The sequence below is a fragment of the Methylotuvimicrobium buryatense 5G genome (genome assembly GCF_000341735.1).
Lineage (GTDB): Bacteria > Pseudomonadota > Gammaproteobacteria > Methylococcales > Methylomonadaceae > Methylotuvimicrobium > Methylotuvimicrobium buryatense.
Window position 1 is genome coordinate 2,346,176 of sequence record NZ_KB455575.1, and the last position, 115,343, is coordinate 2,461,518.

At 49.7% G+C, this 115,343-nt stretch carries 90 protein-coding genes (2 of these 90 running past the window's edge); 25 read left to right on the forward strand and 65 right to left on the reverse strand.

Annotated features, from left to right (window positions below):
- The 10 genes from METBU_RS25275 to METBU_RS0110395 form a co-directional block, all read right to left on the reverse strand.
- Positions 1-922, reverse strand: partial view of a flagellar hook-length control protein FliK gene (locus tag METBU_RS25275; protein WP_017840557.1) — the beginning only. It extends 1,073 nt beyond the left edge of the window; 922 of the gene's 1,995 nt are visible here — the first part of the coding sequence; the start codon lies at positions 920-922; its stop codon lies beyond the left edge, outside the window.
- A gap of 27 nt (positions 923-949) precedes the next feature.
- Complete coding sequence (gene fliJ / locus METBU_RS0110355; protein WP_026130145.1) at positions 950-1,402, reverse strand: flagellar export protein FliJ; 453 nt, start codon at positions 1,400-1,402, stop codon at positions 950-952.
- A 231-nt stretch (positions 1,403-1,633) separates the two neighbouring features.
- Entirely contained in the window at positions 1,634-2,998 is a 1,365-nt protein-coding gene (gene fliI / locus METBU_RS0110360; protein WP_017840559.1) for a flagellar protein export ATPase FliI, read from the reverse strand.
- Complete coding sequence (locus METBU_RS0110365; RefSeq protein WP_017840560.1) at positions 2,995-3,714, reverse strand: flagellar assembly protein FliH; 720 nt, start codon at positions 3,712-3,714, stop codon at positions 2,995-2,997. The genes fliI and METBU_RS0110365 overlap by 4 nt, the downstream gene beginning before the upstream one ends.
- Positions 3,701-4,711, reverse strand: a complete 1,011-nt coding sequence (gene fliG / locus METBU_RS0110370; protein WP_017840561.1) for a flagellar motor switch protein FliG — start codon at positions 4,709-4,711, stop codon at positions 3,701-3,703. Before fliG ends, METBU_RS0110365 begins: the two co-directional genes overlap by 14 nt.
- Positions 4,704-6,452, reverse strand: coding sequence for a flagellar basal-body MS-ring/collar protein FliF (gene fliF, locus METBU_RS0110375; protein ID WP_017840562.1), 1,749 nt, complete (start codon positions 6,450-6,452; stop codon positions 4,704-4,706). Before fliF ends, fliG begins: the two co-directional genes overlap by 8 nt.
- Positions 6,453-6,469: 17 nt before the next feature.
- Complete coding sequence (gene fliE / locus METBU_RS0110380; protein ID WP_026130146.1) at positions 6,470-6,793, reverse strand: flagellar hook-basal body complex protein FliE; 324 nt, start codon at positions 6,791-6,793, stop codon at positions 6,470-6,472.
- Between the two features lie 57 nt (positions 6,794-6,850).
- Positions 6,851-8,215: a sigma-54-dependent transcriptional regulator gene (locus tag METBU_RS0110385; protein WP_017840564.1), complete on the reverse strand. Its 1,365-nt coding sequence runs from the start codon at positions 8,213-8,215 to the stop codon at positions 6,851-6,853.
- A complete protein-coding gene (locus METBU_RS0110390) occupies positions 8,202-9,446 on the reverse strand; it encodes a sensor histidine kinase (RefSeq protein WP_017840565.1) in 1,245 nt (414 codons plus the stop codon). The genes METBU_RS0110385 and METBU_RS0110390 overlap by 14 nt, the downstream gene beginning before the upstream one ends.
- 120 nt (positions 9,447-9,566) lie before the next feature.
- A complete protein-coding gene (locus METBU_RS0110395; protein ID WP_017840566.1) occupies positions 9,567-11,018 on the reverse strand; it encodes a sigma-54 dependent transcriptional regulator in 1,452 nt (483 codons plus the stop codon).
- Between the two features lie 633 nt (positions 11,019-11,651).
- Here METBU_RS0110395 and METBU_RS0110405 point away from each other — a divergent pair.
- From METBU_RS0110405 to METBU_RS0110415, 3 genes are all read left to right on the forward strand, one after another.
- Entirely contained in the window at positions 11,652-12,908 is a 1,257-nt protein-coding gene (locus METBU_RS0110405) for an HlyC/CorC family transporter (protein WP_026130147.1), read from the forward strand.
- Between the two features lie 96 nt (positions 12,909-13,004).
- Positions 13,005-13,640, forward strand: a complete 636-nt coding sequence (locus tag METBU_RS0110410) for an FHA domain-containing protein (RefSeq protein WP_017840569.1) — start codon at positions 13,005-13,007, stop codon at positions 13,638-13,640.
- Positions 13,637-14,011 (forward strand): PilZ domain-containing protein, encoded by a 375-nt coding sequence (locus METBU_RS0110415; protein WP_017840570.1) that lies wholly within the window; start codon positions 13,637-13,639, stop codon positions 14,009-14,011. The genes METBU_RS0110410 and METBU_RS0110415 overlap by 4 nt, the downstream gene beginning before the upstream one ends.
- 35 nt (positions 14,012-14,046) lie before the next feature.
- Here METBU_RS0110415 and radA read toward each other — a convergent pair whose 3' ends face one another.
- The 6 genes from radA to rluC form a co-directional block, all read right to left on the reverse strand.
- Positions 14,047-15,429, reverse strand: coding sequence for a DNA repair protein RadA (gene radA, locus METBU_RS0110420; RefSeq protein WP_017840571.1), 1,383 nt, complete (start codon positions 15,427-15,429; stop codon positions 14,047-14,049).
- Between the two features lie 114 nt (positions 15,430-15,543).
- Positions 15,544-16,215, reverse strand: a complete 672-nt coding sequence (locus METBU_RS0110425; protein ID WP_014149539.1) for a response regulator transcription factor — start codon at positions 16,213-16,215, stop codon at positions 15,544-15,546.
- 13 nt (positions 16,216-16,228) lie between these two features.
- Positions 16,229-16,495 carry a PepSY domain-containing protein gene (locus METBU_RS0110430; protein WP_017840572.1) on the reverse strand — a complete coding sequence of 89 codons (267 nt, stop codon included), beginning with the start codon at positions 16,493-16,495 and terminating at the stop codon, positions 16,229-16,231.
- A 109-nt stretch (positions 16,496-16,604) separates the two neighbouring features.
- A complete protein-coding gene (gene sppA / locus METBU_RS0110435) occupies positions 16,605-17,588 on the reverse strand; it encodes a signal peptide peptidase SppA (RefSeq protein ID WP_017840573.1) in 984 nt (327 codons plus the stop codon).
- 9 nt (positions 17,589-17,597) lie between these two features.
- The gene (locus METBU_RS0110440) at positions 17,598-18,245 is read right to left on the reverse strand and encodes an HAD-IA family hydrolase (RefSeq protein WP_017840574.1); all 648 of its coding nucleotides are present in this window, start codon (positions 18,243-18,245) and stop codon (positions 17,598-17,600) included.
- Complete coding sequence (gene rluC / locus METBU_RS0110445; protein WP_017840575.1) at positions 18,238-19,194, reverse strand: 23S rRNA pseudouridine(955/2504/2580) synthase RluC; 957 nt, start codon at positions 19,192-19,194, stop codon at positions 18,238-18,240. The genes METBU_RS0110440 and rluC overlap by 8 nt, the downstream gene beginning before the upstream one ends.
- 514 nt (positions 19,195-19,708) lie before the next feature.
- Between rluC and METBU_RS0110450 the strand changes: the two genes are divergently transcribed.
- Entirely contained in the window at positions 19,709-21,898 is a 2,190-nt protein-coding gene (locus METBU_RS0110450; protein WP_017840576.1) for an Rne/Rng family ribonuclease, read from the forward strand.
- A 191-nt stretch (positions 21,899-22,089) separates the two neighbouring features.
- Here the strand turns inward: METBU_RS0110450 and dnaE are convergent, their stop codons facing one another.
- The 10 genes from dnaE to METBU_RS0110505 form a co-directional block, all read right to left on the reverse strand.
- Positions 22,090-25,584: a DNA polymerase III subunit alpha gene (dnaE, locus tag METBU_RS0110455; RefSeq protein ID WP_017840577.1), complete on the reverse strand. Its 3,495-nt coding sequence runs from the start codon at positions 25,582-25,584 to the stop codon at positions 22,090-22,092.
- A 403-nt stretch (positions 25,585-25,987) separates the two neighbouring features.
- The gene (gene rnhB, locus METBU_RS0110460) at positions 25,988-26,551 is read right to left on the reverse strand and encodes a ribonuclease HII (RefSeq protein WP_017840578.1); all 564 of its coding nucleotides are present in this window, start codon (positions 26,549-26,551) and stop codon (positions 25,988-25,990) included.
- A gap of 2 nt (positions 26,552-26,553) precedes the next feature.
- On the reverse strand, positions 26,554-27,324 hold the full coding sequence (gene lpxA, locus METBU_RS0110465) for an acyl-ACP--UDP-N-acetylglucosamine O-acyltransferase (protein ID WP_026130148.1): 771 nt from the start codon (positions 27,322-27,324) through the stop codon (positions 26,554-26,556).
- Positions 27,325-27,326: 2 nt separating this feature from the next.
- On the reverse strand, positions 27,327-27,770 hold the full coding sequence (gene fabZ, locus METBU_RS0110470) for a 3-hydroxyacyl-ACP dehydratase FabZ (protein ID WP_014149549.1): 444 nt from the start codon (positions 27,768-27,770) through the stop codon (positions 27,327-27,329).
- Between the two features lie 71 nt (positions 27,771-27,841).
- Positions 27,842-28,357, reverse strand: coding sequence for an OmpH/Skp family outer membrane protein (locus METBU_RS0110475; RefSeq protein WP_017840580.1), 516 nt, complete (start codon positions 28,355-28,357; stop codon positions 27,842-27,844).
- Positions 28,358-28,465: 108 nt separating this feature from the next.
- The gene (bamA, locus tag METBU_RS0110480; RefSeq protein WP_017840581.1) at positions 28,466-30,748 is read right to left on the reverse strand and encodes an outer membrane protein assembly factor BamA; all 2,283 of its coding nucleotides are present in this window, start codon (positions 30,746-30,748) and stop codon (positions 28,466-28,468) included.
- A gap of 478 nt (positions 30,749-31,226) precedes the next feature.
- Positions 31,227-32,357, reverse strand: coding sequence for a cell division protein ZapE (gene zapE / locus METBU_RS0110485; protein ID WP_017840582.1), 1,131 nt, complete (start codon positions 32,355-32,357; stop codon positions 31,227-31,229).
- A 376-nt stretch (positions 32,358-32,733) separates the two neighbouring features.
- Positions 32,734-33,108 carry a YajD family HNH nuclease gene (locus tag METBU_RS0110495; RefSeq protein ID WP_017840584.1) on the reverse strand — a complete coding sequence of 125 codons (375 nt, stop codon included), beginning with the start codon at positions 33,106-33,108 and terminating at the stop codon, positions 32,734-32,736.
- 30 nt (positions 33,109-33,138) lie between these two features.
- On the reverse strand, positions 33,139-34,017 hold the full coding sequence (locus METBU_RS0110500; protein ID WP_017840585.1) for a ribose-phosphate diphosphokinase: 879 nt from the start codon (positions 34,015-34,017) through the stop codon (positions 33,139-33,141).
- A gap of 1 nt (position 34,018) precedes the next feature.
- A complete protein-coding gene (locus METBU_RS0110505) occupies positions 34,019-35,554 on the reverse strand; it encodes a thymidine phosphorylase family protein (protein ID WP_017840586.1) in 1,536 nt (511 codons plus the stop codon).
- 174 nt (positions 35,555-35,728) lie between these two features.
- Between METBU_RS0110505 and METBU_RS0110510 the strand changes: the two genes are divergently transcribed.
- Positions 35,729-37,318, forward strand: a complete 1,590-nt coding sequence (locus tag METBU_RS0110510; RefSeq protein ID WP_026130150.1) for a bifunctional aminoglycoside phosphotransferase/ATP-binding protein — start codon at positions 35,729-35,731, stop codon at positions 37,316-37,318.
- 78 nt (positions 37,319-37,396) lie between these two features.
- On the opposite strand, the gene METBU_RS0110515 is transcribed toward METBU_RS0110510, so the two are convergent.
- The 14 genes from METBU_RS0110515 to METBU_RS0110585 all read right to left on the reverse strand — a co-directional run bounded on the left by METBU_RS0110515 (position 37,397) and on the right by METBU_RS0110585 (position 56,652).
- Entirely contained in the window at positions 37,397-37,813 is a 417-nt protein-coding gene (locus tag METBU_RS0110515; RefSeq protein ID WP_014149374.1) for a hypothetical protein, read from the reverse strand.
- 94 nt (positions 37,814-37,907) lie between these two features.
- Positions 37,908-38,789: an SPFH domain-containing protein gene (locus METBU_RS23920; RefSeq protein WP_014149375.1), complete on the reverse strand. Its 882-nt coding sequence runs from the start codon at positions 38,787-38,789 to the stop codon at positions 37,908-37,910.
- A 597-nt stretch (positions 38,790-39,386) separates the two neighbouring features.
- A complete protein-coding gene (locus METBU_RS23925) occupies positions 39,387-40,163 on the reverse strand; it encodes a PP2C family protein-serine/threonine phosphatase (protein ID WP_017840589.1) in 777 nt (258 codons plus the stop codon).
- An 8-nt stretch (positions 40,164-40,171) separates the two neighbouring features.
- Entirely contained in the window at positions 40,172-40,879 is a 708-nt protein-coding gene (locus METBU_RS0110535) for a M48 family metallopeptidase (RefSeq protein ID WP_175421662.1), read from the reverse strand.
- A gap of 36 nt (positions 40,880-40,915) precedes the next feature.
- Positions 40,916-41,533 carry a hypothetical protein gene (locus METBU_RS0110540; protein ID WP_017840591.1) on the reverse strand — a complete coding sequence of 206 codons (618 nt, stop codon included), beginning with the start codon at positions 41,531-41,533 and terminating at the stop codon, positions 40,916-40,918.
- Between the two features lie 27 nt (positions 41,534-41,560).
- Positions 41,561-42,721, reverse strand: coding sequence for a vWA domain-containing protein (locus tag METBU_RS0110545; RefSeq protein ID WP_017840592.1), 1,161 nt, complete (start codon positions 42,719-42,721; stop codon positions 41,561-41,563).
- Positions 42,722-43,083: 362 nt separating this feature from the next.
- The gene (locus tag METBU_RS23930) at positions 43,084-44,673 is read right to left on the reverse strand and encodes a serine/threonine protein kinase (RefSeq protein ID WP_017840593.1); all 1,590 of its coding nucleotides are present in this window, start codon (positions 44,671-44,673) and stop codon (positions 43,084-43,086) included.
- A gap of 21 nt (positions 44,674-44,694) precedes the next feature.
- Positions 44,695-47,016: an ATP-binding cassette domain-containing protein gene (locus METBU_RS0110555; protein ID WP_017840594.1), complete on the reverse strand. Its 2,322-nt coding sequence runs from the start codon at positions 47,014-47,016 to the stop codon at positions 44,695-44,697.
- Positions 47,017-47,399: 383 nt separating this feature from the next.
- On the reverse strand, positions 47,400-48,569 hold the full coding sequence (locus METBU_RS0110560; protein ID WP_017840595.1) for a TFIIB-type zinc ribbon-containing protein: 1,170 nt from the start codon (positions 48,567-48,569) through the stop codon (positions 47,400-47,402).
- 355 nt (positions 48,570-48,924) lie between these two features.
- Positions 48,925-50,022, reverse strand: a complete 1,098-nt coding sequence (locus METBU_RS0110565) for an SPFH domain-containing protein (RefSeq protein ID WP_017840596.1) — start codon at positions 50,020-50,022, stop codon at positions 48,925-48,927.
- A 270-nt stretch (positions 50,023-50,292) separates the two neighbouring features.
- Positions 50,293-53,061 (reverse strand): Hsp70 family protein, encoded by a 2,769-nt coding sequence (locus METBU_RS0110570; protein WP_017840597.1) that lies wholly within the window; start codon positions 53,059-53,061, stop codon positions 50,293-50,295.
- A gap of 540 nt (positions 53,062-53,601) precedes the next feature.
- Positions 53,602-55,575, reverse strand: a complete 1,974-nt coding sequence (locus METBU_RS0110575; protein WP_017840598.1) for an Hsp70 family protein — start codon at positions 55,573-55,575, stop codon at positions 53,602-53,604.
- Positions 55,572-56,252 carry a DUF2760 domain-containing protein gene (locus METBU_RS0110580; protein WP_017840599.1) on the reverse strand — a complete coding sequence of 227 codons (681 nt, stop codon included), beginning with the start codon at positions 56,250-56,252 and terminating at the stop codon, positions 55,572-55,574. Before METBU_RS0110580 ends, METBU_RS0110575 begins: the two co-directional genes overlap by 4 nt.
- A gap of 19 nt (positions 56,253-56,271) precedes the next feature.
- The gene (locus tag METBU_RS0110585; protein WP_017840600.1) at positions 56,272-56,652 is read right to left on the reverse strand and encodes a hypothetical protein; all 381 of its coding nucleotides are present in this window, start codon (positions 56,650-56,652) and stop codon (positions 56,272-56,274) included.
- Between the two features lie 240 nt (positions 56,653-56,892).
- Here METBU_RS0110585 and METBU_RS28075 point away from each other — a divergent pair, with 240 nt between their 5' ends.
- From METBU_RS28075 to rsmA, 3 genes are read left to right on the forward strand one after another with little or no spacing between them, the layout of a single operon-like run.
- Positions 56,893-57,045 carry a hypothetical protein gene (locus METBU_RS28075; RefSeq protein WP_175421643.1) on the forward strand — a complete coding sequence of 51 codons (153 nt, stop codon included), beginning with the start codon at positions 56,893-56,895 and terminating at the stop codon, positions 57,043-57,045.
- 26 nt (positions 57,046-57,071) lie between these two features.
- Complete coding sequence (pdxA, locus tag METBU_RS0110595; protein ID WP_017840602.1) at positions 57,072-58,085, forward strand: 4-hydroxythreonine-4-phosphate dehydrogenase PdxA; 1,014 nt, start codon at positions 57,072-57,074, stop codon at positions 58,083-58,085.
- Complete coding sequence (gene rsmA / locus METBU_RS0110600) at positions 58,075-58,863, forward strand: 16S rRNA (adenine(1518)-N(6)/adenine(1519)-N(6))-dimethyltransferase RsmA (protein WP_017840603.1); 789 nt, start codon at positions 58,075-58,077, stop codon at positions 58,861-58,863. The genes pdxA and rsmA overlap by 11 nt, the downstream gene beginning before the upstream one ends.
- 418 nt (positions 58,864-59,281) lie before the next feature.
- On the opposite strand, the gene METBU_RS0110605 is transcribed toward rsmA, so the two are convergent.
- On the reverse strand, positions 59,282-61,762 hold the full coding sequence (locus METBU_RS0110605; protein ID WP_017840604.1) for a glycogen/starch/alpha-glucan phosphorylase: 2,481 nt from the start codon (positions 61,760-61,762) through the stop codon (positions 59,282-59,284).
- Positions 61,763-62,287: 525 nt separating this feature from the next.
- On the opposite strand from METBU_RS0110605, the gene METBU_RS0110610 reads away from it, so the two are divergent.
- Positions 62,288-63,979, forward strand: coding sequence for an NAD-dependent malic enzyme (locus METBU_RS0110610; protein WP_017840605.1), 1,692 nt, complete (start codon positions 62,288-62,290; stop codon positions 63,977-63,979).
- Between the two features lie 125 nt (positions 63,980-64,104).
- Here METBU_RS0110610 and METBU_RS0110615 read toward each other — a convergent pair whose 3' ends face one another.
- Together METBU_RS0110615 and METBU_RS0110620 are read right to left on the reverse strand one after the other, a co-directional pair.
- Entirely contained in the window at positions 64,105-64,527 is a 423-nt protein-coding gene (locus METBU_RS0110615; protein WP_017840606.1) for a hypothetical protein, read from the reverse strand.
- 199 nt (positions 64,528-64,726) lie between these two features.
- The gene (locus METBU_RS0110620; protein ID WP_017840607.1) at positions 64,727-65,308 is read right to left on the reverse strand and encodes a c-type cytochrome; all 582 of its coding nucleotides are present in this window, start codon (positions 65,306-65,308) and stop codon (positions 64,727-64,729) included.
- A gap of 115 nt (positions 65,309-65,423) precedes the next feature.
- Here METBU_RS0110620 and METBU_RS0110625 point away from each other — a divergent pair, with 115 nt between their 5' ends.
- From METBU_RS0110625 to METBU_RS0110640, 3 genes are all read left to right on the forward strand, one after another.
- Positions 65,424-65,918: an NUDIX hydrolase gene (locus tag METBU_RS0110625; protein WP_026130154.1), complete on the forward strand. Its 495-nt coding sequence runs from the start codon at positions 65,424-65,426 to the stop codon at positions 65,916-65,918.
- A 517-nt stretch (positions 65,919-66,435) separates the two neighbouring features.
- Positions 66,436-67,404, forward strand: coding sequence for a GGDEF domain-containing protein (locus METBU_RS23935; protein ID WP_017840610.1), 969 nt, complete (start codon positions 66,436-66,438; stop codon positions 67,402-67,404).
- Positions 67,405-67,672: 268 nt separating this feature from the next.
- A complete protein-coding gene (locus METBU_RS0110640; protein WP_017840611.1) occupies positions 67,673-70,120 on the forward strand; it encodes a cation:proton antiporter in 2,448 nt (815 codons plus the stop codon).
- A gap of 580 nt (positions 70,121-70,700) precedes the next feature.
- On the opposite strand, the gene METBU_RS29130 is transcribed toward METBU_RS0110640, so the two are convergent.
- From METBU_RS29130 to METBU_RS0110690, 8 genes are all read right to left on the reverse strand, one after another.
- Positions 70,701-72,206: a GTPase family protein gene (locus METBU_RS29130; protein ID WP_017840613.1), complete on the reverse strand. Its 1,506-nt coding sequence runs from the start codon at positions 72,204-72,206 to the stop codon at positions 70,701-70,703.
- A 2-nt stretch (positions 72,207-72,208) separates the two neighbouring features.
- Positions 72,209-73,426 carry a YcjF family protein gene (locus tag METBU_RS0110655; protein WP_017840614.1) on the reverse strand — a complete coding sequence of 406 codons (1,218 nt, stop codon included), beginning with the start codon at positions 73,424-73,426 and terminating at the stop codon, positions 72,209-72,211.
- A gap of 87 nt (positions 73,427-73,513) precedes the next feature.
- The gene (locus METBU_RS0110660) at positions 73,514-74,674 is read right to left on the reverse strand and encodes a PQQ-dependent sugar dehydrogenase (RefSeq protein ID WP_017840615.1); all 1,161 of its coding nucleotides are present in this window, start codon (positions 74,672-74,674) and stop codon (positions 73,514-73,516) included.
- Positions 74,675-74,872: 198 nt separating this feature from the next.
- Positions 74,873-75,391: an ATP-dependent zinc protease family protein gene (locus METBU_RS23940; protein WP_017840616.1), complete on the reverse strand. Its 519-nt coding sequence runs from the start codon at positions 75,389-75,391 to the stop codon at positions 74,873-74,875.
- 687 nt (positions 75,392-76,078) lie between these two features.
- Entirely contained in the window at positions 76,079-76,837 is a 759-nt protein-coding gene (locus tag METBU_RS0110670) for an HAD family hydrolase (protein ID WP_017840617.1), read from the reverse strand.
- Positions 76,838-77,231: 394 nt separating this feature from the next.
- The gene (sucD, locus tag METBU_RS0110680; RefSeq protein ID WP_017840619.1) at positions 77,232-78,122 is read right to left on the reverse strand and encodes a succinate--CoA ligase subunit alpha; all 891 of its coding nucleotides are present in this window, start codon (positions 78,120-78,122) and stop codon (positions 77,232-77,234) included.
- 9 nt (positions 78,123-78,131) lie between these two features.
- Positions 78,132-79,313: a malate--CoA ligase subunit beta gene (locus METBU_RS0110685; protein WP_017840620.1), complete on the reverse strand. Its 1,182-nt coding sequence runs from the start codon at positions 79,311-79,313 to the stop codon at positions 78,132-78,134.
- 74 nt (positions 79,314-79,387) lie between these two features.
- Entirely contained in the window at positions 79,388-80,338 is a 951-nt protein-coding gene (locus tag METBU_RS0110690) for an HpcH/HpaI aldolase/citrate lyase family protein (RefSeq protein WP_017840621.1), read from the reverse strand.
- Between the two features lie 609 nt (positions 80,339-80,947).
- Between METBU_RS0110690 and METBU_RS0110700 the strand changes: the two genes are divergently transcribed.
- The 8 genes from METBU_RS0110700 (at position 80,948) to METBU_RS0110740 (ending at position 91,899) form a co-directional block, all read left to right on the forward strand.
- Positions 80,948-82,111, forward strand: coding sequence for an aminotransferase class V-fold PLP-dependent enzyme (locus METBU_RS0110700; RefSeq protein ID WP_017840623.1), 1,164 nt, complete (start codon positions 80,948-80,950; stop codon positions 82,109-82,111).
- A 634-nt stretch (positions 82,112-82,745) separates the two neighbouring features.
- Entirely contained in the window at positions 82,746-83,312 is a 567-nt protein-coding gene (locus tag METBU_RS23945; protein ID WP_268869779.1) for a GspH/FimT family pseudopilin, read from the forward strand.
- Positions 83,309-83,842, forward strand: coding sequence for a type IV pilus modification protein PilV (gene pilV, locus METBU_RS23950; RefSeq protein WP_017840626.1), 534 nt, complete (start codon positions 83,309-83,311; stop codon positions 83,840-83,842). The genes METBU_RS23945 and pilV overlap by 4 nt, the downstream gene beginning before the upstream one ends.
- Before the next feature lie 243 nt (positions 83,843-84,085).
- Positions 84,086-85,180, forward strand: a complete 1,095-nt coding sequence (locus METBU_RS0110720) for a PilW family protein (RefSeq protein ID WP_017840627.1) — start codon at positions 84,086-84,088, stop codon at positions 85,178-85,180.
- Between the two features lie 14 nt (positions 85,181-85,194).
- The gene (locus tag METBU_RS0110725; protein ID WP_026130155.1) at positions 85,195-85,692 is read left to right on the forward strand and encodes a pilus assembly PilX family protein; all 498 of its coding nucleotides are present in this window, start codon (positions 85,195-85,197) and stop codon (positions 85,690-85,692) included.
- 221 nt (positions 85,693-85,913) lie between these two features.
- Complete coding sequence (locus METBU_RS0110730) at positions 85,914-89,693, forward strand: pilus assembly protein (protein WP_017840629.1); 3,780 nt, start codon at positions 85,914-85,916, stop codon at positions 89,691-89,693.
- A 32-nt stretch (positions 89,694-89,725) separates the two neighbouring features.
- On the forward strand, positions 89,726-90,154 hold the full coding sequence (locus METBU_RS0110735) for a type IV pilin protein (protein ID WP_017840630.1): 429 nt from the start codon (positions 89,726-89,728) through the stop codon (positions 90,152-90,154).
- A 773-nt stretch (positions 90,155-90,927) separates the two neighbouring features.
- Complete coding sequence (locus tag METBU_RS0110740; RefSeq protein ID WP_017840631.1) at positions 90,928-91,899, forward strand: 2-hydroxyacid dehydrogenase; 972 nt, start codon at positions 90,928-90,930, stop codon at positions 91,897-91,899.
- A gap of 819 nt (positions 91,900-92,718) precedes the next feature.
- On the opposite strand, the gene METBU_RS0110745 is transcribed toward METBU_RS0110740, so the two are convergent.
- Entirely contained in the window at positions 92,719-93,702 is a 984-nt protein-coding gene (locus METBU_RS0110745; protein WP_017840632.1) for a malate dehydrogenase, read from the reverse strand.
- 441 nt (positions 93,703-94,143) lie between these two features.
- On the opposite strand from METBU_RS0110745, the gene METBU_RS0110750 reads away from it, so the two are divergent.
- From METBU_RS0110750 to METBU_RS0110765, 4 genes are all read left to right on the forward strand, one after another.
- Complete coding sequence (locus METBU_RS0110750) at positions 94,144-95,001, forward strand: NADP-dependent methylenetetrahydromethanopterin/methylenetetrahydrofolate dehydrogenase (RefSeq protein ID WP_014149646.1); 858 nt, start codon at positions 94,144-94,146, stop codon at positions 94,999-95,001.
- A 24-nt stretch (positions 95,002-95,025) separates the two neighbouring features.
- Complete coding sequence (locus tag METBU_RS0110755) at positions 95,026-96,393, forward strand: glycerate kinase type-2 family protein (protein WP_017840633.1); 1,368 nt, start codon at positions 95,026-95,028, stop codon at positions 96,391-96,393.
- A gap of 125 nt (positions 96,394-96,518) precedes the next feature.
- Positions 96,519-97,772 (forward strand): serine hydroxymethyltransferase, encoded by a 1,254-nt coding sequence (gene glyA, locus METBU_RS0110760; RefSeq protein ID WP_014149648.1) that lies wholly within the window; start codon positions 96,519-96,521, stop codon positions 97,770-97,772.
- A gap of 31 nt (positions 97,773-97,803) precedes the next feature.
- Positions 97,804-99,477, forward strand: coding sequence for a formate--tetrahydrofolate ligase (locus METBU_RS0110765; protein ID WP_017840634.1), 1,674 nt, complete (start codon positions 97,804-97,806; stop codon positions 99,475-99,477).
- A 404-nt stretch (positions 99,478-99,881) separates the two neighbouring features.
- Here METBU_RS0110765 and METBU_RS0110770 read toward each other — a convergent pair whose 3' ends face one another.
- The 4 genes from METBU_RS0110770 to METBU_RS0110785 form a co-directional block, all read right to left on the reverse strand.
- The gene (locus METBU_RS0110770; protein WP_017840635.1) at positions 99,882-100,472 is read right to left on the reverse strand and encodes a Uma2 family endonuclease; all 591 of its coding nucleotides are present in this window, start codon (positions 100,470-100,472) and stop codon (positions 99,882-99,884) included.
- A gap of 9 nt (positions 100,473-100,481) precedes the next feature.
- On the reverse strand, positions 100,482-101,855 hold the full coding sequence (gene cpsG / locus METBU_RS0110775) for a phosphomannomutase CpsG (RefSeq protein ID WP_026130157.1): 1,374 nt from the start codon (positions 101,853-101,855) through the stop codon (positions 100,482-100,484).
- A gap of 962 nt (positions 101,856-102,817) precedes the next feature.
- Complete coding sequence (locus METBU_RS0110780) at positions 102,818-103,231, reverse strand: hypothetical protein (RefSeq protein WP_017840637.1); 414 nt, start codon at positions 103,229-103,231, stop codon at positions 102,818-102,820.
- 261 nt (positions 103,232-103,492) lie between these two features.
- A complete protein-coding gene (locus tag METBU_RS0110785; RefSeq protein WP_017840638.1) occupies positions 103,493-104,083 on the reverse strand; it encodes a hypothetical protein in 591 nt (196 codons plus the stop codon).
- Between the two features lie 111 nt (positions 104,084-104,194).
- Here METBU_RS0110785 and METBU_RS0110790 point away from each other — a divergent pair, with 111 nt between their 5' ends.
- Complete coding sequence (locus tag METBU_RS0110790) at positions 104,195-105,250, forward strand: hypothetical protein (protein ID WP_017840639.1); 1,056 nt, start codon at positions 104,195-104,197, stop codon at positions 105,248-105,250.
- A 17-nt stretch (positions 105,251-105,267) separates the two neighbouring features.
- Here METBU_RS0110790 and tpx read toward each other — a convergent pair whose 3' ends face one another.
- From tpx to METBU_RS0110835, 9 genes are all read right to left on the reverse strand, one after another.
- Positions 105,268-105,774, reverse strand: coding sequence for a thiol peroxidase (gene tpx / locus METBU_RS0110795; RefSeq protein ID WP_017840640.1), 507 nt, complete (start codon positions 105,772-105,774; stop codon positions 105,268-105,270).
- 203 nt (positions 105,775-105,977) lie between these two features.
- Positions 105,978-107,045 (reverse strand): uroporphyrinogen decarboxylase, encoded by a 1,068-nt coding sequence (hemE, locus tag METBU_RS0110800; RefSeq protein WP_017840641.1) that lies wholly within the window; start codon positions 107,043-107,045, stop codon positions 105,978-105,980.
- Positions 107,046-108,052: 1,007 nt separating this feature from the next.
- Complete coding sequence (locus METBU_RS0110805) at positions 108,053-109,525, reverse strand: SPOR domain-containing protein (protein ID WP_017840642.1); 1,473 nt, start codon at positions 109,523-109,525, stop codon at positions 108,053-108,055.
- Positions 109,509-110,594 (reverse strand): 3-dehydroquinate synthase, encoded by a 1,086-nt coding sequence (gene aroB / locus METBU_RS0110810; RefSeq protein ID WP_017840643.1) that lies wholly within the window; start codon positions 110,592-110,594, stop codon positions 109,509-109,511. The genes METBU_RS0110805 and aroB overlap by 17 nt, the downstream gene beginning before the upstream one ends.
- Before the next feature lie 525 nt (positions 110,595-111,119).
- The gene (gene aroK / locus METBU_RS0110815) at positions 111,120-111,638 is read right to left on the reverse strand and encodes a shikimate kinase AroK (RefSeq protein WP_017840644.1); all 519 of its coding nucleotides are present in this window, start codon (positions 111,636-111,638) and stop codon (positions 111,120-111,122) included.
- Entirely contained in the window at positions 111,631-111,864 is a 234-nt protein-coding gene (locus METBU_RS29020; RefSeq protein WP_017840645.1) for a shikimate kinase, read from the reverse strand. The genes aroK and METBU_RS29020 overlap by 8 nt, the downstream gene beginning before the upstream one ends.
- A 77-nt stretch (positions 111,865-111,941) precedes the next feature.
- On the reverse strand, positions 111,942-114,239 hold the full coding sequence (pilQ, locus tag METBU_RS0110825; protein ID WP_235726402.1) for a type IV pilus secretin family protein: 2,298 nt from the start codon (positions 114,237-114,239) through the stop codon (positions 111,942-111,944).
- Between the two features lie 40 nt (positions 114,240-114,279).
- Entirely contained in the window at positions 114,280-114,879 is a 600-nt protein-coding gene (locus tag METBU_RS0110830) for a pilus assembly protein PilP (protein WP_017840647.1), read from the reverse strand.
- Positions 114,876-115,343, reverse strand: partial view of a type IV pilus inner membrane component PilO gene (locus tag METBU_RS0110835; RefSeq protein ID WP_017840648.1) — the 3' portion only. It continues 168 nt past the right edge of the window; 468 of the gene's 636 nt are visible here — the last part of the coding sequence; the start codon falls outside the window, past its right edge; its stop codon occupies positions 114,876-114,878. Before METBU_RS0110835 ends, METBU_RS0110830 begins: the two co-directional genes overlap by 4 nt.

Consider the following 115,343-nt stretch of genomic DNA (forward strand, 5'->3'; position numbering starts at 1 on the left):
TCGTCTCATCCGGATTTTTAATCATGCTCAGAGGCATCGTCGTTACCGGCATGGCTTCCATATTTTTCAGAACGGTGCGCTCAAGCCTCTTCCTAGTTTGCAATATATCTCTGATTAACTTAGGAATATTTCCTTCACCATCGGCAATCCCGGTATCGTCCTGATCCTCAAGCGGCAACTTAGTATTTGCATCGACCGCCAATATCGTTTCATCCGGATTTTTGATAATGCTCAGAGGCATCGTCGTTACCGGAATGGCTTCCATATTTTTCAGAACGGTGCGCTCAAGCCTCTTCGTTGTTTGCAATATATCTCTGATTAACTTAGGAATATTTCCTTCACCATCGGTAGTCCCGGTATCGTCCAGGTCCTCAAGCGGCAACTTAGGATTTGCATCGACCGCCAGTATCGTCTCATCCGGATTTTTAATCATGCTCAGAGGCATCGTCGTTACCGGCATGTCAGTGGGGCCTTCCTCGGCAGAAAGATCGAATATCCTCGCTTCATCCGTTTCGGCCCGGTCAACATTGCCGAACATACCAGCCGAACTCTCGGTCGCAGCCTCAATATGAGAGAGCACTTCGTTTAACGTCCTCATGGTTTTCTCTAAATCGATTTCTTGATCGAAACTCCCCGAGGCCGGCAATTTATTGCCCAATAAACCGGCAATTTCTTGCATGGCAGAACTCATTTGTTCGGAATCAAAACTTGTTAACTGTGTTAATTGTTCGGTTAATTCCGCTAAATCAGTCATTGGCAACGTTAAATTTTCCTGCGACTCAGACTGTGCGAGCAAACCGATCTGAGCCATCAAGGTTGTAGCAAAGTCACCGGATGTTTTATCTTCTCCCTGAAAAAGCCGGCCTAAATTTTCTTTGCCGACCGAACCGGATAACATCGTCAATAAATTTAAAGCGTTCATATACTTTTCCTCTTAACTATTACTGATTTATCCAGCATTTTTCGTGCCGCCGCGTTGTCCTGAGGCGACTCTGTCATCCTGTTCGGTCTGCTCGCGTCTATCTAACTGTTTAATTTCATCAGCTTGCGCCGCATCAAATAATTTTGACAAACTCTTAGTTCGATTGTGCAGCCCTATCCAATTACCGCGTACACGACTTAACTCCGTTTCCAATGACTGTAGCGCCTGCTCCTGTCCGTTAATCGCTCGATCGAGCTTATCCAAAAAAGACTTAAACTCCAGCAATTGTCCAACCCTAGCGCCGGCTTTACAGAAAGCATCGAATTTTTCCTGATATTCCTGACGATAATTAATCAAATGATCGAGCTGCATTTGCAATTGAACTTGTTTTTTTTGCACTTGCCCGAATGTTTCCAAGGCTTTTTTTTCCTGGGTAACATTTAACTCGACAATCGTTTTCAGGCGTTCGGACTTTTTCATTTTATTGATAACTACCGTAGCGAAGAATCGCTCATGAAATAACTTGAACAACTATCCTGACGCAGGGGCGGTTAGCGGTGAATAGTGAATAGTGAATAGTGAATAGTGAATAGTGAATAGTGAATAGTGAATAGTGAATAGTGAATAGTGAAATGGTGCGGCATTTTAACTACTTGTCAAGCCCTAATTTCCTCTTTCCTCTTTCCTCTTTCCTCTTTCCTCTTTCACCTTTCACCCTTCACCCTTCACCGCATTCTCAAGCAAATCGGACAACTCCAAGATACTTCGACTCAGGTCCACCGGCTCATTCATGTCTTGTTGCAAAAAAGTCCTAATCGCCGGTATTTTCTCAATCGCCAAATCGATATTCGGATTCGAGCCGGGTTTGTATGCGCCAACGCTGATGAGGTCTCTGTTTTGCTGATATAGCGAATACAATCCTCTCAATTTGCGCACCATTCGCAAATGATCGTCATCGACGATATCCGGCAAAACCCTACTGACCGAGGCCTCGATATCGATCGCCGGAAAATGCCCGGACTCCGCCAACTCCCGAGTTAGCACGATGTGCCCGTCCAATACGCCGCGAGCCGAGTCGGCAACAGGATCGTTAGGATCATCGCCTTCGGTCAGTACGGTATAAAAAGCCGTAATCGAGCCGCCGCCTTCATCGCCGTTTCCGGCCCGTTCTACTAAACGAGGCAACTTGGCAAATACCGAAGGCGGGTAACCTTTAGTGGCAGGCGGTTCATCGATGGCGAGCGCGATTTCTCGGTGAGCTTGAGCATAACGAGTCAATGAATCCATCAGCAGTAAAACATCCAAACCCTGATCTCGAAAATATTCGGCAATACTGGTTGCAAGCAAAGCGCCATTCGCCCGCATCAATGGAGGATAGTCTGCCGGCGTCGCGACAACGACAGAGCGACTAAGCCCTTCGGCACCCAGAATTTTTTGCACGAACTCGTTAACCTCACGCCCCCGCTCACCAATAAGCCCCACCACGACGACGTCGGCATTGGTAAATTTAGTCATCATGCCCAGCAAAACGCTCTTGCCGACGCCGGTTCCGGCAAATAAGCCCATCCTTTGCCCTCGACCGACGCACAACAAGGCATTGATTGCTCTAACACCGACATCGAGCGCTTCACGGATCGGCTTACGGCTAAGCGGGTTGACCGGAACGCCGGTAAGCGAAACCTGCGCATCGGTCTTCAAAGGTCCCTTACCGTCCAGAGCATTACCAGCCCCATCCAATACTCGGCCCAGCAAGCTAAAACCGACTCTGGCCAAATATTCCTTGCTCATCGGAATGACGCGGCAGTCCGGTTCCAAGCCATAAGGATCACCGGTCGGCATTAGAAACAAACGATCGCCGGAAAAGCCGACGACTTCGGCTTCGATAACCCTGCCCGCTTTAGTTTGTACTTGACAACGAGAACCGATGGGAGCCCTACAACCGACAGCCTCGAGTGTCAATCCGACCATTCTGGATAGCTTGCCTTCCACGATCAGTTCCGGTGGCTGAACCAACCGATTGGCGTAAGGTTTTAATTTACCGAGCCAAATCTCGTTTCGATCTAGCGAAGACTTCATGATGTTTCGTCCCTAATCCGTTCATCGCCGAGCATTTGAGCAATAACGGCCGCCAGACGTCTTTCGACCGAGGCATCGACATGAGACTGCTCCGCATCCACATGACAACCGCCGCGACTGAGCAGAGGATCTTCTTTGATCTTCCAAGGCGCCGGACGATCGTTCAACAAAAACACCGACCGTACCAATTCCGCATCGTCAGGATGTAAAGTTAATGTTATTTCCCGCGTTGCGATAGGTAATACATTGACGGCCTCTCTAACCGTCGCCACAATTTGCCCCGGATCCGATTTGATTTCACGACGAACCAACTGCTTGGCTATCGCTATCGACAAATCCACCAGCTCTTTTTCGACTTCTTCATCCAGTGCATTCAAAGGTTCGCTGAGCGTCTCCAATATTTCGGCTAATTGCAAACCTTGTTCGCGCAGTCGATGTATGTTTTCATCATAACCCTTTTTCAAACCTTCCTCGTACCCTTGCAACCGCCCTTCTTCGTAACCTTGCTTAAAACCCTCTTCTTTGCCTGTGGCGAAAGCTTCCTCATAGGCTTGCTGTTGCATTGCTTCAATATCTTGGACGGTCATCACCGGGCTGCGCGCTTTATCAGCTTCGCTTGACTTCGAGCGTTCTCGTCCCGACACATCGGGCATGTCCCAAAGACGCAATGCCTCCAGTTCGTCATCGGTGAAACCCGACTGTTTAGACGAGCTCATCGCCACTGCCGCTGCCTAACATGATTTCTCCGGCATCTGCCAACTTCTTCGCGATTCCGAGTATTTCTTTCTGCGCCGATTCGACCTCGCTGAGCCTCGCCGGCGGCGCCGCCTCTAGATCGTCTTTCAGCATTTCGGCGGCTCGACGCGACATATTGCCGAATATTTTGCCTTTCAAGCTGTCATCAACACCACGCAATGCCAACAGCAAACGATCGGTCGATATTTCTCGCAATAGCGTTTGAATACCCCTATCGTCAACCGTCGCAAGATCCTCGAAGACAAACATCTTATCCATGATTTCCTGCCCCAGCACGGCATTATTATCATTGATATCTTCCATGATCTGCTCGCTGACCGAGCCTTCCATGAAGTTCAGAATATTTGCCACGGTATCGACGCCGCCGACCGATGACGATTTCATGCCATCGCTACCCGTCAATTGTTTTTCCATAATTTCATCCAATTCCTTTAATGCCGCCGGCTGTATACCTTCCATCGTCGCAATGCGCATCAGAATATCCGAACGCATGTTTTCCGGTAATAAGGCTAAAACATCGGCTGCCTGGTCACTATCCAATAGCGATAGAATGATCGCGACAATCTGAGGATGCTCCAAACGTATCAGATCGGCAATCGACCGTGTATCCAACCATTTCAATTGCTCAATCCCTTTGCTGTTCGCACCCAGCAAGATTCTATCAATAATACTTCCTGCCTTATCGGCCCCTAAGGCCCCCGTCAGCATGTTTCGAATAAATTCGTCCGAATTAATGCCCAAGCCGGTTTCATCCTTGATTCGAGTAATGAATTCTTCAAGCACGGCATCCACCATTTCCGGTGAAATAGCGCCAAGTCCAGCCATGGTTGACCCGATCAGCTGCACTTCTTTAGGTCCCATGTGCTTCAGTACCGCGGATGCACGCTCCTGTCCCACAGCTAAAAGCAGCAGCGCTGCACGCTGCGGATAGGTCAAATCGAGTTCTTTCTCAGACATCTTGCTTGGCCCAATTCTTAATGATCTGTGCTACTAATTGAGGATCTTCGTCAACTAATTTTTGCACATACTCCAACCGTTTCTCGTAACTCTGAGGCGCTTCCAGCAGCAACAGATCTTCGGTCTCGGAAGACAGCCCAAGCTGCCGCTTCTCGGCCTCATCTGCAGGCACCGCGTAAGGCACTCCTTTTTCGTCAAATGCAACGGCGCCGCCCATGGCTTCGGCTTCCGCTTTTGCCAGCGCCAATGCCGCGGCTTTCCGTTCTTCTTCAGTACGGCCTATTAACCCTTGCATGGTCGGCTTTAGAACGCCGAAAATCAAAAATAAAATAACCGCGGCAGCCGCCAACTGCTTTAAGGCGTCAATAAACCAAGATTGTTCCCAAAGCGGCGCATCTGGCAATGCTTCAAGTTCATCCGCCACCCTGAATGCAACATTGGATACGGTCACTTGATCGCCGCGGCTACTATCGAAACCGACCGCTTGCCTGACCAAATCGCTCAGTCGGATGATATCCTCTTGAGGATAAGGTTCGCTAGCGATACTCCCATCTTCGCGAACGACAGAGCGGTTATCGACAACCACGGCCACAGACAATCGCTTGAGTACACCGCCGGCAAGACGAGTGTGCGTGATAGTTTTATCGAGTTCGTAATTCCGCGTGGCACTCTTGCTAGAGGATCCTGACGATCCCCCCGGCGTTTCGGCACCTTCACCGGTTGCCACTTCAGGCGCTATACCGGCCGGCGGCGGCTGGTTAGTCAACGCCCCCGGCACACCCTGAATGGCTCCCATGGAACTAAGATCCTCCTGAGTCTGCTCACTACGTAGCGCCGGCAAGTCGGGGTTAAACATTTCTTGGGTTCTTTCAGTCACGGAAAAGTCGACATCGGCCGATATTTGCGTGCGTAAACCATTGGCGCCAACTAACGGCGTCAAAATATTTTCGATGCGCGCCATTAAATGTTCTTCGATATTTTTCTTGTATTCAAACTGCTTCGAAGTCATTGAGATATCGGAATCGGTTCCTTTAGCATTGAGCAAACGCCCGGTTTGATCGACGACCGTCACTTGCCCTGCTTCCATTAAGGGAACGCTGGAAGCGACTAGATGAATAATCGATTCGATTTGTCCTTTATCCAAGGTTCTGCCCGGATATAGGTTGACCATGACAGAGGCGCTGGGTTTTTTCTGCTGCCTAACGAATACCGACTGTTTTGGCATCGCCAATATCACCCTTGCCGCCTTAACACTTTGAATTGTCATGATCGTACGCGCAATTTCCCCTTCCAATGCCCGCTGAAAACGCATTTGTTCAATATTCTTGCTGGTTCCGAAGCCTTGCTCTTGATCGAGTAGTTCGTAACCTAAACTGGTACTCCGCGGCAAGCCTTGAGCGGCCAGTCTCAATTTTAATTCGCGAACATCCGCCCCCGGAACCATGATTGCTCCCGATCCGGATTCGACTTTGTATTTAATGCCTTCTTTATCCAATGCCTCAATTATCTCCGCCGCATCTTTTTCGGCAATGCCGGCGAACAATAAATTGTAGGAGGGTTCTTGCGACCACAGCACGATCGCCACAGCCACCGCAACGCTGAAAGCAAATCCGAGCATCAAACCTATCTGACGAGCCATTGTCAGCCCAGCCAAACCTTTCAACAACGGATTACCGGTATCAACTTCCCTTGCCTGGGGAGTGGACGTTCCGACTAATTCATTTGCACCTTGCTCGCTCATCTTAATTCACTGCCTGCCTACATCGGCATATTCATGACATCTTTATAGGCATCGACCAGTTTATTTCTAACCTGAACCATGGCCTGAAAGGACACGCTGGCTTTTTGCATGGCCACCATCACTTCGGCCAAGCTAGCATCCGACTCTCCGGTTTCGAATGCTGTGGACATCGCACTTGCAGTCGCTTGCTGCGTATTCACCGAATCGATCGATTGTTTCAACAACGAAGCAAAGTTAACCTGATCGCTATTTTCCAACACTTGCGGCTTTACACCCGCCCCGGCCTCGATAGACATCCGGCGCATTTGCGCCAGCACTTGATTGACATTCATTTCACTCATGACCATTCTCAATTATTCAAACACGACTTTCTAACTTAAAAAGCAAAATTCAGGCCATCAAGCCGAACATGGAATAGCAATGCCGGATTCTTTCATTCTGGCAATTTTATAGCGTAGTGTTCTAGGACTAATACCTAATTTTTCGGCCGTGGTTTTACGACTACCATTTTCGGTCAGTAACGTTTGCAAGATCATTTTTTCCTCTGCAGAGCGCACTTGATCACCTAAAGAAGACGCGTCTTCGGAACTATCGACACAAGCGTTTTCGATGACGGTTTCAGACATGGCATGCAGATCTACATGCTCCTCGAAGATTAAATCTTCTACTGCGATTCGCTTACCGCTTTTTAAAATCAACGCCCGCTGCATCACGTTTTCCAATTCTCTTACATTACCCGGCCATGAATAATTTTGTATTTTATCTAATGCTTCACGATCGAAAACGGCCTCGCACGCCGCGTCGAAACCATGACGCCGTAACATCTCGATAGCCAACGGCACAATATCGCCAGGGCGCTCTCGCAATGCCGGTATTCTCAGCGGAAATACACTCAAACGATAATATAAATCTTCTCTAAATAAACCCTGCTCGACAGATTGCTTCAATTTGCGATTGGTTGCCGCCAAAATTCTGACGTTCAATTCAATCTTTCTATGACTGCCGATGCGTTCCACTTCTTTTTCCTGTAAAACGCGCAATAATTTAGCCTGTAAGCCTAAATCCATCTCGGCGATTTCATCCAGCAGCAATGTTCCATCCTGAGCCAGCTCGAATTTTCCCGGCATCGATTGTACCGCGCCGGTAAAAGCGCCTTTATCGTAGCCGAACAACATCGCTTCCAACATATTATCCGGAATAGCGGCACAATTGACCGCGACAAAAGGCCCGCCGCGATACGGCGATTGCTCGTGTATGGCGCGTGCAACAACCTCCTTACCGGTACCGCTTTCTCCCTGCAACAGCACCGTGACATGGGTTTGCGCAACGCGCTCGATCAAACGATAAAGTTTTTGCATCGCCGGATCCGGCCCTATCGCAAACCCAGCAGTAGGTGCATCGACAACGGCAAATACGGCCACTTTATCGATTAAAGCCGAAGCCTCGAAAGGCTTAACCAAATAATCGACTGCTCCTTCCTGCATCGCCCTAACCGCTTTAGGCACAGTTCCATAAGCCGTCATCAACAATACCGGAAGCCCCGGATGCAGAGCGTGTATGTTACGCAACAGCTCAAAGCCGTCCATCACCGGCATTTGCACATCGCTAACAACCAACTTTACTCGGTTACGCCCGAGCTTTGCCAATGCTTCCGTTCCATTATGCGCCGCCAATACTCGGTATCCTTCAAGTTCTAGCGTATCCGAAAGCGCCTCGCATAGATCGGGATCGTCTTCGACAATCAATACGTCATATTGCTTCATCATATAACTCCTCGAACTTAGCCTGCCTTCCCGAAAACCCGCCGGGTAATGCCGGTTTCGTATCCCAGGCAATCGGCAATTCCAATTCAAACACGGTCCCCATGCCCGGCACCGAGTCGCAACTCACCTTGCCGTGATGCGCTCTAACAACGCTGTCGACAACGGCAAGCCCTAAACCTGTGCCGCTGCTTTTCGTGGTATAAAAAGGTTCGAATACCCTCTGATACAAAGCCTTTTCAATGCCCGGTCCGGTATCGCGAACGGTAAAGATAATTTTTTGCCGCGAAGACCGTTCCACCGTCAACGCAACAACACCTTTTCCAGCACAGGCCTCAAAGGCATTGTTCAATAAATTCATAATCGCACCGCGTAATGCCGGCTCGTTACCCGTCAATATCTCGAAGCCCGCCTCATTTTTGAGGTTAAATTCAACAGAGTTACAGGCTGCTAAGCGGTCCGTCATTGCATCTTCGACATTGCCTAGCAAGTCATGCAGTGCGAAAGTCGCCATCGACAAACGCCCTTCCTTCGCGAAAATCAGCATATCGTTCACCTGTCTTTCTAAATAATGCAGGCGTTCGAGAATCTTGCTTGAAAATTGTTGCCGTTTGCTCTCGCCTATACCGGGCCTTGACATTTGCGAAGCATACAAAATAGCGGTCGATAACGGTGTTCTGACTTGATGAGCCAGGCTCGCGATCATTTCGCCCATTGCCGATAAATTATTTTGCCTATCGACCAGATCCTGCAAGACCCGCATTTCGCTTACGTCAGACAACAAAACCAGTTGCCCCGCGCCTTCAGTCAATGCGTTATAACTCAAGCCGACACGCTTACCGCTCGGTAATTGCCGCTCGTGGGGGTTCTCGGAAACCGATTTAAGACTGCGTCCGGCTACTTCAGACCAAGGCCTTTGCAATAATGGCTCACCTAAATATTCGAGCGCTGTGGGGTTGCAATCGGCGACTTTGCCGGAAGGATCGATAATCAAAATACCGGCCGGTAAAGCGGCGAGTATTTGCCGTAAACGTGCCGCGAATTTTTCGTTTTCCAATAGCGTTTTAAGTCTCTCGCTACGTGCTGCGGCCAACTCATCGCTCAGTTTTGCGACTTGCCGCTCCAAATTTTGATAGGAAACCGTTAAGTCTTGAGACAACTCGTTGAAAAGTCGAAAGGCATCGGCGAGTTGTTCGGTTTTGTTGTGGGATTGTGAAATCGTTGATGAAGACATAAACTGATCGCTCCGGATGGTTCAATCAGATTAGAGCAAAATACGGACCACTTTATTTCAACCGTACACTCAACGACTTACCGTTAAACTCCTATTCCCTTCGTCAAAAATCTGTCGGCGTTATCGCTGCAGATCGTATTTACGAAGCTTTTCGACTAGCGTCGTTCTCTGCATTTTCAAGCGCTTGGCGGCATGCGCAACCACGCCGTTACATTCTTCCAGAGCCTGACGGATTAAATCGCTTTCCATGTCGCTTAAATATTCCTTCAAATCGATACCTTGCTTGGGTAATTGAAAAACTCCCGAGGAACTTCCCCCCGGATCGGTATTCCTGCGAACGGATTCCGGTTCGAATGAATCTTCCGTGACGATTTTTATGTTCTCCGGTACGACATAATGCTGAAACTTTTCCGGCAAGTCTTCTGCGTCAACTAAACCGTTCGGTTTGATAATCGCGAGTCTTTCGATCAAATTAGCCAACTCCCTCACATTACCCGGCCATTGATGTTGCATTAATAGCGCAATCGCCGCATCGGTCAACCGCACGGAACCGCGATTCTCGGACGCCATTCTCTGTATCAAATCCTTTGCCAACAAAGGTATATCCTCGGCCCTATCTCTCAATGCCGGCATTTCGATCGGAAAAACGTTCAACCGGTAAAACAAATCCTCCCGAAACCGATTTTCTTTGATTTCGTCGTCCAATTTTCGATGCGTCGCGGCAATGATACGAACGTTACAATGCATTGTTTTATTGCTACCGACCCGTTCGAATGTCCGTTCTTGCAACACTCGCAATAGCTTGACCTGCATTGCCATCGGCATATCACCGATCTCGTCGAGAAACAACGTACCGCCTTCGGCCAATTCAAAACGGCCTTGCCGGGTCGATAACGCGCCTGTAAAAGCGCCTTTTTCATGCCCGAATAGCTCGCTCTCCAACAATTCGCCCGGAATCGCACCGCAATTAATCGGCACGAACGGCTGATTGCTGCGTAACGACCAGTCATGCACAGCCCTAGCGACGACTTCTTTACCGGTACCAGACTCGCCCAAAATTAATACTGTTGCATCAGACTCGGCGACTTGATCAATGAGTTTACACACCTCGATAATCGCCTTGCTATTACCCTTGAGACGTTGCTTCGACGATAAGCGCCGCTCGTAAACTCGTCTATCAAGGGCATGGCGGAGTATTTGTCCGTTATAGATCGAAGCTAATATTTCATCTAATAATTTCTTCAATGCAGCATGAGTGGTCGGCCATACCAATTGTTGAAACAGCATATCTTCGACTGCCGTAGGCAGCGCCGCAGCAACATCCTTATTTTTCAACAAAATCACCGGAGCCCGTTCGGTCTTCTCCAAGACGGATTTTATAAGCGAAGCTTGCTTATCGATCGAATCGCCAATAAATACGGCAATTAAATCATCGCCGCAGCGTTCGATACCCTCGGTAATAGCGGTTGGAAGAGCCATTTCCACCCGGTGCTCCATAAATTCTAATACCGCTTTGAATTGAAGCGCTCTGGTTTGATTATCATCGATCAATACAATACACGGCCAAGCCATAATTCTTTTTTACCTGAAATATCCGTCTATCTTTGCGCGAGTATCCCGCGCTCTAAAATTTGGACTAGAAAATACGTCGAATGAAGGTTTTTTTCGCATGATGCCAAAAAAATCGGCATGCGGTAAGAGGTTAGCCTATTTTGATAAAAAATCCTTAACAATTCACGGCAAACGATATGAATTGCACCATCTAAAACCAAGCCATTATAAAAAGATCCTATAAATTTGTTGCTTATATCCTTTGCGAACAAAATAACTGCTGTTTAAGCCTATAGGCGCCAACTTAAGAAAAAACGCATCATTCCGCAAGGGATGGCAATACGTAGCTTCACATTCATGCAGATATGACGAATAATGCTTCAAATTCGCCATAGATATAGACACGTAGGATTTGCAAGACGTTATTTATCATGAAATCCTTAGTTGACACTTATGCGTTTAAGACCTGCAATGATCGCCTCGACAGACATAAGCCCGCCGTTACTAAAATAAACGATTTTTCAATTCGATCGAAGTTGTATCGTCAATATTTCAAGCCTATCGTAGCAAAAAACAGAAACATCTCAGCTTCAGACTTGACAAAATTTCGTTATTAGAGAAACTAAAGCAGTTTTTTAAAATTAGAGCACCCCCTTGAACGATATTCCCCTTAGTATACTTTTCGGCACACTGGCACTTCTTCTTTTACTCTCGGCCTTTTTTTCCGGATCGGAAACAGCCCTAATGACTATCAACCGTTATCGGCTGAAACATTTGGTAAAAAAACGCCATCGCGGGGCAACGAAAGCCCACAAACTTCTCAAGCGTCCCGACCGCCTGATCGGGCTGATATTATTAGGAAACAATTTCGTTAACGTCCTAGCTTCTTCTATTGTTACCGTCATTTCCATTCGCTTGGGCGGTGAATCGGCGATTGCCATCGGCGCCGGCGCGCTAACCTTGGCCATTCTAATCTTTTCCGAAGTGACGCCAAAGACTTTAGCCGCGATCAGACCCGAATCGTTAGCCTTCATATCCGCGTGGATTTACGTACCATTATTAAAGATATTTTATCCTATCGTTTGGATCGTCAATCTTATCTGCAATCTATTGCTTAGAATGTTCGGTATTCATGTCTCGAAAAACAGGCAAGAAACCATTAATAAAGAAGAGCTCAAAAGCATCGTATCGGAAGCCGATAGTTTAATGCCCACACGTTATCACAATATGATGCTGAGCATTTTAAACCTGGAGTCCGCTACGGTCGAAGACGTTATGACGCCGCGCAATGAAATCATCGGCATCGACTTGGAAGACCCCATTGAAACGATTATCGAGTTTATTCAAAATAGTAAACATACACGCTTACCCGTCTATAAAAAAAGTATCGATAGAGTACTCGGCTTTCTGCATTTACGAACGGCGCTGTCGTTCAGCAATCAGCCGGAATTCGATAAGCAACAAATTACCAAAAACCTTATCAAGCCTTATTTCATTCCTGAAAACACGCCGTTACACACACAAATGCAATATTTCAAGAACGAAAGAATTCGTATCGGACTGGTGGTCGACGAGTACGGCGATGTTCTAGGATTGGTTACATTAGAAGATTTATTGCAAGAAATCGTGGGTGAATTAGTCAACGAAGACTTAGGCGTCCTCAAACAGCCCGACGGCAGTTACCTGGTCGATGCCAGCTTGACCGTACGCGAATTAAACCGCATCGCCAATTGGGAACTTCCTACCGAAGGCCCGAAAACAATCAACGGATTGATTATCGAATTCATGGAAACCATCCCGGAACCGGGAACCAGTTTAAAATTGCACGGTTATCCGGTAGAAATCATCAAACGTAACAAAAACTCGGTGACTCAAGTCAAGTTTCTTCCGTTTAAGACAGCCCATCATTAGCGCTATTTTTTTGCATGCGTTATCACAGGATTTTTTGGGCAACTGAATTAATACGGTCTATACTTTACATCTGATAGTTAAGTACTCGCGGATACCATGGCAAAATTCACCGTTTTTTTCAAAGATAAAGCGATCGATTCGGTATTGTTTGAATCGGGCGTTATGCATATCGGCCGCGACGAAAGCAATGATCTGACACTCAACAGCTTGGCCGTAGCTCCGGCACATGCTGCCGCGATTATTAAGCAAAACGGTTGCCTAATCAAACAACTCAACGATGATTTTCCATTGATCGTCAATGGCGAAAAGCTTAAAGAATGCCTTCTTAATAATAACGACCGCATTACCCTTGGAAAATATTCGCTGATCTTTAATACCACGGAATCGGTGGCCGAAATACCCAAGCACGAAAGTCCCGAGGTTAACCAGCTGAATCAGGAAATCGAGCACAACCTGAACCTGCCCGAAGCTAACCTTCAGGTCATGGACGGACAGCATATCGGACGAATTCTTCCCATGAAAAAAGCCATGACTCGATTAGGACGAAACGGCGGAGGAATTGCCGTTATCGCCCGACGAAAAGAAGGTTACTTTATTTCTTCGCTGGAAAATAACTCGAACATGACGATCAATAATCAGCCATTGGGCGATAAAACCGTAAAGTTGAATAACAACGACCTGATTGTTATCGACAATACGACCCTACAGTTTTTTCAAAATCCACACAAATGAAGATCTCACCCTCCGACAAACGCCGTTATCATCGTATTTTTTACGACACCCCTGCACAATTGAGCTGCGACGAAATAAACCAGCCGTGCAGACTGGTCGACCTTTCATTGAAAGGCTGCCTGCTTCGCTTCGACGGCCCTTGGCTAGGCGACTTGGAAAAAATTTATATGCTCACATTCAGCCTTTCCGAGGACAACACGATTGCAATGGCGCTAAGCATATCTCATATCGTCGATGACACCGCCGGGTTTAAATGCGAACACATCGACATCGATAGCATCACGCACTTAAGACGCCTCGTTGAATTGAATCTTGGCGATAGTGAATTATTGGAACGCGATTTACTTGCGCTGACCGAACTCGAGCTTTGAGCAGCTTCCAGGCTATAAGCGCGCGGGACAAGCCATTAGCACTCAATCTCGCCCAATACATCCAATGCCTCCGCCAAATTAGTAACCGGGTAAATTCTTAATCCTTCAACGGCTTTTTTAGGGGCATTACTCTTCGGAATGACTGCCCTCTTAAAGCCGTGCTTGGCCGCATCGTTGATTCGCGCTAAACCGTTCGCAACCGGTCTAATTTCGCCATTCAAACCCAGCTCTCCGAAAAAAAACGTATCATGCGGAATGATTTTATCTTTCAAGCTCGATACGATGCCGACTACGATCGCCAGATCGGAACTGGTTTCGGTAACCTTGATGCCGCCGACCACATTCGCATAAATTTCATCATTCGCGGTAAATATACCGCCGTGTCTCGATAATATCGCCAGCAACATCGCCAACCGGTTCTGGTCGAAGCCCACTGCCAAGCGCCGTGGATTACCGTATTGACACTCGGTAACCAATGCTTGGATTTCGACCAACAGAGGACGGGTACCTTCCCACAGCACAGTCACGACACTACCCGAGGACGGCTTTTCGGCTCGGTTTAGGAACATCGCGGAAGGATTTTTAACCTCTTTGAGTCCGGTACCGTCCATCGCGAAAAAGCCCAATTCGCCAACGCTACCAAAACGATTCTTATCGGCTCTAAGCACCCTGAACCGAGCATCGTTAGTCGACGACAGCACCACTTGGGTATCGACAATATGACTGAGGGTCATCGGCCCCGCCAACGATTGGTCCTTCGTAACATGACCGACCATGAATACCGAGACATTATGCCGCTTAGCATATTGAGTCAGATAACTTGCAGACTCTCTAACTTGAGATACCGACCCCGGGGCAGAGTCGGTATCGTGGGTATACATGACCTGTATCGAATCGATCACTAAAACCTGCGGGTTGATTTCGTCCAGTACATCGCACACACTCTGCACAGAAGTTTCCGCGAGCATGTTGATCCGTTCGCCGGACACGTTCAGTCGGTGGGCCCGCTCGGCGATTTGTTGCAAGGATTCTTCGCCTGAAACATAGAGAACATCAATCCCTCGCCGGGCCATATCGGCAATCGCCTGAAGTAATATAGTACTCTTACCGGCCCCCGGTGCGCCGCCGATCAGCGTTACGCTGCCTCTGACGACACCGCCCCCCAAAACCCTATCGAACTCGGAAATACCGGTCGAGAGCCGTTCCGCCTGAGCCAAATCGACATCGGACAATGCTTGCACGGATGACTTAATCCCGGAATAACCATCCGTTCTTTTATTCCGCTCGGATTTGCCCGAACCAAGCCGCACTTCTTTAATTGAATTCCAGGCTCCACAGGCCGTGCATTGCCCGTTCCAACGAGGGTAATCGGCACCGCACTCCTCGCATACGAAGGCCATTTTAGTTTTTTTACTCATACTGGATGACAATTACATCTATCGCATCAAGTTTCGGCAGAGGGTAAACATATTTAAAGCCTAATTTAAGCGGCCTTGAATACGAACAATAATCGTGGCATCGGTTCCTAATCACTATTCTTGCGGTATACGATAACCGCGCCCGCGCAATGTTTCGATTGGCTTACTTGTCCCGTCGGGATCAAGCTTTTTTCTTAAACGACCAATAAAGACTTCGATCACGTTGCTGTCCCGATCGAAATCCTCTTCATAGATATGTTCAGTCAATACCGATTTTGATATGACTTCGCCTTTACGAAACATCAGATACTCAAGTACTTTGTATTCAAACGCGGTCAACTCGAGCCTCTCACCGGATACCCTGACCTCTTGTGCGGCAGTATCCAGCTCGATATTCGCGTGCTTTAAAACAGGATGCGCCTTGCCTCCGGAGCGCCTAATCAAGGCGTTTAGACGAGCTAGCAACTCTTCGTAATGAAAAGGCTTGACTAAATAATCATCGGCGCCGGCTTCAAGACCTTCCACCTTTTCCTGCCAGCGGCTTCTTGCGGTCAAGATCAATATAGGAATAACCACCTCATCCTTACGCAAACGTTTTATCAATTCGATGCCTGAAAAATCGGGAAGGCCTATATCGACGATGGCCGCATCGACCGGGTATTCCTTACCCAAATAATAACCGTCACTGCCTTTATTGGCCGTATCGACGGCAAAGCCCTTATCGGTTAAGAATTTTTTGATTTGCTCGCACAGAATTAATTCGTCTTCAACGACTAAAATACGCATCGTTCACTTCCTTTTACCTATCCCTACCTAATAATCGCCCTGTTTCGGCATCGATACGCTGATATTGTATTCTGCCGTCGGGTGTCAGGATTTTTATGACATGAACCTTTCGGTCTTCAATCGATTCGGTTTTAGCGCCCAGCACTTTGACTCTGCCGTCTTGACGAACTTGCTTGGTCGCTTCATCCAAACTCACCATCGCAACCATAAATTCGCTTCCGAATGAAACCGAGACAGGTAATAATGCGGTCATGAATACCACTTTGATTAAATTTGTCATTGCTAATCCAGCACCTTAAATTAATATTCGCATTTTGCCTTAAAAGCGACCAAGGCAACGATGCAGACCGAGCTTAAAGGGTTCATCTGAACCCTTACTGAATAAAAGGTTATTGAATCAACATTTTTTCGCCGAAGACACCCAGCGACTTGCCGAATGACGCACCGATTCTACCCGCTAACTTATCGAGTAAGCGCTCGGGCGGCGTAAAATTAACCAATTTTTCGGCGCCGATGACATGCTTGGCAACATAATTTGCACTACCGAAATCGTCGGCCAGACCCAATTCAACCCCTTCTTTCCCGGTCCAAACCATACCTGAAAATATCAAGTCAGTCTCTTTTAAACGTGTTCCACGACCTTCTTTCACCGCATCGATAAATTGCTGGTGCACTTGGCCGAGCAACTTCTGCATATGCTGAATTTCTTCTTCATCTACCGGTAAAAACGGATCGAGCATGCCTTTATGTTCCCCGGACGTCAGTAGACGTCGCTCTACCCCCAGTTTTTCTAGCGTATCGACGAAGCCGAAACCGTTCATCAACACGCCGATCGAACCGATCAGGCTGGCTTGATTCACATAAATTTTATCGGCAGCCGAAGCGACATAATAACCGCCGGACGCACAGATATCCCCGACAACCGATATAATCGGCAAATCGGGATATTCTTTTTTCAATTGTCTGATTTCGTGAAAAATATAGTCCGACTGCACAGGGCTCCCACCCGGTGAATTGACATTCAGAATGATGCCGCGCGTGCTATTGTCTTTCGCGGCTTGACGCAGCCCCTTGATAATACGGTCAGCATTGGCATCCTTATCCTCGGCAATCATGCCGACCACGTCAATTACCGCGGTATGGCCCTTAACGTCCAAACCCATCCCGATGTCGTCCTTCCACTTTGGAAACATAATTGCCGCAAAAATGGCAACCAAATACAAAAAAGTCAGCATTTTGAAAAAAATGCCCCAGCGCCTTGCTCTTCTTTGTTCCGTTATCGCCGCAAAAGCTAATTTTTCTATCGCTTCCCGCTCCCAACCGTCTTTCCGTTCCGATTTTGCAACGGCCTCGCTGTCATTATTGCTTTCCACTTGTTAACCTCAAATAAATTCCAGTAATTGTGATGTTTGTGCCAAACTAAATAGAGGGTCGTATTGCCGCAACAGTTCCGGGCTATGCGCACCGCAAGCAACGGCCGCCGAAACTATTCCCGCATTACGAGCCATTTGCAGATCATGAATCGAATCGCCGACCATCAAGGCTCGTTCGGCCGGAATTTCGAGGCGATCGATAATTTCTTGCAACATGACAGGAGCCGGCTTAGACGCGGTTTCGTCGGCACAACGAGTGATGTCGAATAAATGCTCGGTTCCGGTTTGCATCAAAGCCTTCTGCAAGCCTTTCCGCCCTTTTCCGGTAGCCACTGCCAACCGATAACCACTCGCTTTCAGGACATTTAGCATATCGAACACGCCTTTAAACAAATCGGCTCTGCTCAGCTGTTTGGCAAAAAATGCTCGGCCGTAATGCTCGATAAACGTATTCATGGCGTCCTTATCCGCTTCCGGAAACAGTTGTCGAACAGCATTATCGATACTCAAACCGATCACATCCTTCGCCATTTGATCCTCAGGCACCTCAAAACGGCATCGAACAGCGGCATCCTGCAAACAATACACGATCCAATCGATCGTATTGACCAGTGTTCCATCCCAATCAAAAATAATCAAATCAAAGCGTTTACTCATTATTCTCGTTAATTAATGCTTCCATTGACTTCGGTACAGGCGCGGTAATCTGCAATCGCTGCCCGGTAACGGGATGGACGAATTCCAATCGGTAAGCGTGCAAAAACATTCGCTTAAAACCGATTTTTTTGAAGGCCTTATTAACCTCGAAATCTCCATAACGCTCGTCGCCGATGATGGGATGGCCTAGCCAGGCGGCGTGAACACGAATCTGATGTGTTCGTCCGGTCTTAGGTGACGCCTCGACCAAAGTCGCATTCGACAATAACTTAATGCGTCGAAATAAAGTTTCGGCTTCTTTTCCCGAACGACTCACTTCGACCATACGCTCGCCGCCTTTGTTGACATTTTTTTGCAACGGGGCTGTAACCACCAACTTTTTACGCGCCCAACGCCCCGATAAAACGGCCAAATAGGTTTTTTGAATATCGTCGCCACGAAACAGTTCATGTAGTTTTCGCAAAGCACTCCTTTTCTTCGCAATCAATAAACAACCGGAAGTATCCCTATCCAAACGGTGCACCAATTCTAGAAACGGTGCTGCAGGTCTTAATTGCCTCAGCCCTTCGATGACTGCCGAATCCAGTCCGCTACCGCCATGCACGGCAAAGCCGGACGGCTTATTGAGTACCAACAGCGCATCGTCTTCATACAAAATATCATGCTCGAGACTGTGTTTTAATGATTGCGGCACAAATGCGTCATTTTCGGTCTCGGCAACCCGTATTGGCGGAATTCTGACGACATCGCCCTCCTTCAAGCGATATTTCACATCCACGCGGCCTTTATTGACGCGCACTTCACCCTTTCGAACAATCCGATAAATCCGACTTTTAGGCACGCCTTTCAGCTTGGCAATCAAAAAGTTATCAAGCCGCTGATCGCAGTTTTCTTCAAATATTTCAATAAATTGAACGCCCGAATGCGTTTCTTGCTGTACTGGTTTCATTGAATAATGATACCAGTAAATTTTATGACATGATTCTTTAAATTGATGAGTGCCGTTAACATTGATATATTAGGCCAGTTTATACAACAAAAATAAAATAAACGCTCCCTCCGTCCGCCTTATGCGACTAGGAGCCATAAAAAATTATTCGCTGAACAGTTACTAAACGACTGTTCAGTCATTGGAATTTTGGGTTTTATCGTTCGACCCGTGATGAGCGAAATATAATAATTCCTGTTTAGGAAGGATTTTACAAGAAGACAGGCTTGCGCACACCTATTCGCATCGAATAAATCGTGCGGAATAAACAATGCAAATTCTTTTGCTTTTCATAACTTAAATGAATGAACGAAAGCAAGCGAGACCGCCAATCATAGGACGGCACAAACCCCCGTCCCGGCCTTAAAGGCCGCGGCATCGTATCAGCCCATACTGCGGTCATAACGCCGATGCGCAACCTGAAAGTCTTAAAAAAATTCTAAACATGGGACAGGAATAATCAAGGATACCTTAAATGAAAAGAATGCTTATCAATGCCACGCAACCTGAAGAACTGCGTGTCGCTTTGGTAGATGGTCAAAAACTTTATGATTTTGACATTGAAGTCCCTTCAAAAGAACAAAAAAAGTCAAACATTTACAAAGGCATAATTACCCGTATCGAACCCAGCCTAGAAGCCGCTTTCGTGAATTACGGCTCCGAAAAACACGGCTTTTTACCGTTTAAGGAAATTGCTCCGAACTTCAGGCAGCGCGCCGAAGGCGATGCATCCGAAGGCGGACGCGCATCTATCAAAGATCAAATCAAGGAAGGCCAAGAAATCGTCGTTCAAATCGAAAAAGAAGAACGCGGAAACAAAGGCGCGGCATTAACCACCTACATCAGCCTCGCCGGAACCTATTTGGTATTGATGCCGAACAACCCGAAAGCCGGCGGTATTTCCAGGCGCATTGAAGGCGATACGCGAAATGAATTGCGTGAAGTCATGACAGCGCTGGAGATTCCCGACACTATGGGCCTGATCGTCCGTACGGCCGGATGCGGCAAAAGCGCCGAGGAACTGCAATGGGATTTAAATTATCTGTTACAACTCTGGGAAGCGATCGAGCGTTCGGCTAGCGAGCACTCGGCACCTTTTTTGATATTCCAAGAAAGCAATGTCATCATTAGGGCCTTACGCGACCATCTACGCGGTAACATCGATGAAATCCTGATAGATAAGGAAGAAGCATTTCACCTGGTGCAAAAGTTTTTGAAACAGGTCATGCCGCACTTTTTGTCCAAAGCGAAACTCTATCAGGATTCGGTACCTTTGTTTAGTCGCTATCAAATCGAATCGCAAATCGAAATCGCCTATGGCCGCGAAGTATCGCTGCCATCCGGCGGCTCGATCGTGATCGATCATACCGAAGCATTGACCTCGATCGACATTAACTCGGCACGCGCGACCAAAGGCAGCGACATCGAAGAAACCGCTTTAAACACCAATCTTGAAGCCGCCGATGAAATCGCGCGTCAGTTACGGCTCCGCGATTTGGGCGGTTTGTTCGTAATCGACTTCATCGATATGATGGCCAATAAAAATCAACGCGCGGTCGAAAACCGTCTGCGCGATGCTTTAAAAATCGATCGAGCCCGCATACAAACCAGCCGTATTTCGCGTTTCGGCTTGCTTGAAATGTCCAGGCAACGGCTGCGTCCTTCATTGGGCGAATCGACGCAATTGATCTGCCCGCGCTGCAAAGGCCAAGGGACGATTCGTAATGTAGAATCGGTTGCACTGGCAGTGCTGCGCGTACTGGAAGAAGAAGCGATGAAACCCGGCACCGAAAAAGTCATCGCGCATTTACCGATCGAAAGCGCGACTTTCCTGCTCAATGAAAAGCGGCCCGCTATCGAATTGATCGAGTCTCGATTAAAAGTCGGCATCGTGATTCTACCGAGCAAACACCTGGAAACGCCGGCTTACACGATCGACCGGATCAAGGCCAAGGATGCCGTCGAGGAAAAGCCTAGCTATCTACAAATCAAGGAAGAAGATATTCCGCTTCCTGAATTCGCGCAACAGATCAAACCCAAAGCCGAGCAAGCGGCTATTAAGGAATTTTTACCCGATGCACCGGCGCCGGTACAAAATCGTAATACCTCGGCCAGCCTGGTTAAGCGCTTTTGGCAAAAATTGATCGGCGGTAAAGATGAAGCGCCACCCATGCCCCAACCAGCCAAAAAACAGGAGCGCAAAGAAGGCGAAGAAAGAATCCCAGGCAAAAAACGCGATAATAAACGCGGACCGGGAAGCCGGAACAACCGACCTAAAGGCCCCGCCGATAAGCGTGAAGCGAAACCTGCCGAGCGGCAAGAGATTATTCCTGAAGAAGTCGCTCAACAACCGGTTGAGTCGGACAAAACCACGAATGAAGCCATCGAACAACCGGCAAAAAAACCGCAATCCAGAAATGGAAGAAGAGGTCCGAATCGACGTCGCCCTAGAAACCCGAATTACAAAAAACCGGACTCTTCACAACAGAGCGAAATCAGCGGACCGAATGCGCCAACTCAAACCGATGATGGACCGAAGCAGGTAGAGCCCGCCAAGACACAAGACGATAAACCTCGCCGCGATCGGGAAGCCGCCCCCGCTAAACCGGACAACCATAACGACAGCAAACCCGTTGTTAAATCCGAAAGCGAATCGGACGCCTAAGCGCTTTAATTTCTTCTAATTTCACGGTTGCCAGAACCAAAATACCGGCAACCGTGATTGCTAAATTGCATCTTAAATTTCGGCATTAGCTCATGAAGGCGACGCCCCTCGGTAAACCCTACCTTCAATGAAACAACGATTTCCAGCATATAACCCCAAACATCCAGAAAAAGGGGCTTACCTTTCCCCTTTCACCTATATCTAACCTCAACAGCATCCACCCCCAACAAACGCCTTAGCCGCAAAACCAATTCATCCGAAGGATGCACCCGCCATTCATCGCCGAACTGTAGCGATGACTTAGCCGTTGCGGAACGATAACCAAACACAATAGGACAAGAGCCTCCCTTGAACGGTTGCAGCGTCTCATCGAGCTTATCGACAAACGCTTTCGCATCGCCCCCTTCAGCCGCATTCGCCCACTGCAACGCAAGACATCGGGCATATTGATTGCGCGCATCTTCGATACCGTATAACTTATCGACCGTAAGCCTCAGCATGCCGCTGAAATCATCGATAGCGACACCGCCTTCTGCAACCAGCAACGCATCCTTGGACAATAAATCGCGGTATCTCTCGTAAATGTCGCCGAAAATAGCGAGCTCAAGACGGCCGGACCGGTCATCCAAAGTCGCAAAACCCATCGTCTTACCGTTTTTATTTTGCCGCGTCCGCAATTCCACGACCAAGCCGGCAGTACGCGCCTCCATCTTGCCTCGCGTGCGCTCGACGTCGCCGAGTATTTTCGAAATATTGCCGTTGACGATATGCTTCAGTTCTTCTTCGTATTGCGTGATCGGATGCCCTGTCAAAAACAACCCCAAAGTCTGCTTTTCCGCGGCCAATCGCTCCGATTCGGTCCAAGGCTCGGCTTCAGTCGTGTAGACGTCTTCCTGTATTCTGTCATCTTCATCGGGCATGCCCAACCCAAACAAATCGTTTTGACCGGTTTGGGCCATTTTGCCGTGCTGTTCGGCCACTCGTAATGCAATAGGCAATTCCGCCAGATGCGCCGCCCGATTGTCATCGAATCGATCGAACGCGCCCGCCCTAATCAAGGCCTCGAGTACGCGACGATTAACCTTCCTCAAATCGACGCGCTTGCATAAATCGTACAGCCCCTTGAAAGGGCCGTTAGTTTCGCGCTCTTTTAATAAATCCTCGATCGCGGATTCGCCGACACCCTTGATCGCTCCGATTCCATAAACGATTTGGCCTTTGTCGTTGACCGTGAAACGATAATTCGAATCGTTGAGATCGGGCGGGCAAATCGTCAATTTCATCTCGCGGCATTCTTCGATCAAGACCACGACCTTATCGGTATTGTCCATATCGGAAGACAACACCGCCGCCATAAACTCGGCACGATAATGCGCCTTCAGCCAGGCGGTTTGATAGGCGACCAAGGCATAGGCCGCCGAATGCGACTTGTTGAAACCGTAGCCGGCGAACTTTTCCATCAGGTCGAAGATATAGGTCGCGACACCTTCCTCAATGTTATTCGCGACCGCGCCTTGCGTGAAAATTTCTCGCTGCTTGGCCATCTCCTCCGGTTTTTTCTTACCCATCGCTCGGCGAAGCATGTCCGCACCGCCGAGGGTATAGCCGGCCAGTTCCCGAGCGATCTGCATGACCTGCTCTTGATACAGAATGACGCCGTTGGTCGATTTGAGAATCGGTTCCAACATGGGATGGGCATATTCGGCTTTTGCGCCATGCTTGACATTGATATAATCGTCGACCATGCCCGACTCGAGCGGACCGGGCCGAAATAATGCCACCAAGGCGATGATATCGTCGAAACAATCGGGCTTGAGTTTTTTGATCAACTCTTTCATGCCGCGCGATTCCAACTGGAATACCGCAGTCGTTTGTGCTTTCTTCAATAATTCATAGGAGGCCGGATCGTCACGCGGAATCGTGCTAATATCGACGACAACCTCGCCCATTCGCTGCTTTTTTCGATTGATCGTCTCGAGTGCCCAATCGATGATCGTTAGCGTTCGAAGCCCCAAAAAGTCGAACTTGACCAGACCGACCGCCTCGACGTCATCCTTGTCGAACTGCGTCACTAGATTACCGCCGCCTTGCTCGCAATAAAGCGGCGTGAAATCGGTCAACTTGGTCGGCGAAATCACCACTCCCCCGGCATGTTTTCCGGCATTACGCGATATTCCTTCGAGCGATTTCGCCATGTCGATCAGCGTCTTGACTTCCTCTTCGGTCTCGTAGAGCTGCTTGAGATCGGGACTATCCTGCAGCGCTTTAGTCAGCGTCATGCCGATTTCGAATGGAATCAATTTTGCCAAACGGTCGACGAAACCGTACGAAAATCCGAGCACCCGTCCGACATCGCGCACCACCGCTTTTGCCGCCATCGATCCGTAGGTAATAATCTGCGCGACATGGTCGCGGCCGTAATGCCGCGCGACATAGTCGATGACCTCATCGCGCCGGTCCATGCAGAAATCGACGTCGAAGTCGGGCATCGAAACCCGCTCCGGATTCAAGAAGCGTTCGAATAATAGATCGAATTCGATCGGATCGAGGTCGGTAATTTTCAAGACATAAGCAACCAGCGAGCCGGCGCCCGAACCCCTGCCCGGTCCCACCGGAATCGCGTTATTCTTGGCCCATTGAATGAAGTCGGCAACGATCAGAAAGTAGCCGGGAAAGCCCATCTGCGTGATTACTTTCAGCTCGGTCTCGAGCCTGTCGTAATAAACCCGGCGGTTCTCTTCCTCGCTACCGGAACCGAAAGCCGGATGTTGTTGAAAGCGCTCTTCGAGTCCCTGACGGGACTCTTCGATCAGATAGTCATCGATCGTCATGCCTTCCGGAACCGGAAAGTCGGGCAAATAATTTTCGCCTAGCGTCAGCTCCAGATTACACCGCTTGGCAATTTCGACCGAATTTTCCAAGGCTTCAGGAATATCGGAGAACAGTTCCTGCATTTCTTCACTGCTACGCAGATATTGCTGATTGGTGTAATCTTTCGGCCGCCGGTTATCGTCCAAGACTCGTCCTTGATGAATACAGACCCTAACTTCATGTGCATCGAAATCTTCCGGCCGAAGGAAGCGCACGTCGTTGGTCGCGACGACCGGCAGATCCATTTGTTGAGCCAAATCGACAGCGGCCGCGACATAGCGTTCTTCCTCGGCTTTACCGACACGTTGCAACTCGAGATAAAAGGAATCCTCGAATAAAAGACTCCATTCCTCGGCCAGTCGTTTGGCCTCGTCGATATTTTCCGCAAGCAGGGCCCTTCCGATATCGCCGCGCATCGCGCCGGACAAGGCGATTAGTCCATTATGGTTATCGGCGATCCATTCGCGCTGTACCATGGGCACACCCTGATGCTGACCTTCCTGGTAAGATTTTGAAATTAATTCGGTCAGCGTCGTATAGCCATTAAGGTTTTTAACCAACAGCGTTAGACAATAAGGCGATGACGGATCGTCGGGATTGAAGATGTGCACATCGGCACCGGAAACGGGCTTAATTCCTTGCCCAAGCGCGGCTCGGTAAAACTTGACCAACGAAAAAAGATTGGATTGTTCGGTGACCGCGACGGCCGGCATGTTCATGTCGGCCAAGGCTTTAATCAGCGGCTTGATTCGAACAATGCCGTCGACCAGGGAAAATTCGGTATGAAGTCTAAGATGAACGAATGAAGGTTGCATGCGGGATTTACGGTTATCGCGCGGAGGCGCAGAGGCACGGAGATTTGAAGAAGCTTAAGCTCTGCTAGCCATGAACTTAGGATTCGGTCATAAATAACTTCCTGGAGTTATGAGCTTTGTCGAGGGTTCGGTAACTCGCCTGGCAGGACGCCGTGAATACGTCCATGTAGGCTTGACGACGGCTTTCCTTGCCGCCGACACCTGCCAATCGAGCAACCGAATCCTCCAAAAATAGGGGAGTTATTTTTCGCGAAATCCTTAATAACGCGAAAATAGATTTTATACCTTATTTCGGAGCCGGGTGAACAAGCCCATTTAGGTTCTATAACAGCATCTATAAGCTAATGCTGAATTTGAGTGCGATAGCTATAACTTAATCTCCGCGCCCTGCGCGAGATTAAAATTATTTAATCAAGGCCTTTACCGGAGCGAAAGATTTTCTGTGAAACGGCGTAATACCCAACTGCATTAATTGTTGCCGGTGCAATTCGGTCGGATAGCCTTTATGCAAATTGAAACCATAGCCCGGATAAAGCCGCTCCAAAAACAGCATTTCTCTGTCTCTAGCGACCTTGGCCAATATAGAAGCCGCGGAAACAGCCGGTACCAGCGAGTCGGCCTTGACCATGGCCTCTCCAGGCAAATCGATCGGGGGATAGCGATTGCCGTCAACGATAATCCAATCGGGAACCGGGTCGATCATGGCGATCGCTCTCGCCATCGCCAACAGCGCCGCATGCAGAATATTGATACGATCGATCTCGCTCGGTTCCGCCCGCGCCACGGCCCAGCATAGCGCATCCCTCTTGATGGTCAACGCCAGCGCTTCACGTTGCCTTTCGGAGATTTTCTTCGAATCTTTCAAGCCTGCAATCGGATTATCCGGGTCTAAAACGACAGCCGCTGCAAACACGGCACCCGCAAGACATCCTCGACCGACTTCGTCGACTCCGGCAACCCTTTGCATAGTTATCGTAGAATACCCCGAGTCACGTTCCTCAGGAAACTAACCATCGTCGACAACTCGTCGCTATCGCCGGCCATGCCTTCCATTTCCTCGATTGCATCCTCGAGCTTTAGGTTCATTTTATAAAGAATTTTATAGGCTTTTCTGATTTGCCGAACTGCCTCCGGCGATACGCCATTGCGTTCCATGCCAACCGAATTGATGCCATGCGGGCGCGTCGGGCGACCACCAACCATCACGAACGGAGGAATATCCTGAGTAATCGCGCTTCCCATCGCCGAAAAACTGTATTGCCCTATTTGGGTAAATTGATGGACCAGCGTAAAACCGCCCAAAATTGCGTGGTCGGATAAATGTACATGACCAGCCAACGATGCGCCATTGGCCATAATTACATGATCGCCGATTATACAATCGTGAGCGACATGCGTATAAGCCATAAACAGGTTATCGGAACCGATCTGCGTTACGCTCCGGTCTTGCAATGTCCCTCGATGCATCGTCACGAATTCTCGAATGACATTTCTATCGCCTATTTCAAGCCGGGTTACCTCAGAAGCATATTTTTTATCTTGAGGATCTTCGCCTATCGAGGCAAATTGATAAATCCGATTATCCTTGCCTATGCTGGTCGGCCCGTTGATGACGACATGAGGCCCTATGACCGTACCTGCGCCAATCGTGACATCCGGACCTATGATCGAGAACGGGCCGACAGTAACATCATCGGCTAATTGGGCGCGCTCGTTAATAACTGCTCTTAAATCTATCAAAATCAATTCACCGCTGCGGCACACATAATGTTGGCACTGGCCACAAATTCGCCTTCCACTTCAGCTCGGCAATCGAACGACCAAATATTGCGTTTACTTTTAACGAATTTGGCTTCCAGCATCAATTGGTCGCCGGGACTCACCGGTCTCTTGAATCTAGCATTATCGATACCCACCAAATAATAAGTCATACCTTTTCCCAAATTAGGATCGGTTTCCGACGCCAACAAGCCGGTCGCTTGCGCCAACGCTTCCAAAATCAGCACACCGGGCATTATGGGCAAATGCGGAAAATGCCCTTGAAAAAAAGGTTCATTGTAAGTCACGTTTTTAACGGCCAACAATCTGACGCCGGGTTCACATTCGACCACTTTATCGACCAATAAAAAGGGATAGCGATGCGGTAAAAATTCTTGAATTTGTAAAATATCTAGCTTGATAGACATGGATGATAAAGTGTGATTATGGGTAGGTATGTTTCCGGAAACTTTAGCCTTTTGCTCTCTTAACGTCTAAATTAATCGGGCATTGCAGACAGTTTTTGCTGAATTTGAGCAGTGACATCGACCGTTTCGCTCGCATAAATAACCCCTTCGGTCAGCAATAAATCGAAACTTTGGCTCTTGGCCAATTCGCGGATCGCTTCGACAATTTTGCGCTGTAATTTGCCCAGCTCTTCATTACGGCGAATATTGAAATCTTCGCTGAACTCTTGCTGACTTCTTTTAAATTCTCGTTGTTTATTAAGAATGTCTTTTTCCAGGTTTCTTCTTTCGGAATCGCCCATCACCGCAGCATCCCTATTCAATCTTTCCTCAAGGTTCTTGATATCGTTTTGCTGAGCGACAAGCTGCTTGTCCCTCGGAGAAAACTCTTGCTCCAAACGTTTTTTGGCTTTTTCGGCTTGAGGCGCCTTTTCCAGGACCGCCGGAATATTGACAAAACCGATCTTCAATTCCGCCCAAGCCATATTGGCGCACACCATATTGGCGCCCAATAGTAAACCCAAAAATAAAACAACTTTATTTTTCATTATCGAACTCGTAATTTAAATTAAAAATAGTATCCATAAACGGACAAGTCTGCGATGTAACCGTCAAATTATAGGTGATAACCCGCTTAAACCAAACATATACTTCTGTTAAAATCCGGAACCGAATGAAAACTGGAAGATTCTTTCATCATCGCCTTCTTGAAGATTCAGTGGTTTACCGGCACTGACCGCAATCGCGCCGAACGGCGACAGCCATTCTCCGGATATGCCGACCGAATAACGCATATCTCCTCCGATATTGCTAGGAGTGTCGGAAACCGTACCCACATCGAGAAAGGTCCCGAGCCGAACCGACTTGAGATCCTTCATGAACGGAATCGGAAAAAACACTTCGGCGCTACCAGCCACTTTGGTCGCCCCACCGAAAGGTCGTCCTTGCGAGTCTCGCGGCCCCAGCGTGTTATCGTTAAAGCCGCGCACCGAGCGCACGCCGCCGGCAAAATAATGTTCGAAAAACGGCAAACTATCGGTCTTGCCGTAGCCGTCGCCGTAAGCCAATTCCGCACTTAAGCTAAACGTTAAATCCTTCGCAATCGGAAAATATTGCTGCTGTTTATAACTGACTTTGTAATATTCCAAATCGCTGCCCGGAACCGTGCCTAACGCGGATAGTCGGTACTGGCCGCCATCGGTCGGAAAAATCGCGCGATTCAATGTGTCGTAGGTCCAACCGATCGACGGCGACAACGTGATAAAAGTATCGCCTTCCCTTTTCAGGAAAGCTCTCACTTCATTCGCTGTAAAGCCGGTTTCCTTGAGTGAGGTATGTCTAAGATCGATATTGAAGTTAAGCCGGTTAAATTCGCTAAGCGGAATACCGAAATTAGCGCCGATATTCGCGACGTCAGTCAAATAGCTGGATATATTCGCCTGCTGAGCATCGGTGGTCCGATAACCGATATCGTAGCCGAGACTGACGCCATCCAACGTAAAATAAGGATCGTAAAAACCGAAGCGGTAATTGGTCGAAATATCGCTGTTGTTAAATGCCAAATTAAGCCGCTTACCGGAACCGAAAACGTTATCCTGGGAAACGTTGGCATTAACGATAATACCTTGTACTTGCGAGAAACCGATACCGGCCGTCAAATTACCGGCCGGCCTTTCGGTGACCGAATAATTGACGTCGATCTGATCGGCGGTGCCGGAAACGGGCGGCGTTTCAACATTCACTTCTTCGAAATAACCCAAACGTTCGAGACGCACTTTCGACCGTTCGATCTTGCTCGTCGACGCCCAACTCGACTCCATTTGGCGCATTTCACGGCGCAACACTTCATCGCGGGTCTTGGTATTGCCTTGAAAATTGACACGATTGACATAGACACGCTTACCCGGATCGACATAAAAGGTCATCGCAACCGTTTTATCGGTATCGTTTATTTCAGGCACCATGTTGACATTCGCAAACACATAACCCTCATCGCCTAATCGATCGGAAATCGCTTTCGAGGTTTCGGTCGCATTCTTGCGGGAAAAAATTTCGCCCGGCCCCACTTGCACCAAGTTAACCACTTCTTCGGGATCGATGATCAGATTACCGGCAACCTTGACTTGTTCCAGCATAAACACATCGCCTTCCTTGACGTTGACGGTGATATAGATTTCTTTTTTGTCGGGTGTAATCGCAACTTGCGTCGATTCGATCGAAAAATTGATATAGCCGCGATCGAGATAATACGAACGCAGCCGCTCGAGATCCGCCGCTAATTTTTGTTTCGAATATTGATCGTCTTTCGTATAAAACGACAATAAATTGCCGGTGCTCAATTCGAAATTATCGAGCAAATCGGCGTTGTCGAAGGATCGATTGCCGACAATATTGATTTCCTTAATTTTCGCTACCCGGCCTTCGGAAATATTGATGCGAATACCCACGCGATTGCGGGTCAACGGAGAAACTTCGGTATCGATTTTAAGGCCATATTTACCGTGACTAAAATACTGGCGGCTCAATTCTTGCTCGACCTTCTCGAGCATTTGTTGATTGAATACCTTGCCCTCGGCAAGCCCAATATTATTCAAGGCCTTGAGCAAGTCTTCGGAGCTAATATCTTTGTTGCCTTCGAAAATGATTTTAGCGATCGATGGCCGCTCCGTAACATTGACGATCAGCGTCGAACCTTCCCTCGCCAGCGAAACATCCTTAAAGAAACCGGTTTTAAATAAGGCTCTAACCGCATCGGGAATCCTATCCTCGGATAAAAATTCACCGACATTGACCGGAAGATAATTGTAGACAGTACCCGCAGAAATTCGCTGCAAGCCGTTGACCTGAATATTATCGACAACAAACCCATCGTCGCCTTTAACCGCTTGGGAAACAACCAGAAACAGTATGAAAAGGCGCGTAAAAGTCTTTAAATTCATGAAGAGGAATGGAAGCATCGATACGATTTAGCTAAAGCGCGATTATATCACAGGAGTTTGAACATCCATATTGCCGAAAAGTCATCATTTTTTCTGTAAATTTAATGACTTGATACGTTGAATCGCTATAAATCGAGACAAATTTCCTTATATTCCAATGAGTCATTAACTAAAGTTATTGTAAGACGAGAGGTTGAATAAGCGGTTAGCAGAGAATAGAGAATAGAGAATAGAGAATAGAGAATAGAGAATAGAGAATAGAGAATAGAGAATAGAGAAATGATGCGGATTTTCAACTACTTGTCAAGCGCCACCTTTCACCTTTCACCTTTCACCTTTCACCTTTCACCTTTCACCTTTCACCTTTCCCCTTTCCCCTTTCACCTTTCACCTTTCACCTTTCACCTTTCACCTTTCACCTTTCACCTTTCACCTTTCACCTTTCACCTTTCACTACTCACCATTCACTGCTTACTGCTTACTGCTTGAGATAGTAATCCGACTGCATTTCGATCAATCGCGAAACCGTTCGTTTCAGGAAAAATGCGCGTATGTTTTCGTCATAGAGCTCCCTTGCCGCAACCTCGGCACTGCAAATCAGAATGACTTTATGAAAATACAAAGCATCGACCAATGTCGAAAAACGTTTGGCCTCATCATGATTATCAAAACCGAATCGCGGAATGCCGGATAAAATGACGACTCTGAAGGCTTGCACGATTTTCAAATAATCGGCCGGCCCTAACGGCTGCCTGCACATCTCATCGAAGGTGGTCAACGCCACCTCGCCATGAGCGGCCCGCATTACGACATTTCTACCCAACACCTTAAGACTGCAAGGCTTCAGCGGTGCGGAATGGGTCAGTGCGCGGTAACACTGCTCTAAAGCCGAAGCCGCATATTCGTCGAGCGGGTAAAAATAGGTTTTTTCAGCGCCGTGAAGTCGCGTCAATCGATAATCGTGCTTGGCAACGAGCTCGACGACATCCGCCGAAGCCTTCAATAGCTTGATGAACTTTAAAAACAGCTCCGGAACCAATCCGGCTTGATATAAATCATCGGGATGCCGGTTTGAAGTAGTGACGATTACAGTACCGAGCTCGAATAAACGACTGAACAGCCGATCCAATATAACGGCATTGGCGACATCGATCACATGAAACTCGTCGAAACAAAGTAGCTTTGTCGAGGCATTAATTTCGTCAGCCAGAGCATGAATGATGTCCTGTTTTTTTTCCAAACGCCAGCGATGAGAGAACTCATGAACTTCCAATATAAAAGTATGGAAATGAACCCGACGTTTTTCCTGAATAGGACAATGGTCGTAGAACAAATCCATTAACATCGACTTGCCCCGTCCTACTCCACCGTAGATATACAAACTCTTGCAAGGTTTTCCGCGCGTCGAAGGCAACCTCAAAAATCCTGACCGATCTTCGGTAGTCAATTTGTCCAGCATTTCCTGAAGGTAATGCAATGCCTCGACCTGGGCCGGATCATAGTCGATAAGGCCTTGCTCTACTCGCCACTGGTATTCGATTAGCAACGATTCACCGGCAACGTGCTTAGCTTGAGCCGGAGTCATTTTGCTTAGGAATTTTTTAAACATGGGATGGCTTTTAAAAACCGACTGGGTTTTCTCGACAAGGTGAACCGATTATCCTGAATTCGGTAATTTATACCTTTCGCACTTCAAATTTCGGCGATGCTTAAGGAGGCGCCGGGGTGAGCGGTAAAGGCTTTGCCAGCATGAATGCTGGCATAGAGCCTACATGGACGTATTCACGACGTCCTTTGACGATCACCCCGGTGCCGAATTTTGATCCACGATGGGTACAACCATGAAGCTCATGGAGCATTTCTAGGAACTGCCTTAACCGAACAAAAAAGCGCTTTCTCAACATCGCAAAACAAGGACGCTAATACCGAAACTTGAAGTGCGATAGAGATAGCCGCGCTCCGGTCAACCTGTAAAGCAGTCTGCATTACTGCTTTCCTTTCAATAAACTCTCAAGATTCGCGAAAGGATTGAAAGTTGCGGTTTTACCGCTATCTTTGGCTGAACCGGTATTGTAATGAGCGTGCTCATAGCGGGCATGTTCGTTGTCATGGCAATACAGACACAATAACTCCCAATTGCTGCCGTCCGCAGGATTATTATCGTGATTGTGGTCCCGATGATGAACGGTCAATTCTCTGACATTGCTATGATCGAATTCCCTCGCGCAACGCCCGCAAATCCACGGATACATTTTCAACGCTTTTTCGCGGTAGCCCTTTTCTCGTTCAGCCTGACTACGGCGCGCATCGAGAACGATTTGATCGAGTTTGGTTTTATCCAATGGTTTTTTCGTAGGCATAAAATCACCTGATTATTAATACTGTTGTGACTATAAAATCGACCGGATCGCATCACTCAACAACGCATCGAGTTTGATACAAGATGTCGGATGTTCAATGCTGTCCGTACTCCAAATTTCTTTGACGCCTGCCGCGCGAATATGCGACTCGGCATCGCCGCAAAACAACGGATGCGTGATCGCGGCATAAACGGCACGGGCGCCGGCGTTTTGCAACAAACCGATCGTGCGGGCTAGTGTTCTTCCGGTACTGGCCATGTCATCAATGATAACTACCGATTTGCCGCTAAACTCCGCTTCCGGCAAGGTAATATCGACTTCTCGGTCGCCGCGTCTGATTTTATCGGCTACCGCATAATCGAAACCGATTTGCGAGGCAATACCGGATACCCATTGTTCGGATTCGCTATCCGGTCCGAGCAGCACCGCATCACTTAACTGCCGGCGCAAAAAATCGCCAATCGCACCGGCCGCGGAAAGACAAACCGCATTTGCAAGCGGGATCGCCTGATGTAAATGAGAAATACGGTGCAGATGCGGATCGACCGTTAGAACATCATCGAACAAATCAGCCAACATCCGGCCGACAATGCGCTGACTGACAGCCTCGCCGGGACGATTAGCGATATCCTGGCGCATGTAACAAAGATATGGCGCCACCAAGGTAACTCGCTTAGCGCCCAACTCCCTTGCTGTCCGAGCAAACAGCATTAATTCGATCAATTTGTCGTTCGGCTGGTCGAGACTTCGGCAAACGATAACATGTTCGGGTAACACTGCCGGAAGCCGAACCAAACTTTCGCCGTCGGGAAAACGGTGCAATTCAATGAGTTCGAACGGGGTTTCAAGCCTGCAAGCCAGTCTCTCGGCTTGTGCGCAATAATCGGGAAAGGCCAGTACCAGCATCATATTAGAAAGCCACCAACGGCTTCAAAACATGCTCCTCTACGCCGATACGATAACCGTTATCATCGGCCGCTAGCGTTTTCGCGAATTTAAAATCCGCCGAAAAGCCTGCATAGACCCGATAAATCGGCTCGCCTTTCTGCACCCTGTCGCCGATTTTTTTCAACAGATCGACGCCGGCTTTTTTATCCATCGGTGCGCCGGCAATCCGGGCAATCTTGGCCATTTGAAAATTATCGATATGGGTCACAATGCCGTCTTGATCTGCGCAGACTTCGTGACATAAAGTGCCGGGCGTAAAGTCTATGGTTTTGGCACCTTGAGCCTGTATCAAATCGTTCATTTTGGCGAGTGCCCGACCCGAATCGAGAATATCGCGCGCAATCGCATAGCCCTGCCCGCCTCTAACATCGGGATCGAACTCAATAATCCTTCCGGCTAATTGCAGCGATTTTTGGCGCAAATCGAACGGCGCATCGGGATTGTTTTCCAGCACCTGCATGATATCGCGCGCCTCGAGCACCGGGCCGATGCCGCGTCCGACCGGCTGGCGGCCGTCGGTAATCATGACTTCCAAATGAATATTGAGTTGATCGCCGACAAATTCGAATAACTTGCGTAAAGCAAGCGCCTGGCGCATGTGCCGAACTTTTGCGGTCGGCCCGACCGGAATATCGACGATCAAATGCGTGGAACCCGCCGCCAATTTTTTCGACAGAATAGAGGCCACCATTTGCCCTTGAGAATCGATCCCGAGCGGGCGCTCGACCGAAATTAGCAGATCATCGACCGGCGCCAGTTTTGCGGTGCCGCCCCACGCTAAACAGCCACGTTCCTGACGTACGATATCATGTAAGCGTTCAGGCGGTAAATTAACTTCAGCCAAAACCTCCATCGTATCGGCGGTACCGGCCGGCGACGTAATCGCCCGGCTCGACGTTTTCGGTATCAACATGCCGTGCGCGGCGACAATCGGCACGACCAACATCGAAGTTCGATTACCCGGTATGCCGCCGATACAATGTTTGTCGGCCACCAGCGACTCGTGCCAATTCATGCGCTCGCCCGAATCCAGCATTGCTCGCGTCAAATACAAGAGTTCGTCTCGGTCGAGATTGTTTTGGCCGGTCGCAACCAAAAAAGCCGCCATCTCCATTTTCGAATAGCGTGTCTCGGCAATATCCTTGGCAATACTAGTAAAATCATCCTGACTCAAGCGTTCGCCGTTAATCTTTCGGCGCACGGCATCCATCGACACGGGCGGCTCGGCATGTTCCACCGTAACTAATGCGCCTTCGTCAATATTGAGTTTTTGGAAAGCTTGCTCGGAAAGACCCAGCTCGCCGGAATGCACGATGGAGCTATCGTCCACAACATTGAGCACTGCCAACAGTTTGTTGCCGTTCGCGCAAACCTTGATTTTCGACAACGCCTGAAAACCCTCGGCTCGGTAAAACGCGCATTCCCGGTTTAAATAAGCGACGTTTTCATGATACGTATCGATGCCGATACGGCGGATTTGTAACGTGTCGTTACTCATAAAGAGTCTAAATTAAAATAAATTCGCCTGATAATGCTTGTTGCAACAAACAATGTCAACCTAAGCCGATAAACATTAACCTCGAACAAACCCTTAACCGTATGGCAAGGACAAAGGATTGCCCTACTTGAAATTAACGGTATCATACAGAAAAAACTGCTTCGGGCTTAACCCATGAATTCACCCCCTCTCGAAACTCGATTGATCCCTTCACTCCTCAACAGCCGAGCATACCCTCATGCAAGCGCTACGATTGAATTATTGGAAACGCATATCTCCTGGATACTGCTGACCGGCGAATTTGCTTATAAAATTAAAAAACCGGTCGATTTCGGATTTCTGGATTTTTCGACCCTCGAAAAACGCCGCTTTTGTTGCGATGAAGAATTACGGCTCAACCGCCGTTTTTCGTCATCGCTTTATCTGGACGTCGTTCCGATAACGGGGAGCCCCGAAAAACCCGAGATGGGTGGGACAGGAATGGCAACCGAATATGCCGTAAAAATGCGGCAATTCGATCAGCAAGGACTCATGAGTATGCGCGCCGAAAATGGCCTGCTTTCAACCGACGATATCGACGGCATCGCCCGAATCGTCAGCCGATTTCATAACGACACCGAGACGACAGCCCCTGAATCGCCTTATGGCGAGCCGGACGACATAAGGCATTGGAGTGAAGAAAACTTTCACCACATCGAACCGTTGCTAGACGACGCATCGGAAATTCGCCGACTGAAAAGCCTGCACACCTGGACCCGGAACGAATGGCAACAGAAGGCCGAACTCATGCAGCAACGTAAACGCCAAGGCTTTATCCGGGAATGTCACGGAGATTTACACTTGGGCAATATCGCGCTGATCGACGGCCAGGTGACGCCCTTCGATTGTATTGAATTTAACCCGATGCTGCGCTGGATCGATGTCGCCAGCGAAATGGCCTTCATCTTCATGGACTTGATTCACCGCCAATTCGAAGCATTGGCATGGCGACTGCTCAACCGTTATCTGCATCAAACCGGTGATTATCAAGGTTTAGCCTTACTGCGCTATTATTTGGTTTACCGAGCCTTGGTACGCGGCAAGGTGGCATTGTTGAGAATGCAACAAGACTCCGACCCAAGTAACCGCAATAGCATAAAGGCAGAATACCAAGCCTATGCCGATTTAGCCGAGCGCCATATTCAAACGCCACGACCAATGTTATTAATCACACATGGCTTCTCGGGGTCAGGCAAATCCTTTTTTGCCGAAAAACTGGCCGAACAACTCGGAGCAATCCATCTCCGCTCGGATATCGAACGCAAACGCCTTTATGGTTTCGCTCCTCAAGAATCAACGAATTCCGAGGCGGGAGGCGGCATTTATAACACTGAAGCAGGCGAGATTACCTACCGGCATTTGGCTGATACGGCTCACGCCATACTGAATGAAGGGTTCAGCGTGATCGTCGACGCCACCTTTCTTAAACAAACCCAACGCGCGGAATTTATTGCATTGACCGAAAAAACCGACGCATTGCTACTCATCTTGGATTTTAAAGCAAGCCAAAAAACCTTGATCGAGCGTATCGACTCTAGGCAAAAACGAGGCACCGATCCCTCCGAGGCCACACCCGACATCTTACAACGACAGATAGACTCGGACGAACCTTTAACGGAACCGGAACAAAACATGACCATAACGGTCGACACCGAAAACGAATCGGCTTTTGAGGATTTATTCGCGGCGATACAGACTTTAGGAATTGGTCATAAGGAGATTTGATCGTAAATAACTTCCCTATTTAAGGAGGGTTCGGCTGCTCGATTGACAGGTGTCGGCGACTGGAAAGGGTATCTTCCATCATTCCGTATATTGCCGAGTCCTTGATTTATAATCGGTCAACGATTTGAAATGTGCGTCGCGATCTTCCCGGTTCTTAGGTTTTAATGTATTGTCTCTGACAGGCTGTTTCGGTAGTTCACGGCTCTCTTCAGCTTTGTCGACAATCGCTCGATGGCTTGCCGCCTTGTCGAAGACTTCCGTTTTCGGAATATTGGAAGGCGAGCTCAACGCTAAAAACAACCCGAAAGCCCATATGGTCAATGCCGCACAAAGCAAAAACAGCCTATTTTTTTTCAGCGTAGCCTTGTTCAACTTTTTGACGATCAGTCCGCCTCGCACCAGCGGCTCGATCATCAATGCGGCACAGAGCATGAAAAAGCCAATGATCAGATAAGGAAAAAACGAAAGTAAAACATTGAACAGATAAGTACTCATGCCGTATCGGCGAAAATCCGAACCGGTCCGAATCCAGCTGGTTTTCCGCTCCTCCCTAGAAGCCTTTGATAAAAGTAGCCGAACATAACCGCAATCAATGCTTTCCCAGCATGACACCGCCGGCGATTGTGCCGAGCATTTCCATCGGAATAAAGACCTTGTTATTCGATTCGCTCATTTTGTCGAGCACATTCAGAGAGCGGTAGCGGATGTATTCGTTCGTGACCGACTGCGCCAGAATCTTGTTAACTTCGGCCTCGGCCTCGGCTTTTTCGACGTCGATAGCGCGTTGCATGCGTTGCTCTTGAAGCTTGCGCTCTAATTGCACTTTACTGATTTCCAATTGCGCCTCTTCCTGCTGAATCATTTCGCGCCGTTCTGCTGCATTTTCCTGCGCCTTAACGATGATTTCCGGATACCTTATGTCCGCCAACCCGACATAGCGCACTAAAAACGGCGTTCTTTCGCCTATGCTCTTCGATAATTTGGCGCTCAATTCGGAATTGATCGCTTCCCGAGAAGAACTGATCTCGGCAATCGTATAATTCGACAAAAACTCTCTAGCTTCCGACCGGATAATCTGCTGCGCATAGGTCTGGTAAACCTTATCGAGAGGAATGCTTTCAACATCGCCAACTTGCTCCGGCGCTATTTTGGAAAACAATTCATCATACTGTTCCGGCTTAACAGCCAGCGTCATCCGCAAATCAAACGCCATATTCAACTTGTCTTTCGGCATGAACAACTGCATTTGCTCGGCTTTGGCTATGTCCGAAACATTCATGACGACCAACTTGTCGCAATAGGCCCAACAAGGCTCTAGCCTAAACTTCGAGGTATTGACGATGCCTTCCTTGAAGCCGTATTGGGTCATGATCTTCCCGACATGAGCAGACGGCACTTCAACCTTACTGCCGCAACCCGCCAGGACCGAAGAAGTTAGAATACAAACAACCAGAAGTTTTCGCTGAATCATAATTTTCTCGCACTAAATACAAATGGACCCGGAAATCTTATAACCTCGAACCTGATTAGCAAGATGCTTCAGCTTGCTGAAGCCAATTGTCCGAGCAGTGGCCAGTCGTAGCCACTTCTGCGGGACGGGTTATTTAACCCGTCCCCAACGTTTCGGTTTGCCCTAAACATTTCGGCTAACTTCGGCCAAAGTCAAAACGTTTAGGACGGGGTTGCAAACCCCGTCCTGCTAGGGATATGCTGGTTTTTGGCCTTTAGCTGAAGAAACTTGCTAATCAGGACCTCGAATATAGACGACCGGGAAAAATTTGCCTTATTTACTCCCTTTATACTCAAAAAATGGTTAACTTTATGAAGGTATGGGTTGTGGCTAGCGCGAATGTCGGCATCGGGGTGCCCATCAAAGGACGCCGTGAATACGTCCATGTAGGTTCTATGACAGCATCCATGCTGCCAAAGCCTTTGCCGAACACCCCGACGCCTCCATACGCTAATGCCGAAGTTTGAAGTGCGATAGGTATATTCTTAGACGGTTTTTCTATCAAAAGGGAGTAAGTTCGGCTTTTTCGAATGCAACCAACAATACCCTTATTAGATTCTACGAACAGTCCGCCTGAGATTCCGCCAACAAAATCAATGTAATATTATCGTCGGCCGCATTCGCCAACGCTTCTGCCAGAAGTTGCTCGGTCTTATTATCCAAGCTCCCATCCCCTGCGAGTATGGTCGCGATTGTTGAATCGGGCACTTGACCGGTCAATCCGTCGCTGCAAAGTAATACAATATCCCTCTTATCGCGTATTTCCTCGACCACATCCACTTGCACAACTTCTTTGTCGGAACTGCCGATCGCTTGTGTGATAACGTTTTTATAGGGGTGGGTCTTGGCGCTTTCTTCATCGATTAAGCCTTGATCCATCAGCATTTGTACATAGCTATGATCCTTAGTCAATTGCCTTAATCCATTATTCCGCCAGAGATAGGCGCGGCTATCACCGACCCAGGCAATTTGATAACGCCCCTCTTCAATTTGTATCGCGACTAAGGTCATCCCCATCCCCTGGGCTTCTGGATCTTTGAAAGCTTGCTCCTTGATTTCGAGATGCGCGCGTTGAATAGCTTCGATCAATTTTGCTCCGGAAGCCAGCTCGCGATGCAAGGTCATTAAACCGACCGCGCTGGCGACTTCTCCGCAATTATGTCCGCCCATGCCATCTGCAACGGCCCAAATACCCTTTTCAGGAAGCATTAAAAAACTATCTTCGTTATTGCTTCTGACTTTGCCTGAATGAGAAAAACAACTGAATTGAACATTCGGCTTGTCGGTTTTTTTGGCTTGGTTATGAACAAGCCGCTTGAATAGATCGAATTTCATGCCCGTTCCTATTCGGATAATAATCGCTTTATCCGAAAAAACTCTGCGGAACTTGAAAAATTATCATTGATTCCCGGCTCCAATCGCTTAGATAGCTTATTTAGACGAGCTTGATGTTGCTGTTCGTCGCCTTTTACCGGCAAGCGATCAATGATATTCAGCAGGACGTCAGGCGGAAAACCGGCGGCCTGCAAGATATCCAATGCGATCGCATCCGCTTCGATTTCCCTATCGATATCGATGATCTGCACCAGCGTGCCTATTTGCCTATGCTTTTTGCCAGATAAGCCTGGCCGGAGACAAAAATGACCGGCTAATTGATGCCCCATTTCATGAGCCAATATCGCCGCGAGTTCGGCTTCATTCTTGACGAAATGAAAACTGCCTTCGGTGATATAAGTGCGCCCGTCCCCAATCGAGAATGCGTTGACCGAGCTATCCCTGACTGTAAAAAAGCGCCATCCCGAAGTCGGCCAATCGATTGGCGTAAACCACTTTAGCCAAGGCCCGCTTCGGGGAACAAGACGCTCCCCGAGGGTTTGCAAATATCGGTTGACAATGTCCTGGCTCGGCCTTAATGGCCATTCCTGTTCTATGCGATAGGCGGCATTCGCGGAATGCTGCTGTTCGCCGGAGCAATTTGCCCACGCGGACCTCGAGATCTCACAGCCACCGACCAGCAAATAAAAAAATACCCCTGCAATCGTCCTTGGCACGCTTCTTTTGATTACCCGCAAACGAAGCATTAGCGCTTATTGAACGATAAATACGGCCTGATTGATATCGCTGCTGGTGCCGGCTTGCACTTTGGTTTCGACGACATAGGTACCGGCCGATGCATTCTTAGGTATCGGAATCGTCGCATTGACGGCATAACCGCCGGCGGAACGCTGCACATTTTGAGGCGGAGCCTCGAAAATTACCTTTCCGTCCTTTTTCAAGACCCAGGTTTCCTCGACCGAGGCTATGCTTTGATTTTGCGGTACCGACAATGAATAATCGCTGGCAACCATGACTTGTTGTCCTGGAGCAACGGTATCCGGCGAAGCCGTGCCTTTATTCAAACGGACCAGCACGGTATTGGCGGCAGGCGTAAAACCGTATAGCGATTGGTCCTCGGCCGGACTGCGCACCTGCTCAGAACTGTATTGCGCCAATTTGACGGCGCCCCAACCGAGTGCGGCACCGCCGGCCGCCGCCGCTAAACCGTAGCCGACATTGCCGGTCAATAGACCGGTCGTCAAACCGGCTGCCACGGCGCCCAATCCCGCACCAATGGCTTGTTGATTTTCCGGTGTAGTCGCACATCCGGTGATCAGGCTGACGCATACAACCGCACTTAGGGCTGTTTTAGGAAATGCATGATTCATGATGAAATCCTCATTAGATTAGCGCTGCTACTGAACGGACGGCCTGTTGTAAAAAGGATCGTTATCCGGCAGAAGCGGGATTTTTTGATTTAATAGGTTGAGATAATTATCAATCGCTTGGATAGGCGGCGGCTCTATCGCTTCGAATTCACCATTGTCGTAATAATATTTACCGCTACCTGTCGGATATTCGATACCGACCTTGAACGAGTGCTGCTCGCCGTCAACAGGAATATAGGAGCGAAAAGTCACGACATAGTCGCTTTGTAGAATGTTTTGGATTTCTTCGACAATGCGCTGCATCCTGTCATAGGTTTCACCCAATGAATAATAGATGCCGAACGAGTTTTTCGATATGGACTCCAGGTTTTTAAAATAGTCCACGGAATTCTTGCCGTAAGCAAGCGAATACACGGGAATGGGGATCCGCATCGAAGTAATTCGGCCATTCAGCTCTTCGCGAGAAAGCGCACTGCCTTCGTCTCGCCCGTCGGAAAAAACGACTACCGAACACGAAGCAATAACATTATCGGCCGAAGGGTCTACTGACGATCCTTGCGCCGACATGCCGCACATCTGAATCGCAGCCCCGATACTATCGTAAATACGGCTTTTCATACCATCGATTCGAATATCCGCCAACCTTCTAGCAAGGGCGCCCGCATCCCTTTCGAATTGAGATACCAAATCATAACCTTCTTTGGTATCTCGTATCGCCAGGATCGCGACCTCATCCTGGGGCCGTTTGCTGTCGATAAAACGAGCAGCGGCTCTGAGCGCGGTTTCCGATGCCGTTCCCGCCATCGACTTGCTGGCATCGATTACCAAAACGGAACGGGTTGCCTCACTTCGATTGCGTATGCTTTGAATGCCATATTGGCGTTTCATCGGATCGTAGCTTTTGCCTTTGATCATCAGACCGATATTCATTTCGTTGAGATTCACCAAAGGCTGCATGTTTTGATCGAAGGTCCGAATATACAATTGTACAAACGGATACAAAGCATAATTTACCCGATAGACTTTAACGCCGTAACCGCCGGGCGCTGCAAATCCGTAGCCGCCGGCATGCGCTGGGCCCGTAAGAAACAAGGCTTGCATTAAAACCAATACAGATACTATAAAGCTCCCCGCCCCGTAAAACCGTTTTTTGCCGGTCTGTTGCGTTTGTCTTAAGTTGTTCATCATGACGTTGATTCCTCTTTATAAAGTAGTGTTTTACCCATCGGACTCAATGTCCGATTCCCCCATAAACAACGACTAACACTTTATACTCCAGCAATTCCCTGTTTGAGCAGTTTCGCCGATTTTAAGGTGTGGGGTATGCCTGTCGAGGAACGCCGTAAACCCATCCATGGGGGCTTGGCGGCAGCTCCCTGCTACCGACATCCTCGCCAAGCATACCCCACACCCTTTTTGATCCCCAAATTGGGAATTGCTGCTTTATACTCAAAGAAGTTACTCGTAACTGCGAATGCTTAGGATTTCGCGACAAATAACTTACCGGAACAATGATCTTTGTAGCGGATTCGGTTATTTGCGCCCCTAACCTAACGTATTTTTTGTGTTTGCCCCGGAATAATAACCCAGCCGGAATTATCTTCCTTAGGCTCGGTTTTGGCTATCGGTTTAGGTTGCGGTTTCGGCTTCGGTTTAGGGCGTGCTACCGGTTTCGGAGGCGTGCTTGACTGCTGAACAACGCGATTCGAGTCGAGTGTTTGCGCGGCTTTATTGACCGAAGACTGGTTATCCGATTCCGGTTGAACGGGCCTGCGTTTATTCAATATTTCCAGTGCCGACAAACCTGAATCTGCCGAAGGCACGACAGGCTTCGAGACAACGGAGGGAGCGGCAAACGGCGATTCCACCGCAGCAGGAGACGCGCCATCGGCAATTCCGGTCTCACGCGGTAAAGACTCGGGTTCGGGACCGGCACTTGCAATCGGCGCTTCATTCGAACCGTCTTTGAAAAACAGCCAATAGGCGCCGCCGGCAAACGCTGAAAACAGCACTACGACAACGACAAGCAAAATCGCCAGTTTTTTTATGGAGCTATTGTGAGCTTCTGCATATTGAGTCGTTGAACGTGAGATCGGCTGCGAACGATTCCCTTGGGTCTTAATTACCGGCCCGAATTGCAAATCGGAAATTTGCACCGTTTTGCCGGACAGCAAAGCCTCTTCATCAACTTGGCTAACGGCTGAAAATACACCGATGAATTCCGCCACGGTCTGCGGGCGCTCATTGACATTGAGACTCAATCCTTTAAGAATCATGTTATCGATTACATCCGGCAATTCGGGCGCAATTTGTTTGGGAGGCGTCAAGGCTTTACCGGACACCCTTTCATGCGCCGCGACCGGCATTTGACCGGTCACGGCAAAATAAACCGTGGCCGCCAATGAATAAATATCGGATCGAATGTCGGTACCGGTGCCCATGACCTGCTCTGGCGGACTGAAACCGATTGATGCCGCTCTCCCCAAGGTACGGGTCATTTCGTTGGGCGAAGATTCCTTGGCGATGCCGAAATCAATCAGCATGATTCTGTTTTCATCGTCCAGCAAAACGTTTTCCGGCTTCAAATCCCGATGGATAATCGGCGGATTTCGCGAATGCAGATATTCGAGTACCTGCCCGACCTGAACGATCCAGTCCTTAAGGTCCGTAAAGACAATTCTACCGAGCCGCTTGCATTCGGTAGCCAGCGTTCGGCTACCGCCGAATTTCAACACCAAATAGACCATGCCTTTTTCATTGAAACGGTCGACAATGATCGGGATCGAGGGATGATCGAGGTTGCTCAACAACGAAACTTCATATTCATCGAATAACATCTCGGGAATTTCCTTGAGCGCCCAACGTTTTCCTTTCACGCGTTGGTCTTCGACTAGGTAAGTCGCGCCGAAACCGCCTTTTCCCAGCACTGTTTGGATAATATAGCGATCGCCAATCAAATCGCCGACGCCTTTCAGCCAACCGAAAATACCGCGTATCGAGCCGTTAGGTGCGGTATCGATATGCGCTATTTCGTATTGGCATTTTGTACACCGGTATTTATTTTGCGCGATCACATCGGCCGAATCCGGTTGATCGCATTTGGGACAGGTCCGGGGCTGTTCTTGTGCTGTTTCATTCATATATGTTCAAATCGGCTTCGGTTATTTTTTAGTATCCTTGAGTTTCAGACCTATTGCCGTCGCGATCAGAAAAAACAAACCCAACCCGGCAATCGCCGCCAAATCGCTCCCTGTGCTTCCTGCTATCGATACGACAGTGGTTCCGGTAAAATCCTTAACAGCCCTAATCTCCTCGCCGAGCGTCAATTTCATCGCATCGAAAGACCAATAAGAAATCATCGTCGTTTTGGCTATCCAAAGCCCGGCGCCTTCGAGATTAACCACAGCACCGGATAAAATAACCTGCGGAATCAATAAAATCGGCACCGTCGCAACCGCTTTATCGTTGGAATTGACAAAGGCGCTGACGCAAAGCCCCATCGTGGTCGCCGCCATGCCTGATGCGAACAAAATCAAAAAACGTTGTATCAGATCGCCCGGCACCGATATCGATAACGCGATAACGCCTAATAACAAGAAGCATTGCACAAAACAAAGCAACGATAACGGAATCAATTTACTCACGATATAAGGCCCTAAGCCTAAATTTACCGAGCGTTCGCGAATATAAATCGGCAACTCCTTAACTAATTCCCGTGCGGAATTGAGACAACCGAACCAGATCGCGGACAACACCATGATAAACAGAATCTGGCTTTGCTTGGCCGCTCGCAGAGCTATCTGATCGTCCATCTCGAATACCAAACTAACGATCAACGCGATCAACGGCGCCTGTAAGATTAAAATTAGTAGGTTTTTACGATCCGACAAAATCAATTCGCAATAACGCGACATTAACGTTTTGGTTTGGCGCCAACTCTGCAACCATTTGTTATTCGTCGGTCGCGTGTTTGATTTTAGAACATCTTTATTGTCGCGTTGCTCCGATAGCTTCAAACGTTTTTCGACATAAGTATCGTGAAAATTCGAGGCTCGGTATTTATCGGCCCAATAGGAGGCCGAACGGCTTTCGAGCAGTTCATAGACATCGGATAAGCGATCGATCCCGAAATAACCGATCACGGCTTGAGGCGGTCCATAGAAAACCAGACGTCCCTGATGCAGCAATAAGACCAGGTGACAGGTGTCGATATTTTCCAGCGTATGCGTCACGCAAACGACGGTTTTTTTGTCCTCGGCCAAACTCCGAAACAGTTGCATCATTTTTTTATCGGTACCGGCATCCAGTCCGCTGGTCACTTCGTCCAGAAACAACACATTCGGATTGGCGACCAATTCCACCGCCAAACTAACGCGTTTCAGTTGACCGCCGCTCAACGGTGTCGGCGTATCGACTGCTAACCCGGCCTTCTCGGCCAATCCGACCTTTTCAAGCACCTTCAGGACATTTTCATCCATTTCAAAATCCGAGGTATCGGGAGGCAAACGCAGTTTAGCGGTAAATTTCAACGCATGCTGCATGACGATTTTGCGATGCACGATATCCTGCTGAGGCACATAGCCGATCGCCGCACGAAACAAATCGAACGCGCCGTACAAATCGATTTCGTTATATAAAATATCGCCGCTTGTGGCGGGCCGGCGTCCGTTCAGCGCATCCAACAACGTCGATTTACCCGAACCGCTAGTGCCGAAAATGCCGACGAATTCGCCCGGATGAATTGCAAAACTCAAGCCATCCAACAAACGTTTAGCCTGACCCGACGATTCCTTGACCTCTTTGGTCAACCGATACACTTCGATCTTGACTTGACCGTCTTGGTTCGATGGAATAATAGCGTGCCCGTCGAACCGATAGTCGAATGCGGCGAAGCTCAACCAGTCATTGGCCAACACCGGTTGCTTACCGCTGATGCGCACCGCATTGACAAAGGTTCCGTTGGTGCTACCGCAATCCTCGATAACCCATCCCGTAGACTCTCTGGTTAATTTGGCATGTTCACGGGACACCAGCGGCGAAGGTATTGTGATATCGCATTGAGGTAATCGGCCTATCGTCAGCACCGACTTTCCTGTCAGTGTAACGCCGGCGGATGCATCGTCGCCGGACAAAACGTCATCAGCGGCTTGACTGTATTGAAACTTGATTTGAAAAGGCGTGGAACCGAATAAAAGCCAATCTCCGTTATTCAGCATCAATGGTTTGTCGGCAAGCGTGCCGTTAACGGTGATTGGCGCATCGTCGATCGCAGAAATGAATAATGCGCCATCTTCACTAACAAAAATTTTGGCGTGCCGAGGTAAAATCCCGTCTCCGGTTATCGGAACATCGTTGCCGGTATCGCTACCGAGTCGGCACTCCTTGCTGAATTCACAAGCTATCGCTTGCCTTGTCTTTGCTGCAAGTAGTTCGAATTGAAACGGAGTTTCGCTAACTGTGCGACCGATGTATGCATTATTCATTGTTATTTTGAACTCGGCGCTCTTTCACCCAATAAATTTAAATTAAATGAAACTTAAAACATAAAAATGATTGTAATCGCAACCCTCATTTAACGCAAAATTGTTTGCCTGATTCCGAAAAACCTGTGTCTTGAGTGTATTTATAGAGAATTACTCTCTTTATACTCAAAAAATGGTTAGCTTTATGAAGGTATGGGCAGTGGCTAGCGAGGTTGTCGGCAGCAGCAGGGAGAGCTGCCGACAAGCCCTCATGGATGGGTTTACGGCGGTCCTCGATAGACATATCCCATACCTTTTATTCTTAGGCGGTTTTTCAATCAAAAGGCAGTAGCGAAAGAGCCCGATTCGCTGTCTTCATGCTTCCCATTCCCCTCTAAATCACCTCACCATTGTTGATGATAAGGCGCGACATAATAATCGCTTTGCTGCAATTTCTGTAATGCGCCGCTAGTCTCGAGATAATAATAAATACCGGCAGCCGTCAGTAGCGCGGCCAACACCGCAAATCCTATTTTCCACCCACTATAAGGCCGCTCGCCTTGCACTTTGCCGGTACGGCCGTTGATCACGAAACGATAAGATTTATCCCGATAGCGAAACGCGGCCGACCAGACCGGAAGTAAACAATGCTTATAAGTCGTTTTGTCGTGCCTTGTTCGAGCCTGATGGATACGCTGATGATCGCCTCCGATGTTGCGCGCGATATCCCGGTAAATCACGCTATCCATGATTTGCTTGGCCGCATCGAAGCCTTCATCGAGCTCGACCTGATAATATTCGCTACGAAAACCGCTCAAATATTTTTCGTCGTAAGGCATCAGATTGTAGAGATCCCAAGGCTGCAAAGCATCCAGAATCTTACGCGGCAAAGATTTGCTCGCACCCACCAACACATCGTCGAAAAAACGCCGTACGCGACCCGAAACCGGCGTCCAGCGTATCTTAGGCACGCGCCGCATAACAGTGACGGTACGGTTATTTCGTACCACTTGAACCGGTACCGTGACGTAATAGACATCGCCGCGTTCGCCTACATAATCCGTCTCGGTATCGCTATCGAAAGTCCAATAAGGCAAATAAACTCCGGTCAACTTGGTATCGCTACGGGCATATTTTTTAACTGCATTAGGCGCGAACCATAGCTTCGCGATCCAGCGTTGAAACTGCTGTTTAGCTTCAGCTTCGCCGATTGCAAACGGCAACAGCGATTTCGGTTGAATCGGCTTGGCCTGTGCTGTCGTCGTGACGATCGGCGTGCCGCAAAACGGGCATTCGCCGGCATGGATGTGACTATCAAACTGAAACCCGGCGCCGCATTCATCGCAATGAATCTGCGCCTTAACCGTCTCAGCCTGAGGTTGAGACAACTGCCGCAACGCTTGTTGCAGGTCATATTCCTGAATCGGCGCGGCGCTTGGCTCGATATGATTTTCGAATCCGCAGTACTCGCAGACCTGATGCTCGGTTCCGGGCGCATATTTCAATATCGCGCCGCACTGCCCGCACGGAAAACGTTCGACACCGGGTTTTAAAGATGTTTTAAATTTAGGCACGGCAACTATTCATAGCAGTCCAATGTTACAAGACCCCATCGTAAGCGGTAAGCGGTAAGCGGTAAGCAGTGAATAGTGAATAGTGAATAGTGAATAGTGAATAGTGAATAGTGAATAGTGAATAGTGAATAGTGAATAGTGAATAGTGAATAGTGAATAGTGAATAGTGAATAGTGAAATGGCGCGACATTTTAACCATTTGTCAAGCTCTAATTTCATCTTTCATCTTTCATCTTTCATCTTTCATCTTTCATCTTTCATCTTTCATCTTTCATCTTTCATCTTTCATCTTTCATCTTTCATCTTTCCCCTTTCACCGCTCACTGCTTACTGCTAACCGCTGACTGCTAACCAATCAACCCGGCAAAGGCGGCGGCATATGCACAAACGCAGCAGATAACTCGGGCACCTGACCGGCTTGCATCCATTCCGCCATCCCGGTGCTCCAAACCAAAGTGTCGCGATTGATTTCGCCGCTGCGGACTTTTTGCTCGATGACTTTTAGCTCGTAGGGGCCTTCCTGATGTCCGGCTATCGCAACGAAATAGACCGTCGATGCCGGAAGCGGCGGCGGAGTGACTGGCTGCGCAGAAGATTGTTCGGAGAACGACTTACCCAATTCGCGCGCGACCGCGAAACCCATACCCATGCCGATGCCTTCGGAAGCGCCACCTGACGGATTTTGCGCGGCCGCAGCCATCGCTTCGGCGGCCTGAAATTGCGTATAACGGCCAAGATCGCCGATGATTCCCATGCTCGTGCGCTTGTCGAGCGCATTTTCGACTTCGGGCGGCAATGAAATGTTTTCCACCAACAACTGCAATACTTCGAGGCCATATTCGGAAAATTCCGGCGCGATGCGTTCGGTGATGTAGGCGCCGAGTTCGTCGTAATTTGCAGCCAAATCCAATGCTGGAATGCCCGATTCACCGATGATGTCGGAAAAGCGCGATACGATCAGATTGCGCAATTGCGAACTGATATCGTCGGTGCGAAAATGGCCGCCGGTGCCGACGATTTCCTTGACGAAAGCCAAAGGCTCTTTGATCCTAACCGAATAGGTACCGAACGCGCGCAACCGCAATGGACCGAATTCCTTGTCGCGCAGCATGATCGGATTCTTCGTGCCCCATTTCAAATCGGTGAAACGGCGCATGTTGAAAAAATAGACTTCGGCTTTGAACGGGCTCTTGAAACCGTGCGGCCAACTTTCGAGCGTGGTCAGGATCGGCATGTTGCGGGTTTCGAGCTGATAGAGACCCGGCTCGTAAAAATCGGCGGCACGCCCCTCGCTGACCAGAATTGCCGTTTGCGACTCGCGAACGGTCAGCATCGCGCCGTATTTGATTTCATTACCGTAACGTTCGAAGCGATACACCATCGTATCGCTGGAACTGTCGGTCCATTCGATCACATCGACGAATTCGCCGAAAAGCTTGCCCCAAAAACTCATGCTTGTGCTCCTGCCTATTTTGAATTTAATACCTATCCGGATCTTTTTACTCCCACAGAGCACCCGGCCCCTTGTTCACGCGGGGCGGGTTATTCAACCCGAACCAAACGTTTTGATTTGCTTTGGCCACGGTCGAAACGTTTAGCACTGGCTTACAAACCCAGTCCTACAAAGGGTCACGGGAAGCTGTAACTTTCGATCCTGCGTTCACAAGCTAGAGCTTGGAAACGAGCAAAAGAACTCTGCGCCTCTGCACGAGAATTTTTTAAATCACAGAATCAACTTTAAACCCGGCGGCAAGGCTTCGCCGAAGATTTGTTTCTCTTCTTTTTCGTCGAGTTCTTTTAGCGTTTCGACCATCGCAATCCAAGACGTCGGCGCCTTGGCTGCTTTCAATTGCTCGACGATTTCGAAGCGTAGCGCGTCATCGATATCGCGACTTCTATCGCCGCTCATACGCGCGATCAGCGTCGCGGCGAATCCGGCCTGAGGCGTTTTTTTCCAATCGGCTTGCATGACCTGTTTCAACCAGTCGGATGCCGACTCAGATCCAACGACATTATGACTGCTGCCGTGAAACGGAATCCTCGCGCCGATTCGGCCGACCGCCCACCAGCTTTGCTCGGATTCGCCAGGACTTTGCAAACGTTTCAACAACCATTCGCCGAGTTGAGTTTTTTTATCGACCGGCAAACGTTCAAGCACGGCCGAAAGGCGCACGATATCGTCGTAAGCGCGTGTCTTGAGCTGTTTCGCAACGGCCGGCTGCCGTGCCGAAGCCGGATTCAGATATTTGCCGATGTCGTCGAAAATTTTTTCCTGCGCAGCCGCATCGAGACCGCCGGCGACACGCCGCCAAAGTGTCCACCACTCGCTCCAGATTTGCGCTTCGTTGACATACTGAATCGATTGATCGTAAATCTTCCATAATTGTTCGACGCGCCAATCATCGAGCGGATAGCCGAAACCGGGGCGCAGACAAAAACCGGTCAGGCTCAACCAGACTCGTTCGTGATTTTCGGAACGTTTGCGGTATTTGATGCCATCGAGCAAAACGCCGAACAAGCCTCGCAATAACGGCGTTTCCCAATCGGCGCGCGGGCCGAGCAGCTTTTCGAGATCGGCACGCAGACTTTTGACCGCTTTCGGGTTGATTTCTTTCGACTTGGAACCGAACACGGCCTGAACCGACTCGACCGCCTTGTCGAATTGTGCCGGCAATTCGGCCTGAACGCCCGTACCCGTTTTCTTGCGGATTTGGAATTCGACGTCCCAGCGCTTGCTCGAATCTTGCACCGAAACGCATTGAATCTTCAGCGTGCCGACTTCGGTTTGCGTAACGGCCAATTGCACCGTCACTTCGGAAGTGGACATTTTAGCCGGTTGGATTTCGGCCGGCACTTCATCGCCGGTCAAGGCAACCGCCAGCGGCGGCAGCGAATGAAAACGCTCGTCGTCAATCGTAGCCAATTCACCCGGATTATATTCGGTGTCGCCCGTCGTCGAAGCTAAATGGAAGCGCACCGGCTGTCCTAATCGCAACGCGAATTGCCGATCTTGCAAAACGACCTCGAGCCCCTCTTCGCTTCCGCGCGGCAAGATACAAACGCCTTTCTGTTCGCCGCCTTCGGTATCGACGATCAAGAAATAACTGCGCGCCGCGCCACCGCCGATGCGGATTTGTTTATTCCGCCTTGCCTGCGCATAACTGACCGCACCCAACGAGACCGACAATTCCGGATGCTTGTTCTCGAGCAGTCTCGGCGCATCGCCTCGCCAGGATGCAATCAAATCGAGCATCCGCTGAGTCAGCGGGCGGCTACGAAACACGCCGCCGTTCAGCAACAACGCATCCGGCACGACACCCTCGCCGTTCAATGCATCGAGCGCGGCTTGGCTATGCAATTTCAAAAACGCTGCAATATGTTTGCTGACCGCCGGTTCCGCCGCATAAGGCAGGCCGAATTCGACGACGCCGCTGCGCTTGCGATCCGGCAAGTCGTTCAAGCCGGACAATGGAAAGAAACCATCCAGTGCGATGCTTCGCACCTCGTCGCGCGTCAACATCGCCGAGCGCGTGCCGCCGATCAGTTTCGAGCCGCCACCGAGCAAAGTAACGGCGAGTTGTTCCGGTGCATCGTCGGCCAAAAGCTTTTCCTTGACGATGCGGCATTGTTCGATCAATTGCGACATATCGGCCGCCGACAGGCGCTTGTCGCCGCCAGTGATGCGCTTTTCGGCCAAATGCGCGAGCGCCAAATCGATGTTATCGCCGCCGAGCATCAAATGATCGCCGACGCCGATCCGCGTCAATTTCGGTTCCGGTTCGGCCGGCTCGACCTTGATCAACGTCAAATCGGTCGTGCCTCCGCCGACGTCGCAAACCAACAGTAGACGCACATTGGACAGTTCTTGCTTGATGCTGCCGGCATGCCGCCGGAGCCAGTCGTAACAGACCGCTTGCGGCTCCTCGAGCAATTTGACTTGCTTGAGTCCGGCCAATTTAGCGGCCTCGATCGTCAGAGACCTTGCGCCTTCGTCGAAAGAAGCAGGTACGGTGATCACGATGTCTTGATCTTCGAGCGGCGCGTCCGGAAATTTGTGCCGCCAGACGCTACGAATATGCGCCAAATAACTCGCGCTGGCTTCGAGCGGAGACACTTTCGAAATGTCATCATTACTGCCCCACGGCAAAACGTCCGCGGTATGATCGATCGACGGGTGAGACAGCCAGCTTTTCGCGCTGGTCACGAAACGGCCCTGCGTTTTCGCGCCGAGTACCCGCGCCGCCTCGCCGATTACAGCCTTGTCTTCGGTCGGCAAGAACGCCAAGTCTGCCTCGGACAATTCGCCTTCGGCCGGATGGTAACGCACCGACGGCAGCAACGGCCGCGCTGCGACTTCACCCGGAGCGACTAGCTGTTCAATGTCGAATATTCGAATTTCGGATTCTGTTTGATCCGCACGCGAGAAGGCTACGACCGTATGCGTCGTTCCGAGGTCGATGCCGACCAGAAATTGAGGATTTTGTTTTTGCACAGTGTGGTTACTTGTCAAGGCCTTATAGCCGGCTTTACTTCGTTTCCTGCGCAAAGGCGCAGGGGCACAGAGAATTGAAGCTTTTTCTTCTTTTCTACGCTTTCATCATTCCCACGCTCTGCGTGGAAACGGAGCCTGAACAGCTCAGCGGTTCAGGGACGCTCTAGCGTCCCTGCCTGGGTTCCCACGAAGAGCGCTCATCGTTATACATAAATCGTAGGTGTCGTCTTTCCATCTTAGCTAATATGACCTCGATACCGTTTATTGCCAGCTAACACTTTCGACTTCGAAATCGCGATCTGGGGATCGCTCCCACAGAGGCTTCCGGCCTCCTGTGGGAGCGACGCCTACGTCGCGACTATCGAAGCCACTGACGTTCAATATCCACAAATTTATCAAACATCATCGCTCCTAGATATTCGATAAACTTTATTCAACAAGTTTACCGGTACTTCTGTATAACGACGAGCACAGAGCGTGGGAACCATTTGAAAAAACTTTCTCTGCGCCCCTGCGCGAGATCAACTAAATTTACTCCGATCAAGCCTCTTCGCCGGCGCGAACGTCGAATTCGACCTTCCAGCGTTTGCCGTCTTGGCGCGAGACCGCATGCAATTCGAGGGTACCGACTTCGGTCACGGCCGAAGTGAGATGCACAGGAACGACCTCTCCTACTCTTCTTCCTTCTTCAGGCAAGGTAATCTCGATTTCATCCAGTTCTTCGAGCTCTTCATCGGTCCAATAATCTAAACGGGTACCGACTCTATCCTCACGACGGGTATTCGAGCTGAAAAAGCGGAAACGCACCGGCTCGCCGATGACTAATCCAAATTCGTCATCAGGCAGCGCCGCTTCGGTGCCTTCTTCCATGCCGAACGGCGCAATACACAGCGCTTCGATTTCGGGCGGCATACCCGGAACGGCAGGCATTGCGCTCTCAATACCGACATAATAAGAAGCCGCCGTGCCGCCTTTGATCCGAACACCCTTACCTTTACGCACATAACCGTAATAGGCCGCACCGCGCGCGACCGCTAGGTCGAGATCGGCACCTTCGAGTAAACGCGCTTCGGGCGCTTGCTCTCCAGTCAACCAGCTGTTTAGGACTTCCATCAAACGATCGGCCAGCGGCGCGGCTTTTAATACGCCGCCATTGAACAGCACAGCTGTCGGATGCAAAAACGATGCATGCTCAGGCAGATTAATATCTTTTAAGTCGTCGGTCGCGTTGAGCTGTTTGGCCAAAAACGCCGCCAAATGCCGTGTAATCCCGGCATCTTGAGCATAAGGCAAACCCGCCGTACGCAAACCGCCGCGAGGACGACTAATCGGACGGTCTGACGCCGCTATTCTCGGAAAAAACCCATCGACCAACACATTATTGATCTCTTCGCGCGTCAATTCGGTACGCAACGAACCGCCAATCAAAGACGAACCGCGATTCGGAACGACCAGCGGCATCACATCCAACGAGGGATCGTTGAAAATCTTTTCTTTCGCTTCGCGGCAGCCATGGGTCAAGGCTTGAATCTGCCAAGACTCTAAGCGCTTACCGTCCTTTTCGAGCTTGGCTTTGACAGTATAAGCCAAGGCCAGATCCATATTATCGCCGCCGAGCAAAATATGGTCGCCGACCGCGACGCGCGTGAGTTCCAAGTTACCATCGTGCTCCGTAACCGCGATCAACGACAAATCGGTCGTACCGCCGCCGATATCGATAACCAAAATAATATCGCCGACTTCGGTTTGCTTACGCCATTCTCCGTTACTTCTCTCGATCCAGCTATACAAAGCCGATTGCGGCTCCTCAAGCAAGAGCGCCTGTTCCAAACCGACGAAACGCGCAGCTTCGACAGTCAATTCGCGTGCGGCAGGATCGAACGAAGCCGGCACCGTAATTGTCAGATCCTGATTAGCCAACGGCGCATCGGGATGCAGTTGCGTCCAGGCATCGCGTATGTGCTGTAAATAGGCCACGGTCGCTTGAAAAGGGGAAACCCGTTCGACTTCTTCGGGCGCCTCAGCCGGCAAAATTGGTGCCTTACAATCGACACCGGCATGACAGAGCCAACTTTTCGCGCTCGACACTAAACGAATCGGCGTTTTGCTACCCAAGCTGCGTGCGATCTCTCCTACTAGAAATTCCGGCTTCGCTGTCCAGGGTAAGGCGGAGGAACCTTCCGCCAACTCGGCTTGATGCGCCTGATATAAAAAAGACGGCAACTGCATCAATTCCTCGACAGCACCCGGCGAAGTCAACTGAGGTATCGCCATGACTTCCTGAACATGACCATCCTCATCGCTTTGGCTTAAATCGACATAGGACAACACGCAATGCGTCGTGCCCAAATCGATTCCAACCGAAAAACGAGGCCCGGAATACTCGACCGTGCCTTGCTCGACATCGCTGTCTTCCGAAGGGCTATCTTCGTTCGATTCATTTTGAGTCACGTCGGCATTAAGCGCGCCTTCTCCTGGATTTTCCGAGCGTAAATGTCCGAACAAACTTTTCATAACTCTACCTCTGCCGGAGCGATAATCTTAGCATTATGCCCCATAGTTAATTTAGGCAAGCGTATGTCGGTTACTTGCCAACCTCTATGAATCAAAGTTCCGGTAAAGGGCGCTTCGCCGACGATATTACCGGTCAATCTAACCGCCGAAGCATCGAAACCTTTTGGCAAGGTAATTTTAGACCCCTCTTGGCCTTCATGAACGACTACGAGTTTAAAGTGTTCGTTGATCGCCTTATTGCAACCTTCATGAACCACTCTTGCCGCCACACCGATATCGGCATCGTTGTAAGCGGTAATATCTTCTTTGATGAAGTCGATGAAGCGCGCTTCTTTTTGAAGTAGATTCAATAATTGCAGAGCCGCATCCGGTGTCGCCTCTTTTAGTACGACCGGTTCCGGCGCCGGCGCTTGAACGACTTTTTCGACTTCGACGATTTTCTCGACGATTTTGACTTCGGGCTCGGGTATTTTAATACTCGCTGCCAGTGAAGCGGAAGACTCGCGCAAGGCTTCCTCGAGCAGTTTTTTTCTGCCTCTGGCGATTCCGATTAACATGACTATCAACAACACGATCAGCAAAATGGCTAGCAACGCAACCGTTCCCGCCAAACAAACATGCCATAAATCGAAGGTAGTCGGCTTTAGGGTTAAATCTATCGTATAGGTCGTATTCATAACATCCGTTCTGATTTGATTATTGTTGTCCGGCTTTTCGCGCGGATTCGATGAACATCATTTCTCTGAGCACATCGCGGGTGGTTTGAATGCGCATTTGCTTTAAATGCCGGTCGGCGATCACCTCCGGCACTTTTTCCTGAAGATACACATTTCTCATATCGGCCAGAACATTCTCGCATTTCTTAACGATGGCTTCGGTACCCTTTCTAACATCTTGAGGCCTTGCCGAAGTGACTTGCAATTCGTTGGCAATACATTTTTTATAATGATATTGCGACTCTTGAATTTTCTTGATCGTCGCTTCGGACAGCGATGTATTGTGCCATTCGTTTTTGGCGTCGTCCGCTTGGGCGGACAAGGAAATGAAAGCCAACGCTATTATTAAAACCTGTTTCATCGTATTTTCCGTCTCAATTGAATAGTTATGGATTTGGTCGTAAATAACCTCCCTATTTTAAGGAGGGTTCGGTTGCTCGATTGACAGGTGTCGGCGGCAGGGAAAGCCGCCGTCAAGCTTACAAGGACGTATTCACGGTGTCCTGCCAAGCGAGTTACCGAACCCTCAACAAAGCCCATAGTTACAGGACGTTATTTATCACGAAATCCTATGACAAGATTTTACGCGAACAGACGGCAAATGAACAACAAAGCAAGAATCGCCAAGATTTCAAATGTTGTAATAGACCTGTTTATCCCTTTCGCACTTCAAATTTCGGCAGCGCCTGAGGAGGCGCCTGAGTTTTCGGCACCTGACTTTAAAGCGCTTCCTGTAGATGCACGCTTACAGTAAAATAATCGTTTTTCTTAAATTACCCCATGGACGCAACTCCTACATTGAAGCGCATCGCCGTCACTCCCGGCGAACCAGGCGGTATCGGCCCCGATCTTTGTATCATGCTGGCACAACAAAGCCATGCCTGCCAACTCGTTGCGATCGCCGACCCCGATTTGCTGATGCAACGCGCGGAATCACTAGGTCTTAAACTCGAGATCAAGTCATTCGACCCGTCATCGGAACTCGTCGAACAAAGCGCAGGCTCTATCAGCGTCTTGCCGGTTAAAATGAATGTACCGGCGCAAAGCGGGCAACTTAACATGGAAAATAGCCGCTATGTCCTCAAAACGATCACGCGCGCGGCAAAAGGCTGCATCGAAGGCTCGTTCGATGCGATGGTCACAGGTCCTGTGCATAAGGGCGTCATCAACGATGCGGGCATTGTTTTCAGCGGTCACACCGAATATATTGCCGGCATTACCGGCGGGCATCCGGTCATGATGTTGGCGACACCGGGACTCCGAGTCGCGCTAGTCACGACCCATCTCCCGCTTGCCGATGTCGCCGCGGCGATTACGCATAACCGGCTAAGAAGCGTTCTACGCATCCTGGCCCAAGATCTGCAGACGCGCTTCAATCTGGCCAATCCGAAAATACTGGTCTGCGGCTTGAATCCCCATGCCGGCGAAAACGGCCATTTGGGACTGGAAGAGAAAGAGATCATCGAACCGGTATTGGAAAATCTACGTGAACAAGGTCTCGACCTAATTGGCCCGCTCCCGGCCGATACACTGTTTACGCCAAAATATCTCGACACGGCCGATGCTGTATTAGCGATGTATCACGACCAGGGATTGCCGGTATTGAAATATAAAGGCTTCGGCAACGCCGTCAACATCACATTGGGTTTACCGATTGTACGCACCTCGGTCGACCACGGCACCGCGCTCGATCTGGCCGGAACAGGTTCTATCGACACGGGTAGCATCGAATATGCCTTGGCAACGGCACTGGCAATGTCCTCATCTTCCCCAATCCGTACCCATGACGCATAAAGCCCGCAAACGTTTCGGCCAGAATTTTTTAACCGATTATTCGATCATCGAAGAAATTCTCGGCAATATACAGGTCCGCCCGGGCGAACACTGGGTTGAAATCGGCCCCGGGCAAGGCGCGTTGACGGCGCCGCTATTGGACCATGCCATCCGGCTCGATATCGTTGAACTGGACCGCGACCTAGTGAGTCTGTTGAAAAAGAAATTCGGCGACAATGAACGCTTGACGATTCATAGCGCCGATGCATTGAGTTTCGATTTCCAAGCGCTTGCGACGGACGGCAAACCGCTTAGAGTCATCGGTAACCTCCCCTACAATATTTCCACGCCGTTGCTATTTCATTTATTGGAGAGCACATCCTGCATCGCCGATATGCATTTCATGCTACAGAAAGAAGTCGTGGATCGGATTTGTGCCGAGCCCGGCAGCAAGAAATACGGACGATTGAGCGTCATGGCGCACTATTATTGCGCAGCGGAACATTTATTCGACGTCCCGCCGGAAAGTTTCGACCCCGCGCCGCAAGTAACCTCATCGATTATCCGTCTGATTCCTCATAACAAGCCCCCGGTTTCGGTCAATTCAGTCGAAGACTTGAATCAGGTTGTCGTTCATGCCTTCTCTCAACGCCGTAAAACGATTCGCAACTCATTAAGGAATTTGCTTGACGAACAACAAATAGCAGGACTCGGAATCGACCCGAGCGCGCGCGCCGAAACTTTGTCGCTGGAAGACTTCGCGGCCTTGAGCCGCAACCTGAAAAAAGACACCGAATAAACTGCGACAATCCGCCACGCGACAATTTGCCACATTTTCAAAGCCGGATATCTTGCATAAACTATGCACAACTCTTGAGATGCAAACTTTCAAATACTGCTATTTTTTTAAGAGCTTATATCCTTCTAATATCCTTTATGCGGCTTTTTAGCCGCATTTTTTTTGCCCGAGACTTTTTCGAAGGCTATGTTCGCGTTAATAGTTGAAGTGAATCCTACACCAATCTCGAAACTTGAAGACTGTAGGATACGCGGTGCGTACCACCCGTAGTTTAACGTGTCCTAATTTGTTGCCTTGTGCCGACATTAGGTACGCGCAGCGTACCCTACAATTTTTTAAGTGCTTCCGGTAGTGGTGGTGTTTTCAACTATTACCGCATACATAGCCTTTTCGAAAGACAGTATGCGCAACTTACAGCTCAAACAAGCCTAAATGGGTCCACTTCCGGAACATCGATCGGTACCGATTCCACCTTCCAAATCTCGCGGCAATACTCGGCAATCGTTCGATCCGATGAAAACTTACCGGATCTTGCCGTATTCAGCACCGACATCTTATTCCAACGCATTCTGTCGCGGTAAACCGAATCGATGGAATCTTGGCACTCCCGATACGCATTGAAGTCGGCCAATACCAAATAAGGATCGCTGTAGATCAGATTATCGGTCAAATCACGGAACAAACCGGTATCGCCGTGCGAAAAAAAACCATTTCGAATCAGATCGATGGCATCTTTCAAAATCGCATCTTGCTGATACGCGTCATTCGGAGCATAACCCCGCTCATAAGTTAAGCGCACCTCTTCCGCTGTCATGCCGAATAAAAAGAAATTTTCTTCACCGACTTCCTCGCGAATTTCGATATTCGCTCCATCCAACGTTCCGATAGTTAATGCCCCATTCATCGCAAACTTCATGTTGCCGGTTCCGGAAGCCTCTTTTCCGGCCGTGGAAATTTGCTCCGACACCTCGGTTGCGGCATAAATCTGCTGACCGTTCGTGACATTGAAATTCGGCAAGAACACAACCTTGAGACGGTCTTTCGTCGCCGGGTCGCGATTGACGACCCGCCCCACCTCATTAATCAGCTTAATAATAAGCTTGGCCAAATGATAGCCCGGCGCCGCCTTGCCGGCGAATATAAAGGTGCGAGGATGAATATCGAAATGCGGATCGGTTTTCAGCTTCCGGTAAAGAGCAATCACATAAAGAATATTCAAATGCTGTCTTTTATATTCATGAATGCGCTTGGCCTGCACATCGAAAATCGATTCCGGATCGACGCTGACGCCGGTGCGCTTATAGAGATTCAGCGCGAAATCATGTTTATTGAGCCGCTTGGCATCGTCCCAACGATTTAAAAATACCGCATCGTCCGAAAAGCGCTGAAGATCTTGCAGTTTTCCCAAATTTCTCACCCAGGTATCTCCGATCGCTTCGCTAATGACCTTACTGAGCCTCGGATTACATAATGCCATCCAACGCCTTGGCGTCACGCCGTTGGTTTTATTGCTGAATTTCTCAGGCCAAAGACTATAAAAATCCTTAAGCACATCGCGCTTGAGCAGTTCAGTGTGCAGCGCCGCGACACCATTGATCGCATGACTGCCGGCACAAGCCAGGTGCGCCATACGCACCATTCTTGCCCCGTTTTCGTCGATCATCGACATTCGGATGACTTTGGCGGTATCGCCGAGACATTGCGCCCTGACTTGTTCGAGAAAGCGACTATTGATTTCATAGATGATCTCCATCAATCTCGGCAGCAAACTTTCCATCAATTCCACAGGCCAACATTCCAATGCCTCCGGCAACAGCGTGTGATTGGTGTAGGCGAAAGTTCGTCTCGTCACGTTCCAAGCCGTGTCCCAAGACATATCGTGCTCATCGACCAACAGCCGCATCAGCTCTGCGATCGCAATGGCGGGGTGGGTATCGTTCAATTGCACGGCGAACTTTTCATGAAAATGCTCCAAACGGATGCGCTGGGTCTTCATGATGCGCAGCATGTCTTGCAATGAGCACGAAACGAAGAAATATTGCTGCTCCAAACGCAACTGCTTGCCCTGTAATGGTCCATCGTTCGGATACAAAATCTTGGTCAAGTTTTCCGAAGCGACTTTTTCCTCGACCGCGCCGTAATAATCGCCTTGATTGAAACGCTCGAAATTGAATGACTCGGGCGCGACTGCTTGCCATAAACGCAAGGTGTTCGCGGCATTGTTGCGGTATCCCAAAATCGGCGTGTCGTACGGCACGCCTTTGACCGACCAACCGGGAATCCAATTGACGCGCGTTTCGCCGTTTTCGGCAACATAACGCTCGGTATGCCCGCCCAACTTGATTTCGACCGCCCATTCCGGGCGAACAATCTCCCAGGGATTGCCTCGAAACAACCATTTATCGGTCTTTTCCACTTGCCAGCCGTCGAAGATGACCTGCTCGAAAATTCCGAATTCATAACGGATGCCATAACCGACGGAAGGAATATTCATTGTCGCCATCGAATCGAGAAAACAGGCCGCCAAACGCCCCAAACCGCCGTTCCCTAGGCCCGGCTCCGGCTCTTCCCCGAGCAAATCGTCCAATTTCAAGCCTAGTTCAGCCATGGCCTGAGTAACCAATTCGGTCATGCCCAGATTCAATAAATTCGATGCCAAATGCGGCCCCATCAAAAATTCGGCCGACAAATACGCCACGGTGCGCGATTTTTTTTCGACATATTCGGTCGCGGTACCGACCCAGCGTGCCATCAGCATATCCCGCACGGTATAGGACAAGGCCATGTAATAATCGAAGGTGCTGGCCAATGCCGGAAATTTGCCTTGCACATTGGCTAAATTGCGAAAGAAGTTTCGCTTGATGTCATCGGTGGTCAATGGGTAATGATTTTGTTTCATAGTCATCGTTCTCGTTTATAGTGAACAGCCTATCAAATAAAAAGCAATACTAATGCCATGACAGGCCTATACGTATTGTTTAGTCAAAATCGACACCAGAACGCCGAATTTTTATCTACGCTGGGAATATGAATGCCTCACTGGCGCCGAAACTTGAGTCGTTAAGAGTATAATCATGCTGTAATAGGTACGAAATAACCCGAACACTTACGCCTGGAGAACATGTGTAACTTGTTCAAATTATTTTGCGCATGTTATACCTTTCGGACTTCAAATTTCGGCAGTGCCTGAGGAGGCAACGGGGTGCGCGGTCCCTCACCTAACGCTAGGTGAGGGACCGGCATGGAGCTGGCATAGAGCCTGCATGGATGTATTCACCAAGCACCTAAATTCCATAGCCTATTTTGCCATGGTAAATAGTCTTAGATAATTTAGGTGCCGGGCCTTTGACGAGCACTCCGATGCCGAATTTTGATCTACGATGGGAATACATTCAAAACCAGGTTGACTAAGGAAACTTCCGTTATGACAGCAATGTCGAAAACTCCTCTTTATATCCCTTATGCAGGCCCCGCTTTATTGGAAATGCCTTTACTGAATAAAGGCTGTGCGTTCAGTAAAGAAGAACGGCAAACATTTAATTTAACCGGGTTGCTCCCGCCTCGATACGAAACGATCGAAGAACAAGTCCAACGCGCTTATCTTCAGTATTCGAGCTTTAGATACGCAATCAACAAGCATATTTATTTGCGTTCGATACAAGACAATAACGAAACGCTGTTTTATCGACTCCTGCAGGATCATCTGCCGGAGATGTTGCCGATTATTTATACGCCGACAGTCGGCGATGCCTGCGAGCAATTTTCGGATATTTATCGCAGTAGTCGAGGTTTGTTTATTTCTTACGTGGAACGTCAACAAATGGACGACATCTTGCGCAATACTACCAAACGAAATGTCAAAATTATTGTCGTGACCGATGGCGAAAGGGTCTTAGGTCTGGGTGACCAAGGAATCGGCGGCATGGGCATTTCGATAGGCAAACTGTCGCTCTATACCGCATGCGGAGGAATTAGTCCGGCATACACCTTACCGGTAGTACTCGATGTCGGCACCAATAACGAAAAACTGTTACAAGACCCGATGTATATGGGCGAGCGTCATAGAAGAATTCCTCAAGCGGAATACGACGCTTTCATCGACCTTTTTTTACAAGCCGTCAAGCGTCGCTGGCCGAATGTTCTCGTGCAATTCGAAGACTTCGCGCAACCGAATGCGACGCCGTTATTGCAACGCTACCGAGACCAACTGTGCTGTTTCAATGACGACATTCAAGGTACGGCCGCGGTAACGGTCGGGACGCTGCTGGCTGCTTGCCGAGTTAAAAACCGGAAATTATCAGAGCAGCGCGTGGTCTTTGTAGGAGCAGGTTCCGCCGGTTGCGGCATTGCCGAGCAGGTAATCGCGCAAATGCGGACCGAGGGACTGTCCGACCGCGAAGCCCGTCATCGCGTTTACATGGTCGACCGTTTCGGTTTGCTCACCGAAAACATGATAGGACTTAGGGACTTTCAACAAAAACTGGTTCAAGTATCAAACCGACTAGAGGATTGGTCAATCGAAGGCGATTATCCGTCATTGCTTGAGGTCATTCAATGCGCCAAACCGACCGTTTTAATCGGCGTTTCCGGCCAGCACGGCATTTTTACCGAAACCGTAATTCGGACTATGACCCAAGGTTGCGATTGGCCGATTATTTTTCCGCTCAGCAACCCGCCGCGCCAAGTGGAGGCTACGCCCGAACAAATTATCGAGTGGACCGAAGGACGGGTTCTATTAGCCGCGGGCAGCCCCTTTCCACCCGTCGAATACGGCGGTAAGCGCTATGATGTCACGCAGTGCAACAATAGCTATATTTTTCCGGGAATCGGTCTCGGCGTTATTGCCGTGCAAGCCAGACGAATCTCTGACGAAATGTTAATCGCTGCCAGCGAAACTCTGGCCGCAGCATCGCCCTTGGCCAACACCGGACAAGGTGAGTTATTGCCGCCATTGACGGAATTACCCGAACTGAGCAAACACATCGCTTTCGCGGTAGGCAAAGCCGCACTTAAGCAAAACTTGGCGCTTGAAATTAGCGACGAGCAATTACTGAAGAGCATCGAAGAAAATTTCTGGCAACCGGTCTATCGGCACTATAAGCGGGTTTGTTTTTAATACCGCATAGCATCCGATAATGGACGTATTCACGGCGTCCTTTGACGGGCACCCCGGTGTCGAATTTTGATCTACGATGGGTATAACTTAAAACACATCAAGGCTTAACTCAATGACTGTTCCATTTAATCGCTATCAATTTCTTCAGTACCTAATTGCCTGCGATCAGCCGGTTTATCAAGATTATTCTGCTCGATATATTCGTTATATTTTCGGTGCCGTTCGCGTTTTTGTTCGAAGTCTTCGTATCGGCTCATTGGACGTTCCGCATTATCCTTACTCCTACGATAGACTCGACGCTCAGGAAGCGCGGCATCGTCGAGATAGCGCCGCCGCATATTTTCGAAGCGCTCTTGTTTAGCCTTCTTCTGCTCTTGATCTTGTTCATTCCACCGGCCCATTTTTTCCTTGTACTGCCGGTTAGTTTCGCCTGCCTGCCTAGCTCCGTTTTCCACAGGGATGGAACTGGGCTGTTTAGCGATCGCCAAGCCCGGCGGAAAAATCGAAAACAAAACAGCGAACAATAAGAGATCATGTTTATTAATCACCGCAGCCTCCCGGGATTCGTTTAATTTAATTTATAGTAGAACCACCTAGATCAAAATTCGGCGTCGCCACTGACACTGCCGAAATTTGAAGGGCGAAAGGTATATAAACATTCTGCGTATGTGATCGCTTTGGCTTCTGATATTGATCTTGGATTTAACTAACCAAGAGAACACACGACTTATGCCGAATAATTCCGAATTATAAAGAGCCAAGATAGGTAGCCAAGGCCTCAATATCTTCTTCGCTTAAATTTTTTGCGATAGCATTCATCGGACTGCCTTTACGCGTGCCGGACTTGAATGCTTTCAATTGTTTAGCTAGGTAATCGGGGTGTTGCCCAGCCAACCTTGGAAATTGCATTCTCCCTTCTGCGCCTTTGCCATGACAGCCGAGACACATCGCGGATTGTTTCTCGCCTAACTCGGCTAATTTTGGATCGACAACAGCAGTTCTAGGTTGTAGGCTTGAAAAATAAGCAGCAAGATCGGTCATGTCTTCATCGCTAAGCCCCTGGGCCATATTCTTCATTATGGGGCCTTGGCGCGAACCGCTCTTGAAGGCTTTTAGTTGTTTGACGATATACTCGGGCCGTTGACCGGCTAGTACCGGAAATTGAGCATCGACGCTTATGCCGTTCAAACCATGACAATTAGTACACGCTGACGCTTTTTTTTCTCCGGCCTTTACATCGGCGGCGATTGCGCTAGCAGCGAAAACAAAAGTGCCGAATAGACAAAGGGTTGACAGCATAATCGAATTGTAAAAATTACTTTTTTTCATCTTTTCCTCCTAATTGCATCGGTAGACATGACCGAATTTTTGAGTTAAAAAATTCCGAATCAGTGTTGGTCACTATAACGCGACATCGACATCAATGTCAGTAACTTGTTATTTTATGGCTCATCAAGTATCAAAATCACCGCCTATCCCCATGATCGGCGTAAGCGGCATCGCTTTCAACTGCCATCGAGAAGTTTTGTTAATCCGACGAAATCAAGCCCCGGCACAAGGACTATGGTCGATTCCGGGCGGTAAGATGGAACCTGGCGAAACACTGGTCGACGCTTGCCGACGCGAAATCGAGGAGGAGACAGGGTTTAATAATACCCGAGTGCTCAGCCTCGTAGCACTTGTCGAACGCAATATCGAAAGTTTTCATTATGTCATTGCCGATTTTTTAGTCGAAATTCTCGACGGAGAAAACCGGCCTCCCATCGCAAATTCCGACGTCTCGGAAGCTTGCTGGGTTGCATTGGATCGACTCGATCATTACGACTTGGTCCCCGGTCTAAGAGACATCATCGAAAACACCCATCGACTTTGGCAGACTGGTACTTTACCGGGTTTGATCGACCCGAACAGAAAAACCGGTGATTTTATCTGTACGTAAGCGATCTTTTGCCGTTCGAAACCATGTTATCTCTGGACTTTATATTAAACTAACGATGATGAAGGTCTGGCCATCGCCTCGGCAAATGAAAAATGAATGAATCGATTAGCTTGTATAACGCGAATATGAAACCATCAGTGATATCAAAAACCAATTTAAGTAAGCAGCGCTGTGCCAATCCCGCACTATTTGAACGCTCCAATCATATTCATTTGAATGACGGCAGCAATTCCCATTTTGAGCAGTTTCGCCGATTTTAAGGTGTGGGGTATGCCTGTCGAGGAACGCCGTAAACCCATCCATGGGGGCTTGGCGGCAGCTCGAACACCAAGGATGGCGTGAATGCAGATTTTGCATGGAGCAAAAATCTGCCCTGCTGCCGACATCCTCGCCAAGCATACCCCACACCCTTTTTGATCTCCAAATTGGGAATTGCTGGTATGACGGCTATAATCCGGCACAAGGAATCTGCGCCTGATAAAATTCGGCATATACAACTTTATTCAGAGGAACGCGAATGGATAGTCTGCAATCGGATACCCTGGTCGACACGGCATTGTCTTCGCGGACTACAGAAAACGCTCCGCTTGAGCCTTATCTTGTAATACTTTCAGGCAAACATATCGGTAAACAATTTAAGCTTTCCCGTCAAAAAAACGTATTCGGACGAGGTCACGATGCGGATATTGTCATAGCCGACCCCAAAATATCCCGGCGTCACGGCGCCTTTATCGTCAAAGCCGGCGTCGTTATTATGGTTGAAGATTACGGCTCGACCAATGGCACCTATATCGATGAAAGGCGTATCGACAAAGAAAAGATTTCCTTACTCTCGCGCATCCGTGCCGGCGGCACTTACATGCGCATCGATTATAAAAAACCGAGCGAAGCTCAATCCGAACAAGCTTTATATCAGGCCGCCAATACCGATGTATTGACCCAAATCCCCAATCGCAGGGCTTTTGTGATTCGCGGACAAGAAGAGCTGTCTTTTTGTAAGCGCAATCGCACCGCATTGACCGTCATCATGTGCGATGTCGATCATTTTAAAAAAATCAACGATACATTCGGTCATCCCGCCGGCGATCAGGTTTTGAAGGACCTGGCCGAAATGCTGAGTAAGGAAATGCGCACCGAAGACACGCTGGCGCGATACGGCGGCGAAGAATTCATTATGCTGTTGCGAGGTAACTCGGAAAGTCAGGCATTAATTTTAGCCGAACGCATCCGTGAAAAGGTTGCGCATAAGGCTTTCGAATATCAGCACTTGAAAATACCGGCAACACTTTCGATCGGCATTTGCAGTCGCCAAAGCGCTTATATCGACTCGCTCGAATCGATGATACGGGCCGCAGACAGAGCGCTCTATCAGGCCAAAAAAACGGCCGCAATCAGGTCGCGATCGAACGAGATTGAGAAGAATTATCCTAGAAAAAGCATTTCATTTTGGCCTAGCCGCGTTCAATATAAAAATAGAAAGAAATAGAAATACATACGCATTCGCTTTGCATCGCGAAGCTCGAGCTTCGCGTATCGGTTCCCCAAGCTTGAGCTTGGGGAACAGCGCCCCCCTCTTTCCTCTTTCCTCTTTCCTCTTTCCTCTTTCCTCTTTCCTCTTTCCTCTTTCCTCTTTCCTCTTTCCCCCTTTCACCTTTCACCTTTCACCTTTCACCTTTCACCTTCTTTAATCCATGCCAAACAGCTAAAATTGAAATATCATTTTTTTATAGCGCCCAAGGCCGCCACCGACAATCATGCCGCTTTCCGAGACCTTATTCATTATCTTGCTGCTGTTATTATTGGCCTTGCTGCTTTCCGGGTTGTGTCGCCATTTACCGCTTCCTTATACCATTCTATTGGTCGTAACCGGGGTATCGATCAATTTATTGGCCACGGTCACGCCTTTCGCTCTGATTCCAAGCGGCTTTCATCTCAGCGACGAACTGGTTTTATTCATCTTTCACCCTGCACTCATCTTCGTCTCCGCACTGAGTCTCGATGCACGCACGCTTATCAAAGACTTATTGCCGATACTTGTTATGGCCATTCCGGGGATGCTGATCTCGGCACTTCTGGTCGCCGTAGGTCTCAATACCTTCTTTTATCTCAATTTCATATTAGCCTTTTTGTTCGGCGCGATTATTTCCGCTACCGACCCCGTTGCAGTTATTGCACTGTTCAAGGAATTGGGCGTTTCGAAACGCCTTACTGTCCTGGTCGAAGGCGAATCCTTATTCAATGACGCGACCGCGATCGTACTTTTCAATATCGTGCTTGGCGCCGTGATTCACGGCGAATCGGCGCTGATGGACGCGCCAACGATGATTTATTATTTCACTGAACACTTCTTGCTCGGTGCGCTGATAGGCACTGTGATCGGCTTGCTCATCAGCGAAATGATGGTCAGGATGTATCACGGTCAACAGAGTTTCGTCGTGGTCGCCTCGATCGTCGCGGCCTACTTGAGTTTCATAGTCGCGGAGCATAACTTCCATGCCTCTGGCATCATGTCGGTGCTGGCTACTGCACTTTGTATCAAAGGTATCGCGATGTCTCGGCTTTCCGGAGAATCGACCCACCATATCGAAGCCGGTTGGGATATCATCTCGCTGGTTTTGAATTCGTTATTATTTTTATTGATCGGCTTGACCGTCGATATCTTTGCATTCGCGATACATTGGCAACAATTGACCTGGGTACTCCTGGCGATATTCGCGGCGCGCATGATCAGTGTCTATGGCTTGATTCCAATGACTACGAGCCTTTTCAGCCTACCGGCAATCAGCCTGAATAGCCGCCATATGATGTGGTGGGGTTGTTCAAAGGGAACCATCGCCATCGCGATGGCGCTTGCGATCCCCGATACGGTCGTCGATAGAGGCCTGCTCTTGGAACTGACGCTCGGCATGGTATTGATCAGCCTGGTCATGAGCGGTCCGACGCTCAAACCCCTGATGGGCGCACTCAAAATCGATCGCTTGAACGATGATGAATGGCTCGAATTACAAGAAGGCATGGAGCAAATAAGCACATCGGTCAACGACTGCCTACACTCGTTTTCGAGGCTACATTTGCTTGAGAGCGATATGCAAGATTCGGTGTTGCAATCGCTGAACAGAAAAATTGCACCGAGGCATGCGACACTGACGGAGGCGCAGCAACTCAGACAAATTCATTTACATGCACTCAATGTCGAAGAAAGAGAATTGCAACGACTCCATGAAATCGGCTTGGTCAATTATTATACTTATCTAAATTTCAAGGATATTCTCCGCAAAGACAAAGCCAAAAGCATTGACGAGATGATTCGTTTCAATAAAAACCAGGATAACGTGAACCCGTTCTTGCGTTTTGAAATGTCAATAATCAAATTTTTAAGCGAATACGAATGGACGCTCAACTGGTTGATTCGCTATCAAAAAATTCGTTTTTCCAACTTAATACGCCACGATCTGGCCGGCGTTTTGATGGCTCACGAAGCGCTGTTGGCGCTGAAACAGGTAGAGCCCCACTTTCATAGCGACAAGCTTAATATCATCAGAAAAATTTATCGGCATCGTTTGGAACGAAGACAAGGCCGGCTCAAAAAACTGGGTAAGCAATTCCACGACTTTTATTATCAATTCGAATACCGACTATTTCAAGAAGTGGCGCTACGCTACTCGTTGAAACTGATTACGGAGGACTTCGAGCATGGTAAGGTGTCCGAAAAGATTTATCGGCGCCTAGAAAAACGTCTGGATGAAGCTTTGAAACAATTACCGGACCTAGCGCCGGAGTTGAGCCTTTCCAAACGCGACGATTGGCTGGATAGCGTACCGATTTTTAACGGCTTGCCACGCGACGTGCTAAAAAAACTCGCGAAAAACGCTCATTACGTCAGTTTTCTTCCGAACGATACGATTTTTAATGAAAACGATCGAGGCGATTCGATCTATATCCTAGTCAACGGCGTAGTCAACGTTTTTCAAAATACCGGCCCCAACCAGCGCGTGCATATCGCCGAACTGCGCAAAGGCAGTTTCATCGGCCGGCACGCTCTTTACGATCATGCCGTAAGAACCGCGACGGTCAGAGCCAAAACATACGTCACGCTGCTCCGGCTCACGACCCAAGACATCAAGACCTTATCCAAAGCCCTGCCGGAACTTAACCAACGCCTACAAGAAACCGATATCAATCGCTACCCGAACAACACTTAACCCAAACGAAACCGCTAGCCTTCATTCCTCTCTTTTATCTTTCCCTTTGGCTACGTTATACCCTTTGCTAGTCAAATTTCGGCGTCGGGGTGCCCGTCAAAGGACGCAGTGAATACGTCCATGTAGGCTCTATGACAGCATCCATACTGCCAAAGCCTTTGCCGAACATCCCGACGCCTCCATACGCTAATGCCGAAATTTGAAGTGCGATAGGTATAGCGTTAATAGCTGAAAACATGAAGTACTACGCCAATACCGAAATTCGACGATTGTTCGCATCGCATACCATTTTGCAAATCTTCCGAAGTTACCAAGCAAAAAAAGGTACGCGAAGCGTACCCTACGACAGGTTACTTTCGTTTATCCATAAAAACACGCAGCCCGTATGCAGCGGAGCAAAATACGGGAATGGCATGCCCTCGAACTTCCTGAATTGCGCTACGCTCCATCCGGGCTACGCTGCCCCTTTCCCCTTTCCCCTTTCCCCTTTCCCCTTTCCCCTTTCACCTTTCACCTTTCCCCTTTCACCTTTCACCTTTCACCTTTCACCTTTCACCTTTCACCTTTCACCTTTCACCTTTCACCTTTCATCTTTCCCCTTTTTAATCTTCTTAACGCGATCAACCGCAATCCGTCCCGCATTAGCCAATTGCTTGCGCAACATACCCCATTTCTCCTTATCCTTAGCCGCTATCAGACATCGTAAATACTGAGCCCGAAGGCTTTCCGGCAACTTATCGGCAATGCCCGTCCATACCGCTTCGATGTTGTAAACGGAACGCTCCTTTAAACAAACCGGAAGACAATCCTCGAGTGGAATCGTTAATGTCTCGCTAATATATCCCAATGCCTCGCGAATCGATTGCTCCTTGGCATTTTGCGGATGACTTACGTCATAAGGCGGTTGCCATTCGCGTAGCGGACGCAGCTGATCGATGTGCGAAACGATCAACAATATTGGCGGCTGCCTTCGCTCTAAGCGTTCGTCGAACCAAGTTCGCATCGCACTCAAAAACTCGGCGTCGGCTCCGTGCCCTGCCTGAGTTGCCGAACATACCAATACAATCAAATCGAATTCGCCGAATGCCTGCTCGGGATTTTCCTCGAACCAGCGCTCTTGGTCCCCATAGCCCGGGCTGTCGACGATGATGACATCGCCGGTCCCTTCATGCTGCAAGCGGTAAACAGCCAACGCGCCGGTCAACGGCAAAACATCGGTCGGAGCCCGTAACTCTCCGAATAAGGCGTTGATTAAACTGGATTTGCCGGTTTTGAGCTGGCCGGCAACCAAAATTCGTAACGGCCGTTTCGTCATTTCCATCGACTCAAGCGTGGGTTCCGATTCGGCAAAATCTATCTGCGGCGGAATCGCTTGCCCGCTGTACATCGCGATCGCGTAATAACCGATTTTTTTAATCAATGTTTGCAGCAACCAGCGCTCGATCATGCCTTTCGGATAGGCCGAAGCCTTACCGGCAAAAAATTGACCCAATTCGCGCGGAATTGAAGCAATCGGACTCAATAACAATTTGCCGACGCGATAGGCTATGTGTCCGCTTGCCAAACGATCCTTCCAGCGCCAAAGGTCCAGGCCGTTACCGACCGTCAATAAATGACTGAATGGTACTTTTTCGTCGAGCATTTGCCGCATGTCCCTGCACACCTGCTCGGCAATGTAGAGAATGTTTCGCAATGGCACATCGAGTTCAGCCCGTTCGTGTTTCGGCGAATAATGACGCGCCACCTCGACCGTGACGCGTTTGGCCAGTTCCAGTATGCGCAAACTGTTGGTCAACGGATACTCTTTCGGGTCGATTTGTTCGGCCATTTTATCGAGCTTGTCCCAAATCTCGGTCGCGGCCGGCGACCAAGCATCATCGGGTTTTACGACCGGCAATGCCAACAGACCCTGACGTTTGCGCAAACCTCGAATCATCAACCACGCCAACGCATACACAACACAAAACCCGGCAACCGCTTCAGTCAAATAAACGCTTTGCCAAAGCCAATAAATACCTACGGCAACGAGCGCCAACCATGGCAGAACCAGCAGAAAAGCTGATATTGACAGCAACGCTTTACGCATAATCAACCTTCCCGCTTCATGGTTTCGCGCAACATTTCACGGCCGCGCGCGAATTCAGTCTTGAATACTTCGCGTAAGGCTTCCGGGGTCAGCGCTTTGCCCCGTTTAGTTTGCGTGAAATAAAAACACAACGTCTGACCGAGGGCATAGGTTACCGCTGCGGTATAAAGACCCGAAACGCCTAGCGCGACGGTTTGCCCATAAAACGGAATCAATTTCAAAAGCTCGCGTCCGCCCATGCCGGCCATGACGCCTATACCGATCGCACTACCGATTTCGCTGAGACTTTGTTTGCTCAGCTCCAGCCCATAAACATTGGCGATACTATGAAACAATTTCGCCTGAATCGCGATCACGGTCGCAATACTCGCGGCCGGTACCGGAATGGCGGCCGCGATACCGGCCGATAACGAGTAACTGATAATATGCGGGTGCGCCGCACGCCTGTATACATCGCCGATCATGCCGATTTGTTGATGCTGTTCGAGCATGTCGCGCAAACCGAGCGGTAATGCTTCTTCTAACGCTTGCCATAAAGCTTCTGCACCGTAATCGACAGGCTCGAAACCGTCTTCCGGCAAGGTAAAATCTATCGGAACGAACACGGCATCGATACCGGCAAACGTGTCGCGTTGCTTTAATAACGAAGTGCGCAAATCGGGCGGTATCGATCCGGCAATTTTGCCGTCGCTAAACGGGTAAGGGTGAATATGCGGCATTGCGGGATTCGGATAACCTTCATGCAATGCGCTTTGCACCACAATGATAGGCCAGCGTGGGTGAGTCTGATGGATTTGCCTAACTGCCTTGACGACGCCTTGCTGTTGATGATCCATCGCCTTGATCACGACGATCAGCAAATGCGCCTGGCTTTCGCACCAGTGCATATCCTCGCTAGGGTCGTAACCGGCCTCCGACAAGCCGCGCGTGTCGAGGAACCTTACAAACGCAGTTTCCGGGTCGGGAAAATCGAAAAGCATCGCGGTGCGCGTACAGGGCCGAAAGCCGTTACCGATTTCGGCGGAAGTCGAGCCGGTCAGCACTCGAATCATCGAGCTTTTGCCGCTTTGCGTCTTGCCTAGCAACCAAAATACCGGCGGCGGCAAACGCAGCCGAATCTCTTGAAGTTTTTCTTGCAGCAAGGCATCGGGAATCTGCGGATCGAAGATTTGTTCGATCCAGTTTTTCCAATTGGCAAAAGGATTAGACAATCCAGGCATCACAACCTCGACATCAGTGGCGGTCTACCTAGATTAGTGGATTTTTTAGATAATTGGCAAACCCAAATTAACCGTAAAAAAGCTAGGTTAACTATCGGCTTGGTCATTGGGCAAATCCGCTTCCGGCTCGACCGGACGAATTTGAACTAATGAACCATCATCGGTCGAAAAATACAACAACTCGTCAGGCCCCTGTTTGACCGCGCGAATCCTTTTATTCAGCGCGTTCAATAACCGCTCTTCTTTAACGACCTTATTATTGTCGATAACCAAACGATTTAGATGAGTCAGCACCAATGATCCTGAAAACAAGCTCCCTTGCCAATGAGGAATTCTTTTACCGTAATAAAATGTAAGACCGCTCGGTGCGATCGATGGAAGCCAATAATGAATCGGTGCTTGCATGCCTTTTTTTTCAACACCCTCGCCGATACTAGGCCCCCAATATTCGCGCCCATGGGTTACGACCGGCCAACCGTAATTCCGGCCTTTTTTGATGAGATTGATTTCATCGCCGCCGCGTGGGCCATGTTCTTGCGCCCAGATCTCTCCGGTCCGTGGATGTATCGTCAAACCTTGGACATTACGATGACCGTAACTCCAGATTTCAGGTTTGGCGCCCGACTCTGAAAGAAAAGGATTATCGACCGGGACGCTACCGTCCGGTTTCAGACGTAATATTTTTCCGTAATGAGATCCCATGTTTTGGGCCTGATCCCGTTCGCCGCGATCGCCGACACTCAAATATAAATTGCCGGCTCGACTCATCACGACACGGGAGCCGAAGTGGTGATCGTTATTGTTTGGAGGCTCAGCGCTAAACAGAACGGTCAAATTTTCCAAGGTGTCGAAATCGAGTTCCGCGCGGGCCAATCGAGTGGTCATACCATCGCCGACACTGGCCGAATAAGTTAAATAAACAAGCCTGTTCTCGGAAAACCGGGGATGCAAATAGACGTCCAACAAGCCGCCTTGGTTGCGCGCGACAACGCTAGGCACCCCGCTCACATCGGCGACATTCAATGTTCTAGGATCGAATATCTTCAATCGCCCTTTCCTTTCGGTAAATATGATTTTACCGTCGGGCAAAAAATCGAAGCCCCAGATTGCATCCTTGCCTTGGTAAATCGCAACGGCCTCCAATTCGACATCGTCGGACTGAAACAAATAAGGTTCCTTAGCAATAGTATCCGAAATGGGTTTACAGGATGCCAGTAAATAACTTAATGCGATTATCCAAAGTTTCATCGAAGATACCTAATTATACCCATCGTAGATCAAAATTCGGCACCGGGGTGCACGTCAAAGGACGCCGTGAATACGTCCCTGTAGGCTCTATGCCAGCTCCATGCTGGCAAAGCCTTTGCCGAGCACCCCGGCGCCTCCTCAGGCACTGCCGAAATTTGAATTGCGAAAGGTATAGAGCCCAAAGCTCAACCGTTACGATTAAGCGTCAATTTCGCAACTCGGCTTCGCGGTCATTTTATGTTTCGAGCTAACCAATACGGAATTCTTTAGAAAATTGCGCCCTACCAATACGGGATAAGTCATTCTGCTGCGGTCGGCCAGCGTAAACAGATTTTTTTCATAATGCTCACCGACGCACAAGCCGATTTCGACGACATAGCGCTCTTGTCTGCCGCTAGCCTGTTTGATCCCGATCGTTTCGACCAATGGCAGCGTCATCGGATATTGATTACCGTTACGATCATCGAATATAAAACTCACCATTGTTTGCTCGTCCGATTCAATCAATTCGATCTCTTGAGCGTTCAAGGAACTTCTCGACGCACCGGTATCGAGGCGCGCCTTGATTTCAATGTCGCCTGGTATCAACGCGACTTCCTCAATATGACCGTAAACGGAATAGTTATTCATATTTGCGGCTAGGACCGATGCTTCTTGTTCGGCAACAGCCGTAGTCATGTACATCATAAAAGCAAGGGCGAAAGGGTAAATACGCATAACGATTAAATTCTCCTCAAATGAAAATAAAGTTTCATTTATTTTAAAAACTCATACTTCGATCGATAACCAAAAAGACATAATGAGTCCTTCGAAGTACATTAACTGCCCTATCAAACTAACAAATTTTGTAAGGCATTGCAAAAAAGCAACAATTATAATTAAAACCAAAACCACGAGTTAGGTAATTGTTCAGCCCCATAAACACCAACCTAAGGAAGGAACGCGTCATTCCGCCAGGGATTGGCGGAATCCAGGGCCACGGATGGCAATGCGTAGCACCACATCCATGCAACATGGATATCAACAACCTATATCGATATGACGAATAAAGCCATAAACGCACTATAGAATAGGCACTACTCCCTTTTAGATTAAAAAACCGTCTGAGAATAAAAGGCTTAGGATGTGTCTATCGAGGACCGCCGTGAACCCATCCATAGGGGCTTAACGGCAGCTAAGCGCCAAGGATGGCGTAAATGCAGATTTTGCAGGAGCAAAATCTGCCCCTGCAGCCGACATCCTCGCTAGCCACACCCCATACCTTCATAAAGTTAGCTAATTTTTGAGTATAAAGGGAGTAAGTTGTCGCTTATGTTGTTCAGCGCTTTGCATTAAAACAAGTTGGAACTTTGCCTCCTCCCTTTTAAAAAGAAGGGGGCTGAATATTTACCGAGATAGTGATGCTTATTTGTCCTTAAGAAAATCCTCGATACACAATAGCTCGATACCCTTGCGCACAGCTTCCTGTCTATCCTGTGCCGTGTTATAACCCCAGTCGGCCAATTGCAACTTTAGCGACTGAAGCTTTGGACTAGTCATCACAGACAACAACGCCGGCAAACGATCCTCGACAAAATAAATTTGCTCATTCGGATGGCCTTCCAAAATCTCAATTAACGTATCGGCCTTACTTCTATTTCTTTCGAGGCCGAATATGTTGCCGCCGGATAGCTCAATCTCATTAGCGTTCAAGATTTGGCTGACGAAGCGTTCCTGTTTCGTCGTCACCACATACCAAGTAGCCCATTCATTCAATTGCTTAAGCTTATCGGCAACGTTTGGAAATAACGGATTCACGCTAATCCAGTTCGACAAGTCGGCCGCAATCCAATTATCGCGCGTGTCACCGAATAGTTTCTTCAGAAATTCGACATCGACACCCGCTTCATCGAGCAGATTTTGTTTATACCGTTCGAATCCGCTTAAAACGGCATTATCCTCTTCTTCCCGATCGATCAAACGCATCGCTAAAATCGCTTCGTAGCCGGTTTCAATCGCGGGCCGAACCCGTCGGAAACGATCGATCAATTGCTTCGAAAGCCGGTCCTCGGTCATATCCGGCCAAAGCTGTCCGGCGGCCTTCCAACCGGTTATCGCCGTTTCGAGGGCGCTATCGCAAATAACGCCGTCGAAGTCCAAGGCATATATCATCGATTTTTTCATGACGCGTGATTAATCCTTCGTAAAAAACAAAACCACAGGGAGTCTATCAAGACTCCGCTGTGGCATTATGAGTTATGAGCGGCAGCTTGCCGAAAAGCAATTATACCTTTCGCACTTCAAATTTCGGCGATGCTTAAAGAGGCGCCGGGGTGACCGGCAAAGGCTTTGCCTACATGGACGGGACGTATTCACGGCGTCCTTTGACGGTCACCCCGGCGCCGAATTTTGATCTACGATGGTTATATCGAAGCCGCAACGGCCCGACTTCGAAAAATGCCGACTGACATCTAACAGGGACGGCTTCGATAATCGCGACGAAGGCGTCGCTCCCACAAGCGCTCCCTCTCCGCTTTCCGTTTACCGCTTACTATTCACCGTTTACTGTTCACCAGCTTTATGCCAATTTGGCCAAAACCGAGGCAACCGTCTCGCCCATCGCCGAAGGCGTCGGCGCGACTGTAACGCCCAAATCCTTTAACATCGCGACTTTTTCGGCCGCGCTTTCGCCTGCCGCCGAAATGATCGCACCCGCATGACCCATTCTACGCCCTTCAGGAGCGGTTAGGCCTGCGATATAGGAAACCAACGGCTTGGTCATGTGTTCCTTTGCGAACATGCCGGCTTCGACTTCTTGCGGCCCGCCGATTTCACCGATCATTAAGACGACTTTAGTTTCCGGGTCTCGCTCGAAATGTTCGAGAATATCGCGATGCGAACTACCGTTGATCGGATCTCCGCCGATGCCGACGGAGGTCGACACCCCGATGCCGAGCCTTTTTAATTGGTCGGCCGCCTCATAGCCCAATGTACCAGAACGTCCTACGATCCCGACATTACCCTGCATGTAAATATGCCCCGGCATAATGCCCAGCATCGAACGTCCGGGACTGATCGTACCTGCGCAGTTAGGACCGGTCAGAATCATGCGCTCGTCTTCAGAAAAACGACGCAGAAAGTTTTTGACCTTCATCATATCTTGAGTCGGTATACCGTCGGTAATTGCGACACAATATTTGATACCCGCATCGGCCGCTTCCATAATCGAATCGGCAGCGAAAGCCGGCGGTACGAAGACGATGCTGGCTTCGGCACCGACTTGATCGACTGCCTGCTTAACCGTATTGAACACCGGCAGGCCAAGATGCGATTGACCGCCTTTGCCCGGAGTAATGCCGCCGACGACTTTAGAGCCGTAGTTAATCATGTCCTGAGCATGAAACGAGCCGATCTTACCGGTAAAACCTTGAACGATAATGCGTGTATTTTCGTTGATTAAAATTGCCATGTGCTTCTCTCAGCCCTCTCTCGCCACTACTTCATTACGTGCTTGCACGGCTTTCTCGGCCGCTTCCGCCAAGGTTTCGGCGGTAATGATCGGCAAGCCGCTCTCGGCGATGATCCGGCGTCCTTCTTCTACATTGGTGCCGGACAAACGCACGATCAAAGGAATCTTCATATCGATTTTCTTGACCGCATGCACGACACCTTCAGCGATCCAATCGCAGCGATTGATACCGGCAAAAATATTGACTAGCATCGCCTTCACATTCTTATCGGCCAACACCAAACGGAAGGCTTTCTCGGTCCGCTCCGGCGAAGCTCCGCCCCCGACATCGAGAAAATTCGCAGGCTCGCCGCCGGCTAATTTGATCATGTCCATCGTCGCCATCGCGAGACCGGCGCCGTTGATCATGCAGCCGATATCGCCATCCAGCCCGACATAGCTCAGGCCGCGATCGGCAGCCGCCATTTCGCGCGGATCTTCTTGGGTTTTATCTCGCAATTCGGCGATTCGGTGACGGCGAAACAAGGCGTTGTCGTCAAAACCCATTTTACAGTCCAAGGCCAGCAAATCTTCTTTGCCGGTCACAACTAACGGATTGATTTCGAGCATGTTCGCGTCATTATCACGTAGCGCCCGGTAGCAGCCGTTAATCGTTTTAACGGCGGTATTGATCATCGACACCGGCAAGCCCAATGCAAAAGCCATTGCTCGCGCTTGAAAATCCTGCAAGCCGACCGAAGGTTCGATGTAGATTTTGGTAATTGCTTCGGGATTAGTCTGCGCTAACTCCTCGATATCCATACCGCCTTGAGCCGAGCCGACCATCACGATACGCTCCGAGCTGCGGTCGACGAGTAGACAAAAGTACAACTCCTTCGCGATGTCGGTGCCGGCTTCGACATAGAGCCTTCCGCAGACTTTTCCGGCAGGGCCGGTTTGGTGGGTCACGAGCCGTTTGCCCAACAACTCCTCGGCGGCTTTCGCGACATCGTCATACGACCGGCACAGTTTAATTCCGCCGGCTTTACCGCGCGCGCCGGAATGAATCTGCGCCTTAACCGCCCAAATACTGCCGCCGATTTCCCGCGCACGCTGCACGGCATCTTCCGGGCTGTAAGCCAGGCCGCCATCGGCGATCTTGACGCCGTATTCCGTTAAAATTTCTTTTGCCTGATACTCATGGATATCCACAGCACAACCTCTTTCTATTTAAAAAAGTAAAGAAAGGCCCGCGCCGAAAATCGGCGCGGGCCTACTCCAATCGATTATTGGCCTTTTGCGGCAATTGCTTCGGCGGCCTTGACGACATTATTGGCCATCTTTTCGGACGCGGCATCGATCAGGCGCCCGTCCAGCGCGGCGGCGCCCTTGCCTTGCGCGGCGGCTTCTTTCAAGGCGGCCAAAATACGCTTGGCCTTTTCGATTTCAGCCGGCGGCGGCGTAAAAATTTCGTTAGCCAATTCGATTTGAGACGGATGAATCGCCCACTTGCCTTCGCATCCCAATGCGGCAGCGCGCCTTGCCGCGGCTTTATAACCATCCTTATCATTGATATCGCCGAACGGCCCGTCGATCGGACGGAGACCAAAGGCGCGACACGCGACCGTCATACGGCTGATTGCGGCATGCCACTGATCGCCCGGATAATCGGGATTCAAACCGCCGATATTGGTCGTTCTTGCCCGGTTGCTGGCCGCATAATCGGCAACACCGAAATGCAACGCTTCCAAACGGCCCGATGCGCCGTTACGGGCGATGTCTTCGACGTTAGCCATACCTAAAGCGGTTTCGATCAGCGCTTCGATGCCGATGCGGTTATTCAAGCCTTGTTGCATTTCGAGTTGATTAACCATCGCCTCGACCATGTAGACATCGGCATAAACGCCAACTTTAGGGATCAGAATCGTGTCGAGTTTATGACCGGCTTGCTCAACTAGATCGACGACATCGCGGACCATGTATTGCGTATCCAAGCCGTTGATGCGCACCGAAATTGTGATGCCGTGTCCTTTCCAATCCAAATCGTTAATCGCTTGAATGACATTTTTGCGGGCTTGCAGTTTATCGTCAGGCGCCACGGCGTCCTCAAGATCCAAAAATATGAAATCCGCACCGCTCTTCAACGCTTTCTCGAACATACCGGGATTCGACCCAGGAACAGCAAGCTCGCAGCGCTGAACGCGTTGCACGGACGCTTCATACAAGGTGTGGCTCATTGTGTCTTCCTATTTCAATATGTGAATTTTTTGCCGGGCAAAGTCACCCTCGATTCGGTTAAATTTGCCCCGAACCGGGCGCAAAATAAATCGGACATTGTACTTTTGGCAACGATATTGTCAATTTTAACTTTCTCAACTCGCCCGTGCGGCCCGCTGCATCCAACAACCTGTGCTTGCCGATTAACTGCAAATATGGCAATATTGGCGGCTTTAACATTCGTTTTTCGGGCAACGAATCGGTATCGAAATACTCATCCATCGTTCTTTAGGATTTGGTCGTAAATAACTTCCTTATTTTTTAGGGAGGGTTCGGTAGCTCGATTGGCAGGTGTCGGCGACAGGGAAAGCCGCCGTCAAGCCTACAAGGACTTATTCACGGCGTCCTGCCAAGCGAGCTAACGAACCCTCAACAAAGCTCATAGTTCCAGTACGTTATTTATTACGAAATCCTTAGCTAATGCAATTGCCGTAGCGAAAATGGGCAAATTTGCATTGCTCGAATGCAATGCCGGCAGTTCCCGGAACAACTCCACCCGAAACGAATCAACTCGCTTTCTACACCGTTCAATTTTTTTCACCATTCATTCTTAAATGAGGCAATAAACAATGGCAGGCCGTAATCATTTGTATGTTCCAGGTCCAACAAACATTCCCGACGAAGTTCTCAGCGCGATGCATGTCCCCAGCGAAGACCATCGTTCGCCGATCTTCCCAGAGCTGTTCAAACCCTTGCTCGAAGACCTAAAAAAAGTCTTCAAAACCGAAACCGGTCATAGCTTCATTTTTCCGGCAACCGGAACCGCCGGATGGGAAATCGCTCTGACCAACACCTTGAGCCCTGGCGATAAAGTCCTGATTTACCGCTTCGGTCAATTCAGCCATCTCTGGGCTGCAATGGCTAAACGCCTGGGCTTTGAAGTCATTGTCATCGAAAGACCTTGGGGCGAAGGCATTCCGCTTGACGATCTCGAAGCGCGCCTAAAAGAAGACGGCCAACATGAAATCAAAGCCATTCTAGCCACGCACAACGAAACCGCGACCGGCGTCACCAGCGACATTGGCGGCGTTCGCAAAGCCATGGATGCCGCAGGACACCCTGCCTTATTGTTCGTCGACGGCGTCAGCTCGATCGCCAGTATCGATTTCCGCATGGACGAATGGGGCGTCGACGGCGCGATCAGCGGCTCGCAAAAAGGCTTCATGCTGCCCGCCGGCGCTGCCCTAGTCGCATTCAGCCAAAAAGCGATAGCCGCTTGCGATACCGCACAAAGCAGACGCGCCTTTCTCGACCTGAAAGACCAACTAGCCAGCAATAAAGACGGCTACACGCCATACACGCCATCGATACCGATGCTGTACGGCCTACGCAAAGCGCTGGATTTACTGCTTGCCGAAGGCTTGGAAAACGTATACGCACGCCATTACCGACTGGCCGAAGGCACGCGTAAAGCGATTGCCGCATGGGGCCTGGAACTGTGTGCGAAGCCCGGTTTCGAGTCGAATACCGTTTCGGCGGTCGTCGTTCCGGCCGGCAAAGACGCTCGCGATGTGATCGCCACAGCTTATAGTAAATACAATATTTCTCTGGGTGCAGGCTTGAACGAAGTGGCCGGCAAAGTGTTCCGCATCGGTCATGTCGGCGACATGAACGACGTCTCGATGCTAGGCGCCATCGCCGGCGTCGAAATGGCCCTACTCGATAACGGCTTCGATATCAAAGCCGGTAGCGGCGTTGCGGCAGCGATCGAATATTATCGCACTACCGCATAGTTAGAATACGCTAATCCGGCTAAACCAAAAGGCATTCCGATTAACTTCGGGATGCCCTTTTGCGTTAATAACGCATCAAAAACCTAATCAACGTCGTTCATACCGGTAAATCGTCGATCTTCACAGACGGTGCGGAATGGACCTTCGAGTTAGCGCCCCACTTAAAACTGCGCACGTTCATAAAAAATATGTATTGCGCGCCCTGATGTTCTATATTTGAATACTTCAACATCCAGAGCACAAGTCCGCATGAATTCAGCAATTCCCAGTTTGAGCAGTTTCGCCGATTTTAGGGTGCGGGGTATGCCGTCGAGGAACGCCGTAAACCCATCCATGGGGGCTTGGCGGCAGCTAAGCGCCAAGGATGGCGTGTATTAGGGCAATGCAGGAGCAATTGCCGAGGAGCAAAAACCTGTCCCGCTGCCGACATCCTCGCCAAACACACCCCACACCCTTTTTGATCTCCAAATTGGGAATTGCCGGCATGAATTCGACGATTGCACTTTTGAGCCGAATCCAAGAGACAAAAAATAATAGTTAGCATTTTTTTAACAAGCTCTCATAAGCCTTATGCAATTTGTGCTACGGTCATATCCATACTAAGCAGGCAATTTTCATTTCTATGGCTAAACCCATGCCGAAATATTCAAAAATCCATTATGGGTTTACCCTTATCGAGTTAATGATGACGATTGCCATCGGCGCAATCGTTTTGACCCTGGCCGTGCCGAGTTTTAACACTGTCATCCGGAATGATCGATTAACGACCCGGACCAATGAACTGGTTGCCTCGCTCAATTTTGCTCGTAGCGAAGCCATAAAACGCGGGATCAGAGTTACCGCATGCAAAAGCCAAAACCCCAACGCTACGCCGCCTTCATGCACGACAAGCAATTCCGTTAACTGGTCGATTGGCTGGATAATCTTTACAGATCCGAATAATAACGCCACCTTCGATAGCAATACTGAAACCTTATTGAGAATTCAGGAAAACCCGCTCACCAATATTACGATGACGGGCTCCCTAAATATTGCGAACTACATTTCTTTCGTTGCTTCCGGACAAAGTAGATTAACTAACGGTAACCACCAATCGGGCAATATTAAAGTGTGCGACGACCGCACAGGCAACATCGGCGTCAATATAGCGCTTAATAATGCGGGAAGACTATTAACGCAACAAGAGATCGCCTGCCCATGAACGTCCTGAAATTGATTACCGCCAATCCGAAATCAAACAATGTCTCGGGCTTCACCTTGATTGAAGTCCTGGTTTCAATGATCGTTTTAGCGATCGGCTTGTTAGGGCTTGCCGGCATGCAAGCCGCCAGTCTCAAAAACAATCAAAGCGCCTTTTTCCGCAGTCAAGCCACCCAGCTTGCATACGACATGGCCGACCGAATGCGCGTTAACGGCACGGGCTTGTCGAACGGCAACTATAACAACCAAGGGGCGCCCAACAACCCGGCCGATTGCGAACTCAATTCATGCACCCCCGCGCAAATGGCCGGTTACGATTTGGCGCGATGGAATACGGCGATAGCAGGGCAGCTACCGGGCGGCAGCGGCTGGGTCTGCATCGACAGTACTTCCGATGACGGAACGCCGGCGTCTCCGGCTTGCGACGGCAATGGCGAAGCCTATGCCGTCAAAATATGGTGGACCGATCGCCGCGAAGCGGAGCAGGAAGCCGACCGAATCGTTCGTTTTGTCATGACATTCAGGCCTTGATTTATGTTACTTAGGAATAGACACAAAATAACTTCTACTAATAGTAGGCTTTGTGGTGGTTCGGCAGCAATTCCCAATTTGGAGATCAAAAGGGTGTGGGGTATGCTTGGCGAGGATGTCGGCAGCGGGACAGATTTTGCAGTAGCAAAAATCTGCCCTGCCGCCGACACCTGTCAATCGAACCACCACCCCCTTCCAACAGTTGTCTAAGTTATTTCATGCTCGTTCATTAGGGGCGCTACGATGACCGACCGAGACCGATCGCCCAAGCATCCGACGTCGAAAATGCTGTCAACACAGCGAAAGCAACCCGCACCACTCATTTACCGCCAATCAGGCATGACCCTAGTCGAAATCATGATTTCGCTATTGATCGGCGCGTTTTTGCTAGGCGGCGTCTTGCAAATATTTACCAACACCAAACAAACCTATCGCATGCAGGAAGGCCTGTCGAGGATGCAGGAAAACGCGCGTTTTGCGCTTGACACGCTCAATCACGATTTACGTATGGCGGGATATCAAGGCTGTACAGTCGTTTCTCCGAACGTAATTATCGACCCTAAAAGCCCGAATCCGAACCCCGCCCCTGCCAGCTTAGCCTTGGGAACCATGATAACGATCAGCGGCAACGACAACATTGCCAACAATTGGAATTCGAGCGCCTGCGGCAATGCCAACGCCTGCATCGCAGGGTCCGACGCCATAACGATTACTTTCGGCGGTACCTGCGGGGGCGCATTGCCGGAAAAAGCTTCCACGGCCCAAATTCATATCAATGCCGGCAATACTTGCGATTTTAATCAGTATGATATCGTCATGGTTTCCGACTGTTCCGCCGCGGATATCTTTATCGCGACCAGCGCCTCTTCCTCGGCAGGAAAGCAAAACTTGGCGCATGCCAACAATCAAAATACCGACAATAAACTAAGCAAGATTTACGACGAAGGCGCCGAAGTCTTTCGATTCAACTCTTATACCTACTTTCTTCGAAGCGGCGCAGGGGGACAGCCCGCGCTATGGCGTTTGGACAACAGCCGAGCCGTACAAACCGGAGTCAATCCCATTGAAATGATCGACGGCATCGAAAACATGCAAATACTCTACGGCGAGGATACGACTCAAGACAGAGTCGCGAACCGCTATGTGACAGCCAATAATGTCGGCAATTGGGCGAATGTCGTAAGCGCACGAGCTAGCCTGCTGGCCCGGAGCCTTAACGACAACATAACTTCGCGGCCACAGACCTACACCTTCAACGGCGCCACCGTCACGCCGGCAGACCGGCGAGTGCGGCAGGTTTTCACGACCACTATCGCAGTCCGCAATCGCTTACCTTGACGAGTATCTAACTTATGAAACACCCCCATTCGTTAGCACGGCAAACCGGCTCGGTACTAATCACTAGCCTTATAATGCTATTGCTACTAACACTAGCCGCCACCACTTCGATGCAAGTCACCAGCCTCGAGGAACGCATGGCCGGCAACATGCGCAACCGCAATCTTGCATTTCAGGCCGCCGAATCCGCACTGAGGGCCGGCGAAAACCTCTTGACGCAGGCAGCGCTACCCGACTTCACCAGCACCGGCGATAACGGCCTGTATGCGCAAGACGGCGCTCCTCCCGGCGCGTATGACGATTGGACTAACAATACGACGGAATTTTCAGGCACGATCGGTCAAGTGGCCGCCGCGCCCCGTTATGTGATACAGCGCATGGCGGAAGTCGAAAGCGGCACAAGCCTGGATGCCGGGGAATACGGGCAAAGCGAAATGTACCGCATCACTGCGCGCGGCGTCGGCGGAACGGAAACGGCGGTCGTCGTTTTACAATCGACTTACAAACGTTGAAAGTTTGGTTAGCGGTTAACGGTAAGCCGTTAGCAGAAAGCCGGTATAGGGGAACGTGGATTTGCATGCTATAGGCCATGGGGCTATTGATATTCTGTAAGGTACGCATCGCGTATCTTTTTGGGGCGATAACTCGCAACCCCCGGGAAATGGTACGCGATGCGTACCTACGAAATTTTTATTTAGACAGGTCTTGTCTTTACAAGGCAGGGAAAAGCATCATGAACATTTCGATTGGTATTGACAAAAATTCTTTGTTGTATTGGGCATTGGGGCTTTCAGTCGGCGTGCTTTTGTCGCTGCCTACCCGAGCGGATTTGGACCTTGCGCAAACGCCGTTATTTCTAACGCCTAGTGTCGACCCGAATATTATGTTCATCATCGACGATTCGGGGTCGATGCATTATGAGGTGACGCCGGATGAAGAGTTTCGATTCGGTTCGTTCACTGAAAACACGCGATGGGTTTATCCGCGCGTCGCTAACGTATACGGTTCGGGAGACTACAACAGTAATGTCGCAACTGTCGACAACCATGTATTTAATGCACGGGCGCGTTCTCCGCAAATCAATAAAACGTATTACGATCCCGCAGTGACTTACTCGCCTTGGATTAAAGCGGATAATTCTCTTTATCCACCAGCCAACCCCGAAGCGGCTTATCATAATCCCGAGAATACCGCCCGAGGCTACCGAAATCTTACCGTTGATAACACAAATACGGACACGGGCGGACCGGTCAATTCGTCGCTAAATCGTTGGCGAACTTGTACCGGGCCCTCTTCGGGGCAATGCTCGACACAAACAAGCAATAAAACATTCTATCCGGCTACCTATTTTTGGTATAACGGAGGCGATGCTTGGAATTTGGCTAATTTTGACGGACCTTTCGAAATCAAAGCCGCCACATCCGAGTACAGCGGACATGGCCGCGAAAATAGAACCGACTGTACAGGAGGTATTTGTTCTTATGCTCAAGAAATTCAGAATTTCGCCAATTGGTATACATATCACCGTTCGAGAGTTCTTGCAGCCCGAGCAGGTATCGGCAAAGCCTTTGCCCAACAGGGCGAAGCCATGCGTGTCGGTTTCGGAGCCATCAATAAAAGCTCGAGCAGCATCGATAATGTTAGCACGAATACCATTATTCGCGGCGTCCGGCCTTTTACCGGCAGCGATCGCGAACAATTCTTTACGGATCTATACACCCTCGATATCCCGGATTCCGCTACCCCTTTAAGAAGAGCGCTCGACTCGGCAGGTCAATATTATAGCCGTAGCGATAATCGCGGACCTTGGGGCGCTAACCCCGGTCAAAACGATTCGACTACTCATTTAGAATGCCGGCATAGCTATACCATTCTAATGACAGACGGCTATTGGAACGATGCGCAAGCAGGAACAGCCGCCGCACGGTCGAATAATGACGGGACTAATGGCCCGACAATTTCAGGCCCGGATGGGAATACCTTTACTTATTCGGCCGTATCTCCGTTCACGGACAATCGCAGTAATACTTTAGCCGATGTTGCAATGTATTATTGGAAAAACGATTTACGGACGAATATACCTAATCTAGTACCTACTTCAGCGATAAATCCAGCATTTTGGCAGCACATGGTAACTTTTGGCGTGGGTTTCGGTGTAGAAGGAACGATTAGTGCCAGCGATGCTTTTGATGCCATCAATACCGGCGCAACGATCAATTGGCCGGCGCCTTCGACATCGGGTACTACAGAAAACGTCGACGATCTGCTTCATGCCGCAATCAACAGCCGCGGCGGTTTCTTCAGCGCAGCCGATCCGAATACCTTTGCCAATGAACTGAGTAATACATTACGCGCGATCGTAGGACGCACCGAAGGCTCGTCCGCTTCTGTCGCGACCAACTCGACCCGCCTGGATACCAATACCGTCGTTTATCAAGCTAAGTTCGACAGCCGCGATTGGACCGGTCAGTTTTTGGCTTACGCGATCAACGCCGACGGCAGCCTGGCGGCAACACCCGCCTGGGATGCCGGTCAAAATGTGACGACTCAGGGCTCGATCGGACGCTCGATTTTCGGTTACAACCCGACTGCAACGCCCTTTAAAGGGATCAATTTTTTTCATAACAATCTCAATGCCGCCCAACAAGCGCTATTGACCGAAGCGCAATTGAACTATGTACGCGGCATTCAAACCAACGAACTTCAGAACGGAGGCACTTTTCGCAACCGTATCGGCACCAATCGCCTGATGGGCGACTTAGTCAACTCCGATCCTTGGTTTATCGGCGATATCAATTTCGGTTACCATTTGCTGCCCGGAACGGAGGGCAGTGCTTATTCGAATTATCGGAATAGCGCCGCATACAAAGCCAGAACGCCGCTGGTCGCCATCGGCGGCAACGGCGGCATGCTGCATGTTTTCAATGCCACTATCACCGGCACCGGTGCGGGTACCGAGGTATTCGCCTATGTCCCCCATGCGGTTCTGCCCAAACTCGCCTCGCTTACCGATCCGAATTATAGCCATCAATATTTTGTCGACGGCTCGCCGGTTGCCGGCGACGCTTATATCGATGCCAACGGCGATAATAACAAGGAGTGGCGTACCGTTCTGATCGGCACTTTAGGCGCCGGCGGTAAGGGCATTTTTGCACTGGACGCGACATTCCTCGACCCGGGCGACAGTAGTTATGCCACAGCGGAAAACAGTTTTTTACCGCAACGGGTCATGTGGGAAATCAATACGACAACCGCACCGAACGCAACGGATTTAACCAATGTCTTGACCGGCAGCAATCCACGCTTCGGGTTTGCCGATTATCTCGGATTTACCTTAGGGCAAGCGTCAATCGTCCGCATGGCCAACGGCAAGTTCGCCGCCGTATTCGGCAACGGCTACAATAGCGCGAGCCATCAAGCGGTGTTGTACATCGTCGATCTCGAAACCGGCGCACTCATCAAATCATTGAACACAGGCGTCGGCAGTGCCGGCAACCCAAACGGCCTATCGACACCCATCGCTATCGATGCCAACGGCGACCGCATTGTCGATGCGATTTATGCGGGCGACTTACACGGCAACCTGTGGAAATTCGATGTCAGCAGCAGCAATACAGGACAATGGGATTTCGGTTTTAAACAAGGCAACACACCCAAACCGTTGTTCGTTGCCAGAGACAGCAATGGCGTCAGACAAGCGATTACCGCAAAACCACAAGCCGGCAAACATCCATCTAGCGGGGTCATGGTCTATTTCGGTAGCGGTAAGTATTTTGAAACCGGAGACAATTCGGCCATCGACCCGCAGCCGCAGACCTTTTACGGAATTCAAGACGAATGCGTAAAACTTGCCGGCAGCAATATAACTTGCAGCACCGGCGATCCGGGCATTACTCGCGCCAACGATTTAGTACAGCAATCGATCATTGCCGAGGACGTATTCGGCGATTTCGATATCAGAGTAACCTCTCACTGCGTCGACCCGCTTTTGGCTATCGACAATACCAACTGCAACGGGATAAGCATGATTAATTATCTTGGCTCGAAGCAGGGCTGGTACATGGATCTCGTATTTCCTGCCGTGTCTCCCGATGGCGAGCGCGTGATCAGTCAGGCTTTGTTGCGCGGCGGACGAATCATATTCGTTACCTTGATACCAGACCCTGAACCGTGCGGTTATGGCGGAACTAGCTGGTTAATGGAACTGGACGCCTTAACCGGTAATCGTTTAGTTAGCACGCCGTTCGATTTGACCGGTAGCGACACCATCGATGAGAGCGATATGCTCGCAGGCGTCATCGATACCAATGATGACAATTTAATCGACGAAGACGACTCTCCGATGGCCGTATCCGGTAAAAAATCCAAAGTCGGTATCATTAAAACACCCGGGGTCGTGGGCGCCGGCGAAGTCGAGTATAAATATACCAGCGGCTCGACCGGTGAAATGGAAACGACCTTGGAGTCGGTCGAAGGCGGCGCCGGAAGACAATCCTGGCGTCAATTACGTTGACAGTTACCGAGACAACGGAGCAATACAATACAATGAAAGCTGAAAGGGGTTTTACGCTGATAGAACTAATGATAGCCGTTGCCGTAGTGGGGATTCTCGCCGGTATCGCTTACCCTTCCTATCAAGATAGTATTAGAAAATCGCGCCGCGCCGATGCCAAAGGCGCGTTGATGGGATTGGCGAATGCGATGGAACGGCATTTTACCGAAACGAATAGTTATGTAGGCGCTGCCGGCACTGATGCAACCCCGGCAAATACCGGTGCTCCCAGGATTTATAGCATTCCCGGTCAGACCGCGACTTTTTACACGATAACCATTAGCGCTGCTGCGGCAGCTACTTTTACGGTACAAGCAGTGCCGACCGGCGCACAAAACGATCCCCGCTGCGGAACCTTAACGCTTGCGCATACGGGGGCGCGGGGCATTACGGGAACCGGATCGGTGGCGGAATGCTGGTAACAGAGGCGATTTTTCCGGTAATGTATTCCTACGCTGGAGCGATGGGAACGTGGATCAAGTCATTCCGGCATCGGCGTAGTTTTTATATTTTCAACTATACCTTTCGTACTTCAAAATTCGGCAGGTGACTAAGGAGGCACCGGGGTGCGCGACAAAGGCTTTGCCAGCATGGAGCTGGCATAGAGCCTACATGGACGTATTCACGGCGTCCTTTGACGGGCACCCCGGCGCCGAATTTTGATCTGCGATGAGTATATTAACGCGAACATATAACATAGCCTTTCAAAAAACCTCGGTAAGATCGTGAACGCGAAGTATAATCGGATTTCATGAATAGGCCTTCGCGGGACGGGTTATTTAACCCATCCCCAACGTTTTGGTTTGCCCCAATTACACGCCTTGCTTTGGCCACGGTCGAAACGTTTAGAACAGGGTTGCAAACCCCCGTCCCGAGAAGCCCTGTCAAAGGCTATAATGTGCCTCAAAAGCTTGCCATCCATGGCACTGGATCCCGCCAGTCCATGGCGGAATAACGGGCTCCCCTTAACTTAGGATTTCGCGATAAATAACTTCCTGAAGCCATGAGCTTTGTCGAGGATTCGATTACTCGCTTGACAGGGCGCCGTGAATACATCCGTTTAGGCTTGACGGCGGCTACCTGCCGCCGACACCTGCCAATCGAGCAACCGAACTCTCCATAAAATAGGAAAGTTATTTATGACCAAATCCTTAATGGCAGTCAGTGCTACACCAACCCCAATAGAAACAAACCGATGAACAAACCCAAAGTTTTAATTACCCGTAAATGGCCCGCCTCGGTCGAAACCAAACTCAAGCAATTGTACGACGTCTCGCTCAACGAAGACGATCTACCCTTGACATCCGAAGAATTGAAATCGGCTTTACAAAACTACGACGCAGTGTGCCCTTCGGTTTGCGATTCACTACCTGCCGAGGTACTAAATGCGTCTAACAAACGCTGCAAAATTCTCGGCAATTTCGGAGTCGGATACAACCATATCGATATCGCAGCTGCGAAAGAGAACGGTCTCGTCGTCACAAATACACCGGGCGTGTTGACACAGAGCACCGCCGATATCGCAATGACTTTATTGCTGATGTCCGCACGGCGAGGCGCGGAGGGCGACCGTCTCGTCCGCGCCGGAAAATGGCATGGTTGGTGTCCGACGCACATGTTGAGCAGCGACGTGACCGGCGCGACGTTAGGATTGATCGGCTTCGGCCGCATCGCAATCGCAACCGCACGCAAAGCCCATCACGGTTTCGGCATGAAAATCGTTTTTTTCAATCCGAGCGCACCGGACCCATCCGTGATCGAAGAACTCCAAGCGACACGGTGCGATTCAGTCGAGGACGTCATGAGACGCGCCGATTATATCTCGCTGCATTGCCCGGGCGGGCCCGACACCCGCCACCTGATCGACGACAAGATGATTCGCTTGATGAAACCGAACGCTCATTTGATCAACACCGCGCGCGGCGATGTCGTCGATAGCAAGGCTTTAATCGACGCATTACGAGATAAGAGAATTGCCGGCGCCGGTCTGGATGTCTATGAAGGAGAGCCGAATATCGACCCCGAATTTTTGACGCTTGAAAACGCCACGCTGTTGCCGCACCTAGGTAGCGCAACGCTTAGTACTCGCACCGCGATGGGAGAAAAAGTGCTAGCTAATTTGGCCGCGTTTTTCGAAGGACGCGAACCTGAAGACAGAGTAGCCTAACCCGGCTATGGCTAAAGGCTGGCGATATTCAGCCCCCCCTCGCCGCGCATCGGATAATCTCGCAGGATGGGGTTACAAACTCCGTCCAGCCAAGACATCGTAGGGTGCGCATAGCGCACCTTTCCACCGTGCCGAACCGACAAGAGGTCCCGACCAGGTGCGCGATGCGCACCCTACACTCTACGATAAATATATACCCATCGTGGATCAAAATTCGGCACCGGGGTGATCGTCAAAGAACGCCGTAAATACGTCCATGTAGGCTCTATGCCAGCATCCATGCTGGCAAAGCCTTTACCGATCACCCCGGCGCCTCCTTAAGTATCGCCGAAATTTGAAGTGCGAAAGGTATACATAAATTGTAGGGTACGCTGATCACCTAGCGTTATGTGAGGCAGATCCGCGAGTGTTAAGGAATATGCACAAAATAACTTCTACAAGTAGTAGGCTTTGCGGAGGTTCGGTGACTCGCTTGACAGGACGCCGTGTATACGTCCGTGTAGGCTTGACGGCGGAATCTGATTGCCAAGGATGGCATGAATGCAGATTTTGCAGGAGCAAAAATCTGCCCTGCCGCCGACACCTGCCAATCGAGCCACCGAACCCCCTTCCAACAGTTGTCTAAGTTATTTCATGCTCGTTCCTAAGTGACAATAAATGGCATCGAGGTCTCATTGGCTAAGATTGCAAAAGGGTAATTTTTGACTTATGTATAACGATGAGCGGAAGACCGTGAGAACCAGAAAAGCTACCATCTGTAACAACCTTTATTAGCCTCGTTTTTTAGTTCCGCGTATATCGATAAATAAGCACCCGTCCTTAGAGCAAATGCTTTACCGCTTCGCGCTCTTCTTTCAACTCGGCTTCGGACTTGCGCATTTTTTCCCGGCTGAAATCACTAATCTCCAAACCCTGGACGATACTGATTTCTCCGTTTTTGATCTCAACTGGAAACGAATAAACCAAATCCTTTTCAATTCCGTAACTGCCGTCCGATGGAACAGCCATGCTGATCCAATTACCTTCGTCGGTCCCAAAAACCCAGTTGCGCATCAAATTTAACGCGGCATTGGCCGCAGAAGCCGCACTGGATCGGCCAACCGCTTGTATGACCACGGCTCCGCGCTGCTGTACGGTTGGAATAAATTTGTCGACAAACCAATCCCACTCAACCAACGACAAAGCATCCTGCCCTTTGACTTTGGCATGATGGAGATCCGGATACTGCCCTGCCGAATGATTACCCCAAATGATAATATTTTTGATGTCGTTGGACAGTACCCCACATTTATCGGCAAGCTGAAAAGTCGCACGCTTATGATCGAGCATCATCATTGCCGAAAAATTCTCCGGCCTTAAATCCGGTGCATTACTGATGGCGATCAAAGCATTAGTATTGGCAGGATTGCCGGTAACCAATACCTTAACATCCCTGCTGGCAACCTTACTAAGGGCTTGACCCTGCACAGAAAAAATCTGGGCATTGATTGCCAACAAATCCTTACGTTCCATCCCCGGCTTACGCGGACTCGCGCCGATCAGAAATGCGTAATCGACATCTTTGAAAGCGACTTCGGGATCATCGGTCGCGACAATTTTATGCAGCAACGGATAGGCGCAATCGTTAAGTTCCATTACCACGCCATTCAATGCGCCTAATGCTAATGCCTGCGGCGTTTCCAACAAATGAAAAATCATTGGCTGATCGGGGCCTAATAATTCTCCGCTAGCCAAGCGAAACAATAAGGAATAACTGATCTGTCCCGCGGCACCTGTAACGGCAATTTTAACTGGCGTTTTCATTTGTTTTCCTAATTATTTATTATTGTCTGAATGCGGAGTTCAAATGGCAAGCCTTTGAAACACAGCGAAAATAGCATGCTTTTAATCCGAATCGTTCGCCTGTAATGATTGATGGGCAGTATCTAAACCCGCTTTTCCTAACTTTCTCGTTCCAACCGCTCCAGCCTGGCAATGCATACCGATCTTGCCTAGGCAATCAAAGTATCGGCTCCTTCGGAGGGCCGTCGAAACCGGAATAATCTATCAATACATTGTACACACTTAAGCGAAATACCGATGATGCGTACAGGTTGTCCCGAATGATAACGAATAACCGCCCCCCCCTGCAAGCCTGTAGAAATCGGCCCAGAGCAATGGAGAGACAGCGTATAGCTAAATAAGGTATACTGCCCCGTTTTCTATACGCTAATCGCTATCGCCACTATCGATCTTACGTGACCCATGAAAAAACTGTTATTCCAATTCGACACCGATCCGCGTCCTTCAGCTTTCGATACGATTGTCGCGTATGACGGCGGCGCCGACCATGTCATCGGACATGGCGGATTAACACCCGACACTATCGCACCCTTGGTCGAAGGCACGATCTTTACCCGAGCACCGAAAGACAAAAAAAATACCGCTATTTTTGTCGGCGGCAGCGACATGCTGGCCGGTCAACAATTATTCTCGGCCGTACAAAAACATTTTTTTCCCGGCTTTCAAGTCTCGATCATGCTCGATAGCAACGGCAGCAATACTACTGCTGCCGCCGGCGTCGCGAAACTGGCTTCAACCAGTGAACTAAGCGGCAAAAAAGCGGTTGTTTTGGCTGGCACCGGCCCGGTCGGTCAACGCGTCGCGGTCATGCTGGCTCAAGAGGGCTGCGAAGTCTCGTTAACTTCTAGGGAAATGATACGAGCGGAACACGCCTGTCTAACGATGCGCGAACGCTTCGGCGTCGAACTGACACCTATCGAAGCTGTCGATCAAGACGCACGCGGCAGGGCAATTGAAAACGCTCAAATCGTATTTGCGGCAGGCGCGGCAGGCGTCGAATTACTCAAAGCCGAACATTGGCAAAATAATGATCGACTCGAATTATTGGCCGATGCGAATGCCACGCCCCCGATCGGTATCGGCGGCATCGATATGATGGATAAAGGCAACGAACGCCACGGCAAAATCGTCTGGGGAGCCATCGGTTTCGGCGCATTCAAACTCGCTTTACACCGTGCCTGCATCGCCAAACTGTTCGAAACTAATACGCAAGTACTCGATGCCGAACAAATTTTCGCATTCGCCAAGGAAATGGCTTAAACGCCCCTTGCACCGCTGAAACACATGAGCCGACCCGCCATTCAAAAAGCGCTCAGAGAACAGGCCGCAGGACTATTCCAAGCCGGCATCGATGCCGCCGATCCGTACCTTGCGGTTCAACGCAGCCTATCCTCGGACGGGCTTCGACTTGAAATAGCCCTATCGCCGGACGACAATGCGCCGAAACGCACGGGACATTGGCCGAAAATTCATTTGATTGCGTTCGGCAAAGCCGCGTGCAACATGGCAAAAGCCGCCCGAGACATCATTCCGGAATCGCTATTACCCGGCGACGGCATCATCGTTACCAATTACGAGAATGCCGCTCAGGCAACCGGCTTTAAAGTCATCGGCGCCGGCCACCCGATTCCCGACGAAGCGGGACTGCAAGGCGCCCGGCTAATCGCCGACAGAATCACCAACGCTCAATCGGGCGAACTGGTGTTAGTCTTGATTAGCGGCGGAGGATCTGCTCTCCTGCCCTATCCTCGCCCTCCGATAACGCTTGAAGAAAAAGCGCAAACGACTGCATTACTACTTGCTTGCGGCGCGACAATCAACCAAGTCAATTGTGTGCGCAAACATCTTTCCATGATCAAGGGCGGCGGTTTGGCACGCCTATCGGCTCCGGCCGACCTGCACGCATTGATTCTTTCCGACGTGCTGGGCGACGATCTAAGCGCTATCGCGAGCGGGCCGACGGTGCCGGACGACACATGCTTCGACGACGCCATCGCTATTTTGCGCAACAAGGGTATTTGGGAAAGCATTCCGGATTCGGTCAAATACGTTTTGCAACAAGGTTCCGCCGGCGATATCCCGGAAACGCCGAAAACCGGTGACAGTCTTTTCAATAACGCCGGCCACACGCTGATTGGCAGCAATCCGATCAGCTTAAAAGCCGTCGTTAAGGCCGCATCGCTACAGAATTACGACGTTCGAGTCTATTCGGAACATCTTAGCGGCGAAGCGAAAGACGAAGCCTTCAAGTTGGCCTCTTACGCGAAATCCCTGCTCGATAACGGCTTAAACAAACCCATCGCGCTTCTGGCAGGCGGCGAAACCACGGTAACTTTAACGGGGCAAGGCCTCGGTGGCCGCAATCAAGAGATGGGACTGGCCTTCGCCTTGGCCGCCGAACGATTAGCATTGCGCGGCAATTGGGTATTTTTAAGCGGCGGCACCGACGGCCGCGACGGCCCGACCGATGCGGCCGGCGCGCTGATCGATCCGCAATCGCTCGCGCGTATGCGCGCTGCCGGAATCGACCCCGGCGCAAGACTGCAAGACAATGACTCTTACCGCGCGCTTCAGGCTTCAAACGATTTACTGATAACCGGTGCGACCGGCACTAATGTTGCCGATTTACAAGTATTACTGCTCCGGCCTTAACTTCGATTATTCATTACTCTATACTCACCGAAAATCACTGACGGCATTTTGACCTTCTCCTCTCGGGATCGCCGATAAAAACCGTTGTTGAAATGCAAAATAACTATAAATTTTAGGAGATATTGATGTTTACTAAATCGCAAACGATTGCAGGTTACGATAATGAATTGTTTCAGGCATTGGAAGAAGAGCGTCGCCGTCAGGAAGACCACATAGAACTGATCGCCTCGGAAAATTACACCAGTCCGCGCGTCATGGAGGCCCAAGGCACGCTACTAACCAATAAATACGCGGAAGGCTATCCCGGCAAACGCTATTACGGCGGTTGCGAATATGTCGATAAAGTCGAGCAACTCGCGATCGACCGCGCCAAAGAACTATTCGGCGCCGATTATGCGAATGTACAAGCCCATTCCGGATCGCAGGCCAATATGGCGGTATTCATGGCTCTGATACAACCGGGCGATACGATACTGGGCCTAAGCCTCGCAGACGGCGGCCATTTGACGCACGGCGCCAAACCGAATTTCTCCGGCAAAATCTACAATGCCGTGCAATACGGACTGCACCCGGATACGGGCTTGATCGATTACGACCAAGTCGAAGCCTTAGCGATCGAACACAAACCCAAAGTTCTCGTCGCCGGCTTCTCGGCTTATTCGCGCATCTGGGACTGGCAACGCTTCCGCGAAATCGCCGATAAAGTCGGCGCCTATTTACTGGTCGACATGGCCCATGTTGCAGGATTGGTCGCCGCCGGACTGTACCCAAACCCTGTACCGTTTGCCGATGTCGTCACCAGTACCACACACAAATCGCTACGCGGACCGCGCGGCGGATTGATTCTGTGTAAAAGCAATCCGGAAATCGAAAAAAAATTCGACTCCAGTATCTTTCCCGGCATCCAAGGCGGTCCTTCGATGCATGTTATCGCCGCAAAAGCGGTCGCGTTCAAGGAGGCGATGGAAACCGAATTCAAGACCTATCAACAACAAGTCATCAACAATGCCAAGGCGATGGCCGAAGTCTTCATCGACCGCGGTTTCGATGTCGTTTCCGGCGGAACCGACAATCATTTGATGCTGGTTTCATTAATCCCGAAAGGCATTACCGGCAAAGCCGCCGATGCGGCGCTGGGACGTGCGCATATCACGGTCAATAAAAACGCCGTACCGAACGACCCGCAGTCGCCGTTCGTGACAAGCGGCATCCGTGTCGGCACGCCGGCCCCGACCACGCGCGGCTTCAAAGAAGCGCAAATGACCGAAATCGCGCATTTGATGTGCGACGTGATGGAAAACATCGATAACGAATCGGTCATTTCAGCGGTGCGCGACAAAGTCGCCATCTTGTGCTCGCGCTTTCCGGTTTACGGCTAATTGAGGACACATCAAAAACAGGAAAACATTCATGTCAGACATAGCAATCGCCCAACAAGCCCAAATGCGACCGATCATCGACTTGGCCGGCGAAAAACTCGGCATCCCGGCCGAGCATTTAGATCCATACGGTCACTATAAGGCTAAATTATCGCTCGAATACGTCAATAACTTGACCGACCGCGAAGACGGCAAATTGATTCTCGTCACCGCGATCAGCCCGACCCCGGCTGGCGAAGGCAAAACCACAACTACGGTAGGTTTAGGCGATGCGATCAACCGGCTCGGCAATTCGGCGATCATGTGCCTGCGCGAACCGTCGCTCGGGCCTTGTTTCGGCGTCAAAGGCGGCGCGGCCGGCGGCGGCTACTCGCAAGTCGTGCCGATGGAAGACATTAATCTGCATTTCACCGGCGACTTTCATGCAATCGGCGTCGCACACAATCTCTTGTCGGCATTGATCGACAACCATATCAATCACGGCAACGCACTTGACATCGATTCGCGCCGGATTCAATGGAAACGAGTCGTCGACATGAACGACCGAGCGTTGCGCAAAATCACTGTCGGCATGGGCGGCCCGGCTAACGGCTATCTGCGCGAGGACGGATACGACATCGTCGTCGCGTCCGAAATCATGGCGATTTTGTGCCTGGCGACAAGCCGCGTCGACTTAAAAGAACGCCTCGGCCGAATCGTCATCGGCTACAAGTCCGACCGAGTCACGCCGGTTTATGCGAGCGATCTCAATGCGCAAGGGGCAATGGCCGCCTTATTGAAAGAAGCCATAAAGCCGAATCTAGTGCAAACGCTTGAAAACAATATCGCGATCATTCACGGCGGCCCGTTCGCGAATATCGCGCACGGTTGCAACACCGTCACCGCGACGAAAACTGCGTTAAAACTGGCCGATTATGTCGTGACCGAAGCGGGTTTCGGCGCCGATTTAGGCGCCGAGAAGTTTCTCGACATCAAATGCCGCATGTCCGGCCTGAAACCGTCGGCAGTCGTATTGGTCGCGACGGTACGCGCGTTGAAATTCCACGGCGGCGTCGCGAAAGAGGAGTTGAACCAAGAAAACATCGACGCTCTGCAAAAAGGTTTCACCAACCTGGAGCGTCATCTCGACAATATCCAACGCCATTACGGCTTGCCTTGCGTAATCTGCATCAATCATTTCACCTTCGACACCGACGCCGAAATCGCGCTGCTCAAAGACAAATGCGAGGCGCTCGGCGCGAAATGCGTGGTCTCGAAACATTGGGCGCAAGGCGGCGCCGGCGCGGAAGAATTAGCGCAAGAAGTGCTTGCCGTCGTCGACAACCGCGAGCCCGGTTTCACTTATGTCTATGACGAAGAGCTGCCGCTGTGGGATAAGATCGAAACGATAGCGACCAAACTTTACGGCGCAATCGGCATCACCGCGAGCCCGAAAGTCAAAGCCGAAATCAACACGCTGCAACAAAACCACGGCAAATTTCCGGTTTGCATGGCCAAAACGCAAATGTCGTTCTCGACCAACCCGAACGAGCGAGGCGCGCCTTCCGGACACACGGTCGAAATCAGCGAAGTCAGGCTTGCCAACGGGGCTGGCTTCATCGTCGCGATCGCCGGCGACATGATGACGATGCCCGGTTTGCCAAAAGTCCCGGCCGCCGAACGTATCGACATCACCGATGATGGCGTGATTACAGGGTTGTTTTAACTTGGATCGTCAGGCGCATTCTCAAGCTTTCAGTTGGCTTGTGTTGTAGACCGTTCGTGCTGAGCCAAGTCGAAGCATGAAGGGTCTACAACACTTTCACCGGCTTGGTGAAGCCTCGCCAAAGGTGCGCGATGCCCACCCTAGTCGCCTTATTGGGCTTTTCTCAGCGCCTCTGCGCGAGAATACCTCTTATAAAGTTACGAAACTGCTCCGCACTTTAACACCCTCGGGCGAACCGCCTACTCCGATTTAGCCGCGTAGCCCGGATGAAGCGCAGCGCAATCCGGGGAGTTCGGAGCCACGCCATTCCCGTATTCCGCTTCGCTGCATACGGGCTACATGCTTGTGCTGTTACCCAAGCTCCAGCTTGGGAAACAGCGATCTCTTATAAAGTTACAAGCCACCTACTCCGATTTAGCCGCCAAAAATGCCAGCATGTCCTCGTTATGAACCCGCTGATAAATGACTTCGACCGGCAGCGTCAAATCGATCGCCTCGAAAGTCACATCGTCTCCCAGATAATAATGTTTCGAAACCCATCCTTCGGACCGCCTCAGCACTTCGACCTCGACATAATCTTGCTCGATCATCACATATTCTTGCAGAGTCGGTAGCTTCAAGTAATTGGCTAATTTGACGGTCTTGTCGTTGCGGCGAGTCGTCTTCGACAACACTTCGACGATGATGATAGGCGTTTCGGTATAGTAAGGCTGCGACTCGTCGAAATGACAATCGACGATCACATCGGGATAAAAAAAATTCGAATCGACTCTGACCTTCATATCCGAACCGAACGGCTCGCAAGGAAGGTTTTTTAAATGACTCCTAAACTCCGCCAGAACATTAATCGCTATACGCTGATGATTTCCACTCGTCCCGACCATCGCATAGACGGCGCCATCAATCAATTCATGCTTGGTTTCGGCAATCAACTCGCCGTCCAAATAATCCTCGACACTGATCAAATAATCCAGCTTCTTTGCAATGATACTCATAAACAATCCTCAATATTCACGCTGTAACAGTTCCAAAATCTCCTCGGTTTTTTGCCGCATCAACGCAATATCCCCGCGCGATTCGACATTGAGCCGAACGACAGGCTCGGTGTTCGAAGATCGCAAATTGAAACGCCAGTTGTCAAACTCCAGACTGACCCCATCGGTTTCATCGACGATGAGCGCGTCGCCTTCATAAGCCGCCCTAACCCGTGCGATCGCACCGGCCGGGTCGGTTAGTTTCGAGTTGATCTCGCCGGACGACGGATACGCCGCGATACGCTGCGCGACCGCTTCGGAAAGGCGGATTTTTTTGACGCACAACAATTCCGCGACCAACAGCCACGGAATCATGCCGCTATCGCAATAGGCGAAATCGCGAAAATAATGATGCGCGCTCATCTCTCCCCCGTAAACGGCATCTTCGAGGCGCATGCGTTCCTTGATAAAGGCATGGCCGGTCTTCGACAACACCGGAACGCCGCCCGCCGCAGTCACGACATCGACCGTATTCCAAGTCAATCGCGGGTCGTGAATGATCTTCGCGCCGGGGTTTTTCTGTAAAAAAGCCTCGGCCAACAGCCCGACAATGTAATAGCCCTCGATGAACTGCCCCTTTTCGTCGAACAGAAAACAGCGGTCGAAATCGCCGTCCCAAGCGATACCCATATCGGCCCCATGTTCGATGACGGCATTCGCGGTATCGGCGCGGCACTCGGGCAAGAGCGGATTCGGAATGCCGTTCGGAAAACGGCCGTCCGGTTCGTTATGGATCTTGACGAACTCGACCGGCACTCGGGCCACTTTGAAACGCTCTTCCAGCGCATCGACCACATGCCCGGCCGCGCCGTTGCCGGCATTTACGACCAACTTGATCGGCGTCAAATTCTGCAAATCGATGTAAGTCATCAAATGATCGACATAGCCCGACAGTATAGAACGACGAGTCATTGAGCCTTTCTTGACGACCACCGGCCCGAAATCATTTTGCTCGGCGAGGCGTTGGATTTCCTTCAGTCCGGTATCGCCGCTGATCGGTTTGGCATGCTCGCGCACCAATTTCATGCCGTTATAATCCATCGGATTATGGCTCGCGGTTACCTCTATCGCGCCTTGTATTTCCAGCGCCTGCGCCGCGTAATAGATTTCCTCGGTGCCGGTCATGCCGATGTCGATCACATCGACGCCGGCGTCCATCAAGCCTTCGGCCAATGCGGCCTTGAGCGATTCGGAAGTCAACCGCACGTCGCCGCCGACCGCAATCGTCTTGGCCTTCAAATATTCGCCGCAGGCGCGACCGATTCGATAGGCGATATCGTCATTAAGCTCGGTATCCAGTTGACCGCGTATGTCGTAAGCTTTAAAACAAGTGAGTTTTTCCATGATGAATTGAATAGCTAATTTAAAAATTAAAGTAAATACGGTAGGCACGGCATACGCCATTGTTATCGGCCTAGCGCTTGATAACCTACTGCCATTAAGTTAAGGGAAGCCCGTCATTCCGCCATGGACTGGCGGAATCCAGTACCATGGATGGCAAGCTTTTGAGGCACAATAGAGTCTGAATGCAACAAATACTTATCTCGTGATGGCTTAACTTAGTAACTGTCTAAAAACTATCTCCCGAATTTATCGGGTCCGTTACGCTAAACTTCGGAAAAAAATGATAACTCTTAGCGAATTCGACCTCGATACCGTTTGTTGTTACTTAGGAACGAGCATGAAATAACTTAGACAATTGTCGGAAGGGGGGTTGGTGACTCGCTTGACAGGTGTCGGCGGCAGGGATAGCCGCCGTCAAGCCTACAGGGACGTATTCACGGCGTCCTGTCAAGCGAGTCACCAAACCGCCACAAAGCCTACTACTTGTATAAGTTATTTTGTGCATATTCCTTAGCGCACCTTGCTCCGATATCGCGATCTGGGGATCGCTCCCACAGAGCTCCCGACGCTTTGTGGGAGCGACGCCTTCGTCGCGATTTCGAGGCCGAGAACGTCAAACGACAATAATTGATGTCGAGGACTCATTGGCTAAGTAACTGTTTAAAACCTGCCTCCCGATTTTATCGGGCGAGTTACGTTAAACTTCGGTAAGTAAATGATGGACAGTTATACCTTTCGCACTTCAAATTTCGGCAGTCCCTAAGGAGGCGCCAGGGTGCTCGGCAAAGGCTTTTCCAGCATGGATGCTGGCATAGAGCATGGATGTATTCACGGCATCCTTTGACGAGGGCCCCGGTGCCGAATTTTGATCTACGCTGAGTATACTTAATGGTAGTGACCTCCGGCGTCCATACAGTCGTCTTTTTCAAAGAGGGCGACTGAATACTTACGACCGGAACGACTTACTTCTCTAACCGACCGAGCGTGAAATCGTCAAATACCAAAGAAGGCAGCGTATCGATAAAAATCGTTTCTTTCAATACTTCGGTCAAAGCTACATTCAAAATGACTTCTTCATAAAGCCAGTAAAACCAACCGTCGCGATGCACACGATAACGCCAATTGTATCGGCATTGCAGCCAATTAACGTCCGCCGGTTTTCCGAGTCGTTGCAGCGGTCGATTTTGATTCGGCGCACCTAAATAAACGACACTGCCATCATTCGGATTCAATAATAAGCGGTCGCAAATCAAAGATTCATCAAATAGGGAACAAGAGATTTTTCTATATTCATCGCCGCCATGGCAATCCAATAACAAACGCTGCCGTCCGATATCGACGATTTTCGGCGACACGACAGGATAGCAGTCCGGCATCGCGGCCCGTTCCAGAAAATCCGTCTCGCTTAGCCGACTCTTATCCCACTGCTTTATGACGATCTGTACAATAAACGAAGTAATTATTCAGCCCCTATATTTAAAATAAGTTGGAAATCACCCCATACACAACAAGCTAAAAACGGCCAACCCACATTCACTCTTTCCCAAGTTGCTATAAAGCATGTAGCCCGTATGCAGCGTAATCCGGGCTACGCTAGTCCCACTGCTTTATGACGACCTGTACAATATACGGCGATTTCATTCCCCGGTTTCTTCATGGCCCAATTCGCAGCCTTCGCTGTAGAAATATAATGACGGGATAAACGGCAGAATATCGATCGTCAGCGTAGTTTTTTGTTGAAAATCATCGATCGCGCTTTCGATCGTGTCCGCGAATTGCAATTCGAATTCATTAAGCATGTTTTGCTGACTGGTCGGGCTGTCGGGAAATATCGAATCGCCGCCAAGATAGATCCCTTTGATCGTTTCTTGTAAGGCAGCCGCGGAGATCGTTTCTATTTCACGTTCGAAATTGCCGAAAACCTGCGCGCCTTCCGTCATTTTGATGCGCTCCACATCGTCGGTATCGGCATAAAGCAAAAACAGCCCTTCCACCCCTTCCCGCTCGTTTTTGCAAACGCCGCCTTCCATGACTCTAACCAACCGCAACTCCCTGCCTTCTTTGATATGCGTCGGCGATGGAACATCTTCGGATGTTTCCATCGGATCGGCTTGATACACAAAAAACTCGTCCAATTCCTCATCGACCGGCTCCCGAACCGGTTCAACTGTACATGCCGCCAAGCTAGCGGAAAGGATCATCATGACAGCAAGTACTTTAGGATTCATCGATCACTCCGAATTAACATACATAAATAAACATAGCTTACCTTTACACTCAAGCTTCGCCAATTTCCGCCGATAAAATAATTAACATTCCCGATCTTTAAGGATAGAGCGATGAAAATCGAACACTCCAATATCCAGCTAAACGCGCAACAGACATCGGTTAAACAGCACTCCGTGCAAGAATCCCTAAACTTTTGGGTCGGCAATCGGCGTCCGGTTAACCTAGGTTCACAAGCTCAAACGGCATTCAATCCCACTTTGGCCGACAGGGTGACGCTCAGCTCTGAAGGCAAGGCTGCCGCCGAAACCCAACAAGCCGAAATCGACCTGGACAAAGCGCTCGAACACGAACCGCGCTATCAAATCATTAAACGCATGATAGAGGCCTTGACCGGCAAGGAAATCCGGATTAACCGCTTGGAAGCCTTCGAAGCAAGCCGATCGATCGATCCGGGGACCGCACCGCCCGCCAACGCGCCTACTGCCGATCGTCCGGCCGGATTCGGCTTGGAATATGAGCGCCGCGAAACTTATTACGAAGCCGAGCACAGCGCATTTTCGGCCAAAGGACTTATCAAAACGACAGACGGCAAAGAAATCGCCTTCGACCTTAATTTGGTCATGAGCCGAGAATATTACGAAGAAAATTCGGTCAGCCTACGAATGGGCGACGCCGTCATGAAAGACCCTTTGGTAATCAATTTCGACGCGGAAGCCGCAAAGTTGACCGATATGAAATTCAGTTTTGACCTGACATCGAACGGCAGCTCCGAACAAATTTCATTCGTCGGTCACGGTAGCGGCTTTTTAGCGCTCGACCGAAACGGCGACGGCATCATCAACAACGGCAGTGAATTGTTTGGACCGGCGACCGGTAACGGTTTCGCCGAACTGGCCGCGCACGACCTGGACGGCAACCATTGGATAGATGAAAACGACGCGGTTTATGAACATTTGCGCGTCTGGACCAAGGATACCAATGGCAACGACAAGCTCTACACCTTAGCCGAAAAAAACGTCGGCGCGATTTATCTGGGCAATACCGAAACCCCCTTCGAGCTTAAAAATGCTCAAAACCGTCTCGACGGGCGGGTTTTGTCATCAAGTATTTACCTCAGCGAAACCGGCCGTGTCGGCACCGTTCAACAAATCGACCTAGCGGTTTGAAACCTGCCGAATTATTTTCAGTCTATTTCATGCATCGCCGCTAGCGCCGACTCATAATCGGGCTCGTCGGCCAATTCAGAAACTAGCTCGGTATAGACTACCCGATCCTCCTCGTCGATGATCACGATCGCTCGTGCGGTCAATCCGGCCAGCACGCTATCGACCAACTCCACGCCGTAATCGCGCGCGAAACTCGAACGAAAGGTCGATAACGGCACAATATCCCTGGCACCTTCCACCTGACAAAAACGCGCCTGAGCAAACGGCAGATCGGCCGAAACGACCAATACCACGCCGTTTTCCAAACTTGCCGCTTTTTGATTGAATTTTCTTGCGGACGCGGCACAAGTCGGCGTATCGAGACTGGGCACGATATTCAGGCATTTCTTTTTGCCCGAATAGCTGGCCAAGGATACTTCAGCGAGTTTACCGTTGACCAGAGTAAAATCCGGCGCCTTGGATCCGATCGCAGGAAGCTCGCCGCAAGTGTTGATCGGTTTACCTTGAAATTTAATCGTAGCCATTGTTTAAGTCCTGATTTTAAAATTTACTTGATTATAAATTCGGCTCATATGCGTTTCCTCGCTGGAGAGACAGTGCAAGGATTTAGACGTAGATAACTTCCCTAACTTCTTATTCTTCATGGTCTTCATGTGCTTCATGGTGAATAGATTTTCGCCAATATTTTCACAGCATCCAGAGCAATGGAAACGAGGAAATAAACGGCTCAAAGAGCATGATAAGCCGGGCTGAACTCATGCACCGCGTCGACCATCGCCTTGACATGCTCCGGATTGATATCCGGCAAAATACCGTGCCCGAGATTGAAGACATGTCCGGAACCGCGGCCGTAACGCTCCAGTACGTTTTGTACTTTCGCGCGAATGACATCCGGATTGGCATACAGGCTTACGGGATCCATGTTGCCCTGCAAGGCCACCTTGTCGCCGACGCGCGCTCTGGCTAACCCGATATCGGTTTGCCAATCCAGACCCAAGGCATCGTAACCGCTATCGACCATTGCTTCGAGCCAAAGCCCACCGCCTTTCGTAAACAAAATTGTCGGAACCCTGCGGCCGTCCGCTTCCGTTTGCAATTGCTCGCGCACCAACTTGGCATAGTGTAACGAGAATTCCAGATAATCCTCTGAAGTCAACATCCCACCCCAAGTATCGAACAGCATCACCGCCTGAGCGCCGGCCGCGATTTGCGCATTTAAATACAAGGCCACCGATTTTGCCAATTTCTCCAGCATGCGATGCACAACACCAGGCTGTTCATACATCATCGACTTGATCTTTTGAAAGCTTTTACTGCTGCCTCCTTCGACCATATAAGTCGCCAATGTCCAGGGACTGCCGGAAAAACCGATCAGCGGCACGCGGCCTTGCAGCGAAGTTCTAATTAAACGAACCGCATCGATCACATAACGCAATTCCTGCTCGGGATCGGGAATCGGCAATTTATCGACATCGGCAGCCGAGCGAATCGGATTGCTGAACCTAGGACCTTCGCCTTCGGCAAAACTTAGGCCCAAACCCATTGCATCGGGTATCGTCAAAATATCGGAAAACAAAATAGCCGCGTCGAATGCATAGCGATCCAACGGCTGCAGCGTGACTTCGCAAGCCAGTTCCGGATTGGTGCATAAATTCATGAAACTCCCGGCTTGCTCGCGGACTTTACGATACTCCGGCAAATAGCGTCCTGCCTGACGCATCATCCAGACCGGCGTTCTGTCGACCGGTTGTTTTAATAAGGCTCTGAGGAAAGTATCGTTTTGTAATATCGTCATTATGTTTTATTTTCTTGTTTAAGGAATAAGCGCGAATCGCCTTGAAATTTACTATCGACCCCATCCAAAGCTTAAGAATATCGCCAAAAATAACTGTATGCATTCACACGCTGGAGAGACTGTGAAAGTATTCGATATTCCTGCGGGACGGGGGTTGCAAACCCATACGCATCAAGCTAAAAATGGCCAACCCAAATCCGCTCATGTAGCCCGTAAGCAGCGCAACGGAATACGGGAATGGCGTGGCTCCGAGCTTCCCGGATTTTGCTACGCTCCATCCGGGCTACGCTACCGGCACACATGACCCGGCGTTACTGCCATTTAACTGAAAGAGATACTTTCAATTCTTTTTCAATGGTATCGCGAAGCTAGAGCTTCACATATAGGTTTCCCAAGTAGCAGCTTGGGAAACAGCAGAATACTTATTTTTTCTGGTTCCCACGGTCCTCCGTCACTGACATTAAGTTAAGGGAAACCCGTCATTCCGCCATGGACTGGCGGAATCCAGTGCCATGGATGGCAACCTTTAAGGCACATTAGAACCGAAACGCAAGAATTACTTATTTTTACGACGGTTTAACTTAATGGCTGTGACGGTCCTCCGTGGGAACCCATAACTTGGCTACCGAGGCAAGACCGGCATGCATTCCCTCACTGGTGCGAAAACGAAGTGAGTCGCTGTTGATCAGTAATTATTCACACCCCCTATCGTTCCCACGCTCCAGCGTGGGAATGCAGCCCGAGACGCTCTAGCGTCTCGTACCGCTGGAGCGGTACTGAGGCATTCCCACGCAGAGCATCACTGCCATTAAGTTAAGGATTTTTCCGTTCGCCCTGAGCCTGTCGAAGGGTGAATGGAAAAATCCTGGGTCGATAAGTTTAGTCGTCCATGGTTCGACAGGCTCACCACGAACGGCTTAACTTAATGGCAATGACGCAGAGCATGGGAACGAGAATGACTGTGGGACTGAATACTCACCTTGATCAAGTTATTTCATGCGCGTTACTTAGTTTGCGTTTTTGATATCGTTTTGTAAAACCGCGAAACGCCTAACCCAAGCCCCTTTGAATTCCGCCGGCAATTTTCCGGTAGCCCTTTCGGCTTCGACATGACTACTAAACGAGCCGTACAGCAAAATAAATTTCTCTTTACCGCCGATGCGAGTTTCAAGATACTTCAAGTCTTGTTTTAGGTGTTGATATTTGTTCAGCACATTGACAATCGACTGTCGGCTCGATAATACCATTAATTGCAAAGTGAAATGATCCGAGGATTGCTTGAATAACCAGGTCCGGTCATCTTCCGAGCGATTGGAATCTATCGTCTCCTGCGGCTTTGTCTCAATCTTTTCATCTGCGACCGTCGGCACTAAAGGCTCGGCTTTAATTATACTCGGACCGGCGATTGGGCTCTCAGGCTTTCTGTTTTCGGCGGCTTCAGAAACCACCTCAGGATAATTAATCGCTTCATTTTTCACAGTGGTCTCGATTTTCCGGTCTGGTACAGCCGCTACCGGGGCCGCAACGACGTTTGTCATCTTAGGCTTTTGTTCCGAGACATCGGTAACGATGCGGTCATTTACCATCTGTTTGCCGGCAAACTTTTCAACCAACAACGGAACCGACAAGGCCTGTTGCTGCGACCTCGGCAAAGACTCCGTTAATTCATGATCGGATTCAGGGGCTAAAGCCTCCCAGCCGACGAAGGCGATACCTGCGATCGCAAGAAGCGCAAACAACCCAATTGAAAACCGGACGGGTGCCCCCAACCGTTCGAAATCGGACAAGCGCGGCAATTCAGCAATAATTTTCCCTGGAATACCATGCGTTTCGCGGTAGACATACTCCACCATGTTATCGCTGACCGCATTAAATGAAATCGGCGCGTCCGGCTTCCCGGAAAGATTTTGCAAAAAATCCCGGCATTGTTTTTCCGACAGCGGCAACAGCTCGATAAAATGACAATCCTCGACAGACCGGTCCGAACGACTTTTAATATACAGTTCGTCTTGAGTTAGCGAAAAAATAACTCTTAATGCCGGGTTAGCTAAGGCATATTCCGACAAAGTATCGATCAAACCGGGTATCAATTCGCCGGCATTATCGATCATCAAGATCAACTTAAGTTTTTTCTGTTCAAGCAATGCGATCGCATCATCCAGGGAAAAGCCTTTACAAGCCGGCTGTTCTGTTTCCAAGAAACTGCGCAACCGCTCTTGAATCGCCGCAAAATTCAACTGATGATCGCCGGCCATGAAATAATAATGTCCTTCGACCGGACGTTGCTCGCGCAAGACCGTCAGCAATGTCGACTTACCGATGCCGGCCGGGCCGTTAACGATCAACGGACGATTAAAATTGATTATCAAATGAATCAATAACTCGAACTTTTGAGCGCGCTCGGCAGTAATTAACGATTTAATCGCCGGCTTTGCCAAGCCATACGGCCTATTCGCAGCCTGATTAGCCTTTTCGACCATATCCGTTTAGCGTCGCTACCAATAATGCTTTTTCGACACCGACCGGCAAGGTTGCCTCGCCGATGCTTTTCAACAAAATCAAACGAATATTGCCGTCGACATTTTTTTTATCCACGGCCATCAATTCGATAAAACGGTTAGCATCGAGCGCTGCCGGAGGCTCGACCGGCAATCTAGCCCGCTTAAACAATCGAATAATCCGCTCGACGTCGGCATCGGTCAGCCAGCCTTTGCGTCTTGATAAATCGGCCGCCTGGCAAGTGCCGATCGCAACCGCCTCGCCATGCAAATAGCTTCCATAACCCATGCCGGTTTCTATCGCGTGACCGAAGGTGTGGCCTAAATTCAAGGTTGCCCTGACATCGGCTTCTTTTTCATCGGCGGCAACGACTTCGGCTTTATTGCGGCACGAGCGCTCGACCGCATGCGCGAGGGCTTCGACATCCCTATCGAGCAAGGATTCGAGATTGTCCTCGAGCCATGCGAAAAAATCGGGTTCGCGTATCAAGCCGTATTTGATCACTTCGGCGATACCTGCCGACAATTGCCTGTCGTCCAATGTCGACAAGACCGACATATCGGCAATCACGCATTGCGGTTGATAAAACGCGCCGATCATGTTTTTGCCGAGCGGATGATTGACGCCGGTCTTTCCGCCGACCGACGAATCGACTTGCGCCAACAACGTGGTCGGGATTTGTATAAATGGAATGCCGCGTTGGTAACAAGCGGCGGCAAAACCGCCCATGTCGCCGATAACGCCGCCGCCCAAGGCAATCAAACTGGCGTTTCGACTGAATTTGTGGGTCAACAAAGTATCGAAAATCCGATTCAAATAGTCGAGCGTTTTATATTGTTCGCCGTCCGGCAAAATAACAGTTTCGACGACAAAATCCGACAGATTATCGAGCACCTGTTGCAAATATAAAGGCGCCACCGTTTCGTTTGTCACAATCAATACTTGTTTTGAACGAATATGCCGAGTCAATAAATCGGCTTGTTCCAGCAAACGAGAGCCTATATAAATCGGATAACTACGCTGCCCTAAATCGACTTGTAATGTTTTCATTTGTTTTTGTTATACACCTAATGTTCTGTGTCGCAAAAGCACTTTCATTTCAACCTTCACCTTCGGCATGTATTCCCATGCTGGAGCGTTGAGAACGAGGAATCTTGACCCATGTGACTTCGACACCATGTATTGTCACCCAAACTTTCCGGCTTCGAAATCGCGATCTAGGGATCGCTCCCACAAAAGACCTATTTCACCTTTGCGGCATGTATTCCTCCTGCGGGACGGGTTATTCAACCCGTCCCCAGCGTTTCGATATGCTTCGGCCACGGTTGAAACGTTTCGGACGGGGTTACAAACCCCGTCCTGCCAAGTGCATTCCCACGCTGGAACGGTGGGAACCAGGGAAATAAATCCCCTCAATCCCCCCTTTTTCAAAAGGGGAGGCACAATCTAACTTGTTTTAATGCAGCCAATATTATGAGATAAATTCGGCGAATGGGGCATGGTGCGAACCCTACAGCGCTTCCCTCTTCCCTCTTCCCTCTTTCACCTTTCACCTTTCACCTTTCCTCTTTCACCTCATAAATCTCTATAACGCTGCAATATATTTTTAACCGCAGCCTTACTCTGTAATGTGCCGCTATCGACGACATAATCGGCACATGACAAATATAAAGGCTCGCGCTCGATTAACAACTGTTCCAACTTCGCTCTCGGATTGTCGGTTTGCAGTAACGGCCGCTGCGTATCGCGCTTGGTTCTTTCCAAAATTCTATCCACCGAACATTGCAAATAAACCACAAAACCGTTTTCCTTGAGACATTCCCGATTTTCTTCGCGGATAACTGCACCGCCGCCGGTCGCCAACACGACATGAGTCAATTTCGTCAAACCAGCTAACGCTTTTTGTTCCCGATCCCGAAAACCTACCTCACCTTCGAATTCGAAGATCGTTGGAATATCGACGCCGGTCAAATCTTCGATAATCTTGTCGCTATCGTAAAACGGCATTTTTAACGATTTGGCCAATAGCCTGCCGATTGTCGTTTTGCCGGCCCCCATTAGACCGATGAGATAAATGTTCTCCGATTTAGCCATGCGATTTCTTCCCTCGTTCCCAAGCTCTAGCTTGGGAACGCATACCCATCAAGCTCTGCTTGACGTCACCCGGCAAGCGGAGCTTGCAGGTAGTCACTCCCAAGCTGGAGCTTGGGAGCGAGAAGTCGTAAAACGGCATTTTTAACGATTTGGCCAACAGCCTACCGATTGTCGTTTTGCCGGCCCCCATTAGACCGATGAGATAAATGTTCTCCGATTTAGCCATGCGATTTCTAGTAATTTTTCGCGCGCATAAAAAAGGGGGCATTATGCCCCCTTTTTAGCCGAAGTAGAAGCAGGGAATTAGTTGGCTCCCGACAAATTCTCGTGAACGATTTTTGGGGTTACGAAAATCAATAGCTCTGTTTTATTATCGAGAATCTCGGTGCGCGTGAATAAAAAGCCTATGCCCGGCAAATCACCGAAAAATGGAATCTTACCGATGTCTTCTCTCTGATCCCCTTCAAACACGCCACCTAAAACGACTGTTTCGCCATCCATGACCTGCACATTGGTTTGAATCTCACGCGTATCAATCCCAATTTGATCGCCCACAGCTCTTCCTGGTGCATCTTTGGTAACTCTTAAATCCATAATGACACTACCACTTGGTGTAATCTGCGGCAATACGTTCAGCTCTAACACTGCGTCAATTAATTGTGTCACCGGTCCAGTATTCGCACTACTTGTTTGATAAGGAATTTGCTCACCCAGTTTAATTGAAGCCTGACAACGATCCGTTGTCATGACTCTTGGATTAGAAAGCAATTCTGCCTTGCCTTCATCTTGTAACGCCGTAATTTCTAAATTCAATACATAATCAGCCGCTCTCGCCAGCGTCATTCCTAGCGCCCCATAAGGATTTGAAGCGGCAAGATCTACCAACATAGAGCTCATATCCAAACTTCCGTCAATTCCTGCTGAAGGACGAGGATCTCGCCCTCCTAATGCGAAACTTTTACCACTACCAACCTCGGCGGCTTTTGTCACACCAAATCGAACCCCCAAGTCTCTTGCAAAATTATTCGATGCAATTACAACTCTCGACTCAATCATTACCTGCCGCACAGGGATATCGAGCTTCGCGATTAATTTTCTGATTTCCTCCAACCGACTGGCTGTCTCCCTGACAATTAGGGTATTAGTACGCCCATCAACTACCACAGTACCTCTCGGCGACATCATCGTAAACCTATCGTCGTCACCACCTCCCGTACGACCTTGCACGCCACCAGCACCTTGCATTCCCCTTATACCTTGCATACCACCCATACCACCCATACCTTGCATACCGCCCATGCCTTGCATACCGCCCATTAGGCCACCCTGAATACCCCCGCCTCCTTGACCGACACCCATACCGCATTGCCCGAAGGATCCTGCATCCATGCCATACAACAAATTCCGGAAATTTTCCGCCCGGGCATAATTGATTTTGATGTACTCGGTGCGTAGCGGCTCCAATTGCTCGACTACTTTTTCGGTTTCACGCTGCTTCTCTTTATATTCCTTGATCTTGCCGACCGGCGCGATCAATGTGACATTGCCTGTTTGGTATTTTTCAAGGCCTTTGGTCATCATCATGAAATCCAACGCCTCGTCCCAAGGCACGTCGTCGAGTTTCAAGGTTATCCGCCCGGTTACTTCGTCGCCGGCGACAACGTTCTGTCCGGTAAATTCGGATAGCAGCGTGATTACGCTACGAATTTCGATATCTTGAAAATTAAGCGACAAGCGATCGCCGGTATATCGATCCTTCTGACTGTCTTTCAAGTCTTTTTCGGCCTGTGTCAACGGCCGAAACTCGACCGTCAGCAACCCTTCCGATTGGAACTGAGAATACTCGTAAAGCGGGCTTTGTAAATCGACGGTAATTTTGGTTTCTTGACGGCTACTGACCGCGTCGAACGATTTGACCGGCGTCGCGAACTCGGATACGTCGTAACGTTTCGAAAGGCGTTCCGGCAAACGGGTGTTGACGAAGTAAATTTCAACCTTACCGCCGATTTCACGGGTATTGACCATCGTATTCGCTTCGGCCAATGAAATCAGAATACGCCCTTCGCCGCGAGGTCCACGCCTGAAATCCAAACCATTGATACCTTGCTCGGGCAAAAACTGCGCCATCACATCGCTTCTCGCTTGTTGCGCAGCCGTAGCCACGATCGAGGTCTCCGGACGAACGACCGGCGCTTCAACCTGTGCGGCTCCAGCCAACGTGACAAACACTTTGTTACCCTCTGTGCGTGTCTCATAAGGCACCGAAGAAGTCAAATTAATGACGACTCGTAGCCTACCGCCGGATTCGGCGACATACACGCTATCGGCCGCATCTAAATTGATCGGGAATTTTTTCTTGGACAAACCGCTTTTAACGCCGCTAAAGTCCAGTGCAATTCTGGCGGGATTGTCGGTATGAAAAACCCGAGGAGCCGGCGCGGGTCCGTCCAGTTCCAATTGCAACTGCAAGCGCCCTCCCGACAACCGGGTAAAATCCAGATTTTGAATTTGTGTTTCATTCGCTTGAACGGCAAACTGAAAAACACACAGGAAAAGTCCCGCGACGATTGTTTTCCATAGCGGCTTGGTCGCTCTGTTCATGTTATTGCTGCCTTGAATACTCATTGTTTAATCCCCAACATCATTCGGACAATGCCAATGAAGTTTGCTGTTCTCGCCATGTTCCCGGCTTATCGGGAACGATTTCCATCAATTCGATTTTGTCCTCGTTGATACGAATAATCTTGCCGTGATTCCTGCCCATGAAATTACCTTGTCGAACCCGATGGATCGTCCCGTCACCGGCTTTGATCAAGCCCCATAACACAGCATCCTTAGTGATGGTTCCCACCATTCTCAAGCTGTCCAGCGAATAGGACTCCAATTGCTCCTTACGCCGAATTGGATCCGGCCTAATCCCTCTACCTGTCCCGACATCGACAAGTTCGGCTTCCACTACTTTTTCTATCGGCCGGAACGGATCGCGTAAACCGCTCGGTTTATAGATGAACGGTTCGATCACTTTAATTTCAGGCAACGGCTCGATTTGCGTTTTCGGCCGCGCCTTGACTTGATTGATATACTGAACCAAATCGGACTTATCATCGCTCGAGCAAGCGCTCAGTAACAACAGATTTAGCAAACCTAAGGCCGCGATCGCGCCGTGTTGAAACCACCCGCGTTCGCCATGTCGACTTTGCCGAGACCTCGAATCGGTTGCCGATAAAATACTCGACTTCATCTTCTACCTCTTCTTTGCTGAGGCTTTGCCGGCCCGGGTCCTTGCTCCCCCTCGTTATAGGTTTTGATCGTGGCGTCCATGACCATTTTATCGGACGACTCGCCTTTAACTTGTTGAGAAACAGGGGTTATCTTAACGTTATGCACCGTCACGATCCTCGGCAATGAAGCCAGGCCACTCACAAATAAAGCCAACTCTTCGTAACGCCCGATAACTTGTATATTGATCGGCAGTTCCCAATAAAAATCGCGGCGCACCGGGTCTGTCGGCCTAAACAGTCTGAATTCCAAACCGCTCGCCAAGCCGGTCTGTGAAATATCGACCAATAAATTCGCCACTTCGGAGCGAGTCGGCATTTGTTTGATGATTTCAGTCAGCGAATCTTCGATCTGTTCTAACTGCGCTTTGTAGTCCGGCAGATTGATCGCTTTTTTTTGTTTAACCTCGAAGCTGCTCTTCAAATC

Excerpts from the sequence above, each read along its gene's own strand:
- fliJ (WP_026130145.1), bottom strand. The coding sequence starts at position 1,402 with ATGAAAAAGTCCGAACGCCTGAAAACGATTGTCGAGTTAAATGTTACC.
- fliI (WP_017840559.1), bottom strand. The coding sequence starts at position 2,998 with ATGAAGTCTTCGCTAGATCGAAACGAGATTTGGCTCGGTAAATTAAAA.
- METBU_RS0110365 (WP_017840560.1), bottom strand. The coding sequence starts at position 3,714 with ATGAGCTCGTCTAAACAGTCGGGTTTCACCGATGACGAACTGGAGGCA.
- fliG (WP_017840561.1), bottom strand. The coding sequence starts at position 4,711 with ATGTCTGAGAAAGAACTCGATTTGACCTATCCGCAGCGTGCAGCGCTG.
- fliF (WP_017840562.1), bottom strand. The coding sequence starts at position 6,452 with ATGAGCGAGCAAGGTGCAAATGAATTAGTCGGAACGTCCACTCCCCAG.
- fliE (WP_026130146.1), bottom strand. The coding sequence starts at position 6,793 with ATGAGTGAAATGAATGTCAATCAAGTGCTGGCGCAAATGCGCCGGATG.
- METBU_RS0110385 (WP_017840564.1), bottom strand. The coding sequence starts at position 8,215 with ATGAAGCAATATGACGTATTGATTGTCGAAGACGATCCCGATCTATGC.
- METBU_RS0110390 (WP_017840565.1), bottom strand. The coding sequence starts at position 9,446 with ATGTCTTCATCAACGATTTCACAATCCCACAACAAAACCGAACAACTC.
- METBU_RS0110395 (WP_017840566.1), bottom strand. The coding sequence starts at position 11,018 with ATGGCTTGGCCGTGTATTGTATTGATCGATGATAATCAAACCAGAGCG.
- METBU_RS0110410 (WP_017840569.1), top strand. The coding sequence starts at position 13,005 with ATGGCAAAATTCACCGTTTTTTTCAAAGATAAAGCGATCGATTCGGTA.
- METBU_RS0110415 (WP_017840570.1), top strand. The coding sequence starts at position 13,637 with ATGAAGATCTCACCCTCCGACAAACGCCGTTATCATCGTATTTTTTAC.
- radA (WP_017840571.1), bottom strand. The coding sequence starts at position 15,429 with ATGAGTAAAAAAACTAAAATGGCCTTCGTATGCGAGGAGTGCGGTGCC.
- METBU_RS0110425 (WP_014149539.1), bottom strand. The coding sequence starts at position 16,215 with ATGCGTATTTTAGTCGTTGAAGACGAATTAATTCTGTGCGAGCAAATC.
- METBU_RS0110430 (WP_017840572.1), bottom strand. The coding sequence starts at position 16,495 with ATGACAAATTTAATCAAAGTGGTATTCATGACCGCATTATTACCTGTC.
- METBU_RS0110440 (WP_017840574.1), bottom strand. The coding sequence starts at position 18,245 with ATGAGTAAACGCTTTGATTTGATTATTTTTGATTGGGATGGAACACTG.
- rluC (WP_017840575.1), bottom strand. The coding sequence starts at position 19,194 with ATGAAACCAGTACAGCAAGAAACGCATTCGGGCGTTCAATTTATTGAA.
- METBU_RS0110450 (WP_017840576.1), top strand. The coding sequence starts at position 19,709 with ATGAAAAGAATGCTTATCAATGCCACGCAACCTGAAGAACTGCGTGTC.
- dnaE (WP_017840577.1), bottom strand. The coding sequence starts at position 25,584 with ATGCAACCTTCATTCGTTCATCTTAGACTTCATACCGAATTTTCCCTG.
- rnhB (WP_017840578.1), bottom strand. The coding sequence starts at position 26,551 with ATGCAAAGGGTTGCCGGAGTCGACGAAGTCGGTCGAGGATGTCTTGCG.
- fabZ (WP_014149549.1), bottom strand. The coding sequence starts at position 27,770 with ATGTCTATCAAGCTAGATATTTTACAAATTCAAGAATTTTTACCGCAT.
- METBU_RS0110475 (WP_017840580.1), bottom strand. The coding sequence starts at position 28,357 with ATGAAAAATAAAGTTGTTTTATTTTTGGGTTTACTATTGGGCGCCAAT.
- bamA (WP_017840581.1), bottom strand. The coding sequence starts at position 30,748 with ATGAATTTAAAGACTTTTACGCGCCTTTTCATACTGTTTCTGGTTGTT.
- zapE (WP_017840582.1), bottom strand. The coding sequence starts at position 32,357 with ATGTTTAAAAAATTCCTAAGCAAAATGACTCCGGCTCAAGCTAAGCAC.
- METBU_RS0110495 (WP_017840584.1), bottom strand. The coding sequence starts at position 33,108 with ATGCCTACGAAAAAACCATTGGATAAAACCAAACTCGATCAAATCGTT.
- METBU_RS0110500 (WP_017840585.1), bottom strand. The coding sequence starts at position 34,017 with ATGATGCTGGTACTGGCCTTTCCCGATTATTGCGCACAAGCCGAGAGA.
- METBU_RS0110505 (WP_017840586.1), bottom strand. The coding sequence starts at position 35,554 with ATGAGTAACGACACGTTACAAATCCGCCGTATCGGCATCGATACGTAT.
- METBU_RS0110510 (WP_026130150.1), top strand. The coding sequence starts at position 35,729 with ATGAATTCACCCCCTCTCGAAACTCGATTGATCCCTTCACTCCTCAAC.
- METBU_RS0110515 (WP_014149374.1), bottom strand. The coding sequence starts at position 37,813 with ATGAGTACTTATCTGTTCAATGTTTTACTTTCGTTTTTTCCTTATCTG.
- METBU_RS23920 (WP_014149375.1), bottom strand. The coding sequence starts at position 38,789 with ATGATTCAGCGAAAACTTCTGGTTGTTTGTATTCTAACTTCTTCGGTC.
- METBU_RS23925 (WP_017840589.1), bottom strand. The coding sequence starts at position 40,163 with ATGAAATTCGATCTATTCAAGCGGCTTGTTCATAACCAAGCCAAAAAA.
- METBU_RS0110540 (WP_017840591.1), bottom strand. The coding sequence starts at position 41,533 with ATGAATCATGCATTTCCTAAAACAGCCCTAAGTGCGGTTGTATGCGTC.
- METBU_RS0110545 (WP_017840592.1), bottom strand. The coding sequence starts at position 42,721 with ATGATGAACAACTTAAGACAAACGCAACAGACCGGCAAAAAACGGTTT.
- METBU_RS23930 (WP_017840593.1), bottom strand. The coding sequence starts at position 44,673 with ATGAATGAAACAGCACAAGAACAGCCCCGGACCTGTCCCAAATGCGAT.
- METBU_RS0110555 (WP_017840594.1), bottom strand. The coding sequence starts at position 47,016 with ATGAATAATGCATACATCGGTCGCACAGTTAGCGAAACTCCGTTTCAA.
- METBU_RS0110565 (WP_017840596.1), bottom strand. The coding sequence starts at position 50,022 with ATGAGTTTTTGGGGCAAGCTTTTCGGCGAATTCGTCGATGTGATCGAA.
- METBU_RS0110575 (WP_017840598.1), bottom strand. The coding sequence starts at position 55,575 with ATGAAAAGTTTGTTCGGACATTTACGCTCGGAAAATCCAGGAGAAGGC.
- METBU_RS0110580 (WP_017840599.1), bottom strand. The coding sequence starts at position 56,252 with ATGAATACGACCTATACGATAGATTTAACCCTAAAGCCGACTACCTTC.
- METBU_RS0110585 (WP_017840600.1), bottom strand. The coding sequence starts at position 56,652 with ATGAAACAGGTTTTAATAATAGCGTTGGCTTTCATTTCCTTGTCCGCC.
- METBU_RS28075 (WP_175421643.1), top strand. The coding sequence starts at position 56,893 with ATGAACAACAAAGCAAGAATCGCCAAGATTTCAAATGTTGTAATAGAC.
- pdxA (WP_017840602.1), top strand. The coding sequence starts at position 57,072 with ATGGACGCAACTCCTACATTGAAGCGCATCGCCGTCACTCCCGGCGAA.
- rsmA (WP_017840603.1), top strand. The coding sequence starts at position 58,075 with ATGACGCATAAAGCCCGCAAACGTTTCGGCCAGAATTTTTTAACCGAT.
- METBU_RS0110605 (WP_017840604.1), bottom strand. The coding sequence starts at position 61,762 with ATGAAACAAAATCATTACCCATTGACCACCGATGACATCAAGCGAAAC.
- METBU_RS0110610 (WP_017840605.1), top strand. The coding sequence starts at position 62,288 with ATGACAGCAATGTCGAAAACTCCTCTTTATATCCCTTATGCAGGCCCC.
- METBU_RS0110620 (WP_017840607.1), bottom strand. The coding sequence starts at position 65,308 with ATGAAAAAAAGTAATTTTTACAATTCGATTATGCTGTCAACCCTTTGT.
- METBU_RS0110625 (WP_026130154.1), top strand. The coding sequence starts at position 65,424 with ATGGCTCATCAAGTATCAAAATCACCGCCTATCCCCATGATCGGCGTA.
- METBU_RS23935 (WP_017840610.1), top strand. The coding sequence starts at position 66,436 with ATGGATAGTCTGCAATCGGATACCCTGGTCGACACGGCATTGTCTTCG.
- METBU_RS0110640 (WP_017840611.1), top strand. The coding sequence starts at position 67,673 with ATGCCGCTTTCCGAGACCTTATTCATTATCTTGCTGCTGTTATTATTG.
- METBU_RS29130 (WP_017840613.1), bottom strand. The coding sequence starts at position 72,206 with ATGCGTAAAGCGTTGCTGTCAATATCAGCTTTTCTGCTGGTTCTGCCA.
- METBU_RS0110655 (WP_017840614.1), bottom strand. The coding sequence starts at position 73,426 with ATGCCTGGATTGTCTAATCCTTTTGCCAATTGGAAAAACTGGATCGAA.
- METBU_RS0110660 (WP_017840615.1), bottom strand. The coding sequence starts at position 74,674 with ATGAAACTTTGGATAATCGCATTAAGTTATTTACTGGCATCCTGTAAA.
- METBU_RS23940 (WP_017840616.1), bottom strand. The coding sequence starts at position 75,391 with ATGCGTATTTACCCTTTCGCCCTTGCTTTTATGATGTACATGACTACG.
- METBU_RS0110670 (WP_017840617.1), bottom strand. The coding sequence starts at position 76,837 with ATGAAAAAATCGATGATATATGCCTTGGACTTCGACGGCGTTATTTGC.
- sucD (WP_017840619.1), bottom strand. The coding sequence starts at position 78,122 with ATGGCAATTTTAATCAACGAAAATACACGCATTATCGTTCAAGGTTTT.
- METBU_RS0110690 (WP_017840621.1), bottom strand. The coding sequence starts at position 80,338 with ATGAGCCACACCTTGTATGAAGCGTCCGTGCAACGCGTTCAGCGCTGC.
- METBU_RS0110700 (WP_017840623.1), top strand. The coding sequence starts at position 80,948 with ATGGCAGGCCGTAATCATTTGTATGTTCCAGGTCCAACAAACATTCCC.
- METBU_RS23945 (WP_268869779.1), top strand. The coding sequence starts at position 82,746 with ATGCCGAAATATTCAAAAATCCATTATGGGTTTACCCTTATCGAGTTA.
- pilV (WP_017840626.1), top strand. The coding sequence starts at position 83,309 with ATGAACGTCCTGAAATTGATTACCGCCAATCCGAAATCAAACAATGTC.
- METBU_RS0110720 (WP_017840627.1), top strand. The coding sequence starts at position 84,086 with ATGACCGACCGAGACCGATCGCCCAAGCATCCGACGTCGAAAATGCTG.
- METBU_RS0110725 (WP_026130155.1), top strand. The coding sequence starts at position 85,195 with ATGAAACACCCCCATTCGTTAGCACGGCAAACCGGCTCGGTACTAATC.
- METBU_RS0110730 (WP_017840629.1), top strand. The coding sequence starts at position 85,914 with ATGAACATTTCGATTGGTATTGACAAAAATTCTTTGTTGTATTGGGCA.
- METBU_RS0110735 (WP_017840630.1), top strand. The coding sequence starts at position 89,726 with ATGAAAGCTGAAAGGGGTTTTACGCTGATAGAACTAATGATAGCCGTT.
- METBU_RS0110740 (WP_017840631.1), top strand. The coding sequence starts at position 90,928 with ATGAACAAACCCAAAGTTTTAATTACCCGTAAATGGCCCGCCTCGGTC.
- METBU_RS0110745 (WP_017840632.1), bottom strand. The coding sequence starts at position 93,702 with ATGAAAACGCCAGTTAAAATTGCCGTTACAGGTGCCGCGGGACAGATC.
- METBU_RS0110750 (WP_014149646.1), top strand. The coding sequence starts at position 94,144 with ATGAAAAAACTGTTATTCCAATTCGACACCGATCCGCGTCCTTCAGCT.
- METBU_RS0110755 (WP_017840633.1), top strand. The coding sequence starts at position 95,026 with ATGAGCCGACCCGCCATTCAAAAAGCGCTCAGAGAACAGGCCGCAGGA.
- glyA (WP_014149648.1), top strand. The coding sequence starts at position 96,519 with ATGTTTACTAAATCGCAAACGATTGCAGGTTACGATAATGAATTGTTT.
- METBU_RS0110765 (WP_017840634.1), top strand. The coding sequence starts at position 97,804 with ATGTCAGACATAGCAATCGCCCAACAAGCCCAAATGCGACCGATCATC.
- METBU_RS0110770 (WP_017840635.1), bottom strand. The coding sequence starts at position 100,472 with ATGAGTATCATTGCAAAGAAGCTGGATTATTTGATCAGTGTCGAGGAT.
- cpsG (WP_026130157.1), bottom strand. The coding sequence starts at position 101,855 with ATGGAAAAACTCACTTGTTTTAAAGCTTACGACATACGCGGTCAACTG.
- METBU_RS0110780 (WP_017840637.1), bottom strand. The coding sequence starts at position 103,231 with ATGCCGGACTGCTATCCTGTCGTGTCGCCGAAAATCGTCGATATCGGA.
- METBU_RS0110785 (WP_017840638.1), bottom strand. The coding sequence starts at position 104,083 with ATGAATCCTAAAGTACTTGCTGTCATGATGATCCTTTCCGCTAGCTTG.
- METBU_RS0110790 (WP_017840639.1), top strand. The coding sequence starts at position 104,195 with ATGAAAATCGAACACTCCAATATCCAGCTAAACGCGCAACAGACATCG.
- tpx (WP_017840640.1), bottom strand. The coding sequence starts at position 105,774 with ATGGCTACGATTAAATTTCAAGGTAAACCGATCAACACTTGCGGCGAG.
- hemE (WP_017840641.1), bottom strand. The coding sequence starts at position 107,045 with ATGACGATATTACAAAACGATACTTTCCTCAGAGCCTTATTAAAACAA.
- METBU_RS0110805 (WP_017840642.1), bottom strand. The coding sequence starts at position 109,525 with ATGGTCGAAAAGGCTAATCAGGCTGCGAATAGGCCGTATGGCTTGGCA.
- aroB (WP_017840643.1), bottom strand. The coding sequence starts at position 110,594 with ATGAAAACATTACAAGTCGATTTAGGGCAGCGTAGTTATCCGATTTAT.
- aroK (WP_017840644.1), bottom strand. The coding sequence starts at position 111,638 with ATGGCTAAATCGGAGAACATTTATCTCATCGGTCTAATGGGGGCCGGC.
- METBU_RS29020 (WP_017840645.1), bottom strand. The coding sequence starts at position 111,864 with ATGGCTAAATCGGAGAACATTTATCTCATCGGTCTAATGGGGGCCGGC.
- pilQ (WP_235726402.1), bottom strand. The coding sequence starts at position 114,239 with ATGAACAGAGCGACCAAGCCGCTATGGAAAACAATCGTCGCGGGACTT.
- METBU_RS0110830 (WP_017840647.1), bottom strand. The coding sequence starts at position 114,879 with ATGAAGTCGAGTATTTTATCGGCAACCGATTCGAGGTCTCGGCAAAGT.